Source organism: Algoriphagus iocasae (assembly GCF_014206875.1).
Classification (GTDB): Bacteria; Bacteroidota; Bacteroidia; order Cytophagales; family Cyclobacteriaceae; genus Algoriphagus; species Algoriphagus iocasae.
Map to the genome: position 1 here is coordinate 230,686 of NZ_JACIJO010000002.1, position 115,343 is coordinate 346,028.

At 39.4% G+C, this 115,343-nt stretch carries 110 protein-coding genes and 1 tRNA gene (2 of these 111 only partly in view); 52 read left to right on the forward strand and 59 right to left on the reverse strand.

All coding sequences use genetic code 11. From position 1 onward, the window contains the following. A protein-coding gene (locus FHS59_RS08425; protein WP_184494706.1) for a TonB-dependent receptor crosses the window boundary here: on the forward strand, nt 1-151 show its final stretch. The gene continues 2,198 nt to the left of window position 1, outside the view; the window shows 151 of its 2,349 coding nt (coding positions 2,199-2,349); its start codon lies off the left edge, out of view; it ends in the stop codon at nt 149-151. 262 nt (nt 152-413) lie between these two features. On the opposite strand, the gene FHS59_RS08430 is transcribed toward FHS59_RS08425, so the two are convergent. The 6 genes from FHS59_RS08430 to FHS59_RS08455 all read right to left on the reverse strand — a co-directional run bounded on the left by FHS59_RS08430 (nt 414) and on the right by FHS59_RS08455 (nt 10,306). Continuing rightward, nucleotides 414-1,955 carry a long-chain-fatty-acid--CoA ligase gene (locus FHS59_RS08430; protein WP_184494707.1) on the reverse strand — a complete coding sequence of 514 codons (1,542 nt, stop codon included), beginning with the start codon at nt 1,953-1,955 and terminating at the stop codon, nt 414-416. An 83-nt stretch (nt 1,956-2,038) separates the two neighbouring features. After that, on the reverse strand, nt 2,039-4,156 hold the full coding sequence (locus FHS59_RS08435; protein ID WP_184494708.1) for an outer membrane protein assembly factor BamB family protein: 2,118 nt from the start codon (nt 4,154-4,156) through the stop codon (nt 2,039-2,041). Nucleotides 4,157-4,245: 89 nt separating this feature from the next. Further along, nucleotides 4,246-5,070, reverse strand: coding sequence for a Rossmann-fold NAD(P)-binding domain-containing protein (locus FHS59_RS08440; protein ID WP_184494709.1), 825 nt, complete (start codon nt 5,068-5,070; stop codon nt 4,246-4,248). Between the two features lie 91 nt (nt 5,071-5,161). Next, nucleotides 5,162-5,785 (reverse strand): sterol desaturase family protein, encoded by a 624-nt coding sequence (locus tag FHS59_RS08445; protein ID WP_184494710.1) that lies wholly within the window; start codon nt 5,783-5,785, stop codon nt 5,162-5,164. Nucleotides 5,786-5,899: 114 nt separating this feature from the next. Beyond that, on the reverse strand, nt 5,900-7,036 hold the full coding sequence (gene bshA / locus FHS59_RS08450; RefSeq protein WP_184494711.1) for an N-acetyl-alpha-D-glucosaminyl L-malate synthase BshA: 1,137 nt from the start codon (nt 7,034-7,036) through the stop codon (nt 5,900-5,902). Nucleotides 7,037-7,348: 312 nt separating this feature from the next. Beyond that, a complete protein-coding gene (locus tag FHS59_RS08455; RefSeq protein ID WP_184494712.1) occupies nt 7,349-10,306 on the reverse strand; it encodes a glycoside hydrolase family 3 N-terminal domain-containing protein in 2,958 nt (985 codons plus the stop codon). 280 nt (nt 10,307-10,586) lie between these two features. Here FHS59_RS08455 and FHS59_RS08460 point away from each other — a divergent pair, with 280 nt between their 5' ends. The 4 genes from FHS59_RS08460 to FHS59_RS08475 are packed head-to-tail and all read left to right on the forward strand — an operon-like array spanning nt 10,587 to nt 14,553. Next, a complete protein-coding gene (locus tag FHS59_RS08460; RefSeq protein WP_184494713.1) occupies nt 10,587-10,991 on the forward strand; it encodes a hypothetical protein in 405 nt (134 codons plus the stop codon). After that, nucleotides 10,984-12,828 (forward strand): DNA mismatch repair endonuclease MutL, encoded by a 1,845-nt coding sequence (gene mutL, locus FHS59_RS08465; protein ID WP_184494714.1) that lies wholly within the window; start codon nt 10,984-10,986, stop codon nt 12,826-12,828. Before FHS59_RS08460 ends, mutL begins: the two co-directional genes overlap by 8 nt. 1 nt (nt 12,829) lies before the next feature. Beyond that, a complete protein-coding gene (locus FHS59_RS08470) occupies nt 12,830-13,621 on the forward strand; it encodes a rhomboid family intramembrane serine protease (protein ID WP_184494715.1) in 792 nt (263 codons plus the stop codon). Nucleotides 13,622-13,623: 2 nt separating this feature from the next. Then, nucleotides 13,624-14,553 carry a rhomboid family protein gene (locus FHS59_RS08475; RefSeq protein ID WP_184494716.1) on the forward strand — a complete coding sequence of 310 codons (930 nt, stop codon included), beginning with the start codon at nt 13,624-13,626 and terminating at the stop codon, nt 14,551-14,553. On the opposite strand, the gene FHS59_RS08480 is transcribed toward FHS59_RS08475, so the two are convergent. Both FHS59_RS08480 and rlmN read right to left on the reverse strand, forming a co-directional pair. Further along, complete coding sequence (locus FHS59_RS08480; protein ID WP_184494717.1) at nt 14,554-15,024, reverse strand: porin family protein; 471 nt, start codon at nt 15,022-15,024, stop codon at nt 14,554-14,556. Between the two features lie 57 nt (nt 15,025-15,081). Continuing rightward, nucleotides 15,082-16,140, reverse strand: coding sequence for a 23S rRNA (adenine(2503)-C(2))-methyltransferase RlmN (gene rlmN / locus FHS59_RS08485; protein ID WP_184494718.1), 1,059 nt, complete (start codon nt 16,138-16,140; stop codon nt 15,082-15,084). Nucleotides 16,141-16,266: 126 nt separating this feature from the next. Here rlmN and FHS59_RS08490 point away from each other — a divergent pair, with 126 nt between their 5' ends. Further along, nucleotides 16,267-17,187: a carbon-nitrogen hydrolase family protein gene (locus FHS59_RS08490; protein ID WP_184494719.1), complete on the forward strand. Its 921-nt coding sequence runs from the start codon at nt 16,267-16,269 to the stop codon at nt 17,185-17,187. A 57-nt stretch (nt 17,188-17,244) separates the two neighbouring features. Here the strand turns inward: FHS59_RS08490 and FHS59_RS08495 are convergent, their stop codons facing one another. The 6 genes from FHS59_RS08495 to FHS59_RS08520 form a co-directional block, all read right to left on the reverse strand. After that, the gene (locus FHS59_RS08495; RefSeq protein WP_184494720.1) at nt 17,245-18,825 is read right to left on the reverse strand and encodes a M1 family metallopeptidase; all 1,581 of its coding nucleotides are present in this window, start codon (nt 18,823-18,825) and stop codon (nt 17,245-17,247) included. Nucleotides 18,826-18,889: 64 nt separating this feature from the next. After that, complete coding sequence (locus FHS59_RS08500) at nt 18,890-19,486, reverse strand: HdeD family acid-resistance protein (RefSeq protein WP_184494721.1); 597 nt, start codon at nt 19,484-19,486, stop codon at nt 18,890-18,892. A gap of 59 nt (nt 19,487-19,545) precedes the next feature. Next, nucleotides 19,546-20,040, reverse strand: coding sequence for a GNAT family N-acetyltransferase (locus FHS59_RS08505; protein ID WP_184494722.1), 495 nt, complete (start codon nt 20,038-20,040; stop codon nt 19,546-19,548). A 44-nt stretch (nt 20,041-20,084) separates the two neighbouring features. Beyond that, nucleotides 20,085-20,522, reverse strand: coding sequence for a UPF0158 family protein (locus tag FHS59_RS08510; RefSeq protein WP_184494723.1), 438 nt, complete (start codon nt 20,520-20,522; stop codon nt 20,085-20,087). A gap of 92 nt (nt 20,523-20,614) precedes the next feature. After that, nucleotides 20,615-21,259 (reverse strand): alpha/beta hydrolase, encoded by a 645-nt coding sequence (locus tag FHS59_RS08515; RefSeq protein ID WP_184494724.1) that lies wholly within the window; start codon nt 21,257-21,259, stop codon nt 20,615-20,617. A 4-nt stretch (nt 21,260-21,263) separates the two neighbouring features. Beyond that, nucleotides 21,264-21,746: a cytidine deaminase gene (locus tag FHS59_RS08520; RefSeq protein ID WP_184494725.1), complete on the reverse strand. Its 483-nt coding sequence runs from the start codon at nt 21,744-21,746 to the stop codon at nt 21,264-21,266. Nucleotides 21,747-21,846: 100 nt separating this feature from the next. Between FHS59_RS08520 and FHS59_RS08525 the strand changes: the two genes are divergently transcribed. Further along, nucleotides 21,847-23,190, forward strand: a complete 1,344-nt coding sequence (locus FHS59_RS08525; RefSeq protein WP_184494726.1) for a saccharopine dehydrogenase C-terminal domain-containing protein — start codon at nt 21,847-21,849, stop codon at nt 23,188-23,190. Between the two features lie 11 nt (nt 23,191-23,201). Here the strand turns inward: FHS59_RS08525 and FHS59_RS08530 are convergent, their stop codons facing one another. The 10 genes from FHS59_RS08530 to FHS59_RS08575 all read right to left on the reverse strand — a co-directional run bounded on the left by FHS59_RS08530 (nt 23,202) and on the right by FHS59_RS08575 (nt 35,211). After that, nucleotides 23,202-24,248 (reverse strand): DUF4249 domain-containing protein, encoded by a 1,047-nt coding sequence (locus FHS59_RS08530; RefSeq protein ID WP_246388373.1) that lies wholly within the window; start codon nt 24,246-24,248, stop codon nt 23,202-23,204. 19 nt (nt 24,249-24,267) lie between these two features. Then, complete coding sequence (locus FHS59_RS08535) at nt 24,268-25,332, reverse strand: DUF4249 domain-containing protein (RefSeq protein ID WP_184494728.1); 1,065 nt, start codon at nt 25,330-25,332, stop codon at nt 24,268-24,270. Nucleotides 25,333-25,336: 4 nt separating this feature from the next. Continuing rightward, a complete protein-coding gene (locus FHS59_RS08540) occupies nt 25,337-27,736 on the reverse strand; it encodes a TonB-dependent receptor (protein WP_184494729.1) in 2,400 nt (799 codons plus the stop codon). Nucleotides 27,737-27,745: 9 nt separating this feature from the next. After that, a complete protein-coding gene (locus tag FHS59_RS08545; RefSeq protein ID WP_184494730.1) occupies nt 27,746-29,203 on the reverse strand; it encodes an IPT/TIG domain-containing protein in 1,458 nt (485 codons plus the stop codon). A 240-nt stretch (nt 29,204-29,443) separates the two neighbouring features. Further along, nucleotides 29,444-30,097 (reverse strand): tRNA1(Val) (adenine(37)-N6)-methyltransferase, encoded by a 654-nt coding sequence (locus FHS59_RS08550; RefSeq protein ID WP_246388374.1) that lies wholly within the window; start codon nt 30,095-30,097, stop codon nt 29,444-29,446. Nucleotides 30,098-30,153: 56 nt separating this feature from the next. Continuing rightward, a complete protein-coding gene (locus tag FHS59_RS08555) occupies nt 30,154-30,756 on the reverse strand; it encodes a DUF2179 domain-containing protein (protein ID WP_184494732.1) in 603 nt (200 codons plus the stop codon). A gap of 57 nt (nt 30,757-30,813) precedes the next feature. Continuing rightward, entirely contained in the window at nt 30,814-31,980 is a 1,167-nt protein-coding gene (locus tag FHS59_RS08560; protein ID WP_184494733.1) for a CynX/NimT family MFS transporter, read from the reverse strand. Nucleotides 31,981-32,010: 30 nt separating this feature from the next. Further along, complete coding sequence (hemH, locus tag FHS59_RS08565) at nt 32,011-33,039, reverse strand: ferrochelatase (RefSeq protein ID WP_184494734.1); 1,029 nt, start codon at nt 33,037-33,039, stop codon at nt 32,011-32,013. A gap of 99 nt (nt 33,040-33,138) precedes the next feature. Beyond that, a complete protein-coding gene (locus tag FHS59_RS08570; RefSeq protein WP_184494735.1) occupies nt 33,139-34,374 on the reverse strand; it encodes a cation:proton antiporter in 1,236 nt (411 codons plus the stop codon). Nucleotides 34,375-34,380: 6 nt separating this feature from the next. Next, a complete protein-coding gene (locus tag FHS59_RS08575; protein ID WP_184494736.1) occupies nt 34,381-35,211 on the reverse strand; it encodes a universal stress protein in 831 nt (276 codons plus the stop codon). Between the two features lie 214 nt (nt 35,212-35,425). Between FHS59_RS08575 and FHS59_RS08580 the strand changes: the two genes are divergently transcribed. The 3 genes from FHS59_RS08580 to FHS59_RS08590 all read left to right on the forward strand — a co-directional run bounded on the left by FHS59_RS08580 (nt 35,426) and on the right by FHS59_RS08590 (nt 39,143). Beyond that, the gene (locus FHS59_RS08580) at nt 35,426-37,018 is read left to right on the forward strand and encodes a M14 family metallopeptidase (protein ID WP_184494737.1); all 1,593 of its coding nucleotides are present in this window, start codon (nt 35,426-35,428) and stop codon (nt 37,016-37,018) included. 12 nt (nt 37,019-37,030) lie between these two features. Beyond that, entirely contained in the window at nt 37,031-38,764 is a 1,734-nt protein-coding gene (locus FHS59_RS08585) for a M14 family metallopeptidase (RefSeq protein ID WP_184494738.1), read from the forward strand. 130 nt (nt 38,765-38,894) lie between these two features. Then, nucleotides 38,895-39,143, forward strand: coding sequence for a DUF7218 family protein (locus tag FHS59_RS08590; protein WP_184494739.1), 249 nt, complete (start codon nt 38,895-38,897; stop codon nt 39,141-39,143). A 124-nt stretch (nt 39,144-39,267) separates the two neighbouring features. Here FHS59_RS08590 and FHS59_RS08595 read toward each other — a convergent pair whose 3' ends face one another. From FHS59_RS08595 to FHS59_RS08620, 6 genes are all read right to left on the reverse strand, one after another. Continuing rightward, a complete protein-coding gene (locus FHS59_RS08595) occupies nt 39,268-39,831 on the reverse strand; it encodes a hypothetical protein (protein ID WP_184494740.1) in 564 nt (187 codons plus the stop codon). Nucleotides 39,832-40,382: 551 nt separating this feature from the next. Continuing rightward, nucleotides 40,383-40,865 carry a DUF4252 domain-containing protein gene (locus tag FHS59_RS08600; RefSeq protein WP_184494741.1) on the reverse strand — a complete coding sequence of 161 codons (483 nt, stop codon included), beginning with the start codon at nt 40,863-40,865 and terminating at the stop codon, nt 40,383-40,385. Between the two features lie 20 nt (nt 40,866-40,885). Continuing rightward, nucleotides 40,886-41,431 (reverse strand): DUF4252 domain-containing protein, encoded by a 546-nt coding sequence (locus tag FHS59_RS08605; protein ID WP_184494742.1) that lies wholly within the window; start codon nt 41,429-41,431, stop codon nt 40,886-40,888. A 3-nt stretch (nt 41,432-41,434) separates the two neighbouring features. Next, a complete protein-coding gene (locus FHS59_RS08610) occupies nt 41,435-41,863 on the reverse strand; it encodes a hypothetical protein (protein WP_184494743.1) in 429 nt (142 codons plus the stop codon). Next, a complete protein-coding gene (locus tag FHS59_RS08615; protein ID WP_184494744.1) occupies nt 41,860-42,351 on the reverse strand; it encodes an RNA polymerase sigma factor in 492 nt (163 codons plus the stop codon). Before FHS59_RS08615 ends, FHS59_RS08610 begins: the two co-directional genes overlap by 4 nt. A gap of 265 nt (nt 42,352-42,616) precedes the next feature. Continuing rightward, a tRNA-Phe gene (locus FHS59_RS08620) sits at nt 42,617-42,692 on the reverse strand. 103 nt (nt 42,693-42,795) lie between these two features. Here FHS59_RS08620 and FHS59_RS08625 point away from each other — a divergent pair. From FHS59_RS08625 to FHS59_RS08660, 8 genes are all read left to right on the forward strand, one after another. Next, on the forward strand, nt 42,796-44,130 hold the full coding sequence (locus tag FHS59_RS08625) for a 4Fe-4S dicluster domain-containing protein (RefSeq protein ID WP_184494745.1): 1,335 nt from the start codon (nt 42,796-42,798) through the stop codon (nt 44,128-44,130). 88 nt (nt 44,131-44,218) lie between these two features. Next, a complete protein-coding gene (locus FHS59_RS08630; RefSeq protein ID WP_184494746.1) occupies nt 44,219-45,010 on the forward strand; it encodes a (Fe-S)-binding protein in 792 nt (263 codons plus the stop codon). A 78-nt stretch (nt 45,011-45,088) separates the two neighbouring features. Beyond that, the gene (locus FHS59_RS08635) at nt 45,089-45,574 is read left to right on the forward strand and encodes a hypothetical protein (protein WP_184494747.1); all 486 of its coding nucleotides are present in this window, start codon (nt 45,089-45,091) and stop codon (nt 45,572-45,574) included. Nucleotides 45,575-45,617: 43 nt separating this feature from the next. Beyond that, nucleotides 45,618-47,549: an OmpA family protein gene (locus FHS59_RS08640; protein ID WP_184494748.1), complete on the forward strand. Its 1,932-nt coding sequence runs from the start codon at nt 45,618-45,620 to the stop codon at nt 47,547-47,549. A gap of 121 nt (nt 47,550-47,670) precedes the next feature. Beyond that, entirely contained in the window at nt 47,671-48,834 is a 1,164-nt protein-coding gene (locus tag FHS59_RS08645; RefSeq protein ID WP_184494749.1) for an AIR synthase related protein, read from the forward strand. A 6-nt stretch (nt 48,835-48,840) separates the two neighbouring features. After that, nucleotides 48,841-50,193 carry a neutral/alkaline non-lysosomal ceramidase N-terminal domain-containing protein gene (locus tag FHS59_RS08650; protein ID WP_184494750.1) on the forward strand — a complete coding sequence of 451 codons (1,353 nt, stop codon included), beginning with the start codon at nt 48,841-48,843 and terminating at the stop codon, nt 50,191-50,193. 159 nt (nt 50,194-50,352) lie between these two features. After that, the gene (locus FHS59_RS08655) at nt 50,353-50,670 is read left to right on the forward strand and encodes a DUF983 domain-containing protein (RefSeq protein WP_246388376.1); all 318 of its coding nucleotides are present in this window, start codon (nt 50,353-50,355) and stop codon (nt 50,668-50,670) included. A gap of 43 nt (nt 50,671-50,713) precedes the next feature. Continuing rightward, nucleotides 50,714-51,595, forward strand: a complete 882-nt coding sequence (locus FHS59_RS08660; protein WP_184494751.1) for an AraC family transcriptional regulator — start codon at nt 50,714-50,716, stop codon at nt 51,593-51,595. Here FHS59_RS08660 and FHS59_RS08665 read toward each other — a convergent pair. Next, entirely contained in the window at nt 51,592-52,191 is a 600-nt protein-coding gene (locus tag FHS59_RS08665; protein WP_184494752.1) for a class I SAM-dependent methyltransferase, read from the reverse strand. The two genes, FHS59_RS08660 and FHS59_RS08665, sit on opposite strands and share 4 nt — an antisense overlap. 129 nt (nt 52,192-52,320) lie before the next feature. Here FHS59_RS08665 and FHS59_RS08670 point away from each other — a divergent pair, with 129 nt between their 5' ends. Further along, nucleotides 52,321-53,679, forward strand: a complete 1,359-nt coding sequence (locus FHS59_RS08670; RefSeq protein ID WP_184494753.1) for an acyl-CoA dehydrogenase family protein — start codon at nt 52,321-52,323, stop codon at nt 53,677-53,679. On the opposite strand, the gene FHS59_RS08675 is transcribed toward FHS59_RS08670, so the two are convergent. Continuing rightward, on the reverse strand, nt 53,680-54,519 hold the full coding sequence (locus tag FHS59_RS08675) for a UbiA prenyltransferase family protein (RefSeq protein WP_184494754.1): 840 nt from the start codon (nt 54,517-54,519) through the stop codon (nt 53,680-53,682). A gap of 157 nt (nt 54,520-54,676) precedes the next feature. On the opposite strand from FHS59_RS08675, the gene FHS59_RS08680 reads away from it, so the two are divergent. After that, nucleotides 54,677-55,312 (forward strand): GDSL-type esterase/lipase family protein, encoded by a 636-nt coding sequence (locus FHS59_RS08680; RefSeq protein WP_184494755.1) that lies wholly within the window; start codon nt 54,677-54,679, stop codon nt 55,310-55,312. A gap of 567 nt (nt 55,313-55,879) precedes the next feature. Here FHS59_RS08680 and FHS59_RS08685 read toward each other — a convergent pair. The 9 genes from FHS59_RS08685 to FHS59_RS08725 all read right to left on the reverse strand — a co-directional run bounded on the left by FHS59_RS08685 (nt 55,880) and on the right by FHS59_RS08725 (nt 63,447). Then, nucleotides 55,880-57,445, reverse strand: a complete 1,566-nt coding sequence (locus FHS59_RS08685; protein WP_184494756.1) for a sulfatase family protein — start codon at nt 57,443-57,445, stop codon at nt 55,880-55,882. Between the two features lie 297 nt (nt 57,446-57,742). After that, entirely contained in the window at nt 57,743-58,609 is an 867-nt protein-coding gene (gene atpG / locus FHS59_RS08690; protein WP_184494757.1) for an ATP synthase F1 subunit gamma, read from the reverse strand. A 71-nt stretch (nt 58,610-58,680) separates the two neighbouring features. After that, the gene (gene atpA / locus FHS59_RS08695) at nt 58,681-60,255 is read right to left on the reverse strand and encodes a F0F1 ATP synthase subunit alpha (RefSeq protein ID WP_184494758.1); all 1,575 of its coding nucleotides are present in this window, start codon (nt 60,253-60,255) and stop codon (nt 58,681-58,683) included. A 33-nt stretch (nt 60,256-60,288) separates the two neighbouring features. Next, complete coding sequence (gene atpH, locus FHS59_RS08700; protein ID WP_184494759.1) at nt 60,289-60,852, reverse strand: ATP synthase F1 subunit delta; 564 nt, start codon at nt 60,850-60,852, stop codon at nt 60,289-60,291. Between the two features lie 9 nt (nt 60,853-60,861). Beyond that, complete coding sequence (locus FHS59_RS08705; RefSeq protein WP_184494760.1) at nt 60,862-61,356, reverse strand: F0F1 ATP synthase subunit B; 495 nt, start codon at nt 61,354-61,356, stop codon at nt 60,862-60,864. A gap of 80 nt (nt 61,357-61,436) precedes the next feature. Continuing rightward, nucleotides 61,437-61,694 (reverse strand): ATP synthase F0 subunit C, encoded by a 258-nt coding sequence (gene atpE, locus FHS59_RS08710; protein ID WP_008203281.1) that lies wholly within the window; start codon nt 61,692-61,694, stop codon nt 61,437-61,439. A gap of 38 nt (nt 61,695-61,732) precedes the next feature. Beyond that, nucleotides 61,733-62,761 carry a F0F1 ATP synthase subunit A gene (atpB, locus tag FHS59_RS08715; protein ID WP_184494761.1) on the reverse strand — a complete coding sequence of 343 codons (1,029 nt, stop codon included), beginning with the start codon at nt 62,759-62,761 and terminating at the stop codon, nt 61,733-61,735. Nucleotides 62,762-62,781: 20 nt separating this feature from the next. Beyond that, nucleotides 62,782-63,165: a hypothetical protein gene (locus FHS59_RS08720; RefSeq protein ID WP_184494762.1), complete on the reverse strand. Its 384-nt coding sequence runs from the start codon at nt 63,163-63,165 to the stop codon at nt 62,782-62,784. 45 nt (nt 63,166-63,210) lie between these two features. Continuing rightward, the gene (locus FHS59_RS08725; RefSeq protein ID WP_184494763.1) at nt 63,211-63,447 is read right to left on the reverse strand and encodes an AtpZ/AtpI family protein; all 237 of its coding nucleotides are present in this window, start codon (nt 63,445-63,447) and stop codon (nt 63,211-63,213) included. 144 nt (nt 63,448-63,591) lie between these two features. On the opposite strand from FHS59_RS08725, the gene porW reads away from it, so the two are divergent. The 3 genes from porW (at nt 63,592) to uvrC (ending at nt 70,392) form a co-directional block, all read left to right on the forward strand. Next, nucleotides 63,592-66,216 carry a type IX secretion system periplasmic lipoprotein PorW/SprE gene (gene porW / locus FHS59_RS08730; RefSeq protein ID WP_184494764.1) on the forward strand — a complete coding sequence of 875 codons (2,625 nt, stop codon included), beginning with the start codon at nt 63,592-63,594 and terminating at the stop codon, nt 66,214-66,216. Nucleotides 66,217-66,218: 2 nt separating this feature from the next. Then, nucleotides 66,219-68,525 (forward strand): penicillin-binding protein 1A, encoded by a 2,307-nt coding sequence (locus FHS59_RS08735; RefSeq protein ID WP_184494765.1) that lies wholly within the window; start codon nt 66,219-66,221, stop codon nt 68,523-68,525. Between the two features lie 61 nt (nt 68,526-68,586). Next, entirely contained in the window at nt 68,587-70,392 is a 1,806-nt protein-coding gene (uvrC, locus tag FHS59_RS08740; RefSeq protein ID WP_184494766.1) for an excinuclease ABC subunit UvrC, read from the forward strand. Nucleotides 70,393-70,409: 17 nt separating this feature from the next. Here the strand turns inward: uvrC and porN are convergent, their stop codons facing one another. From porN to FHS59_RS08780, 8 genes are all read right to left on the reverse strand, one after another. Continuing rightward, the gene (porN, locus tag FHS59_RS08745; RefSeq protein ID WP_184494767.1) at nt 70,410-71,225 is read right to left on the reverse strand and encodes a type IX secretion system ring subunit PorN/GldN; all 816 of its coding nucleotides are present in this window, start codon (nt 71,223-71,225) and stop codon (nt 70,410-70,412) included. Nucleotides 71,226-71,255: 30 nt separating this feature from the next. Continuing rightward, a complete protein-coding gene (gene porM, locus FHS59_RS08750) occupies nt 71,256-72,863 on the reverse strand; it encodes a type IX secretion system motor protein PorM/GldM (protein ID WP_184494768.1) in 1,608 nt (535 codons plus the stop codon). 37 nt (nt 72,864-72,900) lie between these two features. After that, nucleotides 72,901-73,701, reverse strand: coding sequence for a type IX secretion system motor protein PorL/GldL (gene porL, locus FHS59_RS08755; RefSeq protein WP_184494769.1), 801 nt, complete (start codon nt 73,699-73,701; stop codon nt 72,901-72,903). Nucleotides 73,702-73,757: 56 nt separating this feature from the next. Beyond that, a complete protein-coding gene (gene porK / locus FHS59_RS08760) occupies nt 73,758-74,852 on the reverse strand; it encodes a T9SS ring complex lipoprotein PorK/GldK (RefSeq protein WP_184494770.1) in 1,095 nt (364 codons plus the stop codon). A 178-nt stretch (nt 74,853-75,030) separates the two neighbouring features. Continuing rightward, nucleotides 75,031-76,011 carry a PorP/SprF family type IX secretion system membrane protein gene (locus FHS59_RS08765; protein ID WP_184494771.1) on the reverse strand — a complete coding sequence of 327 codons (981 nt, stop codon included), beginning with the start codon at nt 76,009-76,011 and terminating at the stop codon, nt 75,031-75,033. Nucleotides 76,012-76,087: 76 nt separating this feature from the next. Next, entirely contained in the window at nt 76,088-76,861 is a 774-nt protein-coding gene (locus tag FHS59_RS08770) for a uroporphyrinogen-III synthase (protein ID WP_184494772.1), read from the reverse strand. 30 nt (nt 76,862-76,891) lie between these two features. Next, a complete protein-coding gene (locus tag FHS59_RS08775; RefSeq protein WP_184494773.1) occupies nt 76,892-78,013 on the reverse strand; it encodes a DUF4271 domain-containing protein in 1,122 nt (373 codons plus the stop codon). A gap of 2 nt (nt 78,014-78,015) precedes the next feature. Further along, nucleotides 78,016-79,719 carry a BamA/TamA family outer membrane protein gene (locus tag FHS59_RS08780; protein ID WP_184494774.1) on the reverse strand — a complete coding sequence of 568 codons (1,704 nt, stop codon included), beginning with the start codon at nt 79,717-79,719 and terminating at the stop codon, nt 78,016-78,018. Nucleotides 79,720-79,762: 43 nt separating this feature from the next. Here FHS59_RS08780 and hemW point away from each other — a divergent pair, with 43 nt between their 5' ends. The 7 genes from hemW to FHS59_RS08815 all read left to right on the forward strand — a co-directional run bounded on the left by hemW (nt 79,763) and on the right by FHS59_RS08815 (nt 87,664). Beyond that, nucleotides 79,763-80,884 carry a radical SAM family heme chaperone HemW gene (hemW, locus tag FHS59_RS08785; RefSeq protein ID WP_184494775.1) on the forward strand — a complete coding sequence of 374 codons (1,122 nt, stop codon included), beginning with the start codon at nt 79,763-79,765 and terminating at the stop codon, nt 80,882-80,884. A 13-nt stretch (nt 80,885-80,897) separates the two neighbouring features. Continuing rightward, a complete protein-coding gene (locus FHS59_RS08790) occupies nt 80,898-81,209 on the forward strand; it encodes a DUF721 domain-containing protein (RefSeq protein ID WP_184494776.1) in 312 nt (103 codons plus the stop codon). A gap of 114 nt (nt 81,210-81,323) precedes the next feature. Beyond that, nucleotides 81,324-83,384 carry a GAF domain-containing SpoIIE family protein phosphatase gene (locus FHS59_RS08795; protein ID WP_184494777.1) on the forward strand — a complete coding sequence of 687 codons (2,061 nt, stop codon included), beginning with the start codon at nt 81,324-81,326 and terminating at the stop codon, nt 83,382-83,384. 22 nt (nt 83,385-83,406) lie between these two features. Continuing rightward, nucleotides 83,407-83,739 (forward strand): STAS domain-containing protein, encoded by a 333-nt coding sequence (locus FHS59_RS08800; RefSeq protein ID WP_184494778.1) that lies wholly within the window; start codon nt 83,407-83,409, stop codon nt 83,737-83,739. Between the two features lie 2 nt (nt 83,740-83,741). Beyond that, nucleotides 83,742-84,155, forward strand: coding sequence for an ATP-binding protein (locus FHS59_RS08805; protein WP_184494779.1), 414 nt, complete (start codon nt 83,742-83,744; stop codon nt 84,153-84,155). An 85-nt stretch (nt 84,156-84,240) separates the two neighbouring features. Continuing rightward, nucleotides 84,241-86,241, forward strand: a complete 2,001-nt coding sequence (locus FHS59_RS08810; protein ID WP_184494780.1) for a peptidylprolyl isomerase — start codon at nt 84,241-84,243, stop codon at nt 86,239-86,241. A 46-nt stretch (nt 86,242-86,287) separates the two neighbouring features. Beyond that, complete coding sequence (locus FHS59_RS08815) at nt 86,288-87,664, forward strand: peptidylprolyl isomerase (protein ID WP_184494781.1); 1,377 nt, start codon at nt 86,288-86,290, stop codon at nt 87,662-87,664. 39 nt (nt 87,665-87,703) lie between these two features. On the opposite strand, the gene FHS59_RS08820 is transcribed toward FHS59_RS08815, so the two are convergent. Continuing rightward, nucleotides 87,704-88,021 carry a hypothetical protein gene (locus FHS59_RS08820; RefSeq protein ID WP_184494782.1) on the reverse strand — a complete coding sequence of 106 codons (318 nt, stop codon included), beginning with the start codon at nt 88,019-88,021 and terminating at the stop codon, nt 87,704-87,706. A 73-nt stretch (nt 88,022-88,094) separates the two neighbouring features. Continuing rightward, complete coding sequence (locus tag FHS59_RS08825) at nt 88,095-89,897, reverse strand: ABC transporter ATP-binding protein (RefSeq protein WP_184494783.1); 1,803 nt, start codon at nt 89,895-89,897, stop codon at nt 88,095-88,097. Nucleotides 89,898-90,044: 147 nt separating this feature from the next. On the opposite strand from FHS59_RS08825, the gene FHS59_RS08830 reads away from it, so the two are divergent. From FHS59_RS08830 to FHS59_RS08865, 8 genes are all read left to right on the forward strand, one after another. Further along, complete coding sequence (locus tag FHS59_RS08830; protein ID WP_184494784.1) at nt 90,045-91,145, forward strand: Glu/Leu/Phe/Val dehydrogenase; 1,101 nt, start codon at nt 90,045-90,047, stop codon at nt 91,143-91,145. A gap of 117 nt (nt 91,146-91,262) precedes the next feature. Continuing rightward, nucleotides 91,263-92,447, forward strand: a complete 1,185-nt coding sequence (gene nusB / locus FHS59_RS08835) for a transcription antitermination factor NusB (protein WP_184494785.1) — start codon at nt 91,263-91,265, stop codon at nt 92,445-92,447. 7 nt (nt 92,448-92,454) lie between these two features. Then, a complete protein-coding gene (locus FHS59_RS08840; RefSeq protein ID WP_184494786.1) occupies nt 92,455-92,760 on the forward strand; it encodes a YtxH domain-containing protein in 306 nt (101 codons plus the stop codon). A gap of 1 nt (nt 92,761) precedes the next feature. Further along, nucleotides 92,762-93,304, forward strand: coding sequence for a DUF1573 domain-containing protein (locus FHS59_RS08845; protein ID WP_184494787.1), 543 nt, complete (start codon nt 92,762-92,764; stop codon nt 93,302-93,304). Nucleotides 93,305-93,306: 2 nt separating this feature from the next. Next, on the forward strand, nt 93,307-93,624 hold the full coding sequence (yajC, locus tag FHS59_RS08850; protein WP_184494788.1) for a preprotein translocase subunit YajC: 318 nt from the start codon (nt 93,307-93,309) through the stop codon (nt 93,622-93,624). A gap of 8 nt (nt 93,625-93,632) precedes the next feature. Next, complete coding sequence (locus FHS59_RS08855) at nt 93,633-94,598, forward strand: YbbR-like domain-containing protein (RefSeq protein ID WP_184494789.1); 966 nt, start codon at nt 93,633-93,635, stop codon at nt 94,596-94,598. Next, nucleotides 94,591-95,199 (forward strand): dephospho-CoA kinase, encoded by a 609-nt coding sequence (coaE, locus tag FHS59_RS08860; protein ID WP_184494790.1) that lies wholly within the window; start codon nt 94,591-94,593, stop codon nt 95,197-95,199. Before FHS59_RS08855 ends, coaE begins: the two co-directional genes overlap by 8 nt. A gap of 43 nt (nt 95,200-95,242) precedes the next feature. After that, a complete protein-coding gene (locus tag FHS59_RS08865) occupies nt 95,243-96,124 on the forward strand; it encodes a bestrophin family protein (RefSeq protein WP_184494791.1) in 882 nt (293 codons plus the stop codon). Here the strand turns inward: FHS59_RS08865 and FHS59_RS08870 are convergent, their stop codons facing one another. After that, nucleotides 96,125-96,550: a nuclear transport factor 2 family protein gene (locus FHS59_RS08870; RefSeq protein WP_184494792.1), complete on the reverse strand. Its 426-nt coding sequence runs from the start codon at nt 96,548-96,550 to the stop codon at nt 96,125-96,127. Nucleotides 96,551-96,671: 121 nt separating this feature from the next. Here FHS59_RS08870 and FHS59_RS08875 point away from each other — a divergent pair, with 121 nt between their 5' ends. Both FHS59_RS08875 and FHS59_RS08880 read left to right on the forward strand, forming a co-directional pair. After that, nucleotides 96,672-97,466: a HipA family kinase gene (locus FHS59_RS08875; protein ID WP_184494793.1), complete on the forward strand. Its 795-nt coding sequence runs from the start codon at nt 96,672-96,674 to the stop codon at nt 97,464-97,466. Then, nucleotides 97,444-97,827: a DUF3037 domain-containing protein gene (locus FHS59_RS08880; RefSeq protein WP_184494794.1), complete on the forward strand. Its 384-nt coding sequence runs from the start codon at nt 97,444-97,446 to the stop codon at nt 97,825-97,827. Before FHS59_RS08875 ends, FHS59_RS08880 begins: the two co-directional genes overlap by 23 nt. Before the next feature lie 17 nt (nt 97,828-97,844). Here FHS59_RS08880 and FHS59_RS08885 read toward each other — a convergent pair whose 3' ends face one another. Then, complete coding sequence (locus FHS59_RS08885) at nt 97,845-99,986, reverse strand: polysaccharide lyase family 8 super-sandwich domain-containing protein (RefSeq protein WP_184494795.1); 2,142 nt, start codon at nt 99,984-99,986, stop codon at nt 97,845-97,847. Between the two features lie 237 nt (nt 99,987-100,223). On the opposite strand from FHS59_RS08885, the gene FHS59_RS08890 reads away from it, so the two are divergent. Then, nucleotides 100,224-101,054: an alpha/beta hydrolase gene (locus FHS59_RS08890; RefSeq protein WP_184494796.1), complete on the forward strand. Its 831-nt coding sequence runs from the start codon at nt 100,224-100,226 to the stop codon at nt 101,052-101,054. A gap of 17 nt (nt 101,055-101,071) precedes the next feature. Here FHS59_RS08890 and FHS59_RS08895 read toward each other — a convergent pair whose 3' ends face one another. From FHS59_RS08895 to FHS59_RS08920, 6 genes are all read right to left on the reverse strand, one after another. Continuing rightward, nucleotides 101,072-101,323, reverse strand: a complete 252-nt coding sequence (locus FHS59_RS08895; protein ID WP_184494797.1) for a hypothetical protein — start codon at nt 101,321-101,323, stop codon at nt 101,072-101,074. Between the two features lie 133 nt (nt 101,324-101,456). Then, on the reverse strand, nt 101,457-101,705 hold the full coding sequence (locus tag FHS59_RS08900) for a DUF6952 family protein (protein ID WP_184494798.1): 249 nt from the start codon (nt 101,703-101,705) through the stop codon (nt 101,457-101,459). Further along, on the reverse strand, nt 101,686-101,997 hold the full coding sequence (locus tag FHS59_RS08905; RefSeq protein WP_221444477.1) for a thioredoxin family protein: 312 nt from the start codon (nt 101,995-101,997) through the stop codon (nt 101,686-101,688). The genes FHS59_RS08900 and FHS59_RS08905 overlap by 20 nt, the downstream gene beginning before the upstream one ends. Before the next feature lie 2 nt (nt 101,998-101,999). Continuing rightward, nucleotides 102,000-102,632, reverse strand: a complete 633-nt coding sequence (locus FHS59_RS08910) for a peroxiredoxin (protein WP_184494799.1) — start codon at nt 102,630-102,632, stop codon at nt 102,000-102,002. Between the two features lie 289 nt (nt 102,633-102,921). Continuing rightward, a complete protein-coding gene (serS, locus tag FHS59_RS08915) occupies nt 102,922-104,193 on the reverse strand; it encodes a serine--tRNA ligase (RefSeq protein WP_184494800.1) in 1,272 nt (423 codons plus the stop codon). Between the two features lie 39 nt (nt 104,194-104,232). Then, complete coding sequence (locus FHS59_RS08920; protein WP_184494801.1) at nt 104,233-105,003, reverse strand: hypothetical protein; 771 nt, start codon at nt 105,001-105,003, stop codon at nt 104,233-104,235. Nucleotides 105,004-105,078: 75 nt separating this feature from the next. Here FHS59_RS08920 and FHS59_RS08925 point away from each other — a divergent pair, with 75 nt between their 5' ends. The 11 genes from FHS59_RS08925 to FHS59_RS08975 form a co-directional block, all read left to right on the forward strand. Next, complete coding sequence (locus FHS59_RS08925; RefSeq protein ID WP_184494802.1) at nt 105,079-106,056, forward strand: isopenicillin N synthase family dioxygenase; 978 nt, start codon at nt 105,079-105,081, stop codon at nt 106,054-106,056. Between the two features lies 1 nt (nt 106,057). Next, nucleotides 106,058-107,257 carry a chromate efflux transporter gene (gene chrA / locus FHS59_RS08930; protein WP_184494803.1) on the forward strand — a complete coding sequence of 400 codons (1,200 nt, stop codon included), beginning with the start codon at nt 106,058-106,060 and terminating at the stop codon, nt 107,255-107,257. Nucleotides 107,258-107,349: 92 nt separating this feature from the next. Next, nucleotides 107,350-108,015 (forward strand): CBS domain-containing protein, encoded by a 666-nt coding sequence (locus FHS59_RS08935; protein ID WP_184496081.1) that lies wholly within the window; start codon nt 107,350-107,352, stop codon nt 108,013-108,015. A gap of 3 nt (nt 108,016-108,018) precedes the next feature. After that, nucleotides 108,019-108,894: an NAD kinase gene (locus FHS59_RS08940; protein ID WP_184494804.1), complete on the forward strand. Its 876-nt coding sequence runs from the start codon at nt 108,019-108,021 to the stop codon at nt 108,892-108,894. A 109-nt stretch (nt 108,895-109,003) separates the two neighbouring features. Further along, nucleotides 109,004-109,753 (forward strand): type IX secretion system protein PorG, encoded by a 750-nt coding sequence (gene porG, locus FHS59_RS08945; RefSeq protein ID WP_184494805.1) that lies wholly within the window; start codon nt 109,004-109,006, stop codon nt 109,751-109,753. A 44-nt stretch (nt 109,754-109,797) separates the two neighbouring features. Next, entirely contained in the window at nt 109,798-110,574 is a 777-nt protein-coding gene (locus tag FHS59_RS08950; RefSeq protein ID WP_184494806.1) for an isoprenyl transferase, read from the forward strand. Between the two features lie 7 nt (nt 110,575-110,581). Continuing rightward, complete coding sequence (locus tag FHS59_RS08955; RefSeq protein WP_184494807.1) at nt 110,582-113,278, forward strand: BamA/OMP85 family outer membrane protein; 2,697 nt, start codon at nt 110,582-110,584, stop codon at nt 113,276-113,278. Nucleotides 113,279-113,369: 91 nt separating this feature from the next. Next, a complete protein-coding gene (locus FHS59_RS08960; RefSeq protein WP_184494808.1) occupies nt 113,370-113,900 on the forward strand; it encodes an OmpH family outer membrane protein in 531 nt (176 codons plus the stop codon). Between the two features lie 13 nt (nt 113,901-113,913). Next, nucleotides 113,914-114,459, forward strand: coding sequence for an OmpH family outer membrane protein (locus FHS59_RS08965; RefSeq protein ID WP_184494809.1), 546 nt, complete (start codon nt 113,914-113,916; stop codon nt 114,457-114,459). 69 nt (nt 114,460-114,528) lie between these two features. Next, nucleotides 114,529-114,834: a thioredoxin gene (trxA, locus tag FHS59_RS08970; protein ID WP_184494810.1), complete on the forward strand. Its 306-nt coding sequence runs from the start codon at nt 114,529-114,531 to the stop codon at nt 114,832-114,834. Nucleotides 114,835-114,902: 68 nt separating this feature from the next. Beyond that, on the forward strand, nt 114,903-115,343 hold the start of the coding sequence (locus tag FHS59_RS08975; protein WP_184494811.1) for a beta-L-arabinofuranosidase domain-containing protein. It continues 1,668 nt past the right edge of the window; only the first 441 of its 2,109 coding nucleotides appear in the window; the start codon lies at nt 114,903-114,905; its stop codon lies beyond the right edge, outside the window.

The window sequence follows — 115,343 nt, forward strand, 5'->3', positions numbered from 1 at the left end:
AAAATCGACCAGAATCTGGGCATTGGATATTCAAAATGCTACCAATCGAAAAAATATTTATGGAAGATATTATGAGCCTATGGACTCAGAAATCAAAACTTCCTATCAAGCACCTTTAATTCCAATTTTAAGTTATAGGGTTGAATTCTAATGACAGGAATTGGTCTTAAATACGGGATGTCGGTCACCCTGAGCGGAGTCGAAGGGTCCTCGACTCCGCTCGGACTGACCCGCATATCGTGCAATTAAATCAATCTTTCATTAGTAGCATTGGAGCAACAAAAGTCGCGTAAAACGAAAGCCTAACGAAGCGAAATAAAAAACATTTCTATTTGGAGAATCTCGTTTCTCAAGTGGTCAATGTGACAAAAATAAATTATAAAACAACCTCTAATTTTCGATTTTCTTGAGTTTTACTTCAACTCTTTCTTCAAAATTTTACCGGTAGCGGACATTGGTAAGGCATGCATAAACTCGATTATTCTGGGATATTTATAAGAGGCGATATGCTCTTTCGTCCATGATTTCAACTCATCCTCTGTCATTTCAAATCCTTTGTTTAACACGACGCAAGCTTTGATTTCTTCACCAGATTCATCGCTTGGCACACCAATTACCGCAACCATAGATACAGCCTCATGTTTCATCATCACTTCCTCGATCTCTCTAGGATAAACGTTCAGCCCTTTTCGGATAATCATTTCCTTGGTACGATCCACGATGAAAAAGAACCCGTCCTCATCTTTTACGGCGACGTCACCTGAATATAGCCATCCATCTTTGATGGTTTCTGCTGTCGCTTTTGGGTTATTGTAATACCCTTTCATCACATTGTGGCCTCTATAAATGAGTTCTCCTTTTTCTCCCACGGGCAATTCTTTTCCTTCAGAATCCACAATTTTCACTTCCACACCCCATACTGGAACTCCAACTGATCCTGGTTTTTTGCCAAATTCTTTTTGGTTAAAAGTCACCACTGGCGATCCTTCCGACATTCCATATCCTTCGAATATGGGTACGTTAAATTTCGCTTCAAAATTCTCCAGCACATTGACGGGCAAAGCAGCTCCACCAGAAACGCAGGTTTTCAGATTTTTGGCAATATTTTCCAGATTCACCCCATCCCCTTCCGCATTCAGCAGTCCCCAATACATGGTTGGAACTCCTGCAAAAATACTTACTTGATGCTTTTCCATTAATGAAAGAACCTGATTGCCTTCAAACCTTGGTAGCAATATGCTGGTAGCTCCTGCATATAATCCAGCATTCATCAAAACGGTCATCGCAAAAATGTGGAACAAAGGCAATACGATCAGTTGAGTGTCACTATTTTCCAATGAAAGAATCTTTACAGAGAGCATCGCATTCAGAAGCAGGTTAGAGTGGGTAAGCTCTGCACCTTTTGGTTTTCCGGTCGTACCGGAAGTATAGATAATCAAAGCTGTGTCATCGGCATCAGTCACCATGGTAGAATAAATAGGTGATCTAGTTGCCATTAACATGCCCAAAGTTTTTATTCCTTCAAAAGGCGATGAATCTGACATTTGAGGTGTTATGACAAAGAAATGCTCACAGGAAGTCGCATTCTGAAAGCCTTCAAAACCTTCCTTCGCCATCGGCAGTTCTTTGGTGCCCTCGAAACAAAAATAGGCTTTGGCTCCAGAATTTTTAAGATGGTATTCGACTTCATCATGTTTAAGCAAGACAGAAAGTGGTACCACTATAGCTCCGGCTTTTAAAATCCCGAAATAGACCATTGGAAAATAAGGAAGGTTGAGGCAGCTCAATGCCACTCGATCACCTTTGTGGATTCCCATGGTATTTAAAGCATTTGCAATTTGGTTTGCTGCACCATTCACCTGAGCAAAAGTCAAATGCTTGTCCATAAAAATAAACGCGTCTTTTGTGGGGTACTTTCTCGCGCTTTCTTCCAGTAAAACTGCAAGATTCATCATAACAGTGTAGATTAAATTGGGTTCGATAAAACAATAAAGGGATATAATCTAAGAATTTTATTCGGCAAATCCTTGATTTTCAATCAATATGGTAAGGAAAAAGCCATATAAGCATCTCCACTTTTTGTTCCTTTTCCTCCTCCGCAAGCGATGACCAAAAATTGCTTCCCATCGACTTCGTAGACAGCTGGTGTGGCATGTCCTGCAGCTGGCAAAGAAGCCTGCCAAAGCAACTCTCCAGTATCTTTATCAAAAGCTCTGATTTTTTCATCTTTGGTGGCTGCAATAAAGACTAAACCTCCAGCTGTGGCGACAGGTCCACCATAATTTTCTGTTCCGGTAGGTTCAAATCCTTGTGCACTTAAAGAGTCGATTTCACCCAAGGTAATTTGCCATTTTTGCTTTCCTGTATTCATATCGATTGCCGTCAAAAGTCCCCAAGGAGGATTGCTTCCATATAGCCCTTCTTTGGTCGTTAACCTTTTATAGCCATTCATAAAATAGCGTGGAGCCAAAGGTGCATTTTCAAATTCCATCTCTTTCTTATCTCCCTCTTCGATTTGTCCATTCAATATATAATTGACCAAAACTTTTCTGTTTTCCTCAGAAATATGATCAAAAGCCGGCATCGCTCCTCTTCCCTTTTTCAACAAAGTGTGAAGTGAATCCATTGTGTATTTTTGGTCAATACCCAACAGTGAGGGAACTGCAGGCGGATTCCCTTTCCTTTCCAACCCATGACAATTCCCGCAATAGGTTGTGTAGATAGACTGCCCGACATTCTCAAACGCTGCGTTTGGAGTCATTTCGATCAGCCATGGAATCTGATTGGCATTGATGTACATGGTTTGATTTTCCGGATCAAAAGAGGCTCCACCCCATTCTCCTCCCCCGTCCATGCCTGGGAATAAAACGATCCCATGCTCGGCGCTAGGGGGTCCCCAAGTTTCTCCAATCTTCACATTTTTCAATTGCTCGCGGATATCTGCTTCCCATTCGGGCTTCAGATTTAAGATATCCTGATCCTCAAATTTCATTTTCATAAAAGGCTCTGGGAGCGTTGGAATCGGTTGGGTCAAAGAAGTTTTCTCTCCGGGAAGATTGCTTTGTGGCATTGCTACTTCCTCGATCGGCCAGATTGGCTCTCCTGTTTCCCGATCAAAAACGTATGTCATTCCTTGTTTGGAAATCTGCGCCACCGCATCGATCCAAGAGCCATTTTTCTTGATTCGGATCAAGTTTGGATTGGCGGGAAAATCCCTGTCCCAGACATCATGATGGACAGCCTGAAAATGCCATTTTCTTTCACCCGTATTTGCATCCAGCGCGATCAAAGAATTTGCAAATAAATTATCCCCTTCTCTAAATCCACCCCAAAAATCATAGGTTGCTGACCCTGTCGGCACAAAAACGATTTCTCTTTGCTGATCGACAACCATACCTGCCCAATTATTTGCGCCACCTATTTTCTTGACATGCTCGGGATCCCAAGTTTCGTATCCAAATTCGCCTTCATGCGGAATGGTATGAAAAATCCATTCTCGCTTTCCAGTCTTTACATTATAAGCCCGGATATGACCAGGAGCTGCGTCCAGACCTTCGGAAAGCCGCATTCCTATGATGATTTTATCTTTGAATATCACTCCAGGTGCATTGGCAACGATCAAAAAATCATCTCTTTCGGTATCTAAACCCTTTCTCAAATCTACTTTTCCTCCCTCTCCAAAATCCTCAATCGGCTTACCAGTCAAAGCATCCACTGCCATCAACCAATTGCCAGCTCCAAAAAGGATTCTCTTGTCCTCTCCTTCTTCCCAATAGCTCACTCCTCTGTTGGTTCCTGCCCAAGAATTCTCTCCTCCCAAAATCTCAAATGGATCAAATCTCCAGACCTCTTTCCCAGTTCCTGCCTCCAAAGCAAATACGTTTAACTTGGGAGTGGTTCCATAGAGTAGTCCATTGACAACTATAGGCTGGCACTGAATCTGCGATCGCTCGGTTTTATCGCCAGTTTGATAGGTCCAGGCAACATCCAAAGTGCTGACAGTTTCTCTATTGATCTGATCTAATGAGGAATATCGGGAACCATCTTCTGGCCCGCCGTAATGAGACCAATCCGTGTAATCAATTTTGGGAGTTGGTTTTTCGCAGGAAAAATGTAAAAGTAAAAACAGTGTGAAACAGGCTTTCAGAAGTTTCATAAGGAGGGTTTATTGCTTTTAGACACAGAATATCGTCTTTTTTTAAGCCCTCCCCAAATTATTACCTATGCCAAATGACAAAAAATAATTTATCCGGAATATGGAAAATCTAAAGGGTCTGGATAAGTATATTGAAACCCTGTTTTTAATAACTTTTCAGTGGAAACCAGTCGGTCTTCACCCTCCTTCTCTGGTGCGTAACTCTTTGGCTTTTCCAACCCTACCGATTCGGCATTCTTTTCATAAACATCTTTTCTCTTCGGGTGAATTGGAGAAGTGGCATTAAACAGTTCACCCCAAATCTCATTTTCCAATACCCAAGCAATTGTTCTCACCGCATCCTCTTGATGGATGTAATTCACTCGAGTATGTCCGACGACGTTATCTTTTCCAGCGAAATATTTTCCTGGAATTCTTTCCTCTCCCATCAAACCTGAAAAACGAATAATCGTCAAGTCATAATTTGTAGAACTTGAAATCATCTTTTCAGCATCCCAAAGTGTTTTGTTTCCCACATTATCTGTACTTAACTCACAATTTTCATCATAAGGAAACTCAGATAGACTGCTGGGATAAATACCTGTACTTGAGATAAAAATCACCTTTTTCACTTTAGATTGATTGATCATACTTTTCAAAAACTTGATCTGTTCCAAATAAAAATCGGCTGACTGAACCCTAGACCTAGGAGGTATATTGATCACCAAATAATCTCCTTCAAAAAGCTTTTGAAATCCGCTACCTACAGGATGTGGAGCCATTTCCAATCTCACCGCATCTAAGTCAGAATTCAATAAATCATTCTTCTTTTGCTCAGAGGTTGTACTTCCTACTACTTTCCAACCTTGATTTTTTAAAAATATCGCGAGGGGTTTTCCGGTCCATCCGAGACCAATGATTCCTACTTCTTTCATTTGAGTTTTTTTACTTAGACAGCTAATGAAATTTGATTTGGGGATTTTTTGGATTATAAAAAAACCTCCCGAATGAGGAGGTTTGATTTTATTATTTCTTAGGCATGGTTCCCAGAAGGATGTCCCATAGCGGTGTACTCACTCCAAATGCTACATCAGGATCTTTGTAATGATGGATAGCATGATTTACCCAAAGAACTTTCATGAAATTTTTTGGCGGAGCCAATGCATGTACTAAATAATGGAAGCCCAAATAGCTCGCATATCCGAAAAGAAATCCAGGAAGAAAATACAATGCATAATCTCCCATGATCAGGGTAAATACTAGGTAAAATATAGCTGCATAGGCCGCAGACACAAAAGGTGGCATTGCCAGTCTATATTTATCTTTTGGGTAATCATGATGAACACCATGCACGGTATACTGTAATTTATCCTTGATTGGAGTATTTGGCTCCATGTGGAAAAAATGCTTATGCATCATATACTCCACAAAAGTGAAAACAATGTAACCAATGACGGTAATACCAAGTCCCATTACTAAATCTATGCTGGTAGTGGTATAAGCATAATAAAATGAAATACCTGCAAAAACGATAAACATGGTAATTGGCACTAAAATGTTTGTCCGTGTCAACCTTTCCAATACAGGGTTGGTAAACATCCGTGCTGTATTAAAATTGTCAGGTTTATCTAGTCTTCCAATCTTTTTCATACTAAGATTCAATCAAATTTACTTATTCCTAAAGGTCTCCCCTTATTTGAAATACAAAGTTAAGCTATTTGAGTTATTAGAGGGTTTAATGTGTTATTATAATATAAGAAATTATTAAATAGGTGCTAATGTGGACTCTATTGTCTTTTTATAATAATCTACATATAATGGTAAAATCGCCGAAATATCGAATTCTAAAGCTCTAGCCAAGGCATTTTCCTTGAATTTAGCCAAATTTTTATCATCCAAAATATACAATGCCTTATCTTTCATCGCTTTAACATCGCCAACTTCACAGACAAATCCTGTCACTCCATCGACATTCAGCTCAGGAATTCCTCCTGCATTTGAGGTTAAAATAGGAACTTCACAGGCCATTGCTTCTAAAGCAGCCAAACCAAAACTCTCTTTTTCGGATGGCATTACAAATAAATCCGCCACTGATAATACTTCTTCGACAGCATCGAGTTTACCAAGGAATCGGACATCATCACAAGTTCCTAATTCTCTGCAAAGCCGCTCCATTTTGTCCCGCTCAGGTCCATCACCAACGAGCAAAAGTTTGGCAGGAATCTGTTTTCTGACCTCATAAAAAACACGAATGACATCTTCCACACGCTTGACTTTTCGGAAGTTAGAGGTGTGAACCAATAATTTCTCTCCGTTTGGACAAATTGCCAATTTAAAGTGTTCCTTCTTTTGTCTCTTGAATCTTTCCAGATCTATAAAATTGGGAATAACTTCTATTTCCCTTCGAATGTCAAAATGAGAAAACGTCTCTTTCTTCAAATCTTCTGAAACTGCGGTAACTCCATCTGATTGATTGATACTGAATGTCACTACAGGTTCATAGCTTGGATCTTTTCCTACCAACGTAATGTCTGTTCCATGCAGAGTAGTCACTACAGGAATTCTGATTCCCTGCTCTTTCAGGATTTGTTTTGCCATGTATGCTGCAGAAGCATGAGGAATGGCATAATGAACATGCAATAAATCCAACTCTTCATATTTCACTACTGAAACCATTTTACTGGCTAAAGCAAGTTCATAAGGCGCGTGCTCAAATAAAGGATAGCTTTTAATGTCTACTTCATGGTAGAATAAATTCTCACTAAAAAAGTCCAGTCGGGTCGGTTGTCTATAGGTAATGAAGTGAATTTCATGACCTAATTTCGCCAAGCCTTTTCCAAGTTCTGTAGCTACTACTCCACTACCCCCAAAGGTAGGGTAGCAAACAATGCCTATTTTCATGTGATTATTTTTGATTTTCTACGGCCACATGGAATCTCGCATTGGCTGAATCCATCAAAACACCAGATGGGATAAGTCTTGCTTGATTTCATATTTCAGATGGTATCGGTGTTTAAACCTGACTTTAAACACGATTTGGGTTTGATTTTGTTCAAATTAAGAATTTTTAATCCAATTAATTTTGAGAATCAACCCTTATCAACCATCAAACCTTTTGAAATACAAAGTTTTACAGAATAATTATTAGAAAAATAAATTTCAAAGAAATACAGAAAAAGGACAAAATAGACTCAAAAAACAGCTATTTGAGAGCTATTTCGACTTACCCATAGCCTGATAAATGATATCGTGGATTTCTGTTCGAACCCCTTCTTTTAGAAGTTTTGTATTGTTGGCATCAGGATAAACCCGATTGGATAAGAAAACATAAATCAGATTATTATCCGGGTCAGCCCAAATACAAGTCCCAGTAAATCCGGTATGGCCATAAACTGATTTTGGAGCCAAGTCTCCAGCAGATCCTCCTTTTCCTACTTCCTTATTTGGCTTATCCCAACCCCAACCTCTTCGGCTTTGATTTGACTGGTTTTTGGTAAAGGTTTCCACCACCTCTGGCTTGATCAAAGCAACATCCCCATAGTATCCTTTGTTGAGCATCATCTGCATCATGACTGCCAAATCATTTGCTTTACCAAAAAGCCCGGCATGACCAGCCACCCCTCCAAACATTGCAGCTCCAGGATCATGAACATAACCTCTCACTAGTCTTTTACGGAAAGCAACATCATCTTCTGTTGGAGCGATATTGTCAACTGGCATTTTTTCAGTTGGCTTAAAAGTTAGCGTACTCAACCCTAATGGCTCATAAAAATTCTGATCCATAAATTCATTCAATGGTTGATTGACTACTCTCTCTACTACCGCCTGCATCAAGTACATGGTCAAATCAGAATAAACATACTTGTATCTGCCTCCCGATTTCTGCATCAACTTGGACTCTACAGTCCAGTTCCAGATGCTATCTCTTAAATCATCTCGACCAAACATGTCATTTGATACTGGCCTCGTAAAACCTGGTTCTGCAGTGGGTTTGTAAAAATCCCCTCTCCAACTCCCATTTTGGACAGTCTTGGCATAATGAGGAATGTATGCAACCAAACCTGCCTCATGGGCCATCACATCTTTCAAAACGAGCTTTTCTTTGTTGGTCCCTCTCAACTCCGGTAGATAGTCGCTAAGAGTTTTATTCATATCCAGCTCTCCTCTACTTACTAAAAACATGACCGCCTGAGTTGTTGCCAAAACTTTTGTAATAGAAGCTAAATCATATACAGTTTCTGAATTTACTTTCGGACTGGCTTTGTATTCCAACTGTCCATAAGATCGCTCAAAAACAACTTTTCCATCTTTCACCACAAGTACACTTGCTCCCGGTGTCGCTTGAATTCTAATTGCTTTCTCAGCCACTTCATCAATCTTATCTAACACTGCGCCGTCCAAACCTACACTTTCAGGAGTCCCATAAGATAATCTATGGTTTCCAGGCAAAAATCCTCCTACTCCTTCGGTATATTGATCACTAACTGAAACCGGCAAAATACCTTGGGCAGGTCTACCTCCAAAAAGAATTTGAGGGGCTAGCTCCTGCGTGATATCATTATTTTCGTAGGCAAAAACTACATTCTCCAAGCCTTCCAGATATTGGGCTGCATAAGAGTTGCCGAATAATACTACGACTACTTTCTGCCTTTTGCTTAAGTCTTTCAAGAGCTGAACATCTCCAGGCGCAATACCAAATTTACGTGAAGGACTATTCGTCACGCCCATCAAACCGACTACGACCACATCAAAGTCTTCTAACTTCTTCATGGTATTATAATGTGACGTCTGATCTGCTGCTTTCTTGATGGAGAAATGCTCAAACTTGGAATATTTAGAGAGGTATTTTTGAAATTCTTTCCCCTCATCTCCAATCGTTAAACTGGCAAAGTTCTTTAGATCCAATTGCTTAAATGGAATCAGATCGTCCTTATTTGTAGCGACTGTAATGGCATCCGCATAGAGTTCTTCTGTAATTACCTTTGTTTTAGGAGTATTTAGTCGGTCAATCAGGCCTCTGGTTTTTATCGGTCTATACTCATTTAAACCTGCCCAATATTTTGCCTTCAATACTTTTTTTACCCTTCTATTTATTTCCGACTCAGCAATTACTCCATCCTCTACAGCTCTTTTTATAATTGCTTTTGCCTTGGGCACATCCTGTGAATACAATAAAATATCATTTCCAGCCAGCAATGCTTTCAGATCCACCTCTCCGGGAGCATTTGTTTTGGCAACTCCCTTCATATTAAGAGCATCCGTAAAAATCAGTCCCTGAAAATTCATCCTGTCCTGCAGGAGATCTGTCACCACTTTTTTGGAAAGGCTAGTTGCCATGTTGGCTGTCGGATCCAAGCTCGGAATATTTAAATGTGCCACCATTACGGACATTAAATTTTCCCTGAATAACTCTTGATAAGGATATAAATCAATGTCCCAGATTCTTTGCTCTGGATTTTTGATCACGGGAAGAGAATAATGGCTATCCACTTCAGTATCACCATGACCTGGAAAATGCTTGGCATTTGCAATTACTCCATGATCTTGAAGCCCTTTCATGTAGGCTACCGCTCGCTGGGTCACCAATTTTTTATTTTCTCCAAATGCCCTGTATCCAATCACAGGATTATCAGGATTGGAATTCACGTCGACTACGGGAGCAAAATTGATGTGCATGCCCAGTTCTTTGAACTGTCGTGCCATTTCAGTTCCCATTTCATAGATCAGATCCGTATCCTGCACAGCCCCTAAGGTCATTGCTTTTGGAAAATCAGGAACAGAGTCAAGACGCATACTGATACCCCATTCGGCATCCATAGCAATAAATAATGGGGTTTTGGAAAGTGCCTGGTAATAATTGGTCAATCGGGCTTGTCTATCCGGACCTCCCTGAAAAAATATCAATCCTCCCAGATTCTCATTCTCAACCAATTTTGCAATCTCATTGACATGGTTTTGATCTTTGTTTGAATAGGCAGCAACCATAAACAATTGCCCAAGTCGATCCTCGAAATTCAGCGAATTAAATACACTATCAACCCAACTTTTTTGGTCTAATGCATCGTTGCTGATCAATGGATCTTCGAGCCTTGCAAACTTATCCGCTTTTCCAGAAGTGAATAAAACTGCAATAAATCCTACGGTCAATACCCTCCAAAGCTTCATGCTCATTCCCCTGTAAAATTTTTAATCCTTAACTTTTAAAATAAATTTGTGAAAACGGCCACGCGGATAATTCGTATGATAAAATTCCGCTCCTTTGTTCCCGGGCCGTCTGTTGGTCTATTACCTGTGGAACTAAGGATAATTGAAGATATAAAAGATCGACCAAGAATGATCAATTTTTAGGGTTAAATGCGCTATAAATTTGATATCTGGTCGATGTTCTTGAACTTTATCCCATCATGAACCTTCACATTAACGTGAAGTTTCATTCAAACCATATATTACCATGAAATTTCCATCCGTATTTCGTACTGCCAGCCCGATGCGTTTTGATATCAAACCCAGGTATTATGACCCAGTCAAGGAGGAAATTGACCAGCGAACTTCCCGAATAAAAAAAGAGCTGGAAGCAGAAGGGAAAATCAGTCCTGGAGATGAAACTTCAGATTTTAAATATCAATCAGGTATCAGAGGTGCATTTGCCCAGCATAGAGGCATGAAAGAAAAGAGCGTCAATCCATTGACAACTACCGGCATGATCCGGTCCTTTATTTTCTTTATACTTCTGGGTGGACTAGGTGGATATATTTATTTAGGACCAGTCATTTTTGAATACATTTTATATCTCACGGCCATTATTGCAGGGATTTATTTTTTCTTCAGGCTAAAACCAAAAAAGAAAGATGAGTGATATCATTCAGCTCTTGCCGGATGCCATCGCCAATCAAATCGCCGCTGGAGAAGTAGTTCAAAGACCTGCTTCTGCTTTAAAAGAATTATTGGAAAATTCGGTTGATTCTGGAGCTACTCAAATCCAGGTAATCGTCAAAGAAGCTGGGAAACAGCTGATTCAAGTCATTGATAATGGGAAAGGAATGTCTCAAACGGATGCTCGAATGAGTTTCGAAAGGCATGCAACTTCTAAAATCAAGACCAGTAATGACTTATTTTCAATCAAAACCTTTGGATTCAGAGGAGAGGCTTTAGCTTCTATTGCAGCCGTCGCACAAGTAGAGCTCAAAACAAAACAAGCAGACTCCGATTTAGGCACGCTGATCCAAATAGAAGGTTCAGACATCAAAAAACAAGAGCCAATCGCAGTGCAGAACGGAACATCGGTGGCGATGAAAAATCTGTTTTACAATGTGCCTGCAAGAAGAAACTTCCTGAAATCCAATCCCGTGGAAATGCGTCACATCGTGGATGAATTTCAACGAGTGGCTCTTTCTTATCCGGAAATCGCATTTACACTCTATCAACAAGATTTAGAAGTTTTCAATCTTCCCCCTGGCAAATTAAGTCAGCGGATTGTAGGGCTTTTCGGTAAAAATTATCAAGGACAATTGGTGCCTTGTGAAGAGTTGACTCCACACATCAATGTAAAGGGCTATATCGGCAAACCCGAAAATGCAAAAAAAACCCGCGGAGAACAGTTTTTCTTTGTTAACAACAGATTTATCAAAAGCAGTTATCTCAATCACGCAGTTTCTAATGCTTTTGAAGGACTGATCCAGTCAGATCAACATCCTTTCTATGTGTTATTTCTAGAAATTGATCCCTCTCATATCGATATCAACGTTCATCCAACAAAGACTGAAATTAAGTTTGACGATGAGAGGACTGTCTATGCAGTCATTCGATCTGCAGTAAAACAAGCCCTTGGAGCCCATCACGTCGTCCCTTCACTTGACTTTTCTTTTGATGTGAATTTTACTGATAACTGGACGAAAGATCCTTCCAAAAAAGATCAAGTGGACAGAGAATACAGCTACAAAAGCTACAATACTCCAGAATTTAAAAAATCAAGTACTTCCGGCTGGGAAAAGCTATTTGAAGGCCAAAATTCATCCGTTAAAACCGTGGACCAATCTACGGAAGAAGAACCTGAAGTACTGACGTTCCCAAGTCGGGCATCTCAGGAAGAAAATCGGGAATTCACTGCTCCAAGACCTGAAGAAGAATCCACTGGCACTACTTTTCAGGTGGAGTTAAACTATATTGTGGCTCAAATGTCTACTGGGATGTTGATCCTGGATCAGCAGATCGCCCATGAAAGAATTTTATACGAGCGTTACATCAAGCAGTTGAATTCGGCACAAGGCCCATCTCAGCAATGTTTGTTTCCGCCAACTGTCCAACTAAGTGCTTCAGACTTTGCTTTGGTCATGGATATCCTTCCTGAACTCCATAGCCTGGGTTTTATGGTTTCTGAGTTTGGAAAAGACACGATCATTATTCAGGGCGTACCGGCAGATATTCAGTCAAAAAGCGAAAAGGATCTTTTCGAAGGATTACTTGAGCAGTATAAAAACTTTAAAAACGAGCTTTCTTTAGAAAACAGAGAGAATTTAGCGAGATCATTGGCGAGAAAATCGGCATTGAAAAGAGGGCAAAAATTGACTTCACAAGAGATGGAAACACTCGTAGGACAATTATTTGCCTGCCAAAACCCAAATTATGGGCTTTCTGGGAACAAAACCTTTATCAAATTGGATTTATCCAGCATCCACTCCTTCTTCGGAAAATAGTATGTTTAGAAATATCACTCCTGTAGTACAAAATCTTTTATTGATCAACGTGGTCTTATTCCTGGTTTCGGGATTTATATTTCCACAGCTCGGTGACTGGTTTGCTTTATACTACATCAACAGCCCTTATTTTAAACCATTTCAGTTTCTGACTTACATGTTTATGCATGCAGGTTTTTGGCACCTATTCAGCAACATGCTAGGCCTGGTGGTTTTTGGCCCATTGTTAGAGCAGTTTTTAGGACCTAAAAAATTATTGATTCTATGGATGGTTTGTGGAGTGGGGTCCGGAGTCCTTTATTCTGCTTATTCCAGCTATAAAATGAATTCACTTCAGGATAAAGTTGCTTCTTTTCAGATGGATCCTGATCCAGATAAATTCAATAAACTGGTTTTAGAAAATAGAGGCTATTTTGACAGAGCCATCTTTGATTTTGTGGATGATTACAGCAGAAATCCTAACGATCAGGTAAAGATCAACAGAGCAAGTCAAACACTGGATGCAATTGTAAATATTCAGGGAAATGTACCTATGGTTGGAGCTTCGGGAGCTTTGTTTGGAATTCTGATTGCCTTTGGGATGCTATTTCCAAATACTCAGCTTTTCCTTTTATTTCCACCAATGCCCGTAAAAGCCAAATATTTGGTGCTTTTTTATGGTCTTTATACGGTTTACAACGTACTGGTAAATAATCCAACGGACAATGTCGCCCACTTTGCCCATTTAGGAGGGTTGATCATTGGTGGGATTTTAGTTTACTTCTGGAAAAAAGATAGAAAAAGTTTTTATTAACGATGTACGGAAATTTTTGGGAAAATCTTCGAAACGCCTTCCGGCATGATAACAACAGCCTTTATAAGCTGATTGCAATCAATTTATTGGTGTTTTTGGTGTTGCTTGTCTCAAGAGTGATGCTCACTATTACAGGCTTTGGAGATGTTTATTCTGCAGGCGTTTCTCTTTTTATGATGCCTGCCTCTTTGACCAAGTTGATATCCCAACCTTGGGCTATATTTTCCTACATGTTCATGCATGAAGGGATTTTCCATATCCTATTCAACATGTTGTTTTTATTCTGGTTTGGCCAATTGGTGCACCAGTTTTTAGGCAGCAGAAAGTTGGCAAATCTATACATATTAGGAGGTTTGGCAGGTGCGCTATTTTATGTATTGATTTATAATCTAGCTCCTTATTTCCGAGGATCAGTGGATAGTTCATTGATGCTAGGGGCAAGCGCAGGAGTTTTTGCAATCGTAGTAGGTGCTGCGACTTTAAGTCCAAACACTACTTTTTTCCTAATATTATTAGGTCCAGTCAAGATTAAATACATCGCGATTTTCTATGTAATCCTATCTTTTGCGAATTCTGCAGGGGCAAATGCCGGTGGAGAATTAGCGCATTTAGGCGGCGCGTTGATGGGCTTCCTTTACATTGTGGAGTTACGAAGAGGAATTGATTTAGGAGTGCCTGTGCAGAAAGTCGGAATCTTCTTTGAAAACATATTTTCTAGACGGAAGAAAGTAAATGTCTCCTACAGAAGACCAAAAAGCAGCAGTAACTTTAAGCCTTTTACCAAATCAACTCCTGCAGCTAAGCCTGCGGCCAAACAAGGAGAAGCTTCTCAGGAAGAGATAGATGTTATTTTAGATAAAATCGCAGAAAAGGGCTACGAAGCACTTTCTAAAGATGAAAAGAGAAAGCTTTTCGAATTCAGCAAAAAGTAATTAAAGTGGAAATGCAAACCCAAAGCGGAAACCAACCTCGCGAGGATACTGGCTTTGAGCTTTGAATTCTGTACTCAAACCCACCCATTCGGTCATAGGAATATAAGCGCCAACACCTACGTTAGCTCCTTTATAATTCCTCTTTGTTCCTGCACCATCCGGATTTGTATTTTCCCAGCTTTGGCTGTAGCCTGCCATAAAATAGAGCTGTGAAGTACCAACAGAAACATAATATCTCAAATCAGCACTGAAATTACTGGCCTTACCCACATTTGGGAAAATCTTGGTGTAACTCGGCATGATTGCAAAATTGTCCACAAAAAAATATTCGAAACCTGCACCTACACCAAAATACTTATATCGCAATCCATAGGATCCTAAAACATGTAATCTGCTGTCTCCCTGAGTCTGAGCAGAGGCCACAAAAGACAAAGCAAAACAGGCGAAAAACAAAAGAATGACTTTTTTCATAGAGGAGAATTTTTAAAAATTTAGCTGGCTTTTTGCAATTATCAAAATGAGGTGATTTTAAAGAGCGGCTACTTCGTTCCTATTTGCCAATTGCCCACAAGCTGCATCAATGTCCTGACCTCTGGATTTTCTGACTTTGGCAATAATCCCCTGCCCTTCTAAAACGCGAACATACATGTCCACAGCCTCTTGTTTTGCCTGACGGAATTCGCCCTCATCAATCGGATTGTATTGGATAATATTCACTTTTGATGGAATGATTTTACAGAATTTGGCCAAGGCTTTCGCATGGCGCTCATCGTCATTCACTCCATCCCAAATCACATATTCGTAAGTAACTTTTCTACCAGTCTTCTGATACCAATATTTCAAAGCCTCTCCCAATTCCTCGATCGGATTGCTGTCATTGATAGGCATGAGTCGGGAACGAGTTTCATTAATGGCTGAGTGTAGTGAAACTGCCAAATTGAACTTGACCTCATCGTCCGCCATTTTACGGATCATTTTGGTCACACCGACAGTAGATAAAGTAATTCTTCTTGCAGCCATACCCAATCCTTCCGGAGAAGTGATTTTGTCAATCGCTGCGATCACATTTGCATAGTTTAGTAAAGGTTCTCCCATTCCCATAAAAACGATATTGGTCAAAGGCCTTTGAAAATAGGTTTCTGCTTCGTCTTTGATAGCCACCACCTGATCATAAATTTCATCAGGATTCAAATTCCTCATTCTCTTTAATCGCGCTGTTGCACAAAAATTACAGTCCAGACTGCAACCAACTTGAGAGGAAACGCAGGCGGTAATCCTTTTGGAAGTAGGGATCAGAACCGACTCTACGATCTTATCATCATATAATTTAACCGCATTTTTGATGGTTCCATCTTCGGAGTGCTGCATCAAATCTACCCGGATATGATTGATAGTAAAATGAGTTTTCAATAGTTCTCTGGTGCTCAGAGAAATATTGCTCATATCATCAAAGTTCTTCAAAGACTTATTCCAAAGCCATTCATAAACTTGTTTGGCCCGGAACTTCTTTTCCCCTTGAGCCAAAAAAAACTCCTCCAATTCAGGTAGGCTTAACTTACGGATGTCTTTTTTTGGGGTCTCTTCCATGTTGCAATTTAGGGATTAAGGCTGGAAATAGTGGAATGCAATTTCCTGGCTTTGAGTTCGCAAAATTACAAGTTCTTGACTGGTCTTTACCAAGACTTTGTAAATTGATTATCAAATCTTCATCCAATGAAAATCAAAGTTTGTCTAATTCAGGACTCCCCGGTCTTTTTTGACAAGGAAAAAACGCTTCAAAAAGTCGAATTACTTTGTCGAAAGCATGTAGAAGCAGGACATCAACTCATCGTTTTTCCGGAATCATTTATTCCCGGCTATCCAAGAGGTTTTTCTTTTGGAGCAAAAATCGGAAGTCGAAGCGAAGCGGGTAGGAATCTATACCTCAAGTATTACCAAAACAGCTTTGAATTGGAAACTGAAGATCAGGATCGTTTAGAAAAACTCTGTCAGGAGCTAAAGATTTATTTGGTCATTGGTGTAACAGAAAGAAATCGAAAGAGCGGGAGTTTATACTGCTCCATGCTCTATTTTTCACCAAACGGCTTATTGGGTGTGCATCGGAAAATCAAACCGACTGGCACTGAGAGATTGATATGGGCAGAAGATTCAGGAAAGTCGCTGGTCAGCTTTGATACTAAAATCGGCAAATTGGGAGGGCTGATCTGTTGGGAAAATTATATGCCTTTAGCAAGAATGGCGATGTATCAAAAAGGTGTAGAAATCTACATCGCTCCTACAGCCGATGCACGGGAAAACTGGATCGCTACCATGAAGCATATTGCATTGGAAGGCCGCTGTTTTGTCTTAGGATGCAATCAATTTTTCACCAAGTCCATGTATTCTCAGGAATATCAACATGAAGTAAAAGATGATCCAGAAGTTATTTGTTCCGGAGGAACTGTAATCGTTTCTCCGATGGGTGAAATTTTAGCTGGTCCGTTACTGGGTGAATCTGGAGCAGTTTGTGCAGAAATTGATCTTCAGGAAATCATCAAAAGCAAATTGGATTTTGATCCAATCAGACATTATAACCGAGATGATATATTTCATTTTCAAGTAATTAACCAGCCTTATATAAAAGTTGAAAAATAGCCTTTTTGAATTCAATCACCTGAATTGAGGGAATATGCCGGTGGAATAAGCCTAAGTTTACTTCTCTTTTAGCATTAGCCAACCTCTAGGATCAACTTTTATAGGAGTAGTACTGGAAACAAATGTAGGCTTTGAACCCAAATTGATTTTTTCCAATCCGTTAGAAGTTTCGACCTCTACAGGCATGATGAAATCAATTCCTTTAAGACTTACTACATATCCTGCTTTGCCTTTCTTACTCACCTTTACTTCAGGAAGATCTGTCGTTTTCAGATAATAATTCAAATAGCCGCTTTGGTCTTGACCGGTATAAGACTGAACAAACTCAATAAAATCATTGGTGGTAACTTGATTTTGGTAAGTAAATCGATCATCCATGATAAAGGCCTTCAACATAGGAAAGAAAACCTCATCTCCAAGTATTCCCCGGAGACCATGAATGACCGCAGCTCCCTTGCTGTAAATTTCGCCATGATATGCCTCTTCTTCTGTGCTATTCGGTGGAGATACAACTGGCTTTTCATTGGGAATGGTCCTTAAAACCGACGCAGCTTGGGTGAAATAAGCTTCGGAACCACCATGTGCTTCATAAAATAGCCAGTCTGCAAAAGCAGTAAAACCTTCATGAATCCACATATCTGCCCAGTCTCCTACCGACATTTTATTTCCAAACCACTCGTGCCCAAGTTCATGATGCAATAGCCAGTCATATTGAACCTGACCCATTGGAACAAACTGAAAATTATTCCCATAGGCATTGATGGTCTGATGCTCCATGCCGAGATATGGGGTTTCTACAACTGCAATTTTATCCTTTGGAAAAGGGAATGGCCCCAAATACTTCTCTTGTGTTTCAGTGCTTACTTTAAGGACTTCAAGAAGCGCCAAAGCCTTCGCTTGGTCTTCCTGAAGTACATAAACATGCATTGGGATAATTTCTCCTGAGATGGACTCGAAATCCATTTTAGCTTCATGAAATACTCCCAAAGTAAAATTCACATCGTAATTATTGATCGAATAGTCTGTTGCCCAATGATAAGTCACCTGATCTTCGGTTTCCTTTTTCTCAATCAGTCTACCGTTTGAGGCTACGAAATAGGGCTTATCAACAGTGAAGAATAAATCCACTCCATTTTTTGGTTCACTCGACGGATGGTCCAAAGCCGGCATAAAAATCTTTGCTCCCTCTCCTTGTGAAGAAAGCCCCATCCAATGATTATCAAAGCGATCCAATTCCCAGGTAAATCCCCCAGTCCAAGGTGGGTTTTGAGCAATTGGAGTTTTTCCACCGTAATAAACTTCTACCTGATCACAAGTACAGTCGATCGGAATAATATCCAAAATATCATCATGATGCGTGAATTCAACCTCTTCTCCATTCATCAAGACTTTATCGACCTTGTACTCATCTATTAGATTCAGACGCAATGTATCCAACTTTTCAGAGGATTGAAATTGAATGGTATTTTTCCCCTGAATGGATTTTGACTCTGGGAGAATCTCCAATTCCAACTGGTAATGAAGCACACTGAATTTCTCTTGTAAAGGATCCATAGGACCTCCCCAGTCCCAATTTTGTGCAAATCCTGACGCAAATGGGATGATAAAAAACAGGCAAAAAAAGAGGTGCTTTTTCATGTTCCAAATTTACAGGTAGAAATTAAAAAAAGGCCGTTTTTCTAAAATTACGGCCTTCCTAATATCATGATTGATTTTCGAGTTTGTCTTTGATCTTGCCAGGCAAATCATGTAGTTTTTTCAGTTTCAAAGAAAACAGCACTGCAACCACTCCAAGAAGTATAAAAATCAGCGCTGTGATGGTGACCAAAGTCATTCCGATTATTCCAGGATTCCAGATCAAAATAAAAGAAAGGATCACACCCCCGATTCCCAACCAAAGAAGAGATTGATATTCATCTCCATGGTCTTTTAAACTCAAAGCAAAACTGATCCCAACAATGGATTTGAACAAAACTCCAAATCCTACATAAAGCGGTAATGTAACCATCGACAAAGCAGGATTTGTCAAAAGTAAAACACCAACCATCGTACTTACCAGTCCAGAAGCGAGAAACCAACCCCAATGATCAAGCTGTTTTCTATTGCCATAAGCAAAAGTCAATTCGCTGAGTCCAGAAGCTAGAAATGATAAACTAAATAAGGTCGCCAAGACCAAATAGGAAGCCAATGGCGTGCTAAATACATAAATGCCCAATAGAATAAACAACACACCGATGATCGTCAGCAAATACCAATAAGAGAGGGCTTTTTGAATGGTTTTGAAAGGTTTATTTGTCATAAGACTGTGATTAATAGTGAAAAATATAGTTACAAATTCATTCCAGAACTTGAATTAAGTTAACCTTTATCCAGACGAAAAAGAATTTCCAACAAAGGAAATCCAAAATTCATGGTAGTCTCTTCAGATACTTTTACAAAGCCATGTTTTTCATATAATGAAACTGCTGCATCCAAACCTGAAGTAGTATATAAGTAAGCCGAATCGTATTTTTTCTCCCTGAAAAAGGACATCCATTCTTCCATCAACCTTTTCCCAATACCAGTTCCTCTACAGGATTTATCCAAAATAAAATATCGGAGTTGGGCCTGATTTTTCTCACGATGGAACAGCAAAATAAAACCTACTAACTGACTACCTTTCTCCACCACCCAAACCTGATCTTTATCAGGATCATAGTTTTGATTAAAAATCTGGAGCCCTCTTCTTACTTCCGTTTCAAATGACTCAGGAAAACCATGCTCCTCACCATAAACTTTGCCATGTAGCAAAGCCACTAGTTCAAGATCACTTGGCAGAAATGTATTCCTGATGGTTATAGAATCGTTTCCCATTTTTTTTGAAATAAAAAAACCGCCTTGATGAAGGCGGTTTACATTTATTCTTCTGAGTAATTGAAGCTATCTACCTGCTCTTTTACCCAATCTTGATATTTCGATTGACGATATTCTGTCCATTCATTTTTATACTTTGAATCATCAATCAAAAACTTAAAACCAGTTGCAGCCTTAGGCTTGCTAAGCGCATTGACTAAGTCCTCTGCCAGATTTTTTTCTTTGACTTTCCGATCAATAAAATCCTGCATCATCTGATGCTCTTGTGCTGGCTCCATTTTGGTGAATTCAGCAAAATTCTCAGGATTATCTTCTATTTCGTCTAGTATATCCTCCTCTTCTTCAGTAAGGTCATAGTTGAAATAATCTTCGTCATCAGGCATGTGATGAATCTTCTTTTTATCGATTTGATAGAAACACACATTGCCCTTCAGCAATTGGGTAGAAATCAATCCTACCTCTTTTTCAGTAAGCGAAAACATGAATGAGTTACAAAATTTTTCGAAAAATAGTGAATGTCAAATTTGCATCAAATTGTTTTTAACTGCTGAATTGAAATTCCCTAATTTATTTCTCAAATATTTTCAAAAATCTGACTTAAAACCTCAGAATCAATAATATGACCACCTTTAAAACTTATTTTTTTGACTTCTTTTCCAAGTGCTTTTTCTAGTTCACCCTGCTTTTTGAGTATTTCTGAGTTTACAAATTCATCCTGATCTCCCAAGACACTGATAAATTCCGTCTTCTCAAATTTTTCATTGCTCACTTTCAAATCCAAATCACGGGCAAAGCCCCCTGCCCAAAGGATAAATTTATTGACGTTCCCATTCCATCGGCTTGCCCAACGGGTGGCGGTGGCAACTCCTTGCGAAAAACCAAATACATTTACCGCTGGAGGATTTTCAAATTTTTCGAGAAGCTCGTTCACAAGCTGATCTAGATACCGGTGGTTATTTTCAATGGCAAGCTCCCGCTCATGGCTTGTCATCCAATTAGCCCCAACTCTCCCTTTATAATCCTTTAGATAAGAATAATTCGTAGCCTCAGGAGCTACAAACAAGCGATCCTCACTTTCAAAAGGCATAAATTTCCTTATAAAAAATTCGGCCAACTGTCCATATCCATGAAAAACGACCCATACTTCACTTTCGTCGAACGTTGGTTCGTGTGAAAGACAATACTCAGCTTGGTAAGTGACTTTGATTTTCTTTTTCAAAAAATTACCCATTGAGATCCTCAAATTTAAATGGCAACAAAGCCTGAATTCCCGGAACCTTTATCACATTTCCATTAGGTAATAAAATCAGAAGCTCAATGGCTTGACCAAAGCGCATCTCAGTCTCGCTAATCGTCTGTCTGCAAAGTCCACAAGGTGAAACTGTGGCCCATTTTTCTTGACCTATTTTTTTTGCTACTATGGCCATTTGCAAGACAGGATCATTTGGGTGATTGGCTCCTGCAAAACCCAATAGTAATCGCTCAGCACAAACACCAACCGGGAAACTTACATTCTCCTGGTTGCTGGACTTTAAAACGATTCCTGACTTCATCAAAATCGAAGCTCCAACCTGAAAATTCGAATAAGGAGCATAGGCATCTTGGCTGATTTTCTTTGCCTCAACCACCAATTCCCTTTCAGAAATGGATAATTCCTCCCAACTCAGCTCTTCCAGCTCTGCAGATATTGTGATTTTTTTCGCCATGTTTTTGTCTTGGAATTTTCCTAACGGACAAAGTAGTGAATAGTTCTTATTTTAGTTACCAATCCTTTTCTAGAATGAATTTAATAGCCAATTTACAATCATGACGGCAATAAGTACCCAAACCATTTTAATTCTAGGAGCCGGGAAATCCTCATCCTATCTCATCGATTATTTAGCTGATACTTGTGAAAACAATAACAGAGAGCTCATTCTTGCAGATTTAAACTTAGAGCTTGCCAAATCAAAACTCAAAGGCAAGCCATGCACCAAAGCTCAGTCTCTGGATATAGATAATGAAAAAGATCGTTTAGCATTGATAGAAAAAGCTGATTTAGTGATTTCTATGCTTCCTGCATTCATGCACCCCATCGTCGCAAAAGATTGTTTAAAACTTGGAAAACACTTTTTCTCGGCCTCTTATGAATCAGAGGAACTTCGAGAGTTAAAACCTGAAATCGAAGCCAAAAGCTTATTTTTTCTCAACGAATGCGGACTTGACCCCGGGATCGATCACATGTCAGCAATGAAAATCATTCACGAGGCCAAGTCAAAAGGAGATGAAATTCTATCATTTAAATCTTATTGCGGAGGGCTTTTGGCACCGATAAGCGAGGACAATCCATGGAAGTATAAATTCACCTGGAACCCAAGAAATGTTGTTTTGGCGGGAAAAGGAACTTCACAATACATCGAAAAAGGCGATCTGAAATACGTTCCTTACCATCAGGTTTTTAAGAGAACGGAAACCATCCATTTTGATCGGTTGGGTGATTTTGACGGCTATCCAAATCGGGATTCCTTAAGCTATCGAAAAGTATATGGTCTGGAAAACATTCAAACCATGCTTCGTGGCACACTCAGACGTGCTGGCTATTGCAAAGCTTGGGATGTTTTCGTTCAGTTGGGGTTGACCGATGATTCGTTTAGAATGAATTTGCCCTCAGGAAGTACTTTGAAGCAATTTTTAAATTCATTCCTACCATACCATGAGTCACTTTCAGTAGAAGAAAAACTTGCCGAGGCCATTCCAGATATGGATTTCCCGACCTTTGAAAAGATTCAATGGCTAGGATTTTTTGGTAATAGAAAGCTTCCGAAAACAACTGGAAGTCCAGCTGAAATTCTACAATCAATTTTAGAGGAAGACTGGAAACTTTATCCTGAGGATAAAGATATGATCGTGATGCAGCACTTGTTTGAAGTTCAAACAAAAGATGGAATTAAGAAAATTAATTCCAGCCTGGTGGCTTTTGGTGAAGATGCAACTTATACAGCCATGGCAAAAACCGTTGGCCTACCATTAGCTATATCCGTAGATCTTTTTTTAGAAGGTAAGATTAAATTGACTGGTTTACACGTCCCGGTTATCCCGGAAATCTACGAGCCTATCTTAGAAAAACTGGAAGAATTCGGAATTCGATTTATTGAAAAAGCCCAACTTTAATTGAGCTTTTTTTAAGGATTCCAGTCCGCAGGAGGGTCGAGTTGAGAGTTTTCTACTACTCGACAATCATCCGGAATGATCGCTCTCGGCTGTTTATAATCCAATTCTGATTCATTGATATAAATTCTTCTAGAGGTTTCGCCTGCGGCCATAAAAAACCCTAAAACCACTTCATCAGGGTTATCCAAACTGATCATATTGCCACGAATATTTGCTGGTGGTGGATCAAATACTGAGCCGCTCAACTCAGCCTGCTGCTTGACTAATCTTAGGAAACGATAGGCCTCCTGCGAAATACTATATTGCTCCAGGTCAACCCTGAACGTATTCAAAAACCGCAAACCATCATCTAAAATAACAGCTACAGGAAGACGAGTAGTCAGCCCATTAAAATTATCATCTTGAGCGATAAATATAGACGAGTTACTTGTTTGTTCAGATTTAAAACAAACCTCACAGCAGTCTTTAGGAGCTGGAGCCCTGCTAGGAGGTGGTTCATGATATAAATCGGGCCTGGTTTCTAAGACATATACAGACTCTCCTTTTCTCCAATAATAAAAATTATTCTCATCAGCAGGATCTTGAAAAGCTGCAACAAGCTGAATTGCAGAATCATCATTTAATTCACCTTGAACAGGAACTCTTTCTACTCTAAATCCCAATTCCTGAATCTCAGGAACTGCTGTTAGTTTTTCTGGGAGGGAAGTATACACCTTTCCATCAAGAAGCTGAATCTGTAAAGTATAACTTCTCCCTACCTCTCCCGAAAAAGCCGCAGAGGTCAAGTAACTCCCACGATTTTCATTGTCCTCATTTAAGAAGGTTACCCCTCCTAAATCGTCCCGGATAATAACTGTGGCTCCGGCGACAGGTCGGATTAATCCTTCAAATACACTTCCATAGGTATCACTTCTCGACAGTTTGATGATGTGTGGCCCTGAACCATTGGTAACCATGCCTTCGATAGTCAGCAATTGAGGTCCATCTTCAATGGAAACATCATATGGTTCAATGCAGCCAAATAAAACAATTACGGCTAGGTATAAATACTTTTTCAATAATTCTAAGTTCAAAATATCAAGGATTCCAGTCCAATGGAGGCTCTAATTGCGCCCCTTCCACTTCTCTACAATCATCAGGGATTATCACTTCTGGCTGTCTATAATCCAATTGATTTCCATCAATGTACACTCGTTTGCTTATTTCGCCTGCGGCAATGAAATAGCCCAAAACCACTTCCTCAGGATCATCCAAACTGATCATATTTCCCCTAATATTTGCAGGTGGAGGATCGAAAACTGATCCGGATATTTCAGTTTGCTGCTTCACCAATCTAAGGAATCGATATGCCTCCTGAGAAACACTGAATTGTTTTAAATCTGTCCGATAGGTATCGACAAATCTGTTTCCATCATCCTCTATAAACCCTGCAGCAGCAGATGTACTCAGTCCATTGAAGTTATCATCTTGTGCCAGGTATATTCCTTCATTTCCCAGTTGCTCAGTTTTGTAACAAGTAATGCAACAATCCTTTGGCTGCGGATCTCTACTTGTGTTTGTATCTGAAGGTCTAGGAGTATATAAATCAGGTCTGGTTTTAAGCACAAATGTAGATTCTCCTGTTTTCCAGAAATAAAAATTATTCTGGTCAGAGGGATCATCGAATTCTGCGATCAGCTGAACTCCGGACCTTTCCAAGGTCTCACCTTCTACAGCGATTTTAATTACCTTAAGGTCAATATCCTTGATTTCAGGAACTGACTCTACTCGCTCAGGTAATGAGGTATACACCTTCCCGTCAATTGTTTGTATTTGGAGAGTGTAGGTCCGCCCAACTGTAGCCGAGAAATCTGCGGGCGTAGCATAAATTCCACGATCTTCAACATTTTCGGAAAGGAAAGTTACCTGTCCCAAATCATCTCTTATGATTACAGTGGCATTGCCAACCGGTCTAATCAATCCTTCAAAAACACTCCCATAGGTATCACTCCTGGTCAATTTGATCAAATGAGGTCCTGGTCCAGAGGTAATCATTCCATCTACTGTTAGCAATTGAGCGCCTTCCTCCACAGTCACAGAGTAAGGCTCAATACAGGAAGCCAGCGGCAGAATTATCAATAGATAAAGAAATTTGCGAAGCATCTGATTAAAACTTGATGGAATAACTAATACTTGGAAGAGGAACACCCAAAACGGCAAGTTTCAATGCCTGTGGTGGCGCTCCTAGTTGGTCTACAAAGAATAATGAGAATGGATTCTTGCGACCATATACGTTTAGAATTGAGAATGTCCAGTCTCCGTCAAAGAATTTTCCTTTTCCGTTGAGCTTGAAATTCACAGCCAAATCCAAACGATGGAAATCTGGCAGGCGCTGCTCATTTCTTCTATTGAAATAAGCGAGTGAATTGCCGGAATAGTCAAATTTTGCCTCTGGGAATGTCACCGGTCTTCCTGTGCTATATCCAAAGGTTGCTGAAATAGAAGTATTGGTACTGACCTTATAATTACCGATCAGAGTAACATCATGCGGTTTGTCAAAATTGGAAGCATACCAGTCACCATCATTGATAATCTCCTCTTCAAATGGAGTGATCACTTGTCTTAAACTTCTGGAGTAAGTATAGGAAACCCAACCTGTCAATCTTCCCAGATTCTTTTTGACATACAATTCTACACCGTATGCTCTGCCATTTGCCGGCACCAATTCCGTTTCAATGTTATTCTGCAAAATCAGGTTTGCACCATCCTTGTATTCAATCACATTTTGAATGTCTTTGTAATAAACCTCGATGGAAGTTTCAAAGATGTTTCCTCTGAAATTGTTATAGAATCCAAAAGAAACCTGATCTACAATCTGTGGCTTCAGGAAATTATCACTCAGCTTCCAAACATCTGTCGGTGCAATGGTCGCAGTGTTAGAAATCAAGTGGATAAACTGGTACATTTTATTATATCCAAGCTTGATAGAGCTGGATTTCGAAAATGAATAGCGCAAAGAACCTCTTGGTCCTAAACCTGTATAATTCTGGATTTCATCCCCATCCCCATAAGTAGTTTCACCAATCGCGTTTCCATCAGAAATAGGCTGATTTTCACCATATTGACGAACTATTCTAGGCCCGAAATAGCTATACATATCATACCTCGCACCATAGGACATCCCGAATTTCTCTCCGATTTCAAATTCATGCTGAAAATGCACTCCGGATTCCCTGCCAAATTCATCCTGCACCTTTTTCGGTAAAATCCCGGATTCCTCACCCATAGAAGGCACCAAGTCTCCAGGTTGCAATTCCAGATTTTTGAAATCACCACCCACAGTTACTTTATTGGTTTCGCTGAATTGATAATAGAGATATGCTTTTATTCCGTAATCTTTGATGCCTGAGTTGAGGTCAAAATCATTGATTCCGGAACGGTTGAAAATACTGTAATCATATTGGGTATAATACCCTAAAACTTCAAATCCAATCTGATCATTGACGATACTCTTCCACTGAAGGGAATGGCTGTTATTTTTCCAAGATACTGTGGTGTCTGAGGAAAAAGCAAAATCATCATAGGAAGTATAGTAGCTATAAGTGAATTCATTTTTCTCAGATATTGGAGCAGAAATCACCAAGTTTCCATCATAGAAATTAGCCTGTGAGTTTTTCAGATCGGGATTGCTCAGAGCTCCCAAAAACCAATTGATATAAGAACCTCTGAAACCTCCACGTATGGAAACTTTATCTTTTACAATAGGTCCATTGAATCCAACTTTCCCGGAGAAATTACTGACCATCAAATCGCCACCCCACTTAGCAATAGAACCTGCCTTTGGCTGAATATCCAAGATTGAAGAACCTCTTCCTCCAAATCTCGCCGGTATCACAGATTTATAAAGAGTAACTCCATTTACCGCGTCAGCATTAAATGAGGTAAACAAACCAAAAAGGTGGGTAGGGTTATAAATTGGGGCACCTGCAAACTGGATCAAATTTTGGTCAGCACCGCCGCCTCTGACATTCAGACCTGCAGAAGCCTCTCCAACCTGACTCACGCCTGGAAGTGTAGCCATGGATCTGATGATATCCACTTCCCCCAAAAATGGAGGCAACTCTCGCATGGTATTCATGCTCATGGTAATCGCACCCATGTCAGTGGATCGGATATTCTTTTCCGGATCACTTCCATAAATCACAACATCATCCAGCTGGAAATCTTCCTGGAGCATCTTAATGGAAATACGCCCATCTCCTACAGCTGTGATCGGATAATCGATAGTGGTATATCCTACATATCGGAACTGAAGATTGTATTCCGCTCTATCTAAAATCAGTTCAAATGAGCCATTATTATCGGTAATTCGGTTGATTTCCAATTCCGGTACAGTGACTGTCGCTCCTACAAGAGCATCTCCGGTAATTTCATCAATGATTCTTCCTGAAATCTTAATTCCTTTCAACTGACCAATATCTCTCCCGACAACTTCACGTTTTACCTCAGTTTGGGAGAATCCCAAATGGCTTAGGAGCAAAAAGAAAACGAGTAATAGTTTTTTCATAATCTGCGATTAAAGTCCATTAGGGTCAAACTTGTACAAATTGATTGGGTAGTTTCCTGCGAGCGTAATTTCAGGCATTCTCATAATGTATAGGAATCCATCTTTTTCGAAATGTGCCACTGTAAAGTCCTGAGGAAAACCAGAAATATCATTTTTCGAAGTCCACTTCATTGAATTCAAATCCAATTCCCAAATTGAACTTACTCTCTTAAATAATCCCACATAAGCCTTATTCCCAATTACTTGCCCCAAACCATACCCTTGGCCAAGTGATCCAGGATAGACGCCTATTTTAGACCAGACTCCAGATGAAGTGGTATATAGCCAAAGATTAGCCTCACTATCAATCACATAAAGATTATTTTGATAAACAAAGTTGGCATTACTTGCATTAAAAGAGACAGGACTATCCGGTAAAAATGACCAGGATCCAGTATTAGGGTTATACTTTCTAAGTCCAAAAACATTTCCTGTTTTACCTCCCAAAACATAAAGACTCCCATTTGATTCGAATGCGATCGATTCTAAACTTTCAAATGGTAGATCTTTTAGCTGTTCAAAATTTCCCTCATTAATCTTCCAAAAAGAATAATTAACCTCATATGGATTTGGAACCAATCCTGCAGAACCTCCTCCCAGATAATTTTTTGTAGAAAACGCAAAGGATCTTGGACTGCCTGGGAAAGGCATTTCTTTCCATGTCTTCGAGCCTATTTCGAATTGTTGGATTTTAGTGTAGAAACTGTTTTTTGATACCGTTCCCAAACCGACATTTAAACCTGCCGTTGTTTGAAAAAATACATTATCATAAATTCTAACAGATTCAGGAAACTTACTTATCAATTCATATGTACCGATCTGGTATTCAAAATTTATAGGAAAAGTGAGAATCTTGTCTTGAACCTCCACTCTGATAGGAACTGATACCCCAGAAGCTGGAGGAATTGTCACATGAAGCCTGGATTCAAAATCGATCTTGGTGATTGCCGCTTCAGAATTTCCGAAAAATACTCGAGTGTCTTCTGTGAAATTTTGACCTAATATGATCATTTCATTTCCTACCAGTCCAAATGCGGGAGAGTATGAATTGATTACAGGACTCAGCGTTTTCAATTCAATGATATTACCGAATTGGATTTCTCCGCCTAAGTCCATAAAGGCTTTTGCGAAATAGGTTTTAGAATTAGTGAATCCGTTAGACTCACCAATAAATTTTCCCGGTCCTTCTTTAACACCCAATGAAATAATGATTGGGGAGGAAAAATTTTCATCCTCAGAAAGATAAAAACCATGGTCGCTAAGACTAATGTTCTGATTGGTTAACAATCGACCTAGAATCCTGACATTTTCACTACTCGTATACAGGACCTCTTCGGTCACCAAAATAACAGAGTCAGTTTCTTCGTCAGTGCAAGCCCATCCCGTGAAAAGCAATAGTAAAATGCTCAGAGATAGAAGTTTTCGCATAGAGTATTTGGTAGAAATTAAAATTCAACCAAAAATATAGAAATCCGCATCTTAAACAAGATGACTTGAATTTAAAAATTGAGTTATTTAGAATATTAGGGCAAAAAATTATAGAATCAGCAATAAAAACAATACTTTATTGAAAAGAGAGGGTAAAAAAATAAAGAATTTAATATTTTTTTTTGACAGAATTTCAAAATGTGATTCCAATCATTCCCAACCTTATGCCAAAAGGAGTCCTTAAATAAACTCGAGTAAAAAGCCTTTCACAATGTTCCTGTAAGTTTCATGCGAAGAACCATCTTCATTTTTTATAAAAATTTCTACAATCTCAATTCCTGATTTCTGGAATGAAAAACTTACTATTTCACGTATTACTTTTTGACCTGGTCTATCTCGGATGACGAACTTTATTCTAGGGAATAAACCATGTCCCTCGGCGATCAATACAAAATCCAACATTTGCCGCTCTGGCAAAATCACCCAAAACATACCTGAATCGGAAAGTAATCTTGATACTTTCCCCGCCAATTCTTCAAAAGAAAGGGAATCGGTGTGTAATGCCTGATTCCTTTTTGAATCTTTCGCTTTTAAATGATCCGGAAAATAGGGCGGGTTGCTGACTATTAAATCAAAAGATTGATCGGATTTAAAATCCTGAAAAAATCCCTGCCAGAGAGTGAGCCTATCTTTAAACTTGCTTTCGGAAAAATTCCCTTGGGCCTGCTTTGCAGCAGATTCATCAAGTTCTACGGCTGTCAATATGGAATCTGTATGTCGCTGGGCGAGCATTAATGCAATCACACCTGTCCCAGTTCCCACATCCAAAATTCTATTCGGGTTTTGAGAGGTTGCCAATCCACCTAGTAAGACTGCATCGGTGCTGATTTTCATAGCGCATCGATCCTGATGCACCCTGAATTGTTGAAACTGAAACCAAGTGTTGGGCATCAGGTTCTAACTTTACTGAGAAAACTCAAATTAAATCTTGGCTTGTCATCCATTACGTTCAGATCATCCTCAGAAACTCTTTTGACACTCTCGATGGTATAAAATGCTTTTTCATCCAAGCTTTTTACTTTCTCAATGAATTTTGCCAAGGCATCTCTTTTCATAACAGTGAAGGTCAACTGCACTTTCCCATATCTTCCTTCCGCACCTACGTTTGTAAATCGGAAATTCTCCTCCTTCATATATTCCATCAATTCAGGATTTGGTTTTGGAGTGATGATTCGAACCAGCACTCTTCCCAAAGCGAGTTTTTCCTCAAAAAACATCCCTACATATGTTCCTGTACCAAAGCCAGCTGCATATGCGATATAGGACATAGGATTGGAAATATTCTGAAAAATCTGACCAATCGCCAATAACCAAATGAGTGCCTCAAAAAACCCAAGAATTGGTGCGATGTTTTTCTTCCCATTCATCATAAACATGATGCGAAGCGTATTGATCGATACATCTCCGACCCTAGCAGTAAAAATCAGAAGAGGCATAATCAGATAGTTGAATAAATTCTCTGATACGCCTAAGGAAAGCATAAATTCTTGCATGATTCAGTCTATTTAAAGGTCAGGCAAAATTAAGGAATGCAGGTGGATTTAAACCTATCAGATCTTCAGATCTCTTCCTGCAGCCATCCCAAATCCGGTAAACAAAACCGAGAAAAAAATCAAAAACCAGATCAGGATATTCCAAGAACCAAACAGGTCCAAAGAAACCCCAAATAAAATCGGACCTAATGCAGCAAGATAATAGCCGGAAGATTGAACCATCGCGGAGAGTTTAGCAGTAGTCTGATCCTCTGCTGTCCTGAGTGAAATCAATGTATATGCGATGCTCAAACTAGCTCCCATTCCCAATCCAATCACCGTGAGTGACAGATAAGTCATTATTTCTGACTCTAAAAAAAGCCCTAAAAATCCGATAATATAGCCTATCCCTACCCCTAAAATCACTCCTGACTGTTCCTTTAATCGGATCAATATGGATGGTGCAAAGTAAGAACCCACCAAAGAAATCAATTGCATAATGGAGGAAACTGCCCCAGCTTCTACCGGTGACCAGCCTCTGGCTATCAGCATATCTGGAAGCCAAGCTGTCAAAGTAAAATACATCACCGATTGGCAGCCCATAAAAATGGTGATTTGCCAGGCGAGTTTTGATTTCCAGACATTTTTAGCCTTTGCCAAGCTGGTACTCATTCCTGCCTTTGGTCTGGTCAATTGAGGAATCCAAAAAAATAAAGCTATGACCATAAAAATAGCCCAAGAAGATAAAGATCCTCTCCAACCAAAATTCAGATCTACCGCTATTGGCACTGAAAATCCTGCAGCAATAGCTGCAAACAAGGACATCATGGTTGCCAAAAGGGCTGTCATTAATCCCAGCTTTTGAGGTAGTCTTACTTTGATCAGGGGAATCAACAAAACATTAGCAATCACAATTCCTATTCCTGTGAGAGCAGTACCAAAAAGTAAGAGTTCGATGCCCCCCAGAACTCTAAGGACTACTCCAATCGTCAAAATTAAAATCCCCAAAAACACAGCTCGTCCCATTCCCAACTTTTTCCCTATTGCAGGTGCAAAAAGCGAAAAGGTCGCAAATGTCAATAAAGGCAAGGTGGTCAGAAATCCTGCCAGTCCATTGGAAAGCCCAAGGTCCTCTCGGATAAAAGGAATTAGCGGTCCTACTGAAGCAATGGAAGTCCTGAGATTGATAGAAATCAAAAGAATTCCGGTGATCAGAAGTGACTGGGAAGGCAGGGCTTTAGACAAGGTAGTGGATCAAAAATTAGAAGACTGAAATCAGGTTTTGGAATGAACTAAGTCTACCACACAATCTACCCAAGTATCTCTTGAGTTTAAACTTGGAACCAAATCCCAATGTTCTCCACCTTGCTCTTCAAATTGCTCTTTGTATTCCTGCCCCACTTCTACCGTAGTTTCCAGACAATCTGCCACAAAGGCGGGTGAAAACACCAATACTTTTTTCACTCCTTCACCAGACAGCTTTTTGATCATGTCCTCCGTGTATGGCTGAACCCAAGGATCGTTTCCTAGTCGGGACTGAAAACAAGTCACTACTTTTTCCGCAGGTAACCCAAGCTGCTCTGCAATCAAACGAGTGGTTTGAAAACATTGAGCTCTATAGCAGAATTGATTATTTGGACCATACTTATTACAGCATCCTCCAAGTTGACAATAATTATCAACCGACCCTTTTTTAATCTGTCGCTCAGGAAGCCCATGATAGGAGAATAAATAGCGGTCATATTCACGCTTTTCCATCATTTCCTGCCCTAGTTCTTTCCAGGCTTTGACAAATAATGGATGCTCAATAAAATTACTGATAAACGTAATTTCAGGGATAATCTGCCATCCTCTGGCGATTTCCATGACCTTGTCGATTACCGAACCATTGGTCGCTGAAGCATATTGTGGAAATAAAGGAACAACAATAATTTTTTTGACTTTCGCCTTCATTAATTCTTCCAGCGCAGATTCTATAGAAGGACTTTGGTAGCGCATGCCCATTGCCACGACATAGTCAGAAGCGTCCAATTTTTGAATCAGTTTTGCTTTGAGGTCCTCTGTATGAAAAAGCAAAGGAGATCCTCTATCTGTCCAAAGTTTCCGGTATTCCGCAGCGGATTTGGGAGAACGAAAAGGTGCAATAATTAAATTCACTAGCATCCACCTAGGGATTGCAGGGATATCAATCACTCGTCCATCCATCAGGAATTCACGCAAATACTTCCTTACATCTCCAGTAGCCGTACTATCGGGAGTTCCCAAATTGACCAGCAATACGCCGGTTTTTCCGGTTTTGACCATTTTTATTTGATTGTGGGTAATTCGATTGACAACCCAAAATTACATCCGATTGTTAACTTAAGCCAATTGATCTTTTAAATGTGTCATTGAAATATCAACTCACATTTTGAGCTTTTGAGCCCAATTCATAGCTGGACCAGATCCAATGCTGGAAATCAAAGCCAAAATTACCAATCCAATAAACAGGGATTCCGACACCAAACCAGTCTCTAAAGCGATCAATCCCAAGATGATATCCATACTTCCTCTGGTACTCAGACCAAATCCAACAATTATCGATTCTTTTCTCGAAATTCCGGCATATCGACCTCCGATATATGCTCCAAAATACTTCGCCAACAATCCCAAAATTACCACCACACCAGTGACTCCCGGATCAAATGCCTCAACGAAATTGACTTTGAGTCCAATGGAAACAAAAAATATCGGTGCGAAAATATTATTGATAAACTGGTGGAGAATTTCCTTGGCTTTCTCTGTTAGGTATTCAGAATCACCCAAAGCTACTCCGATGATAAATGCTCCGAAAATGGCATGAATCCCGATAAACTCAGTAAAAGAAGCAGCCAGGAAACAGATGGCCAATGACAAAGAAAGTAAACCACCTGGCCATGCCAAATTCTTATTGATCCAAGGCAAAACTCCATTGATCATACCTTTACCTAGCGTCAGCATAAAGAAGGTAAAGAACAAGGTCAGCCCAATGGTTGGCCAAACACCAAGCCCTTCTGCCCCTGATTCAGAAAGTGACAATATCACAGAAAATACAATCCAACCTAAAATGTCCACGATCATTGCCGCAGCTATAATCAAAAGACCTGTTTGAGTCTTAAATATCCCCAAATCCATTAAAATCCGGGCCACTACTGCCAAAGCTGTAATGGAAATCGCCAAACCAAAAAAGGTCGATGCAACAGCCCTGTCATTGATATTCACGCCCAAAAACTCAGGAAATGCATAGGCTAATACAAACCCTGCTATAATGGGCAAGACCATCGAAGCAGTGGCAATTTTCAAGGCGTTTTTACCTTGATTCCATACGACTTGAAGTTCAACTTCCAAGCCTGCTATAAACAATAAAAGGACCACGGAAATCTGGACAAAACCATCTAAAGCCACATTGGCCATTTCATGTGAACCGAATAAGTAATCTTGAGCTCCTGGAAACAGCGTTCCCAAGATTGTGGGACCTAAAATGATCCCAGCGATAATCTCGCCGACCACTGCTGGTAGTTTAAACTTTCGTGCTAATTCTGCGAAGACTCTTGCCATGATCAGCATGGCTGCAAGCTGGAGGAGTAAATTGATAACCTCCTTATGGTTTAATGTTTCCATGGGAGATTATTTTTTAACGATTAACAAATTACAAGGCAAAGTACTCAACAGGTCCTCAAGGTCATGCGGAAATATTCTATCAAAGAAATTGAGCTTGTGCTCATCTCCTACCACCAACAAGTCAGCGTTGATTTTTTCACAAAAACGAGCCAATTCTATTGCCCATCTTCCTCCAGTTACTTTTATGTTGATCTTCAAATCCTCTTTATCCAACTTATCTAGAATATCCTCCACGTACTTGATCTCATCCTGCACCAATTGACGGCGGGTTTGCGCTACTTCCTGTTCGGAATCCTCTGAAGCAGTCCCCATTTGCAAACCATACATTTTGATTTCATTCAAGATGTAAACCTGATCCGCCTTTACTTTTTTAGAAAAACCAATACCATGCTCAATTACGAAAGGTGTTATTGGCGTCTGTGTCCCATTAAAAACCACTTGAGAAAAACCCGTAGTTTCGACTTTTGGTTCTATCAAAGTCAAAACAGAACAAGGCGCTTTACGAATGATTTTCCTTCCAACAGACCCCAAGTAATAGGTCAAAAAACTTTCATTTTTTAACGCCCCTGCTACCAAAAGATCCACTTCTTCATCTCGGCATGCCTCCAAAATCATCTTTCCAGGCTTACCTTCTTTCCAGATGATTTTCGTTCTCTCTCTCGATAGCTTTGCCTTGCCTATCACGTCATCCAGTTTCTCTTCCAATTCACTCGTTTTTTTACCTACATGGATCAAAACCAATTCTGAATCAAAAAGTAAAACCAGTCTTTTGGTCTCTGCAATTAAAGCCTCAATCCTAGGAGAAAAGGCTATGGCAAGGGCTATTTTGTGGTACATCGTAGTATTTCTATTTTTATGAAATAAGCGAAATTTCCCGATCTGTACAACAAGTGAATTGATCTTCCCCACTTATCCTGAGCAATCCCCACTTAAGTGTGTTTTCGGCAAGCAGAAAAAGTACTTCCTCCAAAATGAGGAAATTTTATAAAATTTAAGAGAAGAATGGGAGTTTCCCCAGAATTTACCAGACACTTAAAAACCCAAACAATTTATGAGAAAACTAATACTAAGTGGCTTACTGATAGGCAGCTTGGGATGGTCAATAAGTGCGAATGCACAGTCCGACTACCCAACTCTTACCCAGATAAACCAACGCTTACAAAAAATCGGAACAAATGCTTCTGCGGAGCTTTCTTCCCTGACCAAAACTGAAGGAGGAAAAGATATCTGGGTTCTAAAAATAGGAACAGGTGAAGTGGACAATAAACCGGCCATCGCAGTGGTAGGTGGTGCGGAAGGATTTCATGTTACGAGTGTTGAACTTGCATTACAGTTTGCCGAGAAATTGGTTTCTGAGCATGTTGACGCATTGGAAACCACCACTTTTTATGTGTTTCCAAACATGTCTCCTGATGCTTACGCTCAGTACCATGATGCCTTGAAGTATGAGAGAAGAGGAAATGCAGTGTCTGTAGATCATGACAGAGATGGAACAGCTGGCGACAATGGCTATACCGATCTGGATGGAAACGGAATGATTACTTGGATGCGTGTAGAAGATCCGATGGGAGAATACGTGATCTCAAAAGACGATGACCGGGTAATGGTTAAAGCAGATCGATCAAAAGGCGAAGCTGGTACACATTCCTTGTATCGAGAATCAAAAGATGACGATCATGATGGAAAATTTGCTGAGGATTTAACAGAAGGAATCGCTTTCAACAAGTCTTTGACCTATAAATTCCCTGTATTTGAGCCTTTGGCAGGTGATATCCCTGTTGCTCAAAAAGAATCGAGAGCTTTATTGGATTACCTTTTTGATCAGTGGAACATTTTTGCTTTTGTTACATTTTCTCCGGCAAACAATCTTTCCTCTCCATTGAAATACAATGCTGGAGATGCCAGAAAGCGAATTGTGACCTCCATTCTTGAAAAAGATCAAGCGCTCAACGCCATGGTTTCTGGCGTTTATAATGAAACGATTTCTGAAAAACCATATCAGCAAACCAACCAAGGAACTGACGGGGATTTTTTCCAATGGGCATATTTCCATTTTGGAAGACTTAGCTTCGGAACTCCAGGTTATTGGACACCTGAATTCAAAAGCAAATCAAACTCAGATGCCAACTACTTGGCATGGGCAGATTCTTTAGGATGGGAAGGCGTTTATACACCTTGGAAAGAGATTCAGCATCCAGATTTCCCAGGAAAAAAAGTGGAAGTAGGTGGAATTAATCCATTTGTAAAGGCAAATGCACCATTTGACCAAGTGGGAGAAATCGCTGAAGAGCATACCGATTTCATCTTAAAATTGGCTGAAATGCAGCCAAAATTGGAAATCCATAACGTCAAAGTTGAGGATATCGGAAATGGCTTGACTAGAATTTCAGCAGATTTATTTAACAACTCACCGATTCCGACGCACTCTCAAATGGGTGAGCGATCCAGATGGCTTCGCAAAGTAAGAGTAGATCTGCAGGCACCTGCAGACCGAATTGTATCAGGTGACAAAATCCAGTTGATCGATGTGATCGGAGCTTATGATAAAGTAGAGCTCAGCTGGATTGTCAAAGGAAAAGAGGACGTTTCAGTTAAAGCTGGAGCTTCTCATGCAGGATTTACTCAATCGACTTTCAAACTCTAATCTCTAAAACTCATGAAAACAACAAAATTAATCGTTGGGCTGGCTTTTAGTGCTTTGAGTCTGACTTCAATCACTGCCAACGCACAGGACAAATTCTTCCAGGCGGTAGGCACACCATACATGCCAAAAGTGGAAATCGCATTTAACCGCTATTACACTTACGAAGGCTTGGTGGACAATATGAAAAAAATCGCTGCGGCTCATCCGGATATTGCGAAAATCGAATCTATCGGAAAGTCCTATGAAGGTCGCGATATGATGACATTGACAATCACGGATTTTTCTACCGGCCCGGATACTGATAAGCCAGCCATGTGGATTGATGGAAACATTCACTCCAATGAAATTCAAGGCGGTGAATTTGCCTTGTATGCAGCCTGGTATTTGACAGAAATGCATGCTGACAATGAATTCATTCAGCAGTTACTAAAAGACAAAACCTTTTACATCACTCCTACCATCAACCCAGATGCTAGAAATGACTTCTTTAACCAACCAAACACAGCCAACTCTCCTAGATCTGGTATGATGGTTTTGGACAATGACCGGGATGGATTAAATGGAGAAGATGGAATGGATGATCTCGATGGTGATGGACACATCACAATGATGATCAGAAAATCTCCTACCGGACGATTTATCAAAGATCCTCAGGATCCAAGAAAACTGATTATGGTAGGTGCTGATAAAGTCGGCGAATATGAAATGCTAGGCCAAGAAGGTACAGATGGAGATGGCGATGGCAGAGTCAATGACGATGGAGTAGGATATTACGATCCAAACAGAGATTGGGGCTGGAACTGGCAGCCTGATTACATCCAAAGAGGTGCTTTAAGATATCCATTTACACTTCCGGAAAACCGAAACATCATGGAATTCGTGATGAAGCATCCGAATATTGCTGGTGCGCAAAGTTTTCACAACTCAGGAGGAATGATCTTGAGAGGTCCTGGAGCGGAAGAAGATGTTAGTACTTACAACAGAGAAGACATCAGAATCTATGATGCCATTGCTTCAAAAGGTGAGGAAATGATTCCTGGGTATAGATACCTGACTGTTTACAAAGATTTGTATTCGGTTTTCGGTGGAGAGCTTGACTGGTTTTATGGAACAAGAGGAGTATTCACCTATTCCAATGAGCTGATGAACTCCTACTTATATTTCCACAAACCTTCACAAGGAAGAGGTCAAGATGAGATGTTTGAAGTTGACGAACTCCTAACCATGGGAGATGCTTTTGTGATGTGGCATGAATTTGAGCATCCACAATTTGGAACTGTGGAAATCGGTGGCTTTAAGAAGACTTTCGGAAGAGCGCATCCAGGTTTCTTGCTTGAGCAAGATGCACACAGAAATGCGGCATTTACGATTTACCATGCCTATCATACTCCAAAACTTTCTGTGATGGATGTAAAAGAAGAAGACCTAGGTGGTGGATTGAAAGCTATCACTGCGACAATTTTCAACGAAAGATTAATGCCTACTCACGCCAGCCAGGATCTAAAACACCATATCGAAAGACCTGATTATGTCACGATTTCTGGCGCCAAAGTCGTTGCTGGATTTGTGGTAGAGGATGAAGACTTTAAGAAATTCAGTGAGCAAAAAATGAATCCTGAGAAAATTGCGGTAGCAAACATCCCAGGTATGACCGCTGTAAAAGTTAAATGGATCGTATCATCCGGTTCAAACTATACCATAACTGTAGATTCCGCCAAAGGTGGAAAAGCAAGCTGGAAAAAGTAATCATTAACTTTTCCATATAAATTGAAAAGCCTCGGTATTTGCCGGGGCTTTTTTTTTGCTTTGATAATGGCCTAGCGCTTGCGGTTATTTAGTTGAAAATCAGTTTTAAATCAATTAAACCAACGAAGCAATGTCCAAAAAACATGGCCCAAGTATCAAAAACAGTGATCAATACGAAGCATTACTGGATAAAGGAATGAGCAAAGAAAAAGCTGCAAGAATATCCAACGACCCCAATTCGGGTAAAAAAGGCGGCAAAGCCAAGGACTACGAGGAAAGAACCAAAAAGGAGTTGTATCAAAAAGCCAAAGAAGTGGGCATTCCAAACAGAAGTAAAATGAGTAAAGCGGAGCTCATAAAAGCATTAAGAAACAATTAAAGTCTCGGAATTAACCATCATCGATTCATTACTAAGCCCAAAAAAATTTAGATTCTTCAAGTTTGGGCATAAAAAAATCCCGTTCCTTTTCAGAAACGGGATTCAATAAATAATAGCTGGTTAATTACAGACTAGTAACATAAGATTCGAAACCGCTACCAGTAGACACTTTGAAAGTGATGTTTCCGCTTGGCTTAGCGATATCGTAGATTTTATGTAATCCTTGAGGATTGTCGATTCTTTCTGTGTGGATCAAGTGATCACCATCATAGATAGAAACCAATACTTCTTTTGCTTCTAGGTTGCTTACCAACAATCTGTACTTGTTGTCAGACATTTTAGAAACTCTAGAGAATACAGCAGGAGCTTCAGCTACGAAAGTATCGAAAGAGGCAGTTCTTAAAATACCTGATTCGTCCAATACTTCAACTTCGTAAGTTCCTTCTGGAAGAGCATTCAAGTCATATCTCTTAGCAAATGCTTCTTCTTTGTTGATTTTATCTCTCATTACCAATCTGTCTTCAGAATCGGTAATTTTTACGATTACAGTACCTTGTGGTACAGCAGAATAAGATACTGCCACCTTTTTAGCTTCAGTCTGTCTGATGCTGACGATTTTGTCTCTGTCTGTTGCGAATGCTCCTGTTGCGATCCCCGCAGCAAAAAGCAAAGAGAATAATTTTTTCATTTTAATAATTGGTTTAATAGGTTTTAGATTCTTCGTGTAACCGCTGGATGGCTGTTCCATCTAGTGGGGATATTTTGGGGTTACAGGGTCTGTCTAGATCTTGTCCGGACATTGTTTACTCTACAAAGGTAGCTAACGGAATCTATTTTGCAAATGTTTCAACAAAAAATACTTTTCATTGTCGAATTCGTAAGATTTTTAATGATTTGTTAACGATAACATATTTTTCTTTCGCTATCGATTGCGGAAATCGTTTCATTTCGAATTTTAATCATTTCGCAAAATTTAATTAATTATTATTCATTTTGAACAGAATAATGTATGCACATCAAATTATTATTTCCCACGAAAAATGATGAATATTTTGTAAAAAAAAATTTTAAAAAAGTTTTTAAGAGGTTAAAAATCATCCCTTTCTAGAAGATTTTTATGTGAAATTCTACTGATCTGATTCAAATACCAACCCGATACGAAAGCATAATTTTGATTTTAGCCAAAAAAAAGAGCTGACATTTAATATGTCAGCTCTGATATAATCGAAAGAATAATGCTTAATGAATACCTTTACTTGTGGCTCTTGCTACAGTTTCGGAATCAAACTGGCCTTTGAGCTCTACGACCATCAGATCTCCTTCATCCCCTCCTACCATTACTACTAAATCAGAAATGGTATTTCCTCCTTTGGAATAGACTAAGACTCCACCTTTACCTTCAGATGCTTCCATTAGCAATTCATATCTCTCTTTTTCCAGACCCTTTTGCAAAGCTTTAAACTCTAACCTGTTTTCATCGGCATTATCTGGCAAGGTGAAGAAATTCAATTTCTCAACAGATTTTGCGACAGCAGCCATGTCATTCTTATCCATATCAATTTTGAACCCATCTGCGAAATTCATGAAGTTGCCACCCAACTCCAGGTGAAAAAAGTCATCATCTGCCTTATACTTTTCATAAAGCGCCTTTACACTTTTACTTTGTGCCTGCACAGTCATGACCGCTCCGATCAATGCCAATGTTAAAATCAATTTTTTCATTTTATAAGTAGGTTTAGTTTTTATTTATTTCCTTTTGATCCTTTACTGCCCTTGCCATAAGAGTCCATGCCCGGGATATCTGTTTTTTCTGCCAACATGTTTAGATCCTCATAGGTGAAATTGCCTAGCATGGACAAAAGAGTAAAATCTCCATCATCTCCCGATATCATTAAAAGCTCCCTCACTAGTCCACCTTCTTCACGAACCAAAAACTTCAGACTGGATCCTTTATCCTGAACATCCATCAATTCCTCGTATTTATTTTTGGTCAATGTCCCCATCGCCTCTTTATAAAAGGTCTGGCCATTAACTTCATCAGAACTCAGAATCCTGATGCCTTTCACTTTCTGGATCAATTCCCCCAGCTCTTTTGATTCCGCATCCGAACCGGAATTGTTCTTCAAAAATCCACCAGCCATACTCATCATCTTCGGAGATATATAAACCCTTGAGAAGCGATCGTCCTCCATATAATTCGAGAAGAATTTCTGGATAGCATCATCCTGGGCCTGCACCTTTACTACCAATGCCATCAGTAGTAGCGGAAGTATCAATAACTTTTTCATATTCTATTTTTTTATCGTCCCAAACATTTGGTTCGTCGTATTCAAGTATTTCATATCATTCATGACCTGCATTTGCTCCTGCCCTTTTGCAAGATTTGTTTGTATCAAAGCAAAGGCCTGCATCACTTCTTCATAAGCCTGTCTCTCCTCCTGGTTTTTCTCATAGACTCTCCAGCCTACAAAAGAAGCCGTGAAAATGGCCACAGATGCCGCCCAGCTCAACCATTGAGAATTGATTTTTCTGACTTTAGCTTTAGGCATTGTCAGGTTTTCAGGATTTTCCTGACCATAGGATTCCATCAAGCCGAAAAAGCCTTTCTCCTTCTCAAAGTCGGATTGGGATTTTAGCAAAGACTTCAACTCTTGCTCTTCTGCCAGAGAAGTTTCTCCCTCCCAATATTTTTCCAATAAACTCTCTATTCTTTCCTTCATCCTCTTTCCTTTAACGCGATCATTTTTTCTCTAATCTTGGTACGTGCTCTATGCAAATTCACTTTTACCTGTTCTATGCTTACTTCTAAATACTCAGCAATTTCTTCGTAGGTCATTCCTTCTACCTCCCTCAACTGAAAAATCTCCTGCTGTTTCAATGGAAGATCCTTTAGCAAAAGCATCACTTTTCTTACCGATTCTTTTACTTCTTCATTGACTGGCTCAGCTGTTTGAATTTCTTCAATTCCATCTAACCCATCCAGTCTTTTTGAAGCTCGAAAATGCATCAACACTTCATTTTTCAAACTTTTGACTAGCCAGCCCGATAAATTGGGATGATTCGCCAATTCCTCTTCCTTCTGAAAAGATTTTTCGAAAACATTCTGAATCATATCCTCCGCCAACGCTCGGTCTCTGATCCATAGATACACCAATCGGTATAGCTTCGATCTTTTCGGCCAGATATGTGTTTCAAAAAATGACTTCATTTTGTTAGGTGATGCATCAATTATTGAAATGTTACAGTTTGAAGAAAAAAAATTTAGAAATATTCAGAAAATAATGATTTATAAGTCCCTATCATTCCAAAACTCCTCTAAAAAGAAGCAAATGGAACACACAAATAATATTATTTCGAAAGAAATTTAGTATGCATGCAGAGTATTTATTACTTTGCATCTATCAAAAAGTAAAAGAAATGCCGACTGAAACCCCAAAAAAAGACATAAAAAAAGCCCCATCTTACGACGAGGCTGGTGGTGATGAGTGGATTCGAACCACCGACTCACGGATTTTCAGTCCGATGCTCTACCAACTGAGCTACATCACCTTCTTGTAAAGTGATGCAAAGGTAGGTATTTGAATATTTGATGCAAACCATTTGAGAAAAAAAATAAAGACAAAAACTAAAGAAAATAGCTAAACTCATCACTATGAGCTTTTTACCTCAACTAGTATTTCTAATAATTTTCGGCGCTGCTGGCTGGTTTATCAGCAAAAGAGTGAAATTCCTCAGAAGGAACATCCTTTTGGGAAAGAAGACCGAAAGAAATGACCAACCGGAGGCCAGGTGGAAGACCATGCTTTTGGTGGCTTTTGGACAACAGAAGATGTTCAAGCGCTTTATCCCTGCCATCCTCCACTTATTTGTTTATGTTGGATTCATCGTGATCAACCTGGAAGTTTTGGAATTTGTTCTGGATGGTGTCCTCGGTACTCATAGACTTTTTGGGCCTTACTTGGGTAGCATTTACCTGGCCGCGATGAATTTCTTTGAATTTCTTGCTGTAGCAGTCCTGCTTTCCTGTGTAGTTTTTCTTATCCGAAGAAACATTATCAAAGTAGAACGCTTTACGAAGCCTGAAATGAAAGGGTGGCCAGCGATGGATGGAAACCTAATTCTCTTTATCGAAATCATCCTAATGGTCGCAATTCTGACCATGAATTCCACAGATCAACTCTTAGCAGAAAGAGGCGTTGAGCATTATTTGGCTATTGGCACGCTTGCATTCAGCAGCATGATTCAGCCTATCTTCGAAGGAATGTCTGATGGTGCATTAATATTCATTGAACGATTTGCCTGGTGGTTCCATATTATTGGCATTTTGGCATTCGCGATTTATGTCACTTATTCTAAGCATCTCCATATTTTCCTAGCCTTCCCAAATACTTGGTATTCAAACCTGAAGCCTAAAGGAGAAATGGTAAATATGCCTGAAGTGACGAATGAAGTGAATATTATGTTGGGAATCCCTACGGATGCCCCAGCAGATCCACCAGCAGAAATTGCACGCTTTGGTGCCAAAGATATCAATGACCTTTCTTGGGTAAATGTACTCAATGCCTATTCCTGCACGGAATGTGGAAGATGTACATCAGAATGTCCTGCGAATCTTACCGGTAAAAAGCTTTCTCCACGCAAAATCATGATGGACGTTCGTGACCGTGCAGAGGAAGTTGGAAAAAGCATCGATTCAGGTGGAAAAGGACTTGAAGATGGAAAGTCACTTTTGGGAGATTACATCAGCAAAGAAGAAATCAATGCCTGCACCAGTTGTAATGCCTGCGTGGAAGCTTGTCCTGTAAACATCGATCCTCTATCCATTATTCTTCAGATGAGAAGATATGTGGCTATGGAAGAATCAGGCACTCCTGCTCAATGGAATGCAATGTTCCAGAACATGGAAACGAGCTTTTCACCTTGGAAATTCAGCCCTTCTGATCGATTCAACTGGGCTGAAAAGGTAAAGGAAGAAGAAATGAAATAATTTCAGATTTCAGATTTCAGATTTCAGATAAAGGAACTTGAGTAAAGTCTTCAGGTTTCATTTTTAGTGAAAAAATATATTAATAAACATGTCTACATATAAAGTACCAACCATGGCCGAAATGGCCGGCAAAGGAGAAACTCCAGAAGTTCTATTTTGGGTGGGTTGCGCCGGTTCTTTTGATGAGCGATACAAAGCCGTCACGCAGGCTTTTGTGAAAATATTAAATAAAGTCGGAGTCAGTTTTGCAGTTTTGGGACCTGAGGAAGCTTGTACTGGTGATCCAGCCAGAAGAGCTGGAAATGAGTTTTTATTTCAAATGCAAGCAGTGGCAAACATTCAGGTGATGAACGGATATGAGGTTAAAAAAGTAGTTACCGCTTGCCCACACTGCTTCAATACCATCAAAAATGAATACCCTGCTTTGGGGGGAAATTACGAGGTCATTCACCATTCGCAATTCCTCCAGCAACTGATCAATGAAGGAAAAGTGGCTTTGAAAGGAGGCGGCGAATTCAAAGGGAAGAAAATCACTTTCCATGATTCTTGCTACTTGGGAAGAGCAAATGATGTGTACGAAGCCCCTCGAGATGTCATCAAAGCCTTGGACGTGGAGTTGGTGGAAATGAAGCGTTGCAGGACAAAAGGGCTTTGCTGCGGAGCAGGTGGAGCTCAAATGTTTAAAGAACCAGAGCCCGGCAAGAAAGATATCAACGTGGAAAGAACGGAAGAAGCTTTGGCCACTGGAGCTCAGGCAATTGCTGTTGGATGCCCATTTTGCTTGACGATGATCACAGATGGTGTGAAGAACAAAGAGAAAGAAGCTGAAATTAAAGTTTATGATTTGGCTGAGATGATTGCCAAAGACATGGGAATTTGATGGAATAAGATTGAATCAATTTGACCCTTTTTGCCGTTAGGTAGAAAGGGTTTTTCTTTGCCTAATAATAATTGAATTATGTACGTCGATTTTAACCAAATGCCAGACTTTGCCAGAGTTTGGGTTTATCAAGCAGATAGAACGCTTACTGATCAGGAAGCAAGGGAAATAAAAAATCGCCTAACAGCGTTTTGTGAAGGTTGGAATACTCATGGTAACATGATGCCAACCTCATTTAAACTGATCGATAACCAGATTATTCTTTTGGCAGTAGATGAAAGCAGACTTGGCGCAAGTGGATGCTCCATTGACAGCTCTGTCAGAATACTCCGGGAACTTGAATCTAAACTAGGCATCAACCTAACCGATCAGGGAAAAGTGAGCTATAAAAATGAACATAAAATCCAGGTTTCTCCAGCATTAGGCATCAAGTCAAAAGTCCTTTCTGGTGAAATCACCGTAGATACAGAAGTAATCAACCCTTTGATCAAGGAAAAATCAGACCTAAATCAGCTATGGATTCCTGCAAAAACTAGTTGGTTAAACAAATTTTTCCCAAATTGATTAGTAATATTCAGCTTAGAACGATCATCAATAGCCCCGTCAGATGAAAAACCATTTTTTGTGGATCACCCTTATTCTCTTAATTAGCCTGAACGCCTGCAAAAGCCTTCAGGAAAAAGCCAATGACCAATTTCTTTCTGGTCAATACCAATACGCCATTAGTTCCTACTCTCAGATTCTAGAAGATGACCCGGATAATCAAGAGGCAAATTTGGCTGTGGCTGAGAGTTATCGACTTTCCAATAGGATTGAAGAAGCTGGCCCTTATTATGAGAAGCTGGTGGAAGATGATCCTTCCTTTGAAAATCTTTACCGACTTGGGCTAAGTCTAAAAGCACAGCAAAAAGATGAAGAAGCAAAGGAAGCTTTTGAAAAGGCTAAAGGCTATACCCAAAACGAAGATTATTTAGCCGAAACACAAAGACAAATTGAAGCAATTAACCTCGCAGCTGGTATAGAAAACTATTTCCCGAATCATGTACTGGTTAATTACAAGGAACTAAATACCCCAGGAGCAGATTATGCCCCTGTCTCCAGTGAAAACTTCATTTATTTCACTTCCGGAAGAAGAGCTTCAGGCCTTTACCCGGCGGACGGTTCTCCTTATACAAAGTTATTCCGAACCAGAGCTGAAGGACTCAGAGTGGATGTGAGCAATATTCAGACGCTTCCAGAGTTCCAGAATGAGGAAGGTTTAAATCAGGCTGCCATTGCCATCAGCCCAGATGGAAACACCATCATTTACGCAAGAGGAAATTCAACTTCACCAAAAGACCTTCCAGAAACAGCGCTATTTGCTTCTTATTTCCGAGGATCTGGATTTACGCAACCTATTTGGATGCCAGTAAATGAAGATGAAACCTGGTGGAATTCGACTCCAGCGTTTAGCCCTGATGGAGAGGAGCTCTATTTTGCTTCCAATAGACCCGGAGGATACGGCGGTGTAGATTTGTACAAAGCAACAAGATTGGCTAATGGCGATTTTGGTAATGCCGTCAATCTTGGCCCAAATGTCAATACTCCCGGGAACGAATTATTTCCTAGACCAACTGCAGATGGCAAGTTTTTCTTCTCTTCAGATGGCCATCCTGGCTATGGGAAATTGGATCTATTCGTAGCAGAAAAAGATGCTTCAGGAAAACAGGTGATCAAAAATCTGGGTGAGAATTTCAATTCCAGCAATGATGATTTTGCCATTTTCTTCACCGAATATCCGAAGGAAGGGTTTATTTCTTCCAACCGTGAAGGTGGTGAAGGAGATGATGATATTTATTTCTTTGAGGATAAAACACCGAAGCCAAAAATCGTCAATGTACTACTCAATGTTTACACCAAACAACGTGTAGCTGGTGAACCAGATGCTGTGTTGGAGCAGGCTAGAGTTGTTCTTTATGATTCCGAAAACAAACAAGAAGGAGGGGATTTCTCTAATTCTAATGGTCGTGTGAGATTCACACTTGAACCAAATGCGGATTTCACCATCATCGCTTCCAAAACCGGATATTTCTCTAAATCCATCCCTTATACAACTGTAGGTAAAACTCCAAACCCAGAAGATTTAATTCAGGAGGTTACTAACATCACATTGGATACCACCATTGTTTTGGATCAGTTGATTTTAGAAAAATCCATCGTTCTGGAAAACATCTATTACGATTTGGATAAAGCAGATATCCGTCCAGATGCTGCTGTGGAACTGGATAAATTGGTTCAGATCCTTAAAGACAATCCTTCGATTCGAATTGAATTGAGTTCGCATACGGATGACAGATCTTCTGATGAATACAATCAGGATTTATCACAAAGAAGAGCTCAATCCGCAGTGGATTATATCGTTTCGCAAGGAATCAGCGCAGATCGATTAGTCGCCAAAGGTTATGGTGAAAGTCAGTTGATCATCAAGAATGCGCAAACTGAAGAAGAGCATCAGGTGAATAGAAGAACGGAATTCAAAGTGATTGAAATCCGGGAGTAAACCATAAATTCCTAAAAAAGATGGCCTGATTAAAGTAAAAGACTTTTCAGGCCATTTTTTATGCCCTTAACTTTTCCCAAACATTCTCTTGATTTAAGAGGGAATACTTAACTTTGCATCCATGAACGAGCGATACATGCAGCGCGGAGTTTCCGCCTCCAAAGAAGATGTACATCAGGCCATTTCTAAGCTTGATAAAGGACTCTACCCAAAAGCTTTCTGTAAAATTGTCGAAGACACGCTCGGAAATGATCCTGAGTTTTGCAATATCATGCATGCTGACGGCGCTGGGACCAAATCCTCTCTTGCTTATGCTTATTGGAAAGAAACCGGTGATCTTAGTGTTTGGAAGGGAATTGCGCAGGATGCAATCATCATGAATACCGATGATTTGCTTTGCGTCGGAGCGATCAATAACATCCTCGTTTCCTCCACAATCGGCAGAAATAAAAATCTGGTTCCAGGTGAAGTGATTTCAGCGATCATCGAAGGAACGGAAGAAGTGCTTCAGATGCTTCGCGATAATGGCGTGAATGCAGTATTGACCGGAGGAGAAACAGCTGATGTAGGCGATTTGGTTCGTACCATCATCGTAGATAGCACCGTCACCTGTCGTATGCGCAGAGATGAAGTGATTTCCAATGATCAAATTCAAGCTGGGGATGTCATCGTTGGTTTAGCTTCTTTTGGCCAGGCTAAATACGAAACTGCCTATAATGGCGGCATGGGAAGCAATGGACTGACTTCTGCCCGTCATGATGTGTTTAATAAAGTTTTGAAAACCAAATTCCCTGAGACTTTTGACCCTTCTGTACCTGAAGACTTGGTTTACTCTGGGAAATATAATTTGACAGATGCCGCTCCTGGCTCTCCTGTGAATGTTGGGAAATTAGTCCTTTCCCCTACCAGAACTTATGCTCCGATTATGGTGGATGTTCTAAACTACATGAGATCAAGAATCCATGGTTTGGTACATTGCAGCGGAGGAGCGCAGACAAAAGTTCTTCACTTTGTGGATGACGTACATGTCATCAAAGACAATCTATTTGAAACTCCTCCTTTGTTTAAAATCATTCAGGAAGAAAGCGGCACAGACTGGAAAGAGATGTACAAAGTCTTTAACATGGGACACAGAATGGAGGTCTATCTGGATGAGCGCTATGCCGAGGAAATCATCGATATTGCTGAATCTTACGGTGTAGAAGCTCAAATCATTGGAAGAGTAGAGCCTCATGAAGGCAAAAAAGTAACCATCAACAGTCCTTACGGTCTTTTTGAATATTAAGAGTAGATGACCATCAATAAATTGGTACATACAATAGGGAAAATCCTGCTAGGGGTTTTCCTTTTTGTTTTTTTACTTGGCTTGATTACGCTGACCACGGTAGATCGATCTCCGATTGAGGAGCAGGATTTCTATAATCAAACTTTGGATGAGGCAGCAAACTTACAGTTTCAGGGCAGTGAAAGTGACACTTGGCTAGTAGGTTGGGGAAAGGCAAATATGACTCCAGATCAGCCCGTCGAATTGGTTGGATATGCGCCCCGAGGCACTTATGAATTTGTTCAGGATAGCAGCTTTGTGAAAGCAATTGCTTTGGGAAATGGGAAGACAACTATTGCTTGGCTGAATTACGAATTACTGATCGTGCATCCACATTTAGCTTTCGAAGTGAAGCAAGCTATTCAAGAGCAAAACTTACCGATCGATCAAATCCTTTTCACCGCCACACATACCCATGCTGGAATGGGTGGATATATGCCCGGTCCTTTGGGGGAAATGGCTTTTGGTGGATACAATGAGGAAACTGTTCAGTTGATCGTCAATCAATCTGTCAAAGCTTTGGCACAAGCAATTACTTCTCAGGACACTGCAAAAATCAATTATCGGAAAATCGATGCTGCAGAATTTGTAGCAAATCGCTTTATCAAAGAAGATCCAATTGAGCCTTCCATCCGGCAACTGATTTTCACCAAAAACAATGGTGAAACAGCAACATTTTTTACCTATTCCGCACATGCCACGATTTTGAGTTCCAAATTCATGGGGCTCTCGGGTGATTACCCTTTTTATCTGACGAAAGATCTGGAGGAGAATTCTTACGACTTTGCCATGTTTGCAGCTGGGACTGTAGGAAGTCACCGACCTGTAGCCGGCGGAAATTCGATCGAGGAAGTTCAGCAATATGCGCAGAAATTGGATACTGTGATGCGGATTAAAATGACTTACTATGCCACCATCAATAGTCATCAAATTGAAACAGGATTTCTGCCCATTTCACTGAGAGATCCTCATCTCCGGATCTCTGATAATTTGCGACTTCGACCATGGTTGTTTAATTACTTGCTTGGTGAAACGAATGTCCATTTTGACGTCACCAAAATTGGAAATACACTGATGATTGCTTCCAGTGGAGAAATTTCTGGGGTTTTCATGGCAAAATGGGAGACTCACGCAAAGTCTTTGGGACTAAACCTGATCATCACCACCTTTAATGGAGGGTACATGGGCTATATCACGCCTGACGAATATTACGATCGCAAATTCCATGAGGTCCGGGAAATGAATTGGTACGGGCCAGGAAATGGCAAATACTACGATGATTTGATTACCAAAATTATTGATCGGGCTGGCACCCATTAATTGGCTTTTTTGTCCTGTAGAAGGTTAGTTTTGTCCTACCATGTTCTTTCTTTTAAACCTAGCTTTGTGACAAAATAAAAGCTTATGAAGCTCTGGAGCCAAGATTCATATTTAAAAAGCATCATTACCTGCACTTGCCCAAAATGCCATCAAGGCAGCATGTTTCAAAAAATGGACTTGAAAAAACCAGCAAGTCTTTTTGAAATGAAACAAAGATGTGAGTACTGTCAGCAGTCATTCGAACCCGAACCCGGGTATTATTTTGGTGCGATGTTTATCAGCTATGCTTTGAATACCGCTTTGTTTATTGCGGTTTGGCTTGGATTAGAGATTTTTTACCCGGAATATTCCTTAAGCCTTTTGTTAACGCTGATCGTAATTTCTGCCATCTTACTGCTGCCCTTTTTCTTTCGGATCAGTAGATCAGCTTGGATTGCCATTTTCATTCCTTACCAAGCTTCTAAAGAGACCAGGTAAAATACTTCTAAGGTTTTCCGGGGGAATTTTATGAAATTCACGCATGCCTGCGGAAACCTTACCGATTTATCAGATCCCGGATTTTGAAACAGAAAAAATAAACCCATCAGAATTCTACTACTCTGAACTGGAAGTTCATCTCAAAACCCATCTGTTTATTCAGAAACCTCATAAGCACGATTTCTACATCGTCTTATTGATCACGGAAGGCACAGGCACACACACCATTGATTTCAGGAATTACCTGGTAAAACCTGGAACTGCATTTTTCTTATCACCCGGCCAAGTACACTCTTGGGAACTCTCGGAAGACACCAAAGGCCATATCCTGTTCTTCAGTGGATCCTTTTATAGCGCTTTCTTCACTCAAAAGAAATTGATGAGTCTTACTTTTTTCCGCTCCAACATTTCCATTCCTTTTATGGATTTGGCAGCAAATGAAAGAGAGGAATTACTCTTTTACTTTAAACGGATCAATAAAGAATTTCAAAACCCAGGCTGGTCCAGTCATACCCAGCTCGCATCTTATACAGACTTACTGCTCACCAATGCCTTCCGATATTACCTGAATAAAAACAAGGAGGCCATCCAGCCAGTCAAGGAACACGATCTTTTCCAAAAACTCAAAATGCTGATTGAAGTGGGATTTATGGATCATCGGGAAGTGGGATATTATGCCCAGCAGATGAATATCAGTTTGAAACAGGTAAATACGATCGCTAAAAAATCTGTTGGCAAGACCGTTTCCAACCTGATCATGGATCGAGTGATGCTTGAATCCAAACGCTTATTGACTAATTCCAGCTTGACAGTTGCAGAAATTGCTGCCAAGCTAAAGTTCGACGATCCCTCCTATTTCAGCAGGTTGTTTAAAAGTAAAACCTCCTATACCCCAGAGCAATTCCGGAAAGAAATCCATTCTTAATGATGAGACCAGATTTGGGCACGAACCCATCCTTTCATGAGATTTTTCTCCTCCGATTTTACCCATCCATCTTGAAGGAATAATTTCTCATAGTCAGGAATATTTTTCCTCTTATGGGCTGCGAAAACTCTAAAGAAACCTAGCATCACTTCTTGTATTCCTTTTTGCCAGAGACTTTTTGCTTCAAAGAAATCCACAAAATAAAGCCTCCCATTTGTCTTTATAGCTGACCGCAAAAAAGCAATCAAATTCGAGATTTCCTGATCCTCCATGGTATCCAAAACAAAGTGAAGCCAAACCTCATCAAAGAGAACACTTCCATCCGGTTTGAACTCCCCCAAATGAAAACTTAGACTACTTTCTGACAGATTTCCTTTTGCTAACTCCAACATGCTTTGGGACTTTTCCCAATATTGCCCATGCAGTTTTTTGGCGATCTCCCGGTAGTCCATGCCATCCCCTCCTCCGATCAATAATATTTTCTTAACTTCTATTTCTGAGACAAAGCAGTTTTTAGCTTCCTGCAGCTTTCTCCCAAAAACCATTTTGGCCAAGCGATTGTAATAAGGAGCAATAAAACTGTAGTCGTCTTTCATCAGTTTAACCTATAAATGAGTTTCATCCCAAAATTACCTTTTATGAAATCTGTACGATAAAGAACCTAAATCCAATTGTTCTTTACGTTTTTGTGGGATTTCAAATGACCTTAAAACAACAATTAACAGATGAAAAATATCTTTAAATCTCTCTCTGGGCTTCGCCAAATTCTTTCTAATGTAGATCTGGATCAGATCTCGAAGCTATCCCAAAAAGTCGATTTACCCAAAATGGTCAACCTGGTCTCTAAAATGAGCGAGGAAGATCTTTCTAAAATGATGGGAATGCTAAAAGGTGGAAGCAAACCCAAAACGATTCCTCCGGTAAACGGGGATTTTTATGAATTGGGAAAAACCCTGCCTCACCACGAGCGGGAAATCCAATTGCGGGTGCGGGAGTTTATGGAGCGGGAAATCAAACCTATTGCAAATCATTACTGGAACAGGGCCGAATTCCCCATGCAGATCATTCCTAAAATGGCAGAGCTTGACATTGCAGGATTAACCTACCAAGGATATGGCTGCCCAGGACATTCTCCACTTTTGGAGGGTTTTATTGCGATGGAAATGGCAAGAATCGACACTTCTATTTCCACATTTTTCGGAGTGCAAAGTGGCTTGGCCATGGGATCCATTTATCTCTGCGGTTCGGAGGAACAAAAGAAAGAATGGCTTCCTGCGATGCAAAAGCTGGAAAAAATCGGAGCATTTGGATTGACAGAACCGGAAGTAGGCTCTGGCGTCGCAGGCGGTTTGACCACCACCTGCAAAAGAGAGGGAGATACCTGGGTGATTAATGGTCAGAAAAAATGGATTGGAAATGCCACTTTCTCGGATATCACCATCATCTGGGCTCGAGATCTGGATGATCAGCAGGTGAAAGGTTTCATCGTCAGAAAGGATAATCCCGGATTTAAAGCGGAGAAACTTGAGGATAAAATGGCGCTTCGAACCGTGCAGAATGCGCTGATCACGATGACCAATTGTGAAGTTCCTGAGACTGACCGTTTGCAGGAAGCAAATTCCTTTAGAGACACCTCCAAAGTTCTACGGATGACCCGTGCAGGCGTGGCTTGGCAGGCAGTGGGATGCGCGAGAGGAGCGTATGAACTGGCTTTGGCATATACCAACGAGCGAAAGCAGTTTGGAAGACCGATCGCGTCATTCCAGCTCGTTCAGGATTTATTGGTCACCATGCTTGGAGATTTGACAGCTATGCAAACTATGGTATTCCGACTTTCTGAAATGCAGGGGGATGATATTTTAAAAGACGAACATGCCTCGCTCGCCAAAGTATTCTGTACTTTGAGAATGAGATCTATCGTGGACCATGCGCGGGAATTATTCGGAGGAAATGGGATTTTGCTTCAGCATGATATCGCGCGATTTGTGGCGGATGCGGAAGCTGTCTATAGCTATGAAGGTACCAAGGAAATCAATTCACTGATCGTAGGAAGGGCGATTACAGGTCATAGTGCATTTGTCTAATCACCAAAACAACAAAAGCCAAGGGAGGAAAAACGTGGCCTCCATGCGCAGACGAATTTGATTGGAACTTAGGCTTTTATCATAAAAAGTAACAAAGTGAATCAGTCCCATCAGGAGAATCATGCAGGAAAACACCCGGTAAAATGAGGATAAAAAGATGAATCCCATCAGAAATACCAGGATGATCCCGTAAGAAAGTATTCGAATGGTGAGACTGACTTTTTCTTTGGACAGTACGCTGACCAATGAACCGAAGCCGGAGGATTTATCCTTGTCTGCGTCGAGGTAAGAAAGCATCACCAAATTCAGATAGGCAAGTCCAATATAGCCCGCCAGAATAAAGCCTATTTCCCAGGTCCAATCTGAAAATGAAAATCGGATAAAAGGAAGCAAAGAGACTCCTGCCACATAAAAGATGGCAGTATTGATTTCTTTGAGCCAATGAAATGAGGTAGGCAACAGCCGGATCAAAGACATCAGCAGCAGAATGACTGCCCCCAAAATAACTCCTCCTCCCAGTTCCATTCCAAATCCAAAAATCGTAAAGGCTCCATACATCCCTAAGATCACCACGAAGATCAGCATGGTCCAGAGTAAGTTAGCATGCTTTCGATGAAAGCCATGCCGGTCCATCTGAACATCTGTTTCAATTTTTCGGGCATCCAATAAATGGTCTAAAGTATAGATAGCCCAAACAGCCATCCCAAGTACGACATAAATACTCCAGTCCAAGGGAGTTCGCAATAATTTGGAGAAAAACAGCATGCCGCCCATCGCTCCAAACACCACGTCCAAAGAAAGCCAGGTAAACCGTTGAAATAAATCTTCGACCTTATTCACGCTTAAAGATACCCAGCCATTCGGAATTGAGAGATATTGACTATTTTAAAATCGACAAAAAACCTAAATCCATCAATTCGGCCTTTCCAATAGATTCCTTCAGTCTTATAGTCAATTGAATTAAGAATTTGATAAAACCTTTAAAAATCACATACTCATGCGAAGAACCTATTTATTTTTCCTGTTGACCATGATCAGCACCCTTGCTTTTTCTCAATCTCCTATCAAAGTTGCCTGTGTAGGCAATAGCATCACCCAAGGTCCTGGGAGAGATAATCCAGACAGCTGGCCGCTACAGATGCAAGCGATTCTTGGCGATGCATACGAAGTGGGCAATTTCGGTGTCAGCGGAAGAACGCTTTTAAGAAAAGGAGATTATCCCTATTGGAACGAACCACAGTTTCAGCAAGTGAAGGATTTCGGTGCGGATATTCTGGTGATCATGCTGGGAACAAATGATTCCAAACCACAAAACTGGCAATATGCTTCTGAGTTCAGGCAGGATTACCTGGATATGATCGCGGAGTTTAAGAAGACCATGCCTGCCGATGGCAAAGTCTATGTCGTGATGCCGGTGCCTGTGACAAGAGAAAATTTCGGTATTACCCCAGTGGTGATGAACAATGAGCAGCGAATGATGATCATCGATATTGCATTGGACTCAGGCTCCGAACTTATCGACCTATACACCCCATTTATGGGTCACGAAGATTTACTTCCCGATGGCGTCCATCCCAATACCGAAGGTTTAGCTATTATGGCGAAAGTGGTGGCGAGGGCGATACGATTGTAATTTTCCGTCATTGCGAGGGAGGAACGACCGAAGCAATCTCTCCATTGCCAAAAACCCTTCAGATTTCTATTTTCTGAAGGGTTTTGTTTTTCAGTTTTCTACTTTTTTGATACTGGTTGGTACTAGTTGTACCTATGGTTCTTTATGTATCATATCAGAAGTAATCAAGAAAATAATGAGGAATTGTAATTTTGCAGGAGCCTTTGTGGGAGTCTTTATGGTCTTTGCGGTAAAAAAGAAAAACCTCAAAGGTTAGTCAATGTTTAGATCGTGGCGTCGTTGCGACTTTGCGAGAAATAAGATTTATAACCAATTTCAAAGGCTTCGATCCCGATTATTATCGTGGACGCTCAGCCAGACAAATTCCTGCTTTTATCTTTGCGGCTTTGCGGGAGTCTTCTTTGCGGTCTTTGCGGTAAAAAAGAAAAACCTTCGAGGTTCATAAAACCTCAAAGGTTAGTCTATGGTTAGACCGTGGCGTCGTTGCGACTTTGCGAGAAATAAGATTTATAACCAAACCCAAGGCTTCGATCCCGATTAGTATCGTGGACGCTCAGCCTTACATTATCACTCCTCCACGAATCCAATCTGCTTCCATTCACCCTCGATGGGGTCATTTTGCTGTGGAGCGCCTGGAGTACTTCTACCCTCCTTAATGTATTTGCTTAAAAGGGCTTTTAGCGAAGCTACTTGCTCAGGATTTTCTGCTTGAAGGTTGGTAGTCTCGCCAGGATCAGAAGCTAAGTTGTATAATTGAACATCCGGAAGTTCTGCCTCTGCAGGGTCACCCGGTTTCGGAAAACTCCAACCACCAGAACCTTTGGCCATAATCAATTTCCAATCTCCTTGACGGATCGCAAAAGACCCATTAATGGAATGATGCACAGTAGCCTCCCGGAATTTGTCGACTTGATTTTCCGCATCAAACAATCCAAGCAAACTATAACTATCCTCGCCCTCATTATCCTTGAGTGTATACCCCGTGATTTCTGCGCTCGTTGCCATCATATCCGTCAGGCAGATCGTTTGATCTCTGGAAGTTCCAGCTTTAATCTTTGCAGGCCACTTAGCAATAAAAGGAACCCGATGTCCACCTTCGAAAGCATCTGCCTTATGTCCTCTATAAATGTAACTGGAAAAATGACCGGCCGCCTGCATCACATCCAAACCAGCCGCGGGAGATCCTCCATTGTCAGAAGTAAATATGACCAAGGTATTCTCTTCAATTCCGGCTTTTTTGATGGCTTCATTCACCTGACCTACATAGTCATCGATCATCATCATAAAATCCCCAAAAGGAGCTAAACCACTTTTTCCCTGCCATTCGGCTGGAGGTAAAATCGGAGTATGTGGGGAAGGCAAAGCCAAATAAAGGAAGAATGGTTTTTCTTCTTTTACTTTCTCCTCTATGTATTGAATGGATCTTTCAAAAAAATTAGGAGTGACTTTCTCATGGTCAAAATCCGGGGAAGTTGGTCCCTCTCTCCACCAAGAATATTTGCCTGTATTCACCGTTACAGTATCCGGAATAGCAGTAGCCATTCCATTTTCCACATAGACATAAGGCGCCATATCCAGCGAACCCGAATGTCCATAAGCATAATCAAATCCCAGGTCATTTGGGGTATGGGTGACCGGTTTGGAGAAATCTAATTGGTCAAAATCTTTAGCATCCCATCCTTCACCTCGAAGCGTATCTCCATCTACTAGGCCCCAATCCCAACCTAAGTGCCACTTCCCAATAAATGCGGTTTGATACCCGGCATTTTTCATCACATCAGCAATGGTGGTACGTTCGTCCTCGATCAAAGCTGGAGATTTCCCTGTCAAGACCCCTGACTTCAATCTACTTCTCCAATTATACCTTCCTGTCAAAAATCCATATCGAGTGGGCGTACAAACAGCTGAAGGGGTATGTGCATCCGTAAATTTCATTCCTTCTGCAGCCAGCTGATCAATATGCGGAGTAGGTATTTTCCCTTCTGGATTAAATGCTCCGATATCCCCATAACCTAAATCGTCTGCGAGAATCACAATAACATTGGGCAGCTTTTCTTTAACAGGTTCTTTGGTGCTACAAGCAAAGACAAGAAAAAGGAAGAAAATTCCTGCAAACTGAAATAACTTTCTCATGGTTGGGATATTGAGTTTGAGAAAGCAATTTAGGGCAATTGTACCAACAATTAAAACCAATTAAACAATAATCTTCTGTATAGAATTTCGCTGTTTGAAACTTTGATCCTTTTGGAGAGAAACATTCTGGTAAAAATTAAAAATCTTCGAGGTATTAAAAAGCCTAAAAAGCTAGGTCGTTGCGGCTTTGCGCCTTTGCGGGAGATTTCTTCGCGAGCTTTGCGGTTAAAAAAATAGCCATAAAAAAACCACAACTCTTACGAGCTGTGGTTGGGTTGGATCTATTGCAATTAATAATTACCCAAGCGCTTCTGCACCGGCAACGATCTCTAGGATTTCGTTGGTGATAGCCGCCTGACGGGTTCTATTATACATTAATCGAAGTTCTTTCAGCAATTCACCTGCGTTTTCAGTCGCTTTGTCCATCGCTGTCATTCTAGCTCCATGCTCGGATGCATTGCTTTCCAAAACAGCTTTGTAAACCTGGATTTTCAAAGATGTAGGAACCAATTCCTCGATGATATAAGCTCTGGATGGCTCCAAGATGTAATCTACTTCCGCAGTTTTCTCTTCAGTAGTCTCTTCTTTTGCCATTGGCAAGAACTGCTCAGTGCGAACAATTTGAGTTGCTACGTTTTTGAATTCGTTGAAAACCAAATAAACTTGGTCATACTCACCTGCAACAAAAGAGCTCATCGCATATTCTGCAGCTTGACGAACATTTTCAAAATTCAAATCCAAGAATACCTGGTAGAAATCAGGAACGATAGGAAGGCCAGACTTTTTGAAGTATTCAAACGCCTTCTTACCAAGAGGAAGAATAGTGATGTCTTTTCCTGCAAACTGTCCTTTGATGGCAGCATTGGTAGCTTTGATGATATTGGTGTTAAAAGCACCGCAAAGACCTTTGTCAGAAGTGACAGGGATCAAAAGCACTTTTTTAGTCTCACGCTTTTCGGCATAAACAATATCAGCAGCACCTTCTGACGCAGCAGAAACATTATTCAGGATATTGGTCAACTTCTGAGAGTAAGGACGCATCTGGACGATTTTGTCCTGCGCTCTTCTCAACTTAGCGGCAGACACCATTTTCATTGCTTTGGTGATCTGCTGGGTAGAAACTACCGAGTTAATTCTTTCCTTTACTTCCTTAAGGTTAGCCATCAGTGATTGCTTTGTAAGCTATAGAAATTCCGGTAGGCCTTTAAAAGCCCACCGGATTTTGAATATTTAAATTATGCGTATTTAGGAGCCAATTCAGATGCTGCTTTGGCAAGAATTTTACCAGCACCATCGATGTCACCCTTCTTGATCAAGTCAAGAGCTTCTGGGTAAGAAGCGTCAAGAAGCACGTAGAATTCCTTCTCGAATGCTCTTGCTTTTTCTACAGGAACTGAATCCATCAATCCTTTAGTAGAAGCATAGATGATTGCTACCTGATGCGCTACAGATACTGGAGAGTACTGAGGCTGCTTCAAGATCTCCTGGTTTCTTCTACCTCTTTCGATAGTTCTCTTAGTAGTAGCATCCAAATCAGAACCGAACTTAGCAAATGCTTCCAATTCACGGAACTGAGCCTGATCCAATTTCAATGTACCAGAAACCTTCTTCATTGCTTTGATCTGCGCGTTACCACCTACACGGGATACAGAGATACCCACGTTGATCGCTGGACGGATACCAGAGTTAAACAAGTTAGTTTCCAAGAAGATCTGACCGTCAGTAATGGAGATTACGTTGGTAGGGATATATGCAGAAACGTCACCAGCCTGAGTTTCGATAATTGGAAGTGCAGTCAAAGAACCACCGCCTTTTACCAAATGCTTGATAGAATCTGGCAAATCGTTCATCTGAGAAGCGATTTTATCAGACTTATTGATTTTCGCAGCTCTTTCCAACAATCTTGAGTGAAGGTAGAAAACGTCACCTGGATAAGCTTCACGTCCTGGAGGTCTTCTCAAAAGAAGAGATACTTCACGATACGCAACAGCTTGCTTAGACAAATCATCATAAACTACCAAAGCAGGACGTCCTGTATCACGGAAGAATTCTCCGATTGCAGCACCTGTAAATGGAGCAAAGAATTGCATTGGAGCTGGATCCGAAGCAGGAGCAGCAACAACAACTGTATATGGAAGTGCACCACCTTTTTCAAGTGCTGCCACTACGTTTGCAACAGTAGAAGCTTTTTGTCCGATCGCTACATAGATACAGAAAACAGCTTCACCTCTGTCATAAAATTCTTTTTGGTTCAAGATAGCATCGATAACTACCGCAGTCTTACCAGTCTGACGGTCACCGATTACTAATTCTCTTTGTCCTCTACCGATTGGAATCATAGCATCGATAGATTTGATACCAGTCTGAAGAGGCTCAGTTACCGGCTGTCTGTAGATTACACCTGGTGCTTTACGCTCCAAAGGCATTTCATACAAATCACCAGCGATAGGACCTTTACCGTCGATAGGATTACCAAGAGTATCTACTACACGACCAAGCATTCCTTCACCCACTTGGATAGAAGCAATTCTTTTGGTTCTTTTTACAGTGTCACCTTCTTTGATCTCCTTGGAATCACCAAAAAGTACGGCACCTACATTGTCCTCTTCAAGGTTAAGCACCATTGCTTTCAGACCATTGTCGAACTCGATCAATTCACCAGCCTGAGCCTTAGAAAGTCCATAGATACGTGCTACACCATCCCCCACTTGAAGGACTGTACCCACTTCTTCAAGTTCCGCTTGAGTTCTAACACCTGAAAGCTGCTCTCTCAAGATCGCTGAAACTTCATCTGGTCTTACTTCTGCCATGATATGATAAGATTATGATTATTGCTTTTTTATTTAATACTTTTTCTCGTAATGATTTTGGGAAAACTGAGATTTCAAAATTCTCAATTTACTACTCAAAGACTCATCTAACTGACGATCATTCACTCGTAGAACAAATCCACCAATCAAGTCTGGATTAATCTTCTCCACGATCTGAACTTCAGTTAATCCGGAGATTTCTTTTACTGCTTCCACAAACACTGCTCTTTGCTCAGCAGTGATAGGAGTAGTGGTCGTCAATTCAGCCACCTGAATGGACTTATGTAGATTGTATTGAGCTTCAAACTCCTTCGCTACATCTACCAAGATTGCCTCTCTATTTTTTCTTGAAATAATTTCAAAAAAAGTTCGAGTCATCTCCTGGGTAGAACTTGCTGGAAATAGCGCGTTCAATACATTCAGTTTTTTTTCTGAATTAATAATCGGATTTTTCAACAAAAGCACAAGATCATAATTGCTCTTGGCCATTGCTGATAATTTATCGAAATCCGCATGAACCTCCTCTAGCTTTCCCTTTTCGAGGGAAAGTTCCATGATAGATTTGGCATATCGGGATGCTACTCTATGGTTTGACATGGAGGTTGATTAGTTTAACTTAAGGTCTTTCACGAATTCATCCACAAGCTCTTTTTGAGCATTGTCGTCAGATAGATTCTTTCTCAATAATTTCTCTGTCACTTCAAGTGTCAAAGTAGCCACCTGAGTTTTAACATCTGCCAAAGCAGCTTTCTTTTCAGTTTCGATTACTGCTTTTGCATTTTCGATCATCTGAGCTCCGGTTTTCACCGCTTCAGCTTTCGCTTCTTCGATCATTTTAGCAGAAGCATCATGTGCTTTTTTCAGAATCGTATCTCTTTCCAATCTAGCTTCAGCAAGAAGTTTCTCATTCTCAGCTTTCAAGTTTGCCATTTCATTTCTAGCTGTTTCAGCAGCTTTCAATGCATTCTCAATGCTGGTTTCTCTCTCATCTAATGCTGCAAGCATTGGCTTCCAGGCAAATTTGATCAAGATGAAAAGAAGGCCTAAAAAGCCAAATAATTGCCAGAAAATAAGACCGGAACCTGGTGTGATTAAATCCATGGTGGTATAATTTATTTCAGATTGTTCAATAATAGAAAGAAAAGGGAAAGGCCTAACGCCAATCCCTCTTCAGATTTTGATTAGCTGATGCCCGCGATGTTAAGAGCAATCAACAAACAGATTACCGCTGCGAACAGGGAAACCACCTCGATCAAAGCCGCGATGATCAACATAGCGCCTTGGATCTTACCAGCAGCTTCTGGCTGACGAGCAATAGATTCCATTGCCTGACCACCAATACGACCGATACCTAGGCCTGCGCCAATCGCAACAATACCTGCACCGATACCAGCTCCCATTAGAGCGTAACCAGCAGTCAATAAGATAGAAGTTAACATAAGAGTTAGATTTATAAATTGAACAAAGAAATTCCTAATTAATGATGATCGTCATGCGCGTGCTCAGCTACCGCACCACCGATGTACATCGCTGAGAACAGCGTAAATACATAAGCCTGGATAGTTGCCACTAACAATTCGATGATATTGATAAATGTCACCATCAGCGTACTTGCGATACCGATGGAGTAAGATTCAAAGATAAATGCCAAAGCTATAAAGCCTAGGATTACAATGTGTCCTGCTGTGATGGCTACAAACAATCGGACCATCAAGGCAAAAGGCTTAGTGAAAAGACCGATAATTTCTACAGGCACAATAATCAACAACATAGGGATCGGCACACCTGGAGTAGCGAATACGTGCTTCCAGTAATCCTTATTCCCATTGACATTGGTAATGATAAAAGTTAAAACTGCCAATACCATCGTCACTGCGATATTCCCTGTCATGTTTGCTGCTCCAGGCAATAGTCCCAAAAGGTTTCCAAACCAGATGAATAGGAATAAAGTGATTAGGTAAGGGACAAATTTCTTGTATTTAGGGCCGATTGCATTTTTAGCGATTTCGTCTCTGACGAAAATCACAATTGGCTCGATCAAGGCTGCAGCTCCTTTAGGTGCCACCGCTCCATTTTTCTTGTAATGATTGGCAGCAGAAAGTGCCAGTGAAGCCATTACAATCATGACGATAAACATCATCACCACATTTTTGGTGATAGACAAGTCAATAAAACTTGCTCCATCCACTCTTCCCATGTGATCGTGCTCATCGATGAAATACCCTTCGTGGGCAAACTCTTCACCAAAAGCATGAGTTTCATGATTCTGGAAGTCAGAAGAGCTAAAAAACTCCAGACCTCTGTCTCCTGAATAAACAATTACAGGTAAAGGCAATGTCACATGAGAATGACCAAAAGTAGCAAAATGCCACTCGTGAGAATCCTTCACGTGATGCATGATAAAGCTTGTCTTGTCTTCTTCAGAACCTTCAGCATATGTCTTGCTGGAGAACGTCAGCATGAATGCAGACAATAATAGACTTAGAACCAATAGTTTACGCGTCATCAACTCTTCTTTTTGAGGGGCTACTTCGAAATCGGGCGCAAATTAGCTAGAAAGGCGTAGATATCAAAAACTAAGTAGAATAAAAAAATGATAAAGAAATCTGCGATAAACAGAATAATATTCTCCATTCCCGGCCAAACCTCTATCCCAATGAACACCAAAGAGGCTATAAATCTAAGAATCATTGCCAGAACCATGATGTTGAAGAAATTTTCAGCAAAGGATTTCAGCAAAAATCCATTGAGTAAACTGATTAAAAAAGATACTATTAACATGAAAAAATAAATTTCCCAGATTTTAGGATGAATTACCTGAGGCAAAACAAAACTCAAAATTCCGATTACTATTGCCAGTATTGCTGACAGGATAAAAAACCGGACATGGATGTTTTTTAAAAGAGACATGTTTACTTTTTTTTTTGCAAAACTACCTCTTTTCCGAAAAATGTTTCAACGATCCCGCTTCATGGTTTGCCAAAGTTGATAGAACGCAATCCCAATTGACAAAAAGCAAAATAACAACAGCCAAACTGGAAACTTCATTTCACTTCGCTGCTGAATCCACCAACCTAGGTAAGTTCCTCCTCCAATTACCCCAAAAAGCTGAAAAGACAATCCAATGTATTTTATATAAACTGGTGGTCCGCTGTTCTTTGGTTTATTCTGAGAAGAATTTGAATTGTCCATTAGATAGAAAGGTATTTGATGATTTGATTGATTTTTTTCCTCCCAAAAAGGGATAAACGAGCAAAAAGAATATTTGATTGCCCAGTTCGTTCAGTAAGTAAGGCAAAAAACCTATTTTGGTATCGAAATTGGGAAAAATAATACATGGGCAAACTTGTAAGACTATTCTTGGTCATTTTAATTTTTAGCAGTGCCTGCTCTTCTGAGCGGGACACATTTACAAACCGTACTTTTCATAACATCACTTCTCATTTCAATGCTTACTATCTGGCCGATGTCAAGATTAAAAAAGTGGAAGACATCGTCAAGTCAAATTACAAAGAGGATTACACTCAAGTATTGCCGGTATTTATTCCAATCGACTCTGCATCTATTCAGGCTGGTGCAGACACCTTGCAATCCGCGAGAGAATTAGCCTCCAAAGCAGTTGAATGGCATAGAATCAGTAAATGGGTGGATGACAGTTATTATCTACTTGGGAAAATCGATTACCTCCAGGCTCAATTTGACGATGCTCAAAACACCTATAAATATGTCAATGTCAACAGCAAGGATAAAGATCTAAGGCACAAAACTTTGATTTCCCTTCTTAAGCTATATGTCGATTTGCAGGAATATGAAAATGCCAATTTCACTATTGACTACTTATCCAAAGAGTCTGGCATCAATGACGAAAATCGATATGAGCTTTACCGTACCTTGGCATATTATTATGAATCACGAAGAGACGCCAATGGAGTAATAGGGGCTTTGGTGAAAGCTTTGGAATATGTTGATGATAAAAAAGAGGAATCCAGAATCAATTTTATTTTGGCACAGCGCTACCAAAGATCGGGATTAGATGCACTGGCATTTGATTTTTATAACAAAGCACTGGCAGGTAATCCACCATACGAGAGAAGCTTTTTTGCGCAGCTATATGCCCAGCAAGTTGCTGAGTTAAACAAATCCAAGGATCTAAAAAAGGTCAGGAACTATTACGAAGACCTGTACAAGGATCCTAAGAATAAAGATCTGAAAGATGTCGTAGTGTATGAAATGGCACTCTTCGAAGAGAAGCAAGGAGATACTGAAAAGACCCTAGAATTATTACATCAGGCGGCAAAAGAACCGGGAAGCAATCCTCGCCAAAAAGGCTATATCTACCAAAAGCTGGCTGAAATCAATCTTGATGAATTTAAAGATTATCGAGCCACCAAATATTATTTAGACAGTGCCCTTACTTTTATCAATGAGGCTGATCCGGTAGCAAAACAAATTAAAGAGCGAAAAGAGACACTTGATCATTATGTTTTTCATGTGGAGAGAATCCATGCCAATGATAGTCTTATTTTACTTTCAGGCTTAAGTCCTGAAGAGCAGCAATTGGTTGCAGAGAACTTTATCAAAAGTGAAGAAGAGCGATTGCTGGCAGAGGCAGCTGCCAAACAAGAACCAAAAAGCAATAGCATTTTTGACAATTTGCTAGCTTTCAATGACAGGGGAACTGGTTCGACTTTCTATTTTGATAATTCGGTGGCGATGCAACAAGGAACCATTGAGTTTTATAGAACTTGGGGAAACAGGCCATTGCAGGATAATTGGAGAAGAAGTGCAGCTAGCTTTCAAAGTACCGAACCTACAATTGCCGCTCCTGCAGAAAGTGATTCTACAGCGACAGACGATTCCGCAAATCCATTGAATCAACTACCAGATCTGGAGAGTTTATTGGCTCAAATTCCTAGTTCAGAGGAAGAGATCAATACTTTGAATCTAGAATTGGAAGAATCCTATTTCGAGTTAGGAAAGCTTCTTTATTTTGAACTAAAAGAGATCGAAGCGAGCATAGACAATTTAGAAACCTTGGTGAGAGAGTATCCAAATTCTTCCAGAAAACCTGAGGCTTATTATTTACTTTATTTGGCACAACGGGATCGAGGAGGTAATTTCCAGCAATACGTAGGAAGATTAAATAATGAATTTCCGAACTCACAATACACTTATTCAGTAAATAACCCGGATGCAGCTTCTGGAAATTTGGCTTATTTAGCCTCATCAAAGAACTATGAACTGGCTTATAACGCTTATTATAATGGGAATTATCAAGAAGCCAGAAAAATCATCCAAGAAACACTGGAAGAATACCCTTTAACCAGAAATACTGAGAGAATTTTGCTTTTGGATATCATGGTCACTGGTAAGCTAGACAGTCGCCAGGTTTACAGAAATAGACTAGAAGCATTTATTGAGAATTCAAAAGAGGAAGAATTGAGAGAATTGGCAAGGAATATGCTAAGACCCATGATGTCAAGCGAAGAACTTGCAGCGCTAAACAAACCTGACAGTACTGCTTTGGATTCTGCAGCTTTGGCCAATCCAGACCCTAATTTGAATCCGGATGGGCAAAACCTGCCAGAATCTCCATACAAAATCAATGACTCCAATACGCATATTTTTGTATTGGTTATGAGTCCCGATGAAATGGAAGCAGCAACCGGTTTATTAGCTGATTTGGAACAGTTTCATGCCAAAAACTTTCCGAATGCGAGATTGAGAACTGGAAATATGAATATGACGAGTGAGAATTCTATTTATATCATTTCTCCATTCAACAATGCAGACAAGGCAAAAGAATATTACAGTCAGTTTCTGAATGATTTTAAGTCCGAAGGAATTACCGATTCTATTAAGAACAATTCGTTTGTGATATCCATTGAGAACTTCCAGCAACTGAACAAAACAAAAAATCTAGAGGAATACAGGACTTTCTTCAAGTCAGTTTATAAGTAATTATGAGTAAAAATTCAAAACCTGAATCATCTGGCTTTGCCAAAAAAATAGTCAAATTTATATGGCTAGCCTTTTTGGCTGGATTCTTTGGTTTCATCCTATTCGTTTGGATGGTGAGCATCAATTTCCTTGGCCTCTTTGGTTCTTTACCTGACTTCAAAGCATTAGAAAATCCTGAGAGCGAACTTGCCTCAGAATTATATTCCTCAGATGGTGTTCAATTAGGTACCTACTTCCGTGAAAACAGAAGCCCGGTTACTTACGAGGAGCTTTCTCCTAACTTGGTTCATGCACTGATCTCCACAGAAGATGTGAGATTTGAAGAACACTCAGGCATCGATATGATCGCGATGATGAGGGTTTTTGTAAAATCCATATTGCTTGGTCAGGATGCAGGTGGTGGATCTACCTTGAGTCAACAAACAGCTAAGAACCTTTTTAAAACTAGAACAGATGCTTCTCAAGGCACTTTGAGTTCTGTCCCAGGTTTGAGAATGTTGATCATTAAAACCAAAGAATGGATTGTAGCCACCCAACTAGAAAAAGCTTATACCAAAAATGAAATCCTTACGCTTTATCTGAATACTTCAGAGTTTGGATCCAATGCTTACGGGATTAAAACTGCAGCAAAAACCTTCTTTAATAAAACTCCTGCTGAATTAGATGTACAGGAAGCAGCGGTTTTGGTAGGTCTATTTAAAGCACCAACTTATTATAGCCCAGTCTATAATCCTGAGAATTCTCTACGAAGAAGAAACACGGTACTCTACCAAATGGTGAAAAATGATGCGCTATCTAAAGCAGAATTTGATTCGCTTTCTCAGCTTCCAATAGAACTTGATTATAATGTGGCCAATCAAAATAAAGGCCTAGCAACATACTTTAGAGAGGTGGTAAAAGCTGATCTTTTGAGATGGGCTAAGGATAACCTAAAATCTGATGGTACTTCTTATGACCTTTATGGCGATGGATTGAAAATTTATACCACCATCGATAGTAGAATGCAGCGATATGCAGAAGAGGCTGTTTCAGAACACATGGCTTCTCTTCAAAAGGCCTTCTACAAGGAAATGGGGAACCGAGACCCTTGGATAGACAGTGAAAATCGCGTAATTCCAAATTTCATCGAAGATGCAGTAAAGAGAACTGAAGCATATCGACTTCTTAAAATCAGATATGGTAACGATACAGACTCTATCGATCTAAAGCTGAATGAAAAGAAAAAGATGAAGGTCTTTTCATGGGAAAAAGGAGAAATAGATACGTTGATGAGTACGATGGATTCCTTGAGGTATTATAAGAAGTTTTTGCAAACTGGCTTTATGAGTATGGATCCACACACCGGCCAAATCAAAGCTTGGGTAGGTGGAATGGACCATAAGTATTTCAAATTTGACCATGTAAAACAAGGTAAAAGACAGCCTGGGTCTACGTTCAAACCGTTTGTTTATGCTGCTGCTATTGAAAATGGATACAGCCCTTGTTACTCTGTTATTGATCAACCTGTCGAAGTTTACATTCCAGGACAGCCTACTTGGAGCCCATCAAATGCGAATGGGAAATTCTCCTATGAGAAAATGACAATCCGACATGCAATGGCAGAATCTATCAATTCTGTTACTGCCTACATGATGAAAAAGCTGAGTCCAAAAATAGTGGTGGAAACAGCCAGAAGATTGGGTGTGACGAGTGATTTGGAGGAAGTACCAGCTTTGGCACTCGGGGTAAATGACGTAAGTATTTATGAAATGGTAGGTGCATTTGGAACCTTTGTTAATAAAGGAGAGCATACCACACCATTCTACATTGATAGGATTGAAGATAAAAACGGAAATGTCATTCAGCAGTTTACTGCTAAAAAACGCCCAGCCATGAGCGAAGAGCATGCATACTTGATGACTTATATGCTCAGAGGTGGTTTTGAAGAACGAGGTGGAACAAGTCAGGGAGTTCCCTATTCCATACGTGAAGGGAATGAATTGGGAGGAAAAACAGGAACTACTCAAAATGCCTCTGATGGTTGGTACATGGGCATCAGTAAAGACTTGGTCAGCGGTACTTGGGTCGGCGGTGATGATAGAGCCATCCACTTTAGAAGTTGGATTAATGGACAAGGTGGTAGAACAGCAAGACCTATCTGGGTGAAATACATGGAAAAAGTCTATGCGGATAAAAGCCTCGGTTATACTAAAGGACCTTTCCCTAGACCAGAAAGACCATTGAGTATAGAAATTGATTGTGACGTGTATGAAAAAGAAAGTCAGCGCTTTGCAGATTTTGATTACGATGCTAAAAAGAATGATTTCTAAAATCATAAAACTCAACAAAGAAAACAGCCTTAATCCAAGGCTGTTTTTTTATTTTTAGACCATGGAGGCATCATCCTACACACCAAGTGAACATCTTTCTCTTCCCGATCAGCCGGGAGTATATCGTTATTTCAATTCCGATAATGAGCTTATCTATGTTGGAAAGGCAAAAAGCCTAAAGAAAAGAGTTTCTAGCTATTTCAATAAAAACTCAGGAGTTAATCTGAAGACAAGAAGAATGGTGAAAGAGATCGTAAAGATCGAGATCACAATTGTCAACAGTGAGTTTGATGCGCTGCTTCTTGAAAATAATCTCATAAAAAAGACTCAGCCGAAATACAACATTCTTTTAAGGGATGACAAGACTTATCCGTATCTCCTTTTAACAAAGGAAAATTTCCCCCGAATTTTTCAAACCAGAAAAATGATCCCAAAACGAGGGACATACTTCGGCCCTTTTGCAAGTGTAAAGGCAATGAATAATGTTCTGGACTTAATCAGGGAGTTATTCACTATTCGGACTTGTAAACTGGATTTGTCCCCGTATAAAATTGCCGAGGGTAAATATAAAGTATGCTTAGAATACCATATTGGTAATTGCCAGGGGCCATGTGTGGGTTTACAAAGAGAGAAAGATTACCTCAATGATATAGAACAAGCAAAGCACATCTTAAAAGGAAACCTGGGTCTAGCCAAAGCTCATTTTAAGAGTGAAATGCAAAAACATGCTGAAAACCTAGAGTTCGAAAAAGCGCAAAAGACAAAGGAGAAATTAGACCTCTTAGAAAAATATCAGGCCAAGTCATTAATCGCCAGTCCAAGCATTGTGAATCTAGATGTTTGCACAATCGTCACCGATGAGAAATCAGCTTATGTCAATTACCTGAGAGTAAAAAATGGAGCAATGAATGTTTCCAAAAATGTGGAATTGAAAAAGAAGTTGGATGAAAGTGAAGAAGAACTGTTGGTAACTGCTTTAATCAGGCTTCAGGACCAATTTCAAAGTGATGCAACAGAAGTACTGAGTAATATTGAATTGGAGGAACCAATTGAAGGACTTAATCTGGTTAAACCTAAAATTGGAGATAAGAAAAAGTTAATTGAGCTATCACTTAAAAATGCTTTATTCTATAAAAAAGAAAAAGCACTTCTTAAGGGACTTAATGAAGACAAGAAAGACCGAGTAATAAAACAATTACAACAAGATTTGAGTCTTCCAGAAATTCCAGATCATATTGAATGTTTTGACAATTCTAATATCCAAGGAACAAGTCCTGTTGCAAGCATGGTTTGCTTTCTGAATGGGAAACCTGCTGTTAAGGAATATAGACATTACCATATCAAAACTGTGATTGGGGCAAATGATTTTGCCAGTATGAAAGAGATAGTCACTAGAAGATATAAGCGGCTGGTAGAGGAGGATAAACCTTTACCAAAGCTGGTGGTCATCGATGGAGGCAAAGGACAATTATCCTCAGCTGTGGAAGCCCTTCAAGAACTTGGCGTTTATGGAAAAATGCCAATTATAGGTATTGCGAAGAGATTAGAAGAAATCTATTTTCCAGGTGACTCCTACCCTATTCACATCGACAAGAAATCAGAAAGTTTAAGATTACTTCAGCGTATCAGGGATGAGGCTCACCGCTTTGCAATTACATTCCATAGGAAAGTAAGAAGCAAGAATGCCTTTGGGACTCAATTAACTGCTATTCCAGGAATTGGAGAAAATACCGCCGAGAAGCTATTATCACATTTTAAATCTGTCAAAAAGATCAGTGAGGCTAGCAAAGAGGAAGTGGAAGCTGTGATAGGAACTAGTCGTGCAAAGTCCCTATTTGAATGGGTAGAAAAAAATAAAGGGGCTTAAAAAAGCCCCTTTTATTATTACCACTCCCAAAGAGTGTTTTCGTATTCTAAAAGTTTATACTCGAACTCAAGCGAATTTATATATGCCTGAACTTCGGGGTTTGGACTATCCGCATCGACGAGATCCGCTATTAAGGCCTCATCTGGATTAGTAAATCTCCTTACCACAGATCTAAATAATCTAGATTCAAAAGCCTGATCATAAGTTAAACTTTTAGATAGGTTTTTGAAGTTGATCCATCTTGCTTCTGGATGATCTTTGAAATAGTTATAGAAGTCTTTGTATCTGATGTAAGCAATTGTCTTCTGACCAGCATTAGAGTTGGTCTGAGAAGGCATTACTAATTCTAGATATTTAATATCAAACACCATATCTGAATGATGCTTGTCGAAAACAAAGTCTTCTTTAAAATCCAGGTAATACAATTGTTTTACAAAGATGCTATCGCCTGTTGCATTCAACCAGAAGTTATCCTGAAATTCAGCAATTGACATAGGTTGCGTAAAATCCTCATCAGCAAATACTTCAAGAGCATTCTCATCTACAACAGCTTTGTAGATGTAATTGATGATTCCGTTCTTTTTAGCATCTCCTGACCCATAAAGCGACAAATTATACTTTTCTCTAAGGTCAATTCTTCTCCAAACTGCGATTTGATACATCTTATCATCTTCTCTGATTCTTTTTGCAGAGAAAATTGTATCCATATCAAAGGTCCTGTCACCATATCCTGAAGGAGTGACACTTGTTGCAATTTGTGCTTCACTTGCCAAAGGAGCAAAAGCAGCTACCATTAGCAGGGACAAGATCAATTTTGGAAGAAAATTTTTCATAATTAGTTTATCTGGATTCTTACCGAAAGCTTATTTCACTCCGATACGAATAACTTTGTTCAAAGTAGAAGGAATCTTATTTCCTCTAAAGTTTGTTCTGGTAACCTGTCTTACAACGATTACAATATCATCTCCAGCTCTTGCACTTTCAAGTAACTGACGCATTGCAATGCTATTACCACTTGAGATTTGAGTTGTCTCTCTAGGAACATCATTTCTCAGAAGTCTAATCTCACCACCAGTAACTTCGAAGTTAGCGTCTTTCGCCATAGTTCTTCCAAAAGTTGCTTCTGGTTTTGCCAAGACTTTTAATCCTGTTAATGTACCGATTGCTTGAGACTGGCTCAGATCAATTTCGTTTCCGTTTGAAGCAGCAGGTACCAAAGTTGGTTCTGGAACCGGTTTAATATCATACGCTACATCTCCGATTTTATTGCCTCCAGAGCTTACTCCAATAGTTACTTTACCTGATGCACCAGGTACAACGGTTAGTTGACCAGGCTTATTTCCTTTAATGGATTGACCATTACTTACTGCGAAATCCGGTGAGTAAGTATTACCCAATGCAGGAACTTCAATCAATAATTCATTTGCACAATCTGCATAAAGCTGCTGAACTACTTCAGATGATACTTTAATTACAGGTTGAGCTACAAAGTATTCGTATTCAACTGGAAGTACTTTGTCTTCCCCACCAACATTTGTGACAATCTCACCTTTCAATACTCTTTTAGCTAAACCTCTATCATCATATTGGCCAGCTGGAGTTACAGTGAAATCAATTTTACCAAATCCATTTTCAACTGGTACCGCTCTACCATCAATTGTCATTTGAGGGGCAGCAGCAGAAGAACTGGATGCGATAAACATATCCCCTTCAAACTTAGTGCCTGCTGCCACTACATTTGATGTAGCCGCGATTCTTGCTTCAACTATATCTGCTTTGAAATAGAATGTACCAATTGAACTGGTGATTTGAGAAAGTGCTTCACTTTCAATATTCAGCACTTCATTTTGATATTGAGAAATCAAAGCCATAACAGCTCCAACTGGGGATTTCACAAAATTCAAAGCAACAAAGTCTTTATTTCTTGCCTCTCGGTCATTTGCAAACAAAGGAATTTCACCGGCGTCTTTAGCAATTGGCTGAAATGACATATCGATACCAATTCCGCTTAAAATCTGAGAAATCTGAGTTGGATAGCTATTTAGCCTTTCTTTCATTTCCTCACCTTTGCCATTGTTGGCAAACATATTTCCTGGAATTTCAGTGTTCTTCAGACTTGAATTTACGAAGTTACCTTCCTCATTAATCGCATTTGACTGCGTAATCAATTGTTGCTTCAACTCTTCCAAATAAGCAAAAATCTCTTTGGTAGCATTTCTTACTTCTTGGGCTGCTCCTACTTTAGGAACATCCTTTTCATTATTACCTTGCTGCTCTACGGTAGATTTAATAGAGTTTACAGTAAACTCATTTTTGGAAATATAATTCCTGGAGGTTCTCTCCATACCATCATTCAGCAATACAAATTTCTGGAGAATCTGGTTACTTACCTGGAGGGCCAATAAGGCCGTCAAAACCAGGTACATCATCCCGATCATCCGCTGTCTAGGTGTCTCTTTAGCTCCTGCCATCTTCTTTTATTAGTCTATTCTAGATGATTGAGTATAATTAACCTTTCATAGCGGATAACATTCCACCATAGATTTTATTCAATGAACTTACGTTTTGATTTAGCTTAGCCAATTCATTTTTAAATGCTTCAGTCTCTTTTCCGGCTTCGGTAAGACCTTCCATAGCTGCAGTCATATTTGAATAGAATTTATTCAATGTCTTCACATGACTATTCGCATCCTGCAATTCCATTTCATAAACTGCGTTTAATGCAGAAAGATTTTTTGTTACAGTTTGTACTTGTGAATGATAAGCTTTAGCATCCTGAGAAGCAGAAGACATCTCTGTCAAGGCAGCAGCAGTTTTGCTATACGAAGCATTCATGTCTACAAGAGTTTTTGCAGCGGTCTTTACATTCGTTGCATATTCATTTGTAGCAACAGCCGCATCAGAAAGGTTACCCATTTTTTCTGCGGAGGTTGCAAGATTCTGCATTCCTTTACCTAAGCTTTCTATTAGTTCTGGACCAACTTTAGCTTTAGACAACATTTCATCTAATTTCTGAGAAACGTTATCACCAGAACTAGCTGCTACAGTTCTTTTTACTCCAGGTTCTCCACCAGCAAGTTCAGGGTAGACTTTTGTCCAATCCACTTCTTCATGGCGTGGTTCAAATGCGGAAAGGAAAAAGATCAACGCCTCAGTAGTAAGTCCGATACCAATCATCCAATTTGCTCCATTCCAATCTAAGATTTTGAACATCGCACCAAGAATTACTACAGCAGCACCAATACCGTAAATTTTAGGCATTATGCTTGAATAAAATTTTGTTGAAAACGAATTGCTGTTGCTAGCCATGTGTTAAAGTGTGATTATAGTTATAAGGTGAATTTCTTTAGTGAGATTATTACTTTTTATCTTTTTCTTCTTTTAGCAGATTTCACATCCATGGATCCTGATCTGCCTATAAATGTCATTACTGTTCTGAATCCGATGTGTGCTTGAGCCACATCTTCATATTCATAAGTTCTGGTACTTGTTTCAAGGAAGTGGGCAATGTCTTTCCAACTACCACCTCTCACAACTTTTCTTGGTTCATTTGGATCATCATACACCGGGTTTAAATCCCAGGTTATAGCACTAGAAGTTGCTGCATAGGCATCTAAAACCCATTCTGAAACATTTCCAGACATATTATATAGACCAAATCCGTTTGGAGCAAAAACATCTACTGGCGCAGTGTATGGGAATCCATCGTCAATATAGTTACCTCGTCCAGGTTTAAAGTTTGCCATTAGACAACCTCTTTTGTTTTTAAGATAAGGACCTCCCCAAGGATACTTCGCTACGTCTTTACCACCTTTAGCCGCATATTCCCACTCTGCTTCTGAAGGCAAACGGAAAGGAGTCATATCATATTCAGATTCGTCATTAGCACGTAAATGGTATGTTCTCCATTCACAATATTGTTTTGCTTGATCCCATGATATGCCTACCACTGGGTAGTTATCAAAAGCAGGGTGGTCAAAATAAAACTCCATCAATGGATCACCATAGTGGTAAGAGAAGCTAGTAGACCAAACAGTAGTATCAGGCTTTAACTCGTCTAAATTAAATGTTGGCGCTTCCTTTAAAGTAGTTGGAGTACCAGTTTCCAACTGACCGTTTTTCACAGCCTCTAAAAATTGTCTGTACTTATTATTAGAAACTTCATACTTATCCATGAAAAATTCAGAAATGGTAATCTGCTTATTCATCGAAGATTGAGTATAGGCTATATCCTCATCAGACTGTCCCATCCAAAAAGTACCTGCTTTAATGGGAACCATATCAATCGGTAGGTTTTGCTGCCAACTTTCCCTTTTTGGAACTCCGGTTACTTCTCCTCTTCTATTAGCCTTTTCGCTAGCAGAGCCTTTCTTATTAAAAAGACCGCAGCCAGGTAATAGTGTCGCCACAGCCAAACCTAATGTGATTGACAATAAGCGAAAATTCATTTTTTTATACATAAATGACGTTTTTGAGTTCATCAAATTAATGCCCAATTTAAACTAGTCTAAAGCTTCGAAATTTAGCTGAATTTGCCAGAATTATGCAAATAACCTGCCAAATTTCTTGGCTACGTTAAAGATGGGTTCATTGTTTATTTTTTGGCTCTTTTTAGCAAAAATTCACAAATCTGAATTTTTAAAACCTAAATCGAGGAGTCCTTTGAATGACTCTTTCTATTTGTCGACTTACATCTGACAACGTATATCTCAGTAGGAGCTCGTGACTTGTTGGAGCCTTTGCTTCAACACCACCAACTACCAAATCAAATGCATAACCCAATTTTAAGGAATTATCCTTTAATATGCTGTAACCAAGGATAAAAGAAACTGATTCTTCCCCTCTATATGCTATTCCTCCACTAATTTTATTCTGATGTGTAGCAATAACGCTCACATCATAAGAAAAATTATTAAATGAAACCGACTTTAATAGAAAACTTGGCTCAATTGCCAATTGACCTATCGGTCTAAATCTATATCCCAATAAAACGTAAGAATGATTCTTTAACTGATTTGCATAAGAACCATCCCCAAAATCAAAATTAGGCTCATTTATATGCCTACTACTTAATCCTATGTAATAATCTCCCCGATCAAATAATAAACCCGCACTGAAATTAATATTCATCTGGTTCTCTTTTCCAGCAGAAGGAAGGTTTGGTTCTGGGTTCACTACGATTAATTCCCCAAAATCCAATGAACTAGAAAACATCCCTACCGAAACCCCGAAACTTACATCAGATCTATTGAACTTTTTATGATAAGATCCCTGGAGATTGATCTCTAAATTTGAACTGGCACCGATCTGATCATTTACGATGGTCAGTCCATATCCTATATTCTTAGAATCTAATCTACCTTGAGCAGTTAGCAACTGACTTACAGGAGCTCCTCCCTGTCCGTTTGAAGTACTGTAATTGGCCCATTGGGTCCGGTGCAATGCAGAAAACCTAAACCCTCCATCCTTTCCTGCAAATGCAGGGTTATAATACATGCCATTATACATGTATTGGGTAAATTGGGCGTCTTGTTGCGCAAAGGCAGGCTGAACACCTGCCATTATCACAAATACTATTAGGCTCTTAAAAAAGTACTTCCAGTGGCCGCTTCGAATCATTTTAGCGTGGTTTAGTCTAATCTGAAAACTATTGTAATGAATTAAACTGAAAAACCACAGAAATTGATTCTAAGATTTACAAATTATTCGCCTTTTTGATGTAAAGCTCCAACGCACCAGTCATACTCGGTGCATTTGGTAATGGTGCTTCAATATCCAAAATCAAATCTAAATCTCTTACAGCCTGTGCTGTGGTAGGACCAAAGGCTGCAATTCTGGTTTTCCCCTGTACAAAATCAGGGAAATTCACTTTTAAAGATTTTATCCCAGATGGACTGAAAAACGCTAGAATATCGTATTTCACATCTGCCAAATCAGATAAATCCGCTGCCAAAGTATGATATATAATTGCTTCTGTAAATGCAATTCCATTCTTCTCCATGTACTCAGGAATGACATCTTTACGGATATCAGAGCAAGGGAATAGATATTTTTCAGACTTATGCTTTTTGAAATAATCAAATAAATCCTCAGCAGTCTTTTGACCTACGAATAATTTACGCTTACGGATTACAATATATTTCTGAAGATAGTGTGCAGTTTGATCAGAAATACAAAAATATTTCATCTCTGCCGGCATCTCTATTTTAAAATCTTTACATATAGCAAAGAAATGATCTATCGCATTTCTGCTGGTAAAAATAATAGCAGTATGCTTTAGAATATCGATCTTTTGTTTTCTGAATTCCTTTGGCGGGACTGGCTCAACTTTAATAAACTGCCTGAAATCAATCTTTAAATTATACTTCTCCGCTAATTGTACATAAGGTGAGTTTTCACCTGCTGGTTTTGGCTGAGAAACAAGAATACTTTTTACTGGTCGGAACCTGTCTTTGCTAACTGCGCTCATGCTATTTATTATGCTTTGAACATTCAATATTTACTGGCCCAAAACCATGACCAACTTGGCCATGATCAAAAAGGGCACTAGTTCTGCGATGCAAAGGTAAGTAAATAAATGGTATTTCTTAAAGCTCAATCTATTCATCATAATTAAGAAAAGGCCCATTACACCTAGTATATAAACCCAGAAAAACACTGACAATGAGACTCCTATTACCTCTTTTGCCAAAGAAAATTCGTTGGCTAAAAAAAATGCAATCACCAATACAAAAGCTCCTATAGCTATCACTACTAATCTCAATAGATAAAAGAAATGTGCAAATTCTAGTTTTCCCAGATCAAATAAATAGGCAATCATTTTTATACCGGTAAATTTCACCAGTGTCACTGTAAAAAATAACAATGCTCCAATCACCCAAACTATCATCAAGGATTTAAAGTCAATCCCTATCCAAGTGATCAGCCAGTCTTGTCTATAAAAAACTAAACCTATAACTGCTACCAAGGAAGTCATCAAATTCACCAATAAAATGTAAAACAATACATCCATCGAAAAGAACTTTTGCAAACTTCCAGATTCCGAAAAATCCTCCGCCGTTAACAAAGATTCAGGCCGGATCATGGCTATAAATAAATAAGGATAAGCAACCTTATATAATGCGAGAATAAAAAGAATGATCAGGAAAGAAAGAAAGAAAAAATCACGCAATTCCTGACGATCAAATCTTCTTTCATTCAGATTTAAATTTGCTGATTCAGTTTTCTTTTCTACAAAAGTCGGATTCAATATTTTCCTGACAGAAGCATCCCCTAGCTCTATCCCTTTTTTAAATACAATCAATTCCACCTCCTTCGAACCAAACTCTTCGGATAAATCTGCACTTGGTTGAGAGAAAGTGGTGTCATTCTCCACATAGACCCATAGTTTCTCCCCAATAAATACAACGGATTTTTCAGGAAAATCAAATGAGATATTCGCCAACGGAAAGGTTTTTAGATCCAGACTCAAAACCAACCTATCATTTGGCCTGATCCAGGTTTCTTGGGTTCCTTTCTCCCATTGGCTCGCATAATCCTGCAAAACCTGGCTAAAAGCAGGGTTCAGGTTGCTTGCCAAGACCAAAAAAAGCGTTAAGAGTTTAAAATAGGTTTGCTTCATGCTCAAAACCTGGCCAGATAGCCAAAATGAATTCTGGAATAAGAGAAAGACAAAGGTTGTAAATTAGATTTTCCCAAGCCATAAATAAATCTAAAAACTCCATTGCCAGTTTCTAAATTTATGCCAGCACCGAATGATATCGGATAATCTTTTTCCCGCTCGTCAAACGGATTATTCAATACTCCAAAATCAGAAAAAACCATCAAATAGGAATTCCCTCCAAAAAATAAGCGCTGCTCCATATTGAAGTATCCGAAGTTTTTGGCAAAAAAGAAATTCTCATTGAAACCACGAATGGATTTTAAGCCACCAATCCTATATAGATCATTTAATAACAAATTTTCATTCCTGATAAATCCACCGCTTCCCCTAAACCACATTCCCCAGATTTGACTCATAAATACATGCTGCTCAACTTGGATACTTCCTGTGATTTGTGGTGTATTCAAATCTAATCCTTGGTATACTGATTCAGGTATTCCTGTATTCTGAAGGATTTTTTTATTACCCGCTGCAAATTCCGATTGAAAAAGAAACCCTCGCCTTGGAAAAAATGGGGAATCCAGCCTGTTAACTTTCAATCCCAGCCCATAAAGATTCCATCTATAATCTGCGATTTCCGGCAATTCAACTGCTTCTTTATAAGCAAAAGTTGAGATCAAATCACTGGCTTGTCGTTTTGTAAAAAATCTAATGGAGGAATTTTTTGAAAAATCATATCCAAAATCCAAGCTAAAATGACGATTGAGAAAAGAAGAATCTTGTTTTAGCAAATGAAATCCCAACCCAATACTCAAAGGTGAACCAAACAGAAATGATTCCTTCGCATTGATATCCAACGATTGAGTTTCTTTGTTCATCCGCTGCCAATGAACAGCAACATCCCTCCCCTTTCCACCGAGATGAAATAACTCAAGATCAAGTTGCCCTGTGATCAATATCTTTCCAGGTTCATTTTCATTGGGAAGTAATCCTATGATCCCATCGATCACATTGACATTTCTATCTCTTAAATAAAAGGTAGGACTTGCACTTTTGATCCGAAAGTTCAATTCCGGACTTTGGGATAATTCAAAATAGGGAGACCGATTCAGTGTTTCACTTGCCTTCAAAAACTCCTTCTGAGAAAAAGCAGTACCCGGTTGAATCCTCGTTAAATTCTGAACATACCTTGCTTGAGTTTTAGTGTTGCCTCCAACCTTCAAACTATCCCAAGTGATATATGGACCTTCTTCAACATGAATTGCTCCGAGGATCCTGTCACTATCTCTATCTATGCTATCAAGTTTAATCTGAGCAAAAGGAAAACCTCTGTTTTCAAAATACTCCAAAGAATTACTTATCCATTGATTCCATTCTAAAAAACCTTGATCTGGAGGTGGAAGATTGTTCAATAAATCTGGTGAGATATTACCCTTTCTTATTTCCGCCAGTTCGAATTTTTGACCGACATGAATCAAGTAGCTCAAGGAGTCATTGGCTTCTTTCTCTTTTTCCCTAAAAGCTGAAAGATATCCTCTTTGATAAAAATCTGTCAAAACCGAATCTAAAGTTTTGTCGATTTCAGCTTGGCTAGCAAAAGGCTTCCATTCCTGCCGAATTTCCTGATCGGCGCTTTCCCATCTCATCCAAAACACCACTTGCCCCATCAGGCGGTTTGCTGAGATCAGCGACAAAAAGAGCAAAACAAAGCAGTACTTCCTCAAGGGTCTTTGGGATTGATTATATTCGCAAAATAACAGAATTCCATTGGCAGGCATCTACATTCATATCCCATTTTGCAAGCAGGCTTGTCATTATTGTGACTTCCATTTCAGCACCAATCTCAGTAGAATGGAAGAAATGGTCCAACAGATCAAGCAGGAACTTCTTCTGCGGAAGGATTATTTAAAAGGGGAAGCTATCGAAACAGTTTATTTTGGAGGTGGTACTCCTTCCCTTTTAAAACCCAAAATGATAGAATCCATTTTGGAAACCATCCAAAGTCAGTACTCATCAGACTGGAAAGAAGTAACCCTCGAGGCAAATCCCGATGATCTCAATGAAGAAAATCTAAGGGCATGGAAAAGTCTTGGAATCGATCGCTTGAGTTTAGGAATTCAAAGTTTCAACCAAGAAGTTTTAAACTTTTATAATCGAGCTCATACCGCTATTGAATCCAAAGAAGCGATAAATAAAGCCCGACAAATTGGTTTCGAAAAATTCAGCCTTGATTTAATTTATGGCTTTCCTCATTCGAATCATTCCATTTGGGAAGATGATCTAAAAGAGGCAATTTCTTTAAATCCAGGGCACATTTCCAGTTATGCTCTGACGGTGGAACCAAAAACTGCCTTAGGAAATTGGGAGAAATCAGGAAAATTTATAGCTCCAGACGAGGATTTTGTTTCTGAGCAATTTGAAATGCTACAGCAACTGAGTGAAGATGCAGGTTACGTTCAGTATGAAATTTCAAATTTTGGAAAGCCTGGACAATTTGCTCTTCACAACACTAATTATTGGAAAGGCATCCCCTATCTAGGGATTGGTCCAAGTGCTCATTCTTTTGATGGCAGTAATAGAGGAGCAAACCCAAGAAATAATTCACATTATCTTAACTCCTTGGCATCTGGATCCATTCCTTTTGAAGTGGAGAATCTGGAGGTAGATGATATTCTAAATGAATACATTCTTACGGGATTAAGAACTATCTGGGGAATTGATCTCGACATTATCAAAAAAAAATATGGATATTCTCTAACTGAAGAAAAAAAATCCATCTTGAATCAAATGAATCAACAAGGCTGGCTGAATTGGGAAGACAATCGGCTATCTTTGAGCAAAAAAGGAAAGCTACTTGCAGACAGCATCGCAGCAGCACTTTTTAAATAATTGAAATCACCTTATGAACAAAAATAATCCTTTGAGCAGAAAGAAAGAAGTGGCGCCGTTGGAATCGGCTTTTCAGGATTTATTAAAAGCATATCGTCTGGAAGCCAAATTTCAGGAAAAAAGCCTGATTCAGGCTTGGCCGGAAATCGTCGGAAAAACAATTGCCGATCGGACCACCTCCGTATTCATTAAAGAAAAAAAACTTTTTGTGAAATTGAATTCAGGTCCGGTTAAAAAAGAACTCTTGATGAATAAAGGTAAAGTTGTTTCTTTGATAGAAAACAAATTCGGGAAAGGAGTGATTGAAGATTTAGTGTGTTTCTAAAGTAAATTAGTTCTTCTCTTCAAAGTTTACTTTTTTTAACATTATAAACACTAGCAATCTTTTAGTCCCGATCCTTATTTAGTTCTCTTTCAGTATTATTGTGGGACAAAATCCATGATTAAATTACCATCAATCCATATAGGAAAACTCAGTATGCTCCTGGCCATCTTGGTCTGGCTGTCTTTGCTTTTTGTGGATTTGGTAAGACTATTCGGGATTTTAAATGAATTAGAATCCGGTATAGCGCAAGAATTCACCTGGATTCTCGAGATTCTATTCTTTCTGACGGTCTACTTTTTTTATAACTATTCCATCAATAAAAACAGTCAAACTGACTTTCTGAATCTTATTTGGCGGGCTGCGTCCACTGGTATTGTCGCAGTTATCGTCTCCATTATGATCAATCTATTCTATTCTCTTTTAGGAGATAGCAATTTGATCAATGAGCCTTTTCTGCGAAACTTTTTCTACCATGTCAACTTTGCCTTGATTTCCATATTCCTGATATCAAGTGCCTTACTTTGGAAACACCTGATCCTATATCAAAAAAGTAAAAGAGTGGTCAAGCAATGGCAAGCTTATGAGTTTGCGATGCTTGCAGCCATGTTTTTTATCTTTTTCAACAACAACTCCCTGGATTATAGCTTCCTTTTTGGCTTGGTCATCTTAGTCAGTCTGGGAATTATACTTTCTGCCAATCTTAAATGGATACCTTACCTCACATTTAGAGAAAAATGGAAGTCTCTTCTATTTCTTTTTATCATTATTATTTGCTGTGGTTACCTGTTTTATCAGGTTTTATTATTCAGCGACCGAAGTAAGTTTATCGTCAATTTGACCGATAATCTGTTTTTGGTTTCTCTTTTCAGCTTCATATTTATTTATGCGCTCTTCTGTTTTTTGGTCACCTTATTCAACTTGCCGACTTCATCAGTTTTTGAGCAAAAGCTTACTGAAGCGATCAATTTCCAGAGATTAAGTCAGTCTATTCAACCCGAAGAAAGTGAAGAACAAGTCTTAGATATTTTAGTGGACTCCTGTATGAGTGCCTCCTATGCAGATGCTGCTTGGCTTGAATTGGGAGATCAGGACAGCACCAAAGGCATTCTTCAGGAAAGATTTTTAGGAAAAGATTTAAAGGAAGAACTCAGTGAGTTGATCCAAAACCAAAAAGTAGCGCAGGACTGGGCAGTGGAAAACCGTCCAGAAAATCTGGAACCTTTGGCAATTAGGCTCAATCATAATCGCTTTGAATCCATTCTTCTTGTTCCACTAGTGATCAATAAATCAGCGATTGGAAGGATGGTGCTTTGCAAGGAAGTGAGAGATGGCTTTAACAAAGAGATGATCAACATCATCAGCACTTTTGTTCGACAGGCTTGTATCGCTGTGGAAAACCATCGACTTCTGAATCAGGCAATTCAAAATGAGCGATATCAAGAAGAATTGAAAATTGCTCAACGCGTCCAAAAATCTTTACTTCCTACCAAACTCGATCACAATGACTCTTTTGATATCTGTGCCTATTCCAATGCAGCTGATGAGGTGGGTGGTGATTATTACGACACTTATAAACTTGATGATGATAGATACGTATTGATCATCGGAGATGTCTCAGGAAAAGGTACTTCCGCGGCATTTAACATGTCTCAAATGAAGGGAATTTTCCAAAGTCTGATCCAGCTGAACCTCAGTCCAGCCCAATTCATGATCAAAGCAAACGCCGCTTTGAGCCGATGTCTCGAAAGAAATCACTTTATCACCGCTTCCATATTTCTAATCAATACTGCTCAAAAAACCGTTTGTCATGCGAGAGCTGGGCACGTCCCTACTCTGATGCATCAGGTTTTGGATAAAAAATCTGATTATCTGGGGATAGATGGCCTTGGTTTGGGCATTTTGAGAAACAAGCAGTATGAAAATCACGTTGAGGAAAAAACATTCAGTTACTCTTCAGGAGATGTATTAGTCTTATTTACAGACGGAATCGTAGAAGCAAAAAATGAGAAATCGCAGCAGTTTGGATTTGAGAGAATCCGGACTTTACTGGAAGTATATCACGAACTAAGTCCCAAAGAAATTCAAACGAAAATAATTGATTCGCTCCACGCCTATGTAGGTGGAGATGGACTGATCGATGACGATTATTCCATCATGGTCATCAAATTTTCATAACCTAAAGTAATCCGCATTTCATATGCTTACCATAGAGACATTAAAAGAAGAAAATTACGATCTGCTGATTATCAAAGGCGAGATAGATGCCAGTAACTCGGTGCTTCTCGACGAGAAAATGCAAGAGATGAAAAATACCGGTTCCAAATCGATTCTTGTAGATGGAAATGGCTTGGAATATATCTCTTCGGCAGGATTAGGCGTATTTATGTCCTATCTCGAGGATTTTCAGGAAGAAGAAATCTCTTTAAAAATATTTGCACTGTCCCCTAGAGTTTTTGAAGTGTTCAAAATCCTAGGTCTAGATCAGTTGATAGACATTTATGAAACAAAAGAAGCTGCATTAGAAGCTTAATAATGAATTATCAGTTAAAAATATATTGTAAAACCACTGCACTGGCGGACTTGAGGAGCTTTTTACAAGCGACCTTGAGAGAGCTCAAGTTATCAGACAAAGACCAGCATCAGCTGACTTTGGCGGTGGAAGAGGTATGTGCCAACTTGATCATACATTCCCATCAATGCAATGGCTCAGACCAGATTAAACTTGAAGTAAAAGAATCTCCCGAAAAAATAATCTTTGAAATAACTGACAAAGGAAAAGCTTTCAATTTATTGGATTACGAAGTTCCCGATCTCAAAAAGGTGGTCAGCGAAAAAAGAAAAGGTGGATTGGGCATCATTTTGGTAAAGACTATCATGGACGAAATAGAATTTGAGTCCGATAAAGGCCAAAATACCTGCAGACTGATCAAGTGGTTTCGATCCTAATTCTTGTTAAATCACTGACTTCTCAGCCATTTCCCTTTATTATCTGATAAATTTGTAAAATTGCACTGAATTTAAGCACCAGTTCATGAATCACCGAGCGATTTCGGCATCTGTTTTTTCTCTATTATTCGTTTTGACGACTACCTTCCCTGTCTTTGCGTGGCAAGATTCAGGTCAGGGTGAGACTTTATTGACTTTAGGCGGGGAGCCCATCGAAAAAGATGAATTGATCTATCTAATCTCTAAAGGGCAGGATTCCAATCCTACTTCTGCAGGAATGTCGAGAGATGAATTTGAAGAAAATCTCAAATTATTTATCAATTACAAACTCAAAGTGAGAGAAGCTGAAGCACTTGGACTTGATAAGACTGATGAATTTTATAGAGAATTTGAATCCTTCAAAGAAAATTTAAAATCACCTTATCTCATTAAAAACTCTTTGGAGGAAGGCGAGCTTCGCAAAGCCTATTCCAGAATGCAGGAAGTGGTGAGGGCAAGCCATATTCTGTTTCAATTCCCGGCGAATGCGAGCAAAGATGACAGTCTGATCGTATTGAGAATGGCATTGAAAATCAGAGATGAAATCAATGCAGGAGGCGATATTAACGAGTTGGCAGTTGAGCATTCTGATGATCCTTCAGCCAAAATCAACAAAGGCGATCTGGGATATTTCACAGCATTGCAAATGGTTCAGCCATTTGAGGACGCTGCATTTTCTTTACAGCCAGGTCAGGTTTCTGATCCGGTAATGACCAATTTCGGTTACCACATAATCAAAGTCTTTGACAAAAGACCAAATCCAGGCCAGGTAAAAGTTTCACATATCTTGGTGAGAATCGATGAAGAGGATCCCAACAGTGAAGATTTGGCGAGAAGAAAAGTAGCAGACATTTATACTGAGATTCAGAAAGAGAATACGATCTGGGAAGATATCGTGAAAAACTATTCTGAGGACCCATCCTCTAGCCAAAACGGGGGAATGCTTCCTTATTTCAGTGTGGGATCGATGATTCCTGAATTTGAAATGGCAGCGTTTTCATTGACAGAAATTGGAGAGGTTTCTCCACCTGTCCGAACCAAATACGGGTATCATATTTTGCGCTTAGAGGAGAAAAAACCAATTGATTCATTTGAGGACTTGGAGGAAAGCATCCGCTCAAAAATCATGAGGGATTCAAGATCCACAATGATCCAGTCCCAAGTGATGGCAATTCAAAAAGCCAGATACAACTTTGATGAAAACGAATCCTCGGTTGCAAATCTGGAAAATAAATTAAAAACATTTACCAAATCCCAACTACCGGGCGCTGTTGCCGCCAAGGGTTTGGACAATGAGGAATTGTTTACACTTCAAGGTAAAACTTACACCATGAATGATTTGGTGTCATTTATTGAAGAGGAAGAATTGAGTATCCGAGCAAAGACCACCGTTTTTGATGCTTGGTATGATCGATTTACAGCTTCTGTTTTGAATAAAGCGGAAGACGCAGATATTCTTGCCAATAATAAAGAGTACCAAATGCTGGTAAAGGAATACCATGATGGCATTTTGATGTTCTCTTTAATGAACCAGGAAGTTTGGCAAAAAGGAATTGAAGATTCTGTCGGCCAAAAAGCGTTCTATGAGGAAAACATCCAAAATTACCAATGGGATGACCGTGTTAATGCCTATGTAGTAAAGGTTTTGGATATTACCCAAGTAGATGCTGCTAGAAATCTTCTAAAAGGAAAAGAATATTCCCAAGAGCTTGTGGAAAGTTTCGAAACTGAATACAGAACCAATAAGCCTTTGGCCTATCAAACTGAAAATGGATTGATCGAATATAAAAAGCATCTGATACTTTCTCAGGCAAACTTGAATGAAAATTATCAGGAAATAGAAGCTAATGGGCATTTGCATTTGATCCTTTTGGGTCAAAAATCTCCTGCAGGACCTAAAAAATTCCATGAAACCCGAGGTTTGGTGATTAAGGACTATCAGGAACAGCTGGATAAAGCCCTGATTGATGAGTTAAAAAACAAATATCCGGTGCAAGTGAATCCTAAGGCAAAAGAAGAGGCTTTCATTTCATTGAATCAAAATTAAAGAAGACTAACTATTCAACCGAATTTTACGGATTGATCGACTACTAATGAAAATACTAAACCGATTTACGCTTACCCTTTTTGCATTTTCAATGCTGAATTCATTATCTGCTCAGGAGGCATCTACCAATAATAATGCTACCGGACAGGTTTTGGATAAAATTGTGGCAAAAGTAGATAACAATATCCTACTGGAGTCTGATGTTCAAAAGACTTATTTAGAAGCTTTGGCACAAGGACAGCAGGGAGTTACCCCTCCGACAAGATGTGAGGTTTTTGAAACCCTCATGGTCAATAAACTGATGGTGGCAAAAGCTGAAATTGATTCTGTCATGGTAACAGATGCTGAAGTGATGCTTCAGACTGATCAGCGGTTTAACATGGTGATGCAGCAGTTTGGAGGAAACGAGGAAACCCTTGCCGAGGTGTATGGGAAAACAGCAGATCAGCTAAAAGCTGAAATCGAAGAAGTCATCAAAGAACAACTGATCGTTCAGAGAATGAGAGGTAAGATTACCGAAGGAATCAGCGTTTCTCCGGCAGAAGTAAGAGAATTCTTCAAAAGCATCCCTTCCGACTCACTTCCGTTCTTTTCAGCAGAAGTGACAGTAGGTCAAATCGTCAAAAAACCAGATGTAAATCCTAAAATCAAAGAGGAAATCTTTGCAAAGTTGAGACAGTTTAAGCAGGATATTTTAGACGGGAAAGCTGATTTTGCTGATCTGGCTAGAGCTTATTCAGAAGATCCTGGATCTGGTGCTCAAGGTGGAGATTTAGGTTTTTTCAGAAGTGGGGAATTGGCTCCAGAGTTTGAAGCTACTGCGATGGAATTAAAACAAGGAGAGATTTCAGATCCTGTAGAAACTGCTTTTGGTATTCACTTGATTCAATTATTGGAAAAAAGAACTGGTTCTTATAATACCCGTCACATTTTGATGATTCCAAAGGCTTCTGAGGAGGATCTTTTGAAAGCAGAAAGATATCTCGACAGTTTAAAAACTGAAATTCAAGCTGGAAAAATCGAATTTGCGAAAGCAGCAAAAGAATACTCTGATGATAGAGGTACCTCTGATAATGGAGGTTTCTTCGTAGACCCGGCAAATAACTCAAAAAGACTGACACTTCGTACTCTTGAGGATCCAGTACTTTACTTCACTTTGGATAGCATGGAAGTAGGCACAGTAACTAAGCCTATTCGTTTCGAAGATCCAAGAGAGGGCACGAAAGTAAGAATCCTTTATTACCAGTCTAAATACCCTGCACACAGGGCTAATCTTGAGGATGATTACGAAAAAATGAAGGCAGCTACTTTGAGAAAGAAGGAAGATGAGTTGTTAAGTAAATGGTTCATCACTGCCAAAGAAGATGTATTTATAGATGTCGATCCCGCTTATGATCGATGTAAGGTGCTCCAAGAGAGGTAGCACAAAAAAAATCCCGGAATTTCCTTCCGGGATTTTTTTTTATTTCTTTCCAAATAATGCCTTTAAGGCTTTCCCGAACTGTTTGATGCCTTCTTTAAAAAATCCCTTTGACTCTTCCAACTTCGGCTCAAACTCCTCTTTCTTTTCCTTAAATTCCTTTTCCAGAAGCTCTTTTCCTTTTTTCAACTCAGCTTCCAAAGTAGTTTTATTCTCTTTCAGCTCTTTGATCTTCTTTTCAATATCTTCCTTGACCTCAGATCCGGCATCTGCGCCTTTCTTGACAAGCTCTTCTATTTTATCCCCTATTTCGCCGAGGACTTTCTCAATATCTCCTAAAGTTGATTTCTTATCTTCCATATTGAATTGATTTAAACAATTGATTCTAATCAAGTTAGTCAATTTTCTGAAAGAGTTAATCAGGAGCTGAGAATTAGATTAATTTTTCCCCTTCGATTGATTCACCTGCCTGAGTCTGCTTTTCATACAGTTCTGCATAAACCCCTCTTCGGTCCATCAACGAATTATGATTTCCTTGTTCTACTATTTTCCCATCATCCAAAACGATGATGTGATCCGCTAATTTTGCAGAGGAAACCCGATGCGAAATAATTACTGAAGTTCGGTCCTTCATAATTTTCTTCAGTGCATTTAAGATCACATTTTCAGTTTTGGTATCCACGGCAGAAAGACAATCATCCAAAATCAAAATCTTTGGTTCTTTCGCTATAGCTCGAGCTATGGAAACCCGTTGCTTTTGCCCTCCAGAAAGCGTAATTCCCCGCTCTCCAAGCATGGTTTCAAAACCATTTGGGAAATCTATGATGTTTTGATAAACATCTGCATCCTTCGCGGCCTTTTGAATTTTCTCCTTGTCTGCTGTATCCAATCCAAAAGCAATATTATTCCCAATCGAATCAGAAAACAGAAAAACATCTTGGGGAACATACCCAATCTGCTTTCTCAAGCTAGAGATTTTGTATTGGTTGATTGGCACACCATCAATTTTGATTGATCCGGAGGAAGGGTCATACATTCGCATTAACAGATTTGCAATCGTAGATTTTCCAGAACCTGTAGTACCAATGACTCCCAATGTCTGCCCTGCTTTAATTTCAAAACTGATATGATCTAAAGCTTTTATTCCCGAATCAGGATAAACAAAACTTAGATCCTCCACCAATATTCTTCCCTCAATTTCAGTTTCAATATTTTCTTTACTCAGAATGTCATTCTTCTGGTCCAAGAATTCATTAATTCGAGTTTGTGAAGCAGCAGCACGTTGTACAATACTTGTCACCCAACCCAAAGAAGTCACAGGCCAGGTAAGCATGTTGACGTAAAGAATAAATTCTGCGATAATCCCATATCCAATTTCACCGCTGATTACCTGCATTCCGCCAACATAAACTGTGATGATGGTAGAAATACCTACCAAAGCCATGATTATTGGGAAAAACAAAGCGTTTACTTTCGTAAGACGAATCGATTTTACTTTGTAATCCTCACTCGCTTCAGCAAAATCTCTGGCACTGTCTTCTTCCCTGACAAAAGCTTTGATTACGCGAATTCCGGAGAAAGCCTCTTGGACAAACGTACTTAAACCAGAAAGACTTCGTTGGATCTTTTCAGAACGCTCATTTATTAAGTTGTTGACAAAATAAATGCTCAGTGAAAGTACTGGAAGTGGCAATAAGGAATAAAGAGTCAATACAGGATTGACGGAAATCATGTAAGAAATCACCAAGGGGAATAGAATCAATAAGTTGAGTCCATACATAATCGCAGGTCCCAAGTACATTCTCACGCGGCTGACATCTTCAGTAATTCGAGCCATGAGGTCTCCGGTGCTGTTCTTTCGATAGAAGCTTAAAGGAAGATTCTGATAATGCTCATAAATTTCATTCTTCATGTCATATTCGATTCTTCTGGACATGATAATGATGGTTTGGCGGATCAAAAAGAGGAAAAAACCTCTTAAGAGTGCCATTACCAAAATCAAAATCCCAAAAACAAATACGAATTGAAGAAAAATTTCACGTGCATTTTCGCCAGCTCCGCCAAGCTCTAAAGGCTTAAAAATGGAAAAACTTTCTACCACATAATCTATGGCAAGTCTAACCAACTGCGCTGGGATAATTACGAAAATGTTAGAAATTACCGTAAATAGTATTCCCAAAAGCAATAAGCCCTTGTATTTGTATAAATACTTATTGAGTCTCCAAAGTGGTTTCACCAAATAAAAATTTTAAAATCAAGAAATAAGTTTGCAGAAACTAGATATATTAATCCTTTGAAGGCCAATAAAAGTATTTAATTTTGTATCGGCCTTTTTAACGAGGTTAAGTCCCAAATATAACACATTCTAAAAAGCTAAGTTCACATGTTAGAGATTAAAGCTACCGAAACTGTGCGAGAGGGATCCATCTTTGGACAAATCAGCACCATGGATCACGAGCAAGTCGTGATTTGTCATGACCAGCCTACTGGGCTAAAAGCAATCATCGGTATTCACAATACGGTATTGGGACCGGCACTTGGTGGTACGAGAATGTGGCCTTATGCTACAGAAGAAGAGGCAATCACAGACGTTTTAAGATTATCCAGAGGAATGACTTTTAAAAATTCCCTAGCAGGATTAAATCTTGGAGGAGGTAAAGCAGTCATTTTGGGTAATCCATCCTTGAAGAGTGAAGCTTTCTTGAGAAGATTCGGAAGATTCATCGAAAGCTTGGGCGGAAGATACGTCACTGCAGAAGATGTCAACATGAACACTTCTGACATGGAAATGATCAGAATGCAAACTCGTCATGTGGCAGGATTACCAGAAATCAAAGGAGGATCAGGAGATCCTTCCCCTGTAACAGCCTATGGAACTTACATGGGAATGAAAGCTGCTGCTAAAAAAGCATTCGGTTCTGATTCATTAAACGGAAAGAAAATCGTTGTGCAGGGTGTGGGACAGGTAGGAAAATACTTGATCGAATACCTTGTGAAAGAAGGTGCTGAGGTAATGATCACCGACATCTTTGAAGATAAATTAAAGCAGGTTGCAAAGAATACGGGAGCAACGGTTGTAGATCCTAACGTTATCTATGATCTAAACATGGATATTTATGCTCCTTGTGCTCTTGGAGCTACAATCAATGACGAAACCATTGACAGATTAAAATGTAAGGTCATTGCCGGAGCAGCCAATAACCAGTTGAAAGATGAAGCGAAGCATGGAAAAATCCTTTTGGAAAAAGGAATTGTATATGCTCCTGACTTCTTAATCAACGCTGGTGGGGTGATCAATGTAGGTGCAGAATATCTTGGAGGTTATATCAAAGAGATTGTGTATCAGCAAACAGAGAAAATATATGACACTTGTTTTGGCATTTTAGAAAAGTCAGAAAAAGAAAATATCCCAGCTCAACAAGCTGCTATCGAGACTGCAAAAGCCAGAATTGAAGCAATGGGCAGAGTCAAATTACCTTTCTAAGGTCCAAAATGATTCATTTTAAACCACCGAAAAGCAATTTTCGGTGGTTTTTTTGTCTATATAGCCATGGGTATACCCCATGCAAATTCCCTATATTTGCAACTCCATTTCTAAGATATGCTAAACAGAAGAATACTAAGGGTCAAGGCATTCCAAAACCTTTATGCTTACGAGCAATGTAAAGGGTCAAACCTCAATTTGGCCAAAGATTTTATTAAAGAATCTTTTTTACCGGATCTCAACAGTATGGAGGTTCAGGATAAAGCTGCTCTAAACGAAGAGGCAAAACTAGCCGTGAAACTATTCGAAGAGAATCTCGGAAATACTCAAACTCTGAATTCGAGCGAAGCCTCCACAAAAGTTAAAAAAGTTGTTTTAGATGCACTTAAGCAATTTAAAGCAGCAAATGAAAAGGATAAAGAATTCCTTTTGAAAAACATGGTAGTCTCTGCGGAGCGAATTCCCCAGCTTTATTTATTGGCAATCGAGTTACTTCAGGCATTCGCAAAACATGTCGGCAAAGAGTTTGACAAAAAAATGAGATTTAATGGAGGCGATCCAGCTGGATTTGCAAATGATTTAAATCTGGCCAATAACCAAGTGCTGAAACATATTCGCGAGTCTGATGCTTATAAAGCAGCAGTCGCAAGAAATAATGCAAACTTGGATGACTTGGAACTGGAAATAAGTGAATGGTTTAGAGATTACGTCAAACCGTCTGAAGAATACCAGGCTTATATTGGGATTTCTAACCCTACATTGGAGCAGGATTTTGAGATTGCAGACACGCTTTTAAAGAAGATCATATTTAAGAATGAGGTTATTCTTAATTATTTTTCTGAAAAAGACTTAAACTGGACTGAAAACAAATCCGTTGTAAGGAGTTTAGCATCAAAGGTGTTGAAAAATTCTTCCTTATTAGATGATGAAGAAAGCAATCAACTTCCGGAGATTGCAATGAACTGGGATGAGGATAAGGAGTTTTTTCAAAATATCTTTAACTTCACCATCGAGAGTGATGCAGAAAGTAAGGCTTTGATTTCGCAAAAAACCAAAAACTGGGATATTGAGAGACTTGCATTTACAGATAAAATCATCATCTCAATGGCTTTGGCAGAGATGAAAAATTTTCCAAGCATCCCTGTCAAAGTAAGTATTAACGAATACATTGACATTTCCAAGACATACAGCACACCAAAAAGTAAGCAGTTTGTCAACGGATTATTAGATGTCATGTCAAAAGAACTAACCGAAAGTGGCGAAATCCGTAAAAGCGGAAGAGGACTTTTGGACAATAAATAATATAATTATGAGCAAGAACAGCAGCAACTCCCTTTTAGCTTTCCTTGTAGGAGCTGGAGTAGGTACAGCAATAGGAATACTTTTTGCGCCTGATGCAGGTGAAAACACCCGTGATAAATTGACTTTTAAGCTTTCGAAGTATAAGAAAGAATTAGAAGATCTAATCACTGAATTAGTAGAAGGAAAAGAAACTCACTTCAACGAAGCTAAAAGTGAAGGAAAGCGAGTAATCTCGGAAGCAAAGAACAAAGCCGAGAATTTGTTGAATGACGTGAATAAGTTAATCGATCAAATAAACCAAGGAGACAACTAATATGAAAATCAACATGTTGAGTGCAGCAGCTCTATCCCTTTGCCTTGCGTTGGGAACTGCCTGCAGCCAAAAAACCGACCAAGATGCTAAGATTAAGGCATTGGAAGAAAAAATTGCCGCTTTAGAAACGAGCAATACCTCTGTTACCCCTGTGAATGCGCAAGCATCTCAAGTGGCGGATCCAAGTACCTTAGGCCAATTCCAATTCCCAGAAATGGAATATGATTTTGGTAACATCAATGAAGGTCAGATTATTGAGCATGAATTCAGCTTTACAAATACAGGAGAAGCGCCATTGGTAATTTCCAATATCACTGCTTCTTGCGGATGTACGACTCCTGACTGGACTAAAACTCCTATTAAACCAGGAGAAGAAGGATTTGTAAAAGTTGTGTTTAACTCCGCTTCTAAAAAAGGAGCACAGGCTCCAACTGTTAGTATTCAGGCAAATACCAACCCAACTGTAACTCGTTTGAGAATGAAGGGTACAGTTACACCTAAAATAGCTGGGGCAGCGGCTCCAGTAGGACCAGTTAAAAAATAAGCATGTTTACTACAGTATTGGCACAGGCCGCCGCAGGTGGTGGCGGCATTCTCGGACAAGTTTTCCTGTTCGGTTCTATTATTCTGATTATGTATTTCTTTATGATCAGACCACAGCAGAAAAAACAAAAGGAAAGCAAAAAATTTATTGAAGAAATCAAAAAAGGGGACGAAGTGGTTACTATTGGTGGTCTTCATGGAAAAGTAAGTTCCGTAGACTCTGATACCGTTGTCCTTGAGTTAGATAGAGGTTTGAAAGTAACCGTTGAGAAATCAGCGATTTCATTGGACTTCTCCAAAAAAACGACTACAAGTAAATAAGTTGAATTTTGCCGGAAATAAAAAAATCCTCAAAAGGGATTTCTCCAAAAAAACTCTCTGATCTAAAAGTGGTAGTTCTCTGCATTGCAGCAGCTACCACTTTTTGGATTTTAAACGCCCTAAACAAGGACGATTATAATACGATTGTGGACTTTCCAATAGAGATCGTCTACAATGAAGAGGCTTATATGCCTGTCAAACAATTGCCCTCAAGCATAGAAATAGAAATCAATGGGAATGGATGGGATTTATTGAGAAAGTACTTTAATATCAATGAAACACCATTTCAAATTGATTTAGAAAATCCCGCATCAAAAGACTACATCCTTACTACTGATCTGAAAAGATCTTTAGGTGATTTTTTAAGTCCTACCCAATTAATTTCGGTTTTGGAAGATTCCATCCAATATCAAATTGACCAAATTCAGACTGTTCAGCTAAAACCACAATTAGATTCAAACTCCTATTCTTTAGCTAACAATTTCAGGCTCTTAGGAGATATTAAATTCGAACCCTCTACTATCAAAGTAAAAGGTCCAAGCTCCGTCTTGAAAACATTTGAAGGAACTTTCCCTGTGAAGATGAACAAGGATAAAATCAACGAAAATGTGAATCAAGACATTGAACTAGAGATTCCAAAAGATCTAAGTAATAAGCTTAGTTTGACTGAAGAAGAAATCAATGTGCAGTTTGAAGTGGTGGAATTTTTACCTGGAAACAAAAGACTGAAAGTCAAAAAAATCAATTTTCCTCGAACAGCAACGATGGAAAATGAGGAAATGACGATCATGATGTTTTACTTGGTCGATGAGAGAAATCTAAATGATCTGAAAGAATTGGAATTCGAGGCAGTATTGAATTATTCTCAAAGAAATAAAGAGGATAGCACCATAACTGTTAAAGTAGAACCGATGCCAGGTTATCTAGACCAGGTGCGAATTGAACCCGCAACGATTAAGCTCAAATATGAGTAGAAGACATCCCCTTTTGGTTGGGCTAACTGGAGGAATCGGATCCGGAAAATCCACTGTCGCCAAGATTTTTCAAATTTTAGGTATTCCCTGTTACTTTGCTGATGATCGAGCGAAATGGTTAATGGCTAATGAACCAAAGTTGATCGAAGGGATAAAAGCGAATTTTGGTCCTGAATCTTATTTGGAAGACGGAACAATCAACAGATCTTATTTGGCAGAGAAGGTATTTTCGGATCCTGAAAAAGTAAAAAAAATCAATGCATTAGTACATCCTGCAGTTGGCAAGGATTTTAAAACTTGGGCAGAAAATCAAACTAGCCCCTATGTTTTAAAGGAAGCTGCATTGATTTTTGAGACAGGGAGTAACAAAGACTTAGATTATGTCATCAATGTCAGCTCGCCTATCAAAGTCAGAATTGCCAGAGTATTGATGCGTGATAATCACCGAACTGTCGAGCAGGTGAATAATATTATCGATCAGCAATTGCCTGATGAAAACAAGAATGAATTAGCGGATTTTGTAATAAAGAATGTGGATAATAAATTATTGATTCCTCAAGTATTGAAAGTCCATGAAGTCCTAATTGCGAAATCGAATTAATTAATAATTTCTTTTCCTACCCCACTGATTTTTAAATTTTCTGATGAAAGGATACAACCCGAACCAATGGTTTCGCATCTTATTTCTTATCCAAAAGTCTGACACACTTTTCCGGTTAGCTCCATTGATGCTAATCATTTTGGTTTATTCTTTAGGCATCGCCTGGTTTGAAATCGAATACTTAAAAATCGGTGAAGACAGTTGGGTTCAATACCTACCGGCCATGCATAGTTTATTGAGTTTTGTTATTTCCATTTTGATGGTTTTCAGAACAAATACCGCTTATGACAGATGGTGGGAAGGGAGAAAGCTTTGGGGAGCATTGGTAAACTGCAGCCGGAATTTTGCTTTGAAAATGTCTTCCGTCCTTGACCAAAATGATGAAGTGAACCGAAAGTTTTTCCGAAAAAGTATTCCCGTTTACGCTTTCGCATTAAAAGAACATTTGCAATCCAATGTGACGCTTTATATGCTTGACGATACCGATCATGAAGAAATCAAACCAGAAATTGATGTCAAAAAGCATGTGCCCAATCAGGTCGCTAAAATCATGTTTAACAGAGTCAATAAATTGTACAAAGCAGAGAAAATCAGTGGAGATCAATTGATCGTATTGAATAATGAGTTGACTGCGTTTACTGATATCTGTGGAGCTTGCGAGCGTATAAAAAACACGCCTATTCCCTACTCTTATAGCTCATTTATCAAGAAGTTTATTCTGGTTTATGTGATGACTTTGCCATTGGGCTTTGTATTTACTTTAGGATATTATGCCGCTCCGATCGTTACATTTATTTTTTATGTTTTGGCAAGTTTGGAATTGGTAGCTGAGGAAATCGAAGAACCATTTGGAACGGATATGAATGACCTTCCGATGGAAAAGCTTTCCGAAAACATTAAAAAACACGTAGAGGAGTTAATCTGATTATAGGAGTTTCTCCGACCAACTTTTATTGACGATTTTCCAAACCCCATCGATTTTCATCAACGTCAAGAAATCATAGTAATAAATTCCCGGCCAATAAAGCTCTGTTTCCACTGAAGCTGCATTTCCCTGAACCCGAATCGAAACGATTTCATTTTTATGAACTGCAGGATTTCTGGGCTCTCCTTTTGTAGTTGCCTCAGCCCAGGTATCAAAAGTAGTCAAAGTGAAGTCTTCCCCTCTATACCCAATCAGCCTAGCTTCAGGGATAAATGCCTGTCTCAATTTCGCTTTGTCGCGCTGCATCATTCCGTCAAAATATAATTGAACAGTTTTACTGATCAGTTCACGGTCGTTTGAAGTTTGAGATTTTCCTTCTGGAACAGCCATCAAAGCCATCATAAAAAACACTATAAGATATTTCATCAGTTTTGGGATTGAAAATTTAAATCTTATCCACATAAATCATTCCTAGGATGATAAATTTGAAGAATGAACTTTTGTTCGGTTATTAAGGATTGAATAAAAGGATAATTTTTCTCCTTTCATGAAACAAAACTTCAACCTACGTACGGTTAATGTCACCAGATACATACTTCCATTGAGGGAAGGTGGCTCTTTACCTGCATTGGCAGATGCAGATGACGGATTTAAATATGTATTGAAATTCCGTGGTGCAGGCCAAAGGGAAAAAGCACTGATTTCAGAATTTCTGGGAGGAGAAATTGCCAGACTTTTAGGCCTGAAAGTACCTGAACTGGTTTTTGCCAATCTGGATCCAGCTTTTGGAAGATCTGAAGGAGACGAAGAAATTCAGGATCTTTTAAAGGGTAGCCAAGGCCTGAACATTGCTTTACATTTCCTTTCAGGCGCTATCAATTACGATCCTTTAGCTATGAGCATTGACCCTTTATTGGCTTCAAAAATCGTTTGGTTGGACATGCTGATCACCAATGTGGATCGAACTTTTCGAAACACCAATATGCTGATGTGGAATCGTGAACTTTGGTTGATTGACCATGGGGCGGCTTTTCTATTTCATCATTCATGGACAAACTGGGAGAAAAATGCAAAATCGGCTTTCCCAATTATCAAAAACCATGTGTTAATGCCGCAAGCGACTCAACTTGACGAAGTAAATGAAGAGTTTAAAACTCTTTTAAATCCAGAGATTTTCCAGGAGCTAGTATCTGCTTTGCCAGAAGAGTGGCTATTAGCTGGCGGAGATTCTGATGACATAAACGAAATCAGAAATGTTTATTCGGATTTTCTAAGCCTCCGACTTTCTTATTCCGATCAATTCACAAAAGAAGCCCAAGATGCAAGGACAGCACTTATATGAGTATGCCATCATCCGGGTGGTACCTCGGGTGGAGCGTGAAGAATTTATAAACGTTGGAGTAATTCTTTGCGACTGGAAAAGTGGTTTTATAGGTTCAAAAGTTCAGTTAAATGAAGACAAACTTTTGGCTTTGGATCCGAATGCAGATCTTGAAATGATCAAAATCAATTTGGCTTCCTTCGAAAAAATCTGTTCTGGAAAATCCAAAGGAGGTCCGATTGCAGAGATGGATCTTGCTTCAAGATTCAGATGGTTGACAGCCGTAAGAAGCTCTGTCATCCAAACTTCCAGACCACATACTGGATTTAGTATTGATCATGCGGCTACTCTCGAAAGGTTATTCGAGGAACTCGTTATGTGAAATTTAATGAGTTGTCCTTACTGGATTTCTATTAATTCGGTAATAGTCGAACCAGCCAAATCATCTTTTGGTAGGCTGAAGTTTATATTTTTTGATTTATTTCCAACTTTCAGATTCACCTTTATTGAGCCGGTAAGTAATTGAGTAGGTTCAGATAAATTGATTTTCCATTTTCCTTCACTATACTCTTGAAGCATCAAAAGACAGGGTGAATTTACCTCGATTGAGTTTTCTCCCCATTCAAAAGCTCCTTTCTCATAAAAAACAAGGCCAAGCAAATTAAGCTTATTATCAACCACTGCCTGAATTTTACCGTCATTCCGGAGAACATCTATTTGGGATACATCATAATTTTTTATTTCATCAGGTGAATCCACTCCAGGCCAAATCAAATAATTATAATTTCCTTTTTTTGGCCTTTTCCCATGATTTATAGAAAGCTTAAATACATCTAGATTAATTTCCTTTTTTGAGGAATTTGAATTGATTTCAGACCATGATCCGATTTGATTTTGTGCAGAAAGCTCAATTGGAAGGGATTCAGGAAAATAATAGCCAATATTGTCATGATATACCCAAACATCCCCATTATCAATTTTGGTGAATTTTGAATTCAAGGTGTTTAATTCTCCATTTGAAATTACAGTCACATCTCCTCTGAGTCGAGACTGATTAACAGTTGTAAATATTTTCTCCTCCCTATCAGCTGATATTTCCGATCCGATACAAATTATTTTATCCCCAAAGAAAAACCATGCCTTTTTTGCTTTGGTGTTATATGCATTCATGTTGTAAACAGAAACTCCATTCAATTTATCGCTGACTCCCCCCACAAAATCCGCATTGCCTTTTTCTGCGACCCAATTAGTCCTTTTTTTCAAAGATTCATTATCAGGTGTTGTAGTTCCAGGAATCTTGGTCCATTCCCAATTTGGAAAAATATTGAAATACTCATCTCCTTTTACTGCCAGATACATGGCCCCTTCTGTTAGAAATTGTCCTGTTAAATTCTCCCCATTTCCAGATTCGGTTCGAATGGTTCTGGAAGAAGCAATATTTACAGAAACCATAAACTCCGGTCTTTGGTGAATGGTATAATCAGATCTCCAAAAATGGATATTTCTTGGTTGGATTTTGTAAGAAGGAGGCTCTTTTCCGTCAATTCTGTCTATTGCATTCTGGTATTCCTCCTGATTTTCCTCTATGTCTATTTGTTTTAGTTGTTTTACCAATCCAGAATTTGTTCTTGTCGCATTATTTCGAGCGATCCCCCTACCAATTACGCTGTAATCTATGTATCTACCCCTCATGGATTTTAAATATCCATTTCTGGAAAAATCAGAGATTAATGCGATTTGCTCAGGACTAAACGAAAAACTGGTACCCACTATGTAAACCGCGACATTCCTGATTCCCAACAAGTATTCTCTTCCATAACCATGCATATATAACTCAGGCCCATGCGCATGAAAGGACATATCTCTTTGTATCCCATCCCCCTTTGTAATTTGAATTGATTCTGATACAACTGAGACCGCCCTATTTAATAGCTCAGAGTTTTCAGTCAATACTGATTGCATTATCATGTGTTGAGCTATATCTGTAAGGTTAGATCCATCTTTTCCAGGTGATTTGGTTATAGACACTGTCTTATTCATCCACTTCAACATTTCCTGTTCTAATTCTTGCGGGACTTGTTGATCACCATATCTCATGGCAATTAATAGACTACCAATCTCTTTAGGAACACTGATACTTAACCACCACCAATTGTCTGAAATAGGTTCTGGCCTTAAATTCGTCCAATACCTCATAGCCTGAAGAATTTTAGAATAAAGCACCTCACTACCTTCATATTTATTTCCGGATCTCGTATATGCAATAGCCATAATACCAAGCCTCTTTATGTGCTTGTCAGGATTCCATCCACTCATTGATTTATCTTGGTAATTAATCCCTTCCCAGCTTCCATCTTCTTTAAAGGATTTTAGAATTACTCCCATTTCCTTTCCAAGATCCTCATCCTTAACCTTCTTCTGGTATTCTTTAAAAATTCGATTTTTTATTATATCAAAATCTGATTCTTGCTTCGCAAGGACAATTGTGCCAGTGAAAAAAAATATAAATGTGATACAGAATATTTGTTTGTTAAATCTCATTGGTTTGACAGTTTAACATGAAAAAAAACATACCGTTGACTTAAGTACGATATTTTAATCTAAAGAATAAATTTCAAAAAGAAGAACCATTTTACTCCCCTTTCTTTCATCTTCCAAAATCTCTCAGATAAATCTCTTCCTTCCCTACGCTTTCAAAATCAGTTTTTTTAAATAATGATATAACTATCTTAGAATGTTTTTAATCTATCTCTTACATCCGAAGTACATCATCCAGAAATGAAAAAATCATTATTAAATGCATTGGTTTATATTTTACTGGCAACACCAATTTTATCCTTTGCAGGCGTAGACACTGTTTCTACCCACAGTGCCATAATGAACAAAGAAATCAAAGCCGTAGTCATCACTCCAAAAAATTATGATACTAGCAAGGAATATCCTGTCACGTATTTGCTGCATGGATATTCAGGAAATTATGCTTCCTGGATTAAAGGAGCTCCTCAGATCGAACAATTAGCTGATCTATACCAAATGATCATAGTCAGTCCCGATGGGAACTTCGATAGCTGGTACTGGGATAGCCCGACTAATCCTGATTCCAAATATGAAACATACTTCATCAAAGAGTTGATTCCTTTTATAGATGAAAATTATGAAACCATCCCCTCCAAAGAAGGCCGAGCAATTACTGGATTGAGCATGGGTGGTCATGGGGCTTTGTATTTGGCCATACGACATCAAGATATTTTTGGGGTAGCAGGAAGTCAAAGTGGCGGCGTGGACATTACTCCTTTCCCGGAAAACTGGAATATGAAAGGATATTTAGGCACAAAATCTGAATTTCCGGAAAGATGGAAGGAATTCTCTGTAATGGGCCAGCTTCATCTTTTGAGTAAGAATAATCTTCCATTGATTATCCACTGTGGAACTGATGACTTTTTCTATCAAGTCAATCTAAAGCTTCACGAAGAACTCACCTATCTCAACATCCCTCATAGTTTCACTTCCAATCCTGGTGGACATACATGGGATTATTGGAGAGATTCTGTGCAATACCAGCTGTTATTTTTTAATAACTATTTTAAAGGAATTGCTCAAAAACAATAAACTGAACCGAATCCTCTTTAAACAATTCTAGATTCAGAATATAGATCATAGGCAGCTACTAACAATTGTCTTCCCGGAGTATTTGTGTACCGTTCGTATTTATAGATCTCTTCCCTTTCAGAGGTGTATGCGGGCTGATATTCCCCTTCTATGTCATCCCAAAGGATCAACAAAAAATCTTGTGGAACCCTACTTTTCCGGCCATTCTCGAGCCAAGTTTCAAAAGTTTGTTCATCTAAAGATTTTGGAAAGCTAGCTCCTTCAAACATGTGGGGATAATTAGATTTGTTAAGACAAAATACAAATGAAAACGCAGGGATTTCCTTTTAATAAGAAAATGGAAAGAAAAAAGGAATCCCTAATGAGATTCCTTTTCTATTAACAATAGACCCAAAATAAATATTATCTATCGATAGACCCTAGGACTTTCTTCATAAAAGCATTCCCGGCATCCTTTTCAGACATTCCTTCAGCCACCATCTCATGTACTTCCAGTGCGCCACAAAGGTTGGAGATCAATTCTCCAATCACATCGATTTCCGGCTCTTTAAGTGATGGTGCTTCAGAAATATTCTCCAATACTTCCAAAGCTGTTTCGATTTGCTCAGGAGTACAGGTTCTCTGAATCGTTTTAATTACTGGTAACTTCATTGATCAAAGCTTTTAACTGGTCTTCTTTATTTGTCTGAATTTGATTTACCAACTGACCTCCTTTGAAAGAAGCGAACGTTGGCAAGTTGTTCACTTGAGCCAATTTTCGTGAATTCGGAAATTTCTCAGCATCAACAATGACAAAAACCTTGTCTGCATTCTCACCAGCCAGTCTTCTGAATTTTGGCTTCATGATGCGGCAGTTACCACACCAGCCAGCAGAATATTGAACAATCACTTGATCGTTTCCTGCTACCAGCTCCTGCAAAGTATCTTCAGTTAGTTCAATCATGATTAGTTATTTGATAAGTAGTTAGCAACTCCTTCGTTAGTAGCTTGCATCGCTTCTTTTCCTTCTTCCCAGTTAGCAGGACAAACCTCACCAAATTTCTCAACGTGGATCTGAGCATCCAAAATTCTCAAATACTCATCGATGTTTCTTCCCAATGGAAGGTCATTGATAGATTCGTGACGAACGATACCTTCTTTGTCGATCAAGAAAGTTCCTCTGAAAGCAATAGGGGCACCTGCAAATGACCAAAGACGAGTCTCAGCATCAAAAGAATATTCTCCAGCCAATACACCGTAGTTCAAAGAAATAGTCTTAGCTGCATCAGCCAAAATAGGATAAGTAACTCCTTCAATTCCGCCTTCAGCCTTTGGAGTCATCAACCAAGCAAGGTGAGTTTCTTCAGTATCTGTAGAACAACCGATCACGACAGTATCTCTCTTTTCAAATTCAGCCAATTTAGACTGGAAAGCATGAAGTTCAGTTGGACAAACGAAAGTAAAGTCTTTTGGATAGAAGAAAAGAATCACGTTTTTACTTCCTAGGTATTGCTCTAGGCTGAAATTGTCAACGATCTCTTCTCCATTTACTACTGCTCCTACAGAAAACGCTGGAGCTTTTTTTCCTACTAATGCCATATTTGTGTATTTATTGAAAATTTGAAAACACAAATCTAGCTCAGGAATTAATACTTTAAAAAAGTATAGCCTTTGTTGAATTTTTCGAAATTCAGAACTAGCCAATTTTTATTTGGATAAACTCTAGTTTAAGCCCTCCAATAACTTCACCAGTCAATATCCCTCAGAAATAAATTTGCCCGCTACCGATTGCGAACAAAATCACAAATTCTTGATTGAATTATCCTATTGCTAATAGCTTTTACCTATTAAAACTAAAAAGACCCTGATAATCAGGGTCTTTTTAGTTTTAGATTTTATCGAATCCCAAATACGGGTGAAGCACCTTTGGCATCAGAATCCCATCAGGTGTTTGATTGTTTTCCAAAATAGAAGCTACGATCCTAGGCAAAGCTAGGGCACTTCCATTTAAAGAATGGGCAAGTTGGGTTTTCTTATCCTCACCTTTGAAGCGAAGTTTCAGTCGGTTAGATTGATAAGTTTCAAAGTTAGAAACAGAACTCACCTCCAACCATCTTTCCTGAGCAGCAGAATACACCTCCATGTCATAAGTCAAGGCAGAAGTAAAGCCCATGTCTCCTCCACAAAGTCTCAAAACACGATATGGAAGTTCCAATTTCTGCAATAATCCTTGCACATAGCTACTCATGCTTTCCAGCGTCTCATAAGACTTATCTGGATGGGTTATCTGAACTATTTCAACTTTATCAAATTGGTGTAGCCTATTCAAACCACGCACATGAGCTCCCCAACTTCCAGCTTCTCTTCTAAAGCATGGAGTAAAGCCGACATTTTTAACAGGAAGATCCTCTTCAGATAAAATGACATCCCGGTATAAATTAGTGATTGGAACCTCTGCTGTTGGAATCAAATACAAATTATCAGCTGACGCAAAGTACATCTGTCCTTCTTTATCCGGCAACTGGCCTGTTCCATATCCTGAATCTTCATTGACCAAAATCGGCGGCTGCACTTCTGTATAGCCTTGTGCCATTGCCTCATCTAGAAAGAAATTGACCAAAGCTCTCTGAAGTCTCGCTCCTTTGCCTTTGTAGACTGGAAATCCTGCTCCTGCAATTTTAACTCCCAAGTCAAAATCAATGATGTCATACTTTTTGATCAGTTCCCAATGTGGCTGTTTCCCATCGTGCAAAACAGGAATAGAACCATTTTCCAAAACCACTTCGTTGTCTTCAGCAGATTTACCTGCCGGTACAGAGCTATGAGGTACATTAGGAATAGTATATAAAAGTGACTTTAGTGACTCCTCAGCCGTAGAGTTTTGATCTTCCAACTCTTTAATCTGAATTTTGATCTGAGCTGTTCTCTCTTTGATCTCCATTGCTTCGGCAGCTTTTCCCTCTTTCATCAACATTCCAATCTGCTTTGAAATGGAATTCGATTCTGCTTGCAACTGGTCACGCTGAGTCTGAGTTGATTTTCTTAAATCATCCAGACTGATCGCTTCTGCCAAAATGGCTTCGGCATTTTGAAAATTTCTTTTTTGAAGTCCGGCCAACACACCGGCGTAGTTGTCTCGAATTTGATTAACTAACAGCATTTTAAAATCTTGGAAATTGAAGCCCCAAAGATAAGCATGTTATTGAACTATCACTGTTTTACTGACAGATGAGAATGGCCCAACCAGCTCTTTTCCATCTGATCGAAGCAAATTTACATTGACCTGATAAGTTCCTTTAGGTAAGTTGGCCACTCTAACCGGGTTCATCTCATCGATCTCGTACATGAAATCGTTAATTTTGATCTGAACTTTTAATCCATCCAGGTCCATATCTCCACCCAAAACCAAAAAATCTACAATAACTTCTTCACCTCTCTGATAAACCTGTTCACTTCTCGGGTAATTTAATGCAAGGTAGGGTTCGGCAGAATAAGGAAACGGTCTGGATTCACCAACCTGAAAATCTCTATCGACATAATTTCCGAAATTTTTCAAAGCCAAACCTTCGTCATCAACCAAATAAGCAACAATCCTATAACTTCCTTCAGTCAGCTCCCTTTGGAATATCGGAGAATAAAATCCAACCGGATCACCTCCATTTAGAATATTGAAAAGTTTGAAGCTCTGATCTCCCGCTTGTTCAAATTCATAATTCTTGATATTGAATTCGAAAGGAACTTTTCCCGGTTTGAAAATCTGATTACCTAAAGGAGTATACAATTCTAATATTGCGTCAGGATAACTGGAAGAATCTTCATATTGATAAAAAGTCACTTTTGGTATTACATCCAATCCGTTTGGCGAAATTTCACCCGTTTCCACGACGGATTCGTTTATTTTCTTCTTTTCATCAGAACAACTGGTAAGAATAACTGAAAATAGAATCAGGGAAATGAGTATTTTATTCATATCAGGGCAAATTTGATATTAAAGATATTTAATTTTAAAGACATTTAGAGAACTAACTTTGTAACCCACCCTTTTATGGAAATCCTTTTTGACGAAATTCCAAGCTTGGATTTAGCTGATTTCACTTCAGGAACAGCTGAACAAAAAGCAGCATTTGTAAAGAAATTAAGTGATGCTTACCAAAACATCGGATTTGTAGCCATCAAAAACCATGGTCTTTCTCAAGAATTACAAGATCGTCTGTATCATTCCATCAAATCCTTCTTTGCACTTCCTGATGAGATAAAAGCAAAGTATGAGAAACCTGAAATCGGGTTCCAAAGAGGCTATACCGGAAAGGGAAAAGAACATGCCAAAGGAAGAAATACCGGAGATCTTAAGGAATTTTATCATGTGGGCCAAGAGCTTTCCAATATCCCTGATTCAGATCCTTTAAAATCTGAATATCCGGCAAACCTTTGGCCAGACGAAATTCCTGAATTTGAAAATGATGCGAATGAGGCATTTAGAATTCTGGAAAATGCGGGTAAATCCATGCTAAAAGCGATTGCTCTTATTTTAGAATTGCCGGAGGATTATTTTGAAGATAAGGTTGCTTATGGTAATTCCATACTGCGTCAAATCCACTATTTCCCAATAGAAAATCCGGATGAAGTGCCTGCCGATGCAGTGAGAGCTGCTGAGCACGGAGACATTAACTTGATCACCCTTTTGATGGGAGCCAGTGCCGATGGACTTCAGGTTTTGAGAAAAGATGGAAAATGGATTCCGATTACGGCCTTGCCAGACCAATTGGTGGTGAATGTGGGCGACATGTTAGAAAGGCTCACGAATAAGAAATTAAAATCTACTATTCATAGAGTAGTCAATCCGCCAAAAGAAAAAATGAACTCGAGCAGGTATTCTATACCATTTTTTATGCACCCGAGATCAGAAATGGATTTGACTTGTCTGGATTCTTGTGTTTCTGAGGAAAATCCAAAGCTATTTACTGATGCCACCGCAGGTGAATTCCTAGATGAAAGATTAAGAGAACTGGGTTTAAAAAAATAAGATGTCTGTCAAAAAGGTACGATATTACCTTTTCCTGAAAGATATTCTCACGCTTTCACTCACTGCTTTTGGAGGTCCACAAGCTTTCTTGGCGATGCTTCTAGAGCGAATGGTGAAAGTACGTGGATATATTTCTGAGGATGAACTTTGGGAGCTGAATGCACTCTGCAATATGCTCCCAGGTCCATCTTCAACTCAATTGATTTCTGCGATTGGCTTTCGGGTAGGAGGACCCAATCTTGCCTATTTAGCTTTGATAGTCTGGATTTTGCCAGCTACAATCCTGATGACTAGCGCAGCTATTTTAATCTCATTTTTGCAGGAAAACACACCTGGAGCCTTAAATTTCGCACGATTTATCCAACCTATGGCTATTGGATTTATCATTTTTGCAGCTCAAAAAACCATCGGCAAAATGGTTCAAAGTACTGAAGCCATGGTCTTGATGCTGATATCAGCATTTATTTCATTCTTTTACAGCTCTCCTTACATTTTCCCAGTTTTATTGGTCATCGGAGGTGTTAGTACATCCATCAAATACAAAAAACAGCCAAAACTGGAAAAGGACGCTCCACTGAAAATTGAATGGGCCAACTTCTACTTATGGGCAGGGGTATTAATCTTGGCTGCTATCCTAGGTGGAATCACAAAATGGCATGGCATTCTGTTATTTGAAAACTTCTATCGTAACGGATCTTTGATTTTTGGAGGAGGCCAAGTACTTGTTCCTTATTTATACACCGAGTTTGTTGATTTTAAAAACTTCCTCAGTTCTGAAGAATTCCTGACTGGATATGCTATTTCCCAGGGAGTTCCCGGGCCTACTTTTAGCATCGCATCATATGTTGGGGCACTTTCGATGCGGGAAGGAGGAACAATCGGATTTATCATGGGTGGATTAATTGGTGCTGGAGGCATCTTTCTTCCGGGAATTTTTCTGATATTTTTTGTTATCCGTTTTTGGGATCAATTAAAAATTTACCGCCCGGTTAGGGCTGCTTTGGAAGGAATCAATGCCGTTTCTTGTGGAATGTTGATAGCAGCGGCCTATTTGCTATTTGAACCATTAGAAGCCAATGGAATGAATATCTTTTTCATTCTAGCGACCTATTCCATGCTCCAATTCACCAAAATTTCATCGCCGGCAATCATCGCTGGTGGGGTAACATTAGGCATTTTATACAACCAATTTTTCATGTAATCGGTCTTTAAAACGTCGAAATAAAGCCAAAAATGAACAAGTTTCGTTCTTGGCGCGTTTTAAAATCTAAATTACTTCCCTATATTTCTACTATGCAGGCATACGAATTCATCAACAATCTCATACCACCTCTGAAACTCAGTGATAAATCAGGGATGGCTTTGTCGTGGATGGAGGAAATTCGTACCGATATATTACCCGTTACTGATCAAGGCAAATTTTTAGGTCTAATACGGGAAGAAATGATTTTTGATCTAAATAATACAGACACTCCTATTTCAGAAATTCCTCTTGATAATTTGAATTGCTGGGTTTTTTCTGACAAGCATATATATGATGTTTTACGAGTTGGCGCTGAGCAGCGTAGTAATATCGTAGCAGTGTTGAGCAGGGAAAATGTCTATTTGGGCGTGGTCACCATGGAAGATTCAATAGCCGCATTTGCAGATAGTTTATCTATCCAGTCTCAGGGAAGTGTCCTGGTGTTATCCTTGTACATGACAGATTATAGTCTTGCGGAGATTTCCAGAATTGTGGAAACTGAAAACACTAAAGTTTTGAGTTCCTTTATCACCAGTGATCCATTGGATGATGCGAAAATCAAACTCACACTCAAGCTAGATAAACCGGAATTAAGACACATAAAAGCTACTTTGGAACGATTTGGATATAAGATTTTGGATCATTATCAGGAAGAAACCGGAGTAAGCAGTGAAGAAGACCGAATCGGTAACTTGCTGAGATTTTTAGATATTTGATGCATGAAGGTAGCCTTACATGGCTTAGCACTGAAATCAGAGTATTTTCAGCATGTTCAGCTTCTATTTGAAGAGCTAAGCAAATTCAATTTCGAAATATTTGTCACCGAGCAGTTGGACAGACAATTGCGCATGCACGGCAATAAGTCCTTACTTTATTGGACCTTGGAAGGCAAGGAAGATATGGCCAAGATGGATTTCATGATTTCCATCGGAGGGGATGGTACTTTGCTCGATGCAGTTTGCCAAGTTGGAGATTTAGAAATTCCTATTTTAGGGCTCAACACAGGAAGGATGGGCTTTTTGGCCACTGTTGCTACCACAGATATTTCTATGGCTATTTCTGAACTGGCCAATGAAAACTTTCAGATTGAGAGTAGAAATTTGATTTCCCTGGAATCTCATAAGAGGTTATTCAACGGACTTAATTTTGCATTGAATGAATTTACAGTGCATAAAAGAGATACCTCTTCGATGATTACTGTCCACACATATATTGACGGAAAATACTTAAACAGTTATTGGGCGGATGGTCTGATTGTTTCCACTCCTACGGGATCGACTGGATACTCATTGAGCTGCGGGGGACCATTGATCTCTCCTGAGGCAAAAAATCTAGTTATCACGCCAGTTAGCCCACATAATCTGAATGTTCGTCCAATCATCGTCTCAGATGATTCTGAGATCAGTTTAGAAATCGAAGGAAGAGCCGAAAAGTTTCTGATTTCGCTGGATTCCAGATCCACTTCTATTTCTTCAGATGTGAAATTGACCATCAAAAAGGAATATTTTCAGGCCAAATTAGTGAAGTTGCCACATTACCATTTCTTTGATACATTAAGGCAAAAGCTGAATTGGGGATTGGATATGAGGAATTAGATATTCCAAAAGATTGGTAAATTCGTGGAAATTAAGCTTAACAATTATTAACCCGTTAAATACTAGCCGACGTTTTTTATACGTTAGCTACTTCATAACTTGCATCGTCTTGAAAAACGTCAATTTTCAGATTTTCAAACACTTATTAATTTTCTTCCTTGTTTTTTCAGGTATTCACCTGAATGCCAAGGCACAGAAATATGAAATCGGTGGTGGTTTAGGTGTCGCAGCCTATTCAGGAGATATTATCCGTAAAATTGACCCGGGCCAAATTGGCCTTCAAGGAACGTTGTTTGGCAAGAGAAATTTTGACAATGTTTGGACGCTGAGAGTTGGGCTTAATTTAGCCAACATCAATGCAGCTGATAGCATTAAGCCCATTGATAGATTGGCGCAAGTGAGAGACGCCAGGTTTCGGGCAGGACTCATTGAAGCTTCGGCTGTGATGGAGTTTAACTTTCTTGATTATTTAAGAAATAATTCCGAATTCCGATTTTCACCTTACGCATTCTTTGGTCTTGGATACACCTTTGCACTTGCAAAAGGAAACACCTTTGCCTACAATGTTTCTACACGATACAGTCTTGGCACCGTAGTCATTCCATTTGGCGGAGGTATTAAGTACAGGATGAACGATCGATGGACATTAGCAGCTGAATTAGGATTCAGACCTACTTTAACGGATTATTTGGATAAGATCGACAGTACAGAGCCAGAAATATCCAGATTTCCAGACCCGAATAATCCCGATGCTCCCTATGGGATTAATTTTGGAAACCCCAATGACAAGGATTGGTACTATTTCCTAGGGCTGACAATCAGCTATACTTTCGCCAGTACCAAGTGCTATGCTTATTAATTAATTGAACCTTAGGGTAAATTATTGGAAAAGAAATAGCATTTTTGTACCTCCAAAAATTAAGGTATTCGGAAAAAACTGGAATGAAGGAAGAATTAGACCGAAACAGGATCCCCCGACATATTGCGATCATCATGGACGGCAATGGCCGTTGGGCCAAGAAAAAAGGCGCCATGAGGATATTCGGCCATCATCATGCCATCAAGGCTGTGAGAGATGCGATCGAAGGTGCAAATAATTTAGGAGTGAAGTATTTGACCCTGTTTTCTTTTTCAACAGAAAATTGGTCCAGACCAAAGGATGAGGTAGAAGGACTAATGGCACTTCTGGTGAAAACAATAGCGAATGAAGTCCCTATGATGATGAAAAATAACATTATCATGGACAGCATCGGTGATATCGATAGTTTACCCCCCTCAGCATACAATCAACTGATAGAGGCAAAAGAAAAAACCTCTAAAAACACAGGTCTCAAGCTCATTTTAGCACTTAGCTACAGTGGACAATGGGAGCTCACTCAAGCAGCCAAACGCATTGCTCAAAAAGTCTCTGATGGAAAATTGAAGGTCGAGGACATTTCTCAGGAAGTGTTTGCTGACCATCTTGAAACCCGGAACATTCCTGATCCTGAATTAATGATCAGAACCTCCGGAGAATTCAGGATAAGCAATTTTCTGCTTTGGCAATTGGCCTACACAGAATTACATTTTACTCCTGTGTTATGGCCGGATTTTAGAGAAAAGCATCTGATCGCTGCAATCCTCGACTACCAGAAAAGGGAACGAAGATTTGGTAAAACAGGTGAGCAAGTTAAATCTTAAGTAATTGATGAAAAGAAGTTTACTGATTCTGTTTTGTCTGGTTTGGACAACTTCAGCAATGGCGCAAATACGTTTGGGCCAAAGCCGCTATGCGTCTACCAAACCTGTCAATATTCTGGAGCTGAATTATCAAAAACCCCAGTCCTATAGAATCGCAGAAATAAAAGCGGTGGGGTTGACCACCTTGGATGAGATCGCGATTATTTCGCTTTCCGGCCTGAAAGTGGATGATACCATAGAAGTACCTGGAGAATCCATCTCCAATGCGCTTAAAAAACTTTGGGGTCAGGGAATCATCGGAGATGTGAAAATCCTTGTGACCAAAGTAGAGGGTGATGACATCTATTTGCTATTGGACTTGACAGAAAGACCGAGATTTTCCCGAGTGGAATTCTCTGGTATGAATAAAACTCAGGAAAGTGAACTTCGGGACAAAGTAAATATCCGTGGTCGAGTGGTACGTGATGACGTGTTGAATACAGCAAAACGAACCATTGAGAAATATTACCTGGACAAAGGATACCTGAATACAGATGTGAAAATCATTCAGGAAAGAGACACTACGCTTCCAAACTCGGTAAAACTTCGTTTTGACGTGGATATGAACTCCAAAGTCAGAATCAATGCCATAAACATTTACGGCAATGAGGAAATCGCTGATACCAAAGTCAAAAAGAAGCTTAAGAAGACAAAAGAACATGCACGGGTAAGTGTATTCAAAGATGTGTATTCACGTATGACAGATGCAAGTGCATCCGATTATGCAAATACTGTTTTCCACACTGATTCTGTTTCCAACGAAGACGTACAGTCTTACATCAATAAAAACTTCAAGCTTAATTTCTTTAGCGGATCTAAATACATCCCTAAAGAATATGCAGCGGACAAGGATAACGTCATCAGCTTTTACAATAGTAAAGGTTTTAGAGATGCTGAAATTATCGCTGATTCAGTCTATGATTTTAATGAAGATAAAATCAATATCGACATCGCAGTAGAAGAAGGTAGAAAATACTATTATAGAAACATCTCATTCACAGGAAATTACATCCACCCAGACCCTGTATTGTTAGCAAAATTAGGGATCCAAAAAGGTGATGTATATAACAAAGAACTTCTTGACAAGAGACTGAACTACGATCCTCAAAAAGGAGATGATGTCAGCTCTCTTTATCAAGATGATGGATACCTTTTCTTTAGCATTGACCCTGTTGAGGTAAATGTTTCTGGTGATTCCATTGACCTTGAAATGAGAATTTTTGAAGGCCCTCAGGTGACTGTAAACAGTGTAAACATCAAGGGTAATGAAAGAACTTCTGATCACGTGGTAATGCGTGAAATCAGAATTCTTCCAGGTCAGAAATTCAACAGAAGTTTATTGGTAAGAACCATTCGTGAACTTTCTACTTTAGGCTATTTTGATCCTGAAAAAATCAATCCTGATTTAAGACCAAATTTCGAAGCAGCTACTGTGGATATCACTTTTGAGCTGGAAGAAAGACCAAATGACCAGATAGAATTATCAGGTGGATGGGGAGGTTTCTATGGATTTGTGGGAACAGTTGGACTTGTGTTCAATAACTTCTCCATCAAAAACATCGGTGATTTTTCTAAATGGGATCCACTTCCAGTGGGTGATGGTCAGAAGCTTTCCTTAAGAGTTCAAGCAAATGGTAGAAGTTTCCAAAACTATTCTATCTCATTGACAGAACCTTGGTTTGGAGGTAAAAAACCACAAGCATTGAGCTTTAGCTTTAACCATTCGGTACAAAGACAAGTCGATTTCTATAATCAACAAAACTTTGGAAACGAACTTGGTTTCTTCAAAATCACAGGGGTAACTCTTGGTTTAGCAAAACGAGTGACTTGGCCGGATGATTACTTCAGTATCAGTAATTCCCTACAATTCCAGATTTATGAATTTGATGAGTTCGGAACCTCATTTGGTTTGAGCTACCCGACTGGTACTTCCAATAGTATTACATTCAACAATACCATTGCAAGAAATAACGTAGATAACCCAACTTTCCCAAGATTCGGATCTAACATCATCTTGTCTACCTCTTTCACTCCTCCATATGCTTCTTTAAATAAGAATCTAAATGATGAGTCTACAGATCAGGAAAAATACAAATGGTTGGAATATCACAAGTGGATGTTTGATGCTTCCATTTATACTCCTCTTTTCGGATCCAGTAAGTTTGTAGCGAGTGCCAGAGCTCACATGGGCTTCTTGGGATCTTACGGAAATAAAATCGGAATCATTCCATTGGAAAGATTCGTGATGGGTGGTGATGGGATGACCTTCAACAACTTTGCTTTAGGTCAGGAAATCATCGGTTTGAGAGGTTATGAAAACCAATCCATCACACCAGGTAGAGATACCAGAGGTCAAGAAAATGCAGATCCTTATGGTGGTATTGTGTATAATAAATATGTAATGGAATTGAGATACTTGATTTCTCCAAATCCATCCGCTACCATCTTCGTACTAGGATTTGCTGAGGCAGGAAATAACTGGGGATCTTATGCAGATTTCAATTCATACGATCTGAAAAAATCTGCTGGTATGGGTGCGAGAATCTTTATGCCAGCCTTTGGATTGCTTGGTGTCGATTGGGGTTATGGATTTGATGCCATCCCAGGTACGACTCAGAGAAGTGGTGCTCAATTCCACTTTACAATCGGACAACAATTCAGATAATCATGGAAAAAGGATTGGGATTAGTTAATTTATGCAAAAATTAAATTCTTTGTTTGAACTTTAATCAAGCCTCTAAAACTTGCCCAATACCATGAATAAATCATTGAAAATAGTATTTTTGCTGCTCTTTGTACTGCAAGTACTGCCTGCAAGCGCTCAAAAGTTCGGTTATATCGATTCAGAATTTATTTTGAATAAGCATCCGGATTATAAAGTGATACAGCAGGAGCTCCAAAATCTCAGCAATGAGTGGAAGAAAGAGGCACAAAATTTGGATAAAGAGATCAAAGAACTCTACGATCAATTGAAGGCCGAAGAAGTACTGCTTACAGAAGAAATGTATCAGCAAAGGCTGGAAGACATTAAGCAAAAACAAAAGGAGTCTCAGGCGTTCAATAGTAGAATATTCGGAATTGACGGGCAATATTATCAGAAGCAAGCAGAATTGCTTCAGCCTCTACAGTCCAAAATCTACGATGCGATCGAACGAGTTTCCAGAAAAAACAATTTGGCCATGTTATTTGACAAGGCCTCTGTACCATCTGGAATTATTTATACAGACCCAAGACATGATTATTCTGAATTTGTCTTGGAAGAATTAGGAATTGAAGAGAACAATTAAATACAAACACAGAATGATGAAAGTAAAAGTTATCCTTTCTGCAATTGCATTGCTTTGCGTAGGATTCGCGGCTCAGGCTCAGGAAATCAAAATTGGGTATACCAATGTGGAATTTATCATGGATCTGATGCCAGAAATGGAACAAATTGGAGCTGATATCCAAGATTACCAAACTCAGCTTCAAACGAATATTCAAACAAAAGCTGCAGACTTTCAGCGTCAGGTGCAGACTTACCAGCAAGCTGCACAAACGATGACTGAAGAAGCTAGAGCTGCTAAAGAAGGTGAACTTACTAAGCTTCAATCAGACCTTCAGAAATATGAGCAAGATGCTCAGGTTTCTTATCAAAGAAAATTAGGTGAGTTGCTAGAGCCTGTTCAGAACAAAGTGATCAATGCGATCAATGCTGTTGCTGCTGAAAACAACTACACACATATCTTTGCTGAGACTGCAGGTCAATCTCCAGTGTTGCTTTACACTAAAGAAGAAGACAAATTCACTGAATTGGTTTTAGCAAAACTTGGCCTTCAAATGCCAACTCCTCCAGCAGGAAACTAAACCAAGCATCTTCAATAATTAAAACCGGTTTTTCGATGATTCGAGAAACCGGTTTTTTATTTTTATCCCATGCCTAAAAAGAAGCCAAAAGATATCATCAGTAAAAGTATGGATGCCGTGCTGGTAGATTTTAGAGCTGACTGGTGCGGCCCTTGCCAGACAATGGATCCAATCATCGAGGAAGTTTTGGATGAGTTAGGAGGAAAAATCAAACTCCTAAAACTGGATATCGACAAGCATCCCCAAATGGCCCAACAGTTTGCTGTACGGTCTATCCCCCATTACATTCTTTTTAAAAAAGGTAAGATACTTTGGAGAAAAGGTGGAATCCTACCCAAAAGAGATTTGGAAAAAGCTTTAAAAGGCTTTGTCTGACTTTTATGTAAAGGGTTATCTGTTCATCTAGGTATTTCCTATTTTGCCATGGTCCAAAGAACTTTACCATGAAGCATCGTTTTATAACCCTACTATTTTTAGTGATTCTTTTTGCTTGTAAATCTCCCGAGCAATCAAATGAACCTCATTATCTTTCCAATCGTGCTCCTCTAGTTCCTACAGCTTATTTAGAGTTACCACTTGGAAGCATTCGTCCAGAAGGTTGGCTGAAAGATCAATTGCAACTCATGGCAAATGGAATGACTGGTCACTTAGATGAAATTTACCCTGAAGTAGTTGGAGATCGGAATGGTTGGCTTGGTGGCGATGGAGATGGTTGGGAAAGAGGTCCCTATTGGATCGATGGACTGTTACCTCTGGCATATATTCTCGAAGATGAAAAACTAAGGGAAAAGGCCTTGAAATGGGTCAATTGGACATTAGAGAATCAGGCAGAATCCGGATACTTAGGTCCTATCCCTTTTGAGGAGGATCCAGAACCTGAAGCA

What these genes read in the sequence shown, in the direction of transcription:
- FHS59_RS08430 (WP_184494707.1), bottom strand. Translation starts at nt 1,955, where the DNA reads ATGATGAATCTTGCAGTTTTACTGGAAGAAAGCGCGAGAAAGTACCCC.
- FHS59_RS08435 (WP_184494708.1), bottom strand. Translation starts at nt 4,156, where the DNA reads ATGAAACTTCTGAAAGCCTGTTTCACACTGTTTTTACTTTTACATTTT.
- FHS59_RS08440 (WP_184494709.1), bottom strand. Translation starts at nt 5,070, where the DNA reads ATGAAAGAAGTAGGAATCATTGGTCTCGGATGGACCGGAAAACCCCTC.
- FHS59_RS08445 (WP_184494710.1), bottom strand. Translation starts at nt 5,785, where the DNA reads ATGAAAAAGATTGGAAGACTAGATAAACCTGACAATTTTAATACAGCA.
- bshA (WP_184494711.1), bottom strand. Translation starts at nt 7,036, where the DNA reads ATGAAAATAGGCATTGTTTGCTACCCTACCTTTGGGGGTAGTGGAGTA.
- FHS59_RS08455 (WP_184494712.1), bottom strand. Translation starts at nt 10,306, where the DNA reads ATGAGCATGAAGCTTTGGAGGGTATTGACCGTAGGATTTATTGCAGTT.
- FHS59_RS08460 (WP_184494713.1), top strand. Translation starts at nt 10,587, where the DNA reads ATGAAATTTCCATCCGTATTTCGTACTGCCAGCCCGATGCGTTTTGAT.
- mutL (WP_184494714.1), top strand. Translation starts at nt 10,984, where the DNA reads ATGAGTGATATCATTCAGCTCTTGCCGGATGCCATCGCCAATCAAATC.
- FHS59_RS08470 (WP_184494715.1), top strand. Translation starts at nt 12,830, where the DNA reads ATGTTTAGAAATATCACTCCTGTAGTACAAAATCTTTTATTGATCAAC.
- FHS59_RS08475 (WP_184494716.1), top strand. Translation starts at nt 13,624, where the DNA reads ATGTACGGAAATTTTTGGGAAAATCTTCGAAACGCCTTCCGGCATGAT.
- FHS59_RS08480 (WP_184494717.1), bottom strand. Translation starts at nt 15,024, where the DNA reads ATGAAAAAAGTCATTCTTTTGTTTTTCGCCTGTTTTGCTTTGTCTTTT.
- rlmN (WP_184494718.1), bottom strand. Translation starts at nt 16,140, where the DNA reads ATGGAAGAGACCCCAAAAAAAGACATCCGTAAGTTAAGCCTACCTGAA.
- FHS59_RS08490 (WP_184494719.1), top strand. Translation starts at nt 16,267, where the DNA reads ATGAAAATCAAAGTTTGTCTAATTCAGGACTCCCCGGTCTTTTTTGAC.
- FHS59_RS08495 (WP_184494720.1), bottom strand. Translation starts at nt 18,825, where the DNA reads ATGAAAAAGCACCTCTTTTTTTGCCTGTTTTTTATCATCCCATTTGCG.
- FHS59_RS08500 (WP_184494721.1), bottom strand. Translation starts at nt 19,486, where the DNA reads ATGACAAATAAACCTTTCAAAACCATTCAAAAAGCCCTCTCTTATTGG.
- FHS59_RS08505 (WP_184494722.1), bottom strand. Translation starts at nt 20,040, where the DNA reads ATGGGAAACGATTCTATAACCATCAGGAATACATTTCTGCCAAGTGAT.
- FHS59_RS08510 (WP_184494723.1), bottom strand. Translation starts at nt 20,522, where the DNA reads ATGTTTTCGCTTACTGAAAAAGAGGTAGGATTGATTTCTACCCAATTG.
- FHS59_RS08520 (WP_184494725.1), bottom strand. Translation starts at nt 21,746, where the DNA reads ATGGCGAAAAAAATCACAATATCTGCAGAGCTGGAAGAGCTGAGTTGG.
- FHS59_RS08525 (WP_184494726.1), top strand. Translation starts at nt 21,847, where the DNA reads ATGACGGCAATAAGTACCCAAACCATTTTAATTCTAGGAGCCGGGAAA.
- FHS59_RS08535 (WP_184494728.1), bottom strand. Translation starts at nt 25,332, where the DNA reads ATGCTTCGCAAATTTCTTTATCTATTGATAATTCTGCCGCTGGCTTCC.
- FHS59_RS08540 (WP_184494729.1), bottom strand. Translation starts at nt 27,736, where the DNA reads ATGAAAAAACTATTACTCGTTTTCTTTTTGCTCCTAAGCCATTTGGGA.
- FHS59_RS08545 (WP_184494730.1), bottom strand. Translation starts at nt 29,203, where the DNA reads ATGCGAAAACTTCTATCTCTGAGCATTTTACTATTGCTTTTCACGGGA.
- FHS59_RS08550 (WP_246388374.1), bottom strand. Translation starts at nt 30,097, where the DNA reads ATGAAAATCAGCACCGATGCAGTCTTACTAGGTGGATTGGCAACCTCT.
- FHS59_RS08555 (WP_184494732.1), bottom strand. Translation starts at nt 30,756, where the DNA reads ATGCAAGAATTTATGCTTTCCTTAGGCGTATCAGAGAATTTATTCAAC.
- hemH (WP_184494734.1), bottom strand. Translation starts at nt 33,039, where the DNA reads ATGGTCAAAACCGGAAAAACCGGCGTATTGCTGGTCAATTTGGGAACT.
- FHS59_RS08570 (WP_184494735.1), bottom strand. Translation starts at nt 34,374, where the DNA reads ATGGAAACATTAAACCATAAGGAGGTTATCAATTTACTCCTCCAGCTT.
- FHS59_RS08575 (WP_184494736.1), bottom strand. Translation starts at nt 35,211, where the DNA reads ATGTACCACAAAATAGCCCTTGCCATAGCCTTTTCTCCTAGGATTGAG.
- FHS59_RS08580 (WP_184494737.1), top strand. Translation starts at nt 35,426, where the DNA reads ATGAGAAAACTAATACTAAGTGGCTTACTGATAGGCAGCTTGGGATGG.
- FHS59_RS08585 (WP_184494738.1), top strand. Translation starts at nt 37,031, where the DNA reads ATGAAAACAACAAAATTAATCGTTGGGCTGGCTTTTAGTGCTTTGAGT.
- FHS59_RS08590 (WP_184494739.1), top strand. Translation starts at nt 38,895, where the DNA reads ATGTCCAAAAAACATGGCCCAAGTATCAAAAACAGTGATCAATACGAA.
- FHS59_RS08595 (WP_184494740.1), bottom strand. Translation starts at nt 39,831, where the DNA reads ATGAAAAAATTATTCTCTTTGCTTTTTGCTGCGGGGATCGCAACAGGA.
- FHS59_RS08600 (WP_184494741.1), bottom strand. Translation starts at nt 40,865, where the DNA reads ATGAAAAAATTGATTTTAACATTGGCATTGATCGGAGCGGTCATGACT.
- FHS59_RS08605 (WP_184494742.1), bottom strand. Translation starts at nt 41,431, where the DNA reads ATGAAAAAGTTATTGATACTTCCGCTACTACTGATGGCATTGGTAGTA.
- FHS59_RS08610 (WP_184494743.1), bottom strand. Translation starts at nt 41,863, where the DNA reads ATGAAGGAAAGAATAGAGAGTTTATTGGAAAAATATTGGGAGGGAGAA.
- FHS59_RS08615 (WP_184494744.1), bottom strand. Translation starts at nt 42,351, where the DNA reads ATGAAGTCATTTTTTGAAACACATATCTGGCCGAAAAGATCGAAGCTA.
- FHS59_RS08625 (WP_184494745.1), top strand. Translation starts at nt 42,796, where the DNA reads ATGAGCTTTTTACCTCAACTAGTATTTCTAATAATTTTCGGCGCTGCT.
- FHS59_RS08630 (WP_184494746.1), top strand. Translation starts at nt 44,219, where the DNA reads ATGTCTACATATAAAGTACCAACCATGGCCGAAATGGCCGGCAAAGGA.
- FHS59_RS08635 (WP_184494747.1), top strand. Translation starts at nt 45,089, where the DNA reads ATGTACGTCGATTTTAACCAAATGCCAGACTTTGCCAGAGTTTGGGTT.
- FHS59_RS08640 (WP_184494748.1), top strand. Translation starts at nt 45,618, where the DNA reads ATGAAAAACCATTTTTTGTGGATCACCCTTATTCTCTTAATTAGCCTG.
- FHS59_RS08645 (WP_184494749.1), top strand. Translation starts at nt 47,671, where the DNA reads ATGAACGAGCGATACATGCAGCGCGGAGTTTCCGCCTCCAAAGAAGAT.
- FHS59_RS08650 (WP_184494750.1), top strand. Translation starts at nt 48,841, where the DNA reads ATGACCATCAATAAATTGGTACATACAATAGGGAAAATCCTGCTAGGG.
- FHS59_RS08655 (WP_246388376.1), top strand. Translation starts at nt 50,353, where the DNA reads ATGTTTCAAAAAATGGACTTGAAAAAACCAGCAAGTCTTTTTGAAATG.
- FHS59_RS08660 (WP_184494751.1), top strand. Translation starts at nt 50,714, where the DNA reads ATGCCTGCGGAAACCTTACCGATTTATCAGATCCCGGATTTTGAAACA.
- FHS59_RS08665 (WP_184494752.1), bottom strand. Translation starts at nt 52,191, where the DNA reads ATGAAAGACGACTACAGTTTTATTGCTCCTTATTACAATCGCTTGGCC.
- FHS59_RS08670 (WP_184494753.1), top strand. Translation starts at nt 52,321, where the DNA reads ATGAAAAATATCTTTAAATCTCTCTCTGGGCTTCGCCAAATTCTTTCT.
- FHS59_RS08680 (WP_184494755.1), top strand. Translation starts at nt 54,677, where the DNA reads ATGCGAAGAACCTATTTATTTTTCCTGTTGACCATGATCAGCACCCTT.
- FHS59_RS08685 (WP_184494756.1), bottom strand. Translation starts at nt 57,445, where the DNA reads ATGAGAAAGTTATTTCAGTTTGCAGGAATTTTCTTCCTTTTTCTTGTC.
- atpG (WP_184494757.1), bottom strand. Translation starts at nt 58,609, where the DNA reads ATGGCTAACCTTAAGGAAGTAAAGGAAAGAATTAACTCGGTAGTTTCT.
- atpA (WP_184494758.1), bottom strand. Translation starts at nt 60,255, where the DNA reads ATGGCAGAAGTAAGACCAGATGAAGTTTCAGCGATCTTGAGAGAGCAG.
- atpH (WP_184494759.1), bottom strand. Translation starts at nt 60,852, where the DNA reads ATGTCAAACCATAGAGTAGCATCCCGATATGCCAAATCTATCATGGAA.
- FHS59_RS08705 (WP_184494760.1), bottom strand. Translation starts at nt 61,356, where the DNA reads ATGGATTTAATCACACCAGGTTCCGGTCTTATTTTCTGGCAATTATTT.
- atpE (WP_008203281.1), bottom strand. Translation starts at nt 61,694, where the DNA reads ATGTTAACTTCTATCTTATTGACTGCTGGTTACGCTCTAATGGGAGCT.
- atpB (WP_184494761.1), bottom strand. Translation starts at nt 62,761, where the DNA reads ATGACGCGTAAACTATTGGTTCTAAGTCTATTATTGTCTGCATTCATG.
- FHS59_RS08720 (WP_184494762.1), bottom strand. Translation starts at nt 63,165, where the DNA reads ATGTCTCTTTTAAAAAACATCCATGTCCGGTTTTTTATCCTGTCAGCA.
- FHS59_RS08725 (WP_184494763.1), bottom strand. Translation starts at nt 63,447, where the DNA reads ATGGACAATTCAAATTCTTCTCAGAATAAACCAAAGAACAGCGGACCA.
- porW (WP_184494764.1), top strand. Translation starts at nt 63,592, where the DNA reads ATGGGCAAACTTGTAAGACTATTCTTGGTCATTTTAATTTTTAGCAGT.
- FHS59_RS08735 (WP_184494765.1), top strand. Translation starts at nt 66,219, where the DNA reads ATGAGTAAAAATTCAAAACCTGAATCATCTGGCTTTGCCAAAAAAATA.
- uvrC (WP_184494766.1), top strand. Translation starts at nt 68,587, where the DNA reads ATGGAGGCATCATCCTACACACCAAGTGAACATCTTTCTCTTCCCGAT.
- porN (WP_184494767.1), bottom strand. Translation starts at nt 71,225, where the DNA reads ATGAAAAATTTTCTTCCAAAATTGATCTTGTCCCTGCTAATGGTAGCT.
- porM (WP_184494768.1), bottom strand. Translation starts at nt 72,863, where the DNA reads ATGGCAGGAGCTAAAGAGACACCTAGACAGCGGATGATCGGGATGATG.
- porL (WP_184494769.1), bottom strand. Translation starts at nt 73,701, where the DNA reads ATGGCTAGCAACAGCAATTCGTTTTCAACAAAATTTTATTCAAGCATA.
- porK (WP_184494770.1), bottom strand. Translation starts at nt 74,852, where the DNA reads ATGTATAAAAAAATGAATTTTCGCTTATTGTCAATCACATTAGGTTTG.
- FHS59_RS08765 (WP_184494771.1), bottom strand. Translation starts at nt 76,011, where the DNA reads ATGATTCGAAGCGGCCACTGGAAGTACTTTTTTAAGAGCCTAATAGTA.
- FHS59_RS08770 (WP_184494772.1), bottom strand. Translation starts at nt 76,861, where the DNA reads ATGAGCGCAGTTAGCAAAGACAGGTTCCGACCAGTAAAAAGTATTCTT.
- FHS59_RS08775 (WP_184494773.1), bottom strand. Translation starts at nt 78,013, where the DNA reads ATGAAGCAAACCTATTTTAAACTCTTAACGCTTTTTTTGGTCTTGGCA.
- FHS59_RS08790 (WP_184494776.1), top strand. Translation starts at nt 80,898, where the DNA reads ATGAACAAAAATAATCCTTTGAGCAGAAAGAAAGAAGTGGCGCCGTTG.
- FHS59_RS08795 (WP_184494777.1), top strand. Translation starts at nt 81,324, where the DNA reads ATGATTAAATTACCATCAATCCATATAGGAAAACTCAGTATGCTCCTG.
- FHS59_RS08800 (WP_184494778.1), top strand. Translation starts at nt 83,407, where the DNA reads ATGCTTACCATAGAGACATTAAAAGAAGAAAATTACGATCTGCTGATT.
- FHS59_RS08805 (WP_184494779.1), top strand. Translation starts at nt 83,742, where the DNA reads ATGAATTATCAGTTAAAAATATATTGTAAAACCACTGCACTGGCGGAC.
- FHS59_RS08810 (WP_184494780.1), top strand. Translation starts at nt 84,241, where the DNA reads ATGAATCACCGAGCGATTTCGGCATCTGTTTTTTCTCTATTATTCGTT.
- FHS59_RS08815 (WP_184494781.1), top strand. Translation starts at nt 86,288, where the DNA reads ATGAAAATACTAAACCGATTTACGCTTACCCTTTTTGCATTTTCAATG.
- FHS59_RS08820 (WP_184494782.1), bottom strand. Translation starts at nt 88,021, where the DNA reads ATGGAAGATAAGAAATCAACTTTAGGAGATATTGAGAAAGTCCTCGGC.
- FHS59_RS08830 (WP_184494784.1), top strand. Translation starts at nt 90,045, where the DNA reads ATGTTAGAGATTAAAGCTACCGAAACTGTGCGAGAGGGATCCATCTTT.
- nusB (WP_184494785.1), top strand. Translation starts at nt 91,263, where the DNA reads ATGCTAAACAGAAGAATACTAAGGGTCAAGGCATTCCAAAACCTTTAT.
- FHS59_RS08840 (WP_184494786.1), top strand. Translation starts at nt 92,455, where the DNA reads ATGAGCAAGAACAGCAGCAACTCCCTTTTAGCTTTCCTTGTAGGAGCT.
- FHS59_RS08845 (WP_184494787.1), top strand. Translation starts at nt 92,762, where the DNA reads ATGAAAATCAACATGTTGAGTGCAGCAGCTCTATCCCTTTGCCTTGCG.
- yajC (WP_184494788.1), top strand. Translation starts at nt 93,307, where the DNA reads ATGTTTACTACAGTATTGGCACAGGCCGCCGCAGGTGGTGGCGGCATT.
- coaE (WP_184494790.1), top strand. Translation starts at nt 94,591, where the DNA reads ATGAGTAGAAGACATCCCCTTTTGGTTGGGCTAACTGGAGGAATCGGA.
- FHS59_RS08865 (WP_184494791.1), top strand. Translation starts at nt 95,243, where the DNA reads ATGAAAGGATACAACCCGAACCAATGGTTTCGCATCTTATTTCTTATC.
- FHS59_RS08870 (WP_184494792.1), bottom strand. Translation starts at nt 96,550, where the DNA reads ATGAAATATCTTATAGTGTTTTTTATGATGGCTTTGATGGCTGTTCCA.
- FHS59_RS08875 (WP_184494793.1), top strand. Translation starts at nt 96,672, where the DNA reads ATGAAACAAAACTTCAACCTACGTACGGTTAATGTCACCAGATACATA.
- FHS59_RS08880 (WP_184494794.1), top strand. Translation starts at nt 97,444, where the DNA reads ATGCAAGGACAGCACTTATATGAGTATGCCATCATCCGGGTGGTACCT.
- FHS59_RS08885 (WP_184494795.1), bottom strand. Translation starts at nt 99,986, where the DNA reads ATGAGATTTAACAAACAAATATTCTGTATCACATTTATATTTTTTTTC.
- FHS59_RS08890 (WP_184494796.1), top strand. Translation starts at nt 100,224, where the DNA reads ATGAAAAAATCATTATTAAATGCATTGGTTTATATTTTACTGGCAACA.
- FHS59_RS08895 (WP_184494797.1), bottom strand. Translation starts at nt 101,323, where the DNA reads ATGTTTGAAGGAGCTAGCTTTCCAAAATCTTTAGATGAACAAACTTTT.
- FHS59_RS08900 (WP_184494798.1), bottom strand. Translation starts at nt 101,705, where the DNA reads ATGAAGTTACCAGTAATTAAAACGATTCAGAGAACCTGTACTCCTGAG.
- FHS59_RS08905 (WP_221444477.1), bottom strand. Translation starts at nt 101,997, where the DNA reads ATGATTGAACTAACTGAAGATACTTTGCAGGAGCTGGTAGCAGGAAAC.
- FHS59_RS08910 (WP_184494799.1), bottom strand. Translation starts at nt 102,632, where the DNA reads ATGGCATTAGTAGGAAAAAAAGCTCCAGCGTTTTCTGTAGGAGCAGTA.
- serS (WP_184494800.1), bottom strand. Translation starts at nt 104,193, where the DNA reads ATGCTGTTAGTTAATCAAATTCGAGACAACTACGCCGGTGTGTTGGCC.
- FHS59_RS08920 (WP_184494801.1), bottom strand. Translation starts at nt 105,003, where the DNA reads ATGAATAAAATACTCATTTCCCTGATTCTATTTTCAGTTATTCTTACC.
- FHS59_RS08925 (WP_184494802.1), top strand. Translation starts at nt 105,079, where the DNA reads ATGGAAATCCTTTTTGACGAAATTCCAAGCTTGGATTTAGCTGATTTC.
- chrA (WP_184494803.1), top strand. Translation starts at nt 106,058, where the DNA reads ATGTCTGTCAAAAAGGTACGATATTACCTTTTCCTGAAAGATATTCTC.
- FHS59_RS08935 (WP_184496081.1), top strand. Translation starts at nt 107,350, where the DNA reads ATGCAGGCATACGAATTCATCAACAATCTCATACCACCTCTGAAACTC.
- FHS59_RS08940 (WP_184494804.1), top strand. Translation starts at nt 108,019, where the DNA reads ATGAAGGTAGCCTTACATGGCTTAGCACTGAAATCAGAGTATTTTCAG.
- FHS59_RS08955 (WP_184494807.1), top strand. Translation starts at nt 110,582, where the DNA reads ATGAAAAGAAGTTTACTGATTCTGTTTTGTCTGGTTTGGACAACTTCA.
- FHS59_RS08960 (WP_184494808.1), top strand. Translation starts at nt 113,370, where the DNA reads ATGAATAAATCATTGAAAATAGTATTTTTGCTGCTCTTTGTACTGCAA.
- FHS59_RS08965 (WP_184494809.1), top strand. Translation starts at nt 113,914, where the DNA reads ATGATGAAAGTAAAAGTTATCCTTTCTGCAATTGCATTGCTTTGCGTA.
- trxA (WP_184494810.1), top strand. Translation starts at nt 114,529, where the DNA reads ATGCCTAAAAAGAAGCCAAAAGATATCATCAGTAAAAGTATGGATGCC.